This window comes from Archangium gephyra (genome assembly GCF_049060025.1).
Lineage (GTDB): Bacteria > Myxococcota > Myxococcia > Myxococcales > Myxococcaceae > Archangium > Archangium gephyra_A.
Genome location: NZ_JBMEQQ010000002.1, coordinates 9153790 through 9266920, shown reverse-complemented (window position 1 = coordinate 9266920; position 113131 = coordinate 9153790). Strand labels below are relative to the sequence as shown.

Below are 113131 nucleotides of genomic sequence, written 5' to 3'. Positions count from 1 at the left end.
TTCAGCGCGCCGAGCAGGTCCGCCACCAGGGTGATGCCCAGGGGGGCCTCCCAGTTGCCCACCTGCAGGGCCAGGGCACCGGCGTGCCACACCTCCCACAGCAGCAACGCGGCCCCCCCCGTGAGGCCGCACGTGGCGGCCAGCGCCAGGACACGGCGCGGCCCGGCCCGCCGTGGCAACAACAGACACAGCGTGGCGGCGCTCAGGGGCAGGAGGATGGGAAGGATGAGGAGCGCGCTCATTCACCGGGCGGGGGGGAGGAAGAGGAGGAGGAGGAAGAGGAGGAGGAGGAAGAAGGGGGGGCCTCGTTGAGCATCCCGTCCATGTCGTCGCTGCCCATCGCCTGGTCGGTGCGGTGCACCAGCACCAGCAGCAGCGCCAGCATTCCGAAGTTGATGACGATGGCGGTGAGGATGAAAGCCTGCGGCAGCGGATCCGCCATCAAGTGCATGGGCGGCACGCCGCTCGGCGGCAGCAACGGGGGGTGGGCACGCGTCACCCGGTTGGTGACGAACAGCGTCAGGTTGGTGGCACTCCCGAGCAGGACCAGCCCCAGCGCCAGCCGCACGGCGCTGCGGCGCAGCAGGGAGTAGATGGCGGCCGAGTAGAGCACGCCGATGCACAGCACCAGGGCCGACTCCATCAGATGCCCCTCCTCTGGTTGTCTTCCTCTTCCTCGCTGCCCTTCTCCATGGAGAGGATGAAGCAGAGCGCCGTGCCGAAGACGACCAGGTACACCCCCAGGTCGAAGAGCAGCGGTGTGCCCAGGTGCACCTGGCCGCCCCAGGGCGCCGGCACGTACGTCCACAGCCCGGTGAGAAAGGGCCGGCCCAGCAGCATGGGAAGCGTGCCGCTGCCCATCATGATCAGCAGCCCCACCGCCATGAGGACCACCGGGTGGGCCCACACCACCCGCTGCACCGTCTTCACGCCGTAGGCGATGAGGTAGAGGATGAGGGCGGAGACCGCCAACAGCCCGCCCACGAAGCCTCCGCCCGGGGCGTCGTGCCCACGCACCAGCAGCACCAGCGACAGCAGCAACAGCACGGGCGTCATCATCCGCGCCATCGTGCGCAACACCACCGGGTTCATGCCCGCCTCCTTTGCCGGGGTTTGCGAAAGAGCAGGTAGACGCCGAGGCCCGCGGTGGCCAGCACGGCGGCCTCCCCCATCGTGTCGAGGGCCCGGAAGTCCACGAGGATGGTGTTGACGATGTTCAGCCCGTGGGCCTCCCGGGCACTGCGGGCGGCATAGATCGCGGCCAGCTCGGTGTGACGCGGCTGGGCGGTGATGTTCATCATGGCCCAGGTGATGAGGCCGCCAGCCGCCACCGCCAGGAGCGCATCCCAGCGGCGCGGTTGGTCCTCCCGGTGGGCCGGCACCGGAAAGCGCGAGAAGACGAGCGCGAAAAGGATGACGGTGAGCGTCTGCACCACCACCTGCGTCAGCGCCAGATCCGGTGCGCCCAGCAGCACGTACACCATGGCTTCGCTCAGGCCCACCACGCCCAGCGCGATGACGGCGGTGAGCACCGACTTCATCCGGATGGCCACGAAGGCGGAGACCACCAGCAGGACGAGCAACACCGCCTCGTACAGGCGCAGCTCCTCCCGCGGAAATTCGATCCACCGGACCCGGGAGACGAGCACCAGGGCGAGCAACCCCACCAGCGTGGCCACCGTGACGAAGGTGTAGCGGTGCAGCGAGCCATTCTGCAGCACCCGCGTCTGGACATCCGCCAGCCGCATCAGCCCGGAGATGGACAGGTGGTACAGGCGCTCGGCGCCCCAGCGCTCCAGGTGCAGGGCACTGAGTGTCCGCCGCAGCGGGACGCGCAGCGCGAAGGCCCCCGCTCCCAGCCCGAGACTGGCGGCGCTCAGCCCCAGCGCCGGCGTCAGCCCGTGCCAGAGCGCGAGCGGCGCGGGGGTCCCCTCGGGGCCGGCGATGTCACGCGCGGCACGGGCCAGCAGCGGCTCGGCCAGGCCCGGCATCAGGCCCAGCACCAGTCCGCAGACCGCCAGCAGCAGCGCGGGTCCCCAGAGGGCGGGGCCGGCCTCGTGTGCCCCCTGCCCGCCTTCACGCGGGAGACCCAGGAAGAGGCGCACCCCCACGCGCAGCGCCGTGCCCACCAGCAGCACGAAGCCCAGCGCCACCCCCACCGCCAGCCCCCACCCGCCCGGCGCATGCAGGGAGGCCTCGTAGACGAGCTCCTTGCCGATGAAGCCGAAGAAGGGCAGCACCCCCGCCATGGACAGCGCCGCCAACCCCGCGGCGGTGCCGGTGAAGGGCAGCGCCTTCCACAGCCCGCCGAGCCGGGGCAGCTCGCGCGTGCCCGTCCCGTGGTCCACCGCTCCCGCCATCAGGAAGAGGGCGCCCTTGTAGAAGGCATGCGCCACCAGGTACGCCACCATGGCCCGGGCCGCCTCGGCCGTGCCCAGCCCCAGCAGCAGCACCAGGGTGCCCAGCGCGCTCACCGTGGCGTAGGCCAGCACCCGCTTGAGGTCCGTGAAGCCGAAGGAGAGCAGCGCGCCGCCCACCATCGTCAGCAGCCCCACGGACACCAGCGTGCCCTGCCACACCTCGGTGCCACCGAGCGCCGGCGAGAGGCGCGCCAGCAGGTACACGCCCGCCTTCACCATGGTGGCCGCGTGCAGATAGGCGCTGGCGGGGGTCGGCGCCGCCATGGCCCCGGGCAGCCAGAAGTGGAAGGGCACCTGGGCGGACTTGGTGAAGGCCCCGCCGAGCACCAACAGCAGCAGGGGCAACGCCAGCGGACCCTCGCGCAGGGCGGGCCCGGCCGCGTGCAGCTCCGAGAGGGTCGCCGTCCCGGCCACCCACCCCATCAACAGCAGCCCCAGCAGCAGCGCCTGGCCTCCGAGGAACGTCACCAGCAGGGCGCGCAGGGCCGCCTCGCGCGCCTCTGCCTCCTCACTCTGGAAGCCGACGAGGAAGAAGGAGCTGATGGTGGTGAGCTCCCAGAAGACGAAGAGGAGCAGGGTGTTGTCGGCGAGGACGAGGCCCAGCATGGAGGCCATGAAGAGCAGGAGCCATCCCTGGAAGCTGCCCAGCCGGGGGTGCTCCTTCAGGTAGTCCCCCGCGTAGAGGACGATGAGGGTGCCCAGCCCGGTGATGAGGAGGGCCATGAGCATGCTCAAGCCATCGGCACGCAGGGTGAGCGCGATGCCCAGCTCGGGCACCCAGGGGACATGGAGGCCGGGCGGCGTATCGGAGAGGGCCGCCGGCACCAGGGTGGCGAGCCACACCGTAAGGCCCAGCGGCACCAGCGCCAGGACGAGGCTCGAGCCCTTCCGGTTCACGCCGACGGCCACGGGGGCAAGAGGAGCGGCGGCGAAGCCGATGAGGAGAAGGGCGAGCAGGTTCATGGAGCGTGGGGGACGGCGGGGCCAAACGGGAAGATGGCACTCCAGACCCATGCGACAACGAACCAGATGCGCACCTGCTGGGAGCCGTACACTTGGAGCCGGAAGCCTCACGTGGATTGTCCGAAGGCCACCAGGCGGTGGGCTCCACGGCTTGCCCGATGAGGTACGTCCTCCCCTTGCCAGCGGCGGGGGCTCCCCCGCACACTGCGGTCCTTCGCGAGGAGCGCCAGGGCCGGGCGCCCCCGCCTGGAGGCCGTCGTGAGGCGCTGGAATGGATGGGGACACGCCGCCGTCAGCTACCCGCTGCCGGACACCACCGCGGCCGTCCTCGCGGAACGTATCGGGCCCGGTACGCCGCCCCGGGATGCCTCGCTGGCCGAGGTGCTGGCCTCGGTGCCTCCCTCCCGGCTGCCACCCCACCCGCTCGTCTCCACCGAGCCCGGGCTCCGGCTGCGCCATGCGCGCGGCCAGAGCTTTCCCGACCTCATCGTCCTGCGCAGCGGGCGCGTCCCCGCCTTCCCGGATGGGGTCGCCCTCCCCCGCGACGCCGAGGAAGTGCGTGCCCTGTTCGCCTATGCGCGCGACGCGGGCGCCCGCCTCATCCCCTTCGGCGGCGGCACCAGCGTCGTCGGCCACGTCAACGTCGCGCCCGGTGACGCCCCCATCCTCACCGTCTCCCTCGAGCGTCTCCAGCAGCTCCATTCGCTCTCCGAGGAGGACCGGCTCGCCACCTTCGGCGCCGGGGTGAGCGGACCCCGGCTGGAGGAGGCCCTGCGCACCCGCGGCTACACGCTCGGGCACTTCCCCCAGTCCTTCGAGCTGTCCACGCTCGGCGGATGGATCGTCACCCGCTCACGCGGGCAGCAGTCGCTCGGCTACGGGCGCATCGAGAACCTCTTCGTGGGAGGGCGGCTCGAGTCCCCCGCCGGCTCCGTGGTGCTCCCCTCCTTCCCCGCCAGCGCCACCGGGCCGGACCTGCGGGAATTCGTGCTCGGCTCCGAGGGGCGCCTGGGCATCCTCACCGAGGCCACGGTGCGCATCTCCCCGCTGCCCGAGCGCGAGGACTTCCACGCCCTCTTCTTCCCCGACTGGGAGCGCGCCCGCACCGCCGTGCGCGAGCTGGTGCAGAGCGGCACGCCCCTGTCCATGCTGCGGCTGAGCACGCCCCAGGAGACGGCCATCAACCTCGCCCTGGCCGGCCACCCCCGCATGGTGGGGCTGCTGTCCGGAGCCCTCTCCCTGCGGGGCGTGGGCTCGGACGGCTGCATGCTGGTGCTCGGCGTGTCCGGGAGCCAGCGCGGCGTGGAGTTCGCCCGGCGCACCGCCCTGGGCCTCGCGGGCCGGCACGGCGGGGTGCGCGTGCCCCTGCTGGGACAGAAGTGGCTCAAGGGCCGCTTCCGTGCCCCCTACCTGCGCAACGCCGCCTGGGAGCGCGGCTGGGGCGTGGACACCGTGGAGACGGCCACCTCCTGGAGCAACGTGCCCCGCCTGCTCGCCGCCGTCGAGGAGTCCCTGCGCGGGGCCCTCGCGGACCAGGGCGAGCGGGCACTCGTCTTCACGCACCTGTCACACGTGTACCCAACGGGCTCCAACCTGTACACGACGTTCATCTTCCGGTTGGGGAAGGATGCCGAAGAGACCCATGCACGCTGGCTCGCGCTCAAGACCGCCGCCAGCCGCGCCATGGCCGCCCACGGCGGAACCATCAGCCACCAGCACGGCGTGGGCACGGACCACCGGCCCTGGTTGGAAGCGGAGAAGGGCGCCCTCGGCGTCTCCGCCATCCGGCAGATGCTGGGAGCATTCGATCCCACGGGCCTGCTCAACCCGGGCAAGCTCGTCTGAGCACAGGCAGTAGGGGGGAGTCGCCACACCATGTCCGCATCGACTGAACGAGAGACGCTCTGGGGAGCGCTGGCACGGCCCTGGGATTTGATCATCATCGGAGGCGGCATCACCGGCGCCTCCGTGCTGCGCGAGGCCACCCGCGCCGGGTTGAAGGCCCTGCTCGTCGAGCAGCGCGACTTCGCCTGGGGCACCTCGAGCCGCTCCAGCAAGCTCGTCCACGGAGGCCTGCGCTACCTCGCCAACGGGGATGTGCCCATGGTCCGCCAGTCCATCCGCGAGCGCCAGCGGCTCATGGCCGAGGGCAACGGACTGGTGGTGCCCCTCGACTTCATGCTCGCCAGCCACCCCAAGGAGGGCGGCAGGCACTGGCAGGGCCGCGCCGGCATCTTCGTCTACGAGCTGCTCACCGGCAGGTGGCCTCGCGGCAACCACGCCACCTCCCGGCTGCGCGAGCTGGAGCCCTCGCTCGTGCAAGAGGACGGGCTCATCGGCGTGCCCTATGACGAGGCCTGGGTCGACGACGCGCGGCTGGTGCTGCGCATCCTCCGCGAGGCCGTGGCGGAGGGAGGCTCGGCGCTCAACCACGTGCGCGTCACCGGCCTGCTCCGCGAGGAGGGCCGCGTCGCGGGCGTCGAGCTGATGGACACCGTGGGGCAGCGCTCCGCCACCGTGCGAGCCCGGGCCGTCGTCAACGCCACGGGCGTGTGGGCCGACTCGGTGCGCGCGCACCTGTCCGCGGCGCCCAGGCTGCGCCCGCTGCGCGGCAGCCACCTCGTCTTCTCGTCCCAGCGCTTCCCGCTCTCGCACGGCATCAGCTTCCGGCACCCGCGCGGCGACCGCTTCGTGTGCATCATGCCCTGGGAGGACTCCACGCTCGTCGGCACGACGGACCTGGATCACCACCCCTCGCTGGACCAGGAGCCCTCCATCTCCCCCGAGGAGGTGGCCTATCTCATGGAGGCGGTGGAGTCCCGCTTCCCCTCGCTGCGGCTCACTCTCGACGACGTGGTGTCGTGCTACTCCGGTGTGCGGCCCGTCATCTCCTCCGGCGCGAGCGACCCGTCCAAGGAGTCCCGCGAGCACCTCGTCCTCGAGGAGGAGGGACTCGTCACCGTCACCGGCGGCAAGCTCACCACCTGCCGCGCCATCGCGCACGATGCCCTGCGTGCCCTCCGGAGCCGGATTCCCGAGCTGGCCGCGTTGAAGCCGGAAGGGCCCTTCCTCGGCACGGCGCCCTCGCTGGACGACGCGCCCCTCTCGCCCAAGGCCCGCATGCGCCTGCAAGGGCGCTACGGAGCGGAGGCACCCGCGCTGGTGGCCGCGGCCCATCCCGGAGAGCTGGAGCCCGTCCCCGGCACCTCCACGCTCTGGGCGGAGCTGCGCTGGGCGGCCCGCAGCGAGAGCGTCGTCCACCTGGATGACCTGCTGCTGCGGCGCGTGCGGCTGGGGTTGCTGCTGCCCCGGGGTGGCACGGCGCACCTGCCCGCCATCCGCGCCATCTGCCAGCAGGAGCTGGGCTGGGACGATGCGCGCTGGGAGTCCGAGGCCCGCGCCTACCTGACGCTCTGGCACAGCCATTACGCGCTGCCCGAGCGTCCCCGGCTGTCCGCGGTGAACGAGGTCCGGCTCACCACGTCCCAGGCGAATCCGGTGCAACTGCGGACGGTGAACCTCCCAGGAGGCCCCGTCCACTACGCCGACCATGGCGGGAGCGGGCCCACGCTGGTGATGCTGCACGGCCTGGGCGGCTGCCATCTCAACTGGCTCCCCGCCGCGCCCCTGCTGACGAAGCACGCGCGGGTACTCGCGGTGGATCTCATCGGCTTCGGGCGCACACCCATGGCCGGGCGCTCCGTCGGCGTGGCGAGCCAGCGCGAGATGCTCCACCACTTCCTCACGGAGGTGGTGGGCGGGCCCGCGGTGCTGGTGGGCAACTCCTGGGGCGGGCTGGTGGCGCTCGCCCAGGCGGCGCAGGCGGCGGAGACCACGGCGGGACTCGTGCTCGTCAGCCCCGCGCAGCCGCCCCCGCGCGGCACGCGGTTGGATCCGGTGCAGGCCGGACGGCTCGTGCTGCACACGATGCCGGGAGTGGGCGAGTACATGGTGTGGCGCGATGGCAGGCGCGGCGGTGCGCGCGGCTTGTTCATGGACCTGCTCACCCTCGGGTGCGCGGACGTGCGGCGCGTCCCCCGGGAGGTGGTGGAGGAGAACACGGCCCTCGTCGCCGAGCGCATGGAGCGCATGCCCCTGGGCCACTCCGCCAGCTACCTGCGGGCCACGCGCTCGATGATCCTCACGCTCCTGGGCCGCGGCCGTTTCGAGTCCTGGGTGCGTGGCGTGCGTGCCCCCACCCTGCTGATGCATGGCAGGCAGGACCGGCTGGTGCCCGTGGCCTCCTCGGAGGCCCTGGCCGCCCTGCGTCCGGACTGGTGCTTCGAACCCATGGAGGACGTCGGGCACGTGCCCCAGATGGAGGACGCGCCCCGCTTCGTCGAGCGGATGGTGCGCTGGATGGACGAGACCAGGGCCGCGCCGCTCCCCAGCGCGCTCGCTGTTCGTCAGGCCTGACGGTCATACTCCGGCCGCCCCTCTGTCACGGTGTCGTCACACCCTTCTTGGGAAAGAGGCGGCAGAGGGGGCTTCGCACATGCCGTCCGCCACACCGTCCGAGCCGTTCCGCCGTCCTCGCACCAACAAGGCCATCGTCGCCTACATGGTGCTGGTGCACGGGCTCGCCGCTTCCGCTTTCTGGCTGCCCTGGCCGCCCTACGCGCTCCCCGTGGCGCTCGTCATGTACGTGAGCATCGGGCTCGGCACCACGGTGGGGCTGCACCGGCTGCTCAGCCACCGCGCCTTCCACTGCCCGCGCTGGGTCGAGTACGCGCTCGTCACCGTGGCCATGCTCACCGGCCAGGGCAGCCCGCTGCTCTGGGCCGCCACCCACCGCATCCACCACGTCCACACCGACCTTCCCCAGGACATCCACTCCCCGCTGCGCGGCTTCTGGTACTCGCACATGGGATGGATCCTCGATGACGACTCGACGGAGCCCGAGGCGTGGCGGACGTACTGCCGGGACCTCGCCAGTGACCCCTACTACCACTGGCTGGTGCGCTACCGGATGGTGCCCCAGGTGCTCGCGGTGGTGCTCTTCGGCGTGACGCTCGGCTGGAGCCTGGTGCCCGCCTGCTTCTTCCTGCCCGTGGTGTGCTGGATGCAGAGCACCTACTGCGTGAACTCCGTCTGCCACGTGAAGGCCTTCGGCTTCCGAAGCCACGACACGCGCGACCTCAGCCGCAACGTGTGGTGGGTCGCCGTGCTCGCGCTCGGCGAGGGCTGGCACAACAACCACCACGCCTTCCCCGGCTCGGCGCGGCACGGCCAGGGCTGGTGGCAGTTGGACCCGGGCTGGGCCTTCATCCGGCTGCTGCGCTGGCTCGGCCTCGCCTGGGACGTGCGGCTCCCCGGCCAGCGCGCTCCCGAGGCCCAGCAAGAAGCCCCCACGGTCTGAGACCCTTCCTTCCAGAGAGGCAACCCCATGCGGATCGCCGTCATCTCCACCTATACGCACCCGACCCGGCAGCGCATCAAGGAGCCGTCCATCATGCAGTCCTCGGTGCCCGAGCTCATCGCCGGGCTCTGCCCCGAGGACGCGGAGATCGAGCTCTACAACGAGAAGGAGACGGACATCCCGCTCGACCGGGACTGGGATCTCGTCTTCTTCTCGTACCTGCACTCCTATTACGAGCACACCAAGGTGCTCTCCACGCTCTTCCGCCAGCGCGGCATCGTGACGGTGGCGGGCGGGCGGCACGCGAGCCACTTCCCCGACGACTGCGAGAAGTACTTCGACGCCGTCATCACCGGCGAGCCCGAGCCCAACGTCCCCGCGCTCGTGGCGGACTTCCAGAAGGGGGAGCTGAAGAAGCGCTACGAGCTGAAGTCCAAGGGCGTCACGGACATCCGGCCGTACCGTTACGATCTCATCGACTTCTCGCACAACAAGGTGCGCCTGCCCGGCATCGAGGCCTCGCGCGGCTGCCCCTTCAGCTGCAACTTCTGCGTGCTCACCGGGCACGAGCGCTACCGCTACCGCCCCGTCCCCGACGTCATCCACGAAATCCAGACGCGCATGCGCTGGAACAAGAACTTCCTCGGGCTGATGGATGACGCGTTCGTCTTCCTGGACAACAACCTGGGTGGCTCGCCCAAGTACCTGCGCGAGCTGTGCGAGGCGCTCCTCCCGCTGAAGAAGACCTGGGGCTGCGCGCTCACCTTCAACGTGCTCAAGGACGAGGCGCTGGTGAAGCTGATGGGCCGCGCCGGCTGCCGCTACATCTACACCGGCCTGGAGTCGCTCAACCCCGACTCCATCGAGGCCATGAACAAGGGCCAGAACAAGCTGTCCGAGGTGAACGCCGTCATCCGGCGCGCGTTCTCCAGCGGCATCCTGCTGTCCTTCGGGCTCATCGTCGGCTCGGACGGAGACACCAACGCGTACCTGGAGAAGGTGCCCCAGTACCTCGCGGACCTGCGCTACTTCTCCATCACCTTCCTGGGCATCGTCAGCCCCTACCCGGAGACGCCCTTCTTCCGCGAGGTGGCCTCCGAGGGCCGCCTGCTGCCCGGCACCATCAGCCGCGACTATGACGGCTACACGCTGTGCCACCGTCCGAAGAACCTGCACCCCTCGGAGGTGGTGGAGCACTTCCAGCGGCTGTGCCACACGCTCGGCAGCTTCTCCAACATCGCCCGGCACTACGGGTCCAAGCTGGCGATGAGCGACCTGCCCCGCTACCGCAGCACCATCCTCTTCTCGGGGCCGGAGATCCTGAGCATCCGCAACCCGGTGAAGAACACCGCACGGCGCTACATCGCCGGGATGGACCCCATCGAGGCGTGGGATGCGCAGCAGATGGTGCGGCTGGGACTCGAGCCCCAGCGCATCGGCCCGCCGGGCTCCGTGGCCCTGGCGGGCTGAGCCGCGGACGGACTACTTGCCGCCGGGCCAGCCGGGGGGCTCGGGGTACTCATGGAGAGGCCGGGCATGCCCTCCTGGATGGACTCCAGGCAGGCAGGCAGCGCCTTCCAACACGTGACGGCCCTCTCACGTCATACCCCGGATTGTGAGAATATACGCATCCCCCTGGTGTTGGTTTGACTTCAAAGTGGATCGACCATCACCGTTCACTCCGATAGAGTCGGGAGCCATGAATTTCGTGAGCCGGAAGCTGTGGATCGTCGGAGGAATGAGCCTGGCGCTGAGCGCGTGTGCGGCGAAGAAGGTGGCGCCGATGCAGCAGTACAGCCTGGGCATGGCCCGTGCGGACTACCGGGACTACATGGGAGCCCAGGCCAACATCTGTGACTCGGAGCCCCGCTGGCTGGCGGACGAGCTGAGCGCGATGAACGGCCTGATGACGCGCTTCCTGTCCTCGACGGAGCAGGTGAGCAACCCGCAGTCGGTGGATTACGCCCAGTCCGTGGAGCTGATCAAGGAGGCGTCGGGCTCGCTGGAGAAGGTGCTGACGGTGCACCAGGGCAACCTCCAGGCGCTGCAGAAGTGCGGCTTCGCGAAGTCCGGGGCGTTCCCGGACATCACCAAGCGCGGCACGGCGCTGATGGAGCAGTCGCGGGCGCGGCTGGCGGAGGGCGCCCAGCTCATCGCCCTGGAGGAGGCGCAGCGCAAGTGGCTGGAGGGGGCGCCGCAGCGGGAGCAGACGGCACGCCAGACGTGGTGCGCGAAGACGCCCGAGGTGGGCAGTACCGACCTGTACTACGCGCGCAAGTACATCGACGGCAGCACCGAGTGGCTCTTCTGCGATGGCCACGTCGTCCAGTCCTCCAAGGGAGGCGAGCCGTCGCTGCTCTCGCCCGAGGGCCTGAGCTGGAGGGATCGCCGCAAGGTGAAGCCGCCGCGCTACCTCGAGGCGGCCCAGAGCTACCCGGTGGAGGAGATGGACAAGCAGCCGGCGAGCCTCGCGGACCTGAAGCCTCCCGCTCCCGCGCCCGCGCCCACCGAGAGCACGGCCGCGGGCGGGAACTGAGCCCCGGCGCTACGGCGCGTACGTCACCACCAGGTGGTTGGCGGTGAGCACCATCCGGCGCGGCACGGCGTTGCCGCCCTGGAGGGTGAGATCGAAGGCGAAGGGCAGGCGCAGCACGCGCTCGTTCATGGCGTTGCGCAGCATGCCCTCCGCCTGGCCGTTGGAGTTGCTCTTGAGCTTCGTGCGCGAGGCATGGGCCCGGGCCACCAGGGCGTTGCCGCCGCTCAGGGACAGCTCCACCACGAAGTCCGCCACCACGCCGGAGGCCACGCCCGAGGTGAACTTGCGGACCTCGGCCTGGTAGGCCTTGGGGACGCTGCCGGTGTAGCGGATGTTCTCGCCCCGCATCTCGGCCCGGCAGGTGAGCGTGTTGAGCGGGCCGAAGCGCACGTCGGTGATGCGCTCGATGATGACCTCGCCCTGGAGCTTCTGATCGAAGTTGCGCGCGGCCATCCGCATGGGCAGCAGCTGCGAGGCCATCTGCTCCAGGGCGGCGGGCGTGTAGTACATGGAGAAGGAGCGCCCCGTCTTGCCGGGCGAGCGCAGCTCCTCGGTGTACTGGGAGACGGACTGGAGGGCCCGGTCGAGCGCCTCCTTCTCCTCGGTGAGGCGCTGGTGGTCCCGCTCCGCCGAGCGCAGCCGCGTGGCGGGGTTCGTGGCACAGCCGGCGCCCGAGAGGGCCCACAGCACCAGGAGGCCCAGGGAGAGGGCCCTCATGGACCCACCACCTTGCAGGTGCCCTGGGACACGCGCCAGGCGCCCGCCGTGCGGGGCGCGGCGAAGGTGGCCGTCATGCGGTGGAGCTGGCCACGAAGCTGGAACCGGGCATGGACGGCTCCTGATTGGGGCAGCCCCTGCACCTGCGCGTTGGCCGGAGCCACGCCCGCGCAGCCCAGGTTGCTCAGCCTGGCGGCGCCCTCCGCCTGCGCCACCACCTGGTAGGACTGCTGGAGCTCGGCCCTCTTGCGATCCAGCTCCGCGCGAAGCTCCGCGTTGCGCGCCTCCAGCTCGTCCGCGCGCCGCTCCGTGGCGGAACCCGAGGAAGCGCGCGAGCCGCTCCTGCCTGAAGCACACCCGGCCGCGCACAGCGCGAGCACGGGCAACCAACACCAGCGGGACATGTTCATGGTCCCGCCAGGGTACCACCACCCCTCACCCGCCCAGACGGGACAGGCGCTCGGCGAGGCGTGCATCGCCCCCGGCATCCAGGGAGCGCAGCAGGGCCGGCAGCGAGCTGCCTCCCGCGGCCAGGTGCCCCTCGAGGTGCGGGCGCAGCGTGCTCCAGCGCTTCTCCCAGCCCTCTCCCGAGGCACGGGGGCGCTCCTCCAGCAGCGAGCCCAGGCGCAGCGCCAGCTCGGGCTCCCCGAGCACCTCGGCCTGGCGGGACAGCAGCCCGATGGCGGCCTGGGCCGGCGCACCGGCGGGAGCCCGCTTCCACTGCTCCAGCGTCCGGAGGAAGGCCGAGGCGTCCAGCTCGGACAGCAGCTCCAGGGCCACCCACAGCGGCAGCCGCGGCTCGCCCCGGGGCGCCAGCACCTTCGCCATCAGCGACGTGAACACCGGGTCCAGGGCGGCGTGGCTGTCCGGGTCCACGCCCCCGAGCGCCCGGAGCGCGCGCCTCGCCCGGCGGGCCTGGAGCGCCACCTTCCAGCTCCGCCCTCCCACCCGCGAGTCGAGCGCGGTGAGCGCCTCGGCGGCCACCGTCACCTGAGCGGCGGTGGGCTTGCCCCCACGCACCCGGGGAGGCAGCGAGAGCTTCGGAGCGGCGGCGGCGGTGCCCTTCGCCCCCTTCTCCCCCTTGGCAGCCGGGGCGGACCCGGCGGACACCTCGTGGTAGCCCTCGCGCAGCTTCTCGGCCACCTTGCGCTCGTACTCGCGCCGGGCGCCCTCCTCGTCGGAGAACTCCTTCTCCTTGCGCTGCCCGTCGGTGCCCAGCCGTCCGTACACCACGATGAAGGTGTGGCCCTGGACCTCGGCCATCCAGAACTTCGCGCTGGTGCCCTCGACGAATTCGAACCTGCGCATGGTGCTGCCCCTCCCGTACCGGGTGTGCGGATGCGGGCCGGACGCTACTACGACACGGCCCCACCCGTGCGGCCGGAGCGTTAGCATCCCCCGCATGATTCGTTCAGCCACCCCCGCGGATGTCCCCGCCATCGCCCGGCTCATCCGGGCCCTGGCCGAGTACGAGAAGCTGTCCCATGAAGTCGTCCTGCGCGAGGAGGACCTGAACCAGCACCTCTTCGGCGAGCGGCCCTACGCCGAGGTCGTCCTGGCCGAGGACGGCGGGCAGGTGGTGGGCTTCGCCCTCTTCTTCCACAACTACTCCACCTTCCTCTCCAAGCCGGGCATCTACCTGGAGGACCTCTTCGTCCTGCCCGAGCAGCGCGGCCGGGGGCACGGCAAGCGCCTGTTGTCGCACCTGGCGAAGCTCGCCGTGGAGCGGGGCTGCGGGCGCTTCGAGTGGTCCGTGCTGGACTGGAACACCCCCTCCATCGAGTTCTACAAGTCCTTCGGCGCGGTGCCGATGAACGAGTGGACGGTCTTCCGTGTCACGGGGGACGCGCTGGAGCGGCTGGCCCGGGCGGCTTGAGCCCGGTTGCCCTCCATCCGGCCTGCCGCGGAGCGTCGCCGCGCATTGATTGCCGAATCGGTGAGACGATCCGTTCTCGCGTCCACGCGGGCGTGACATCCTGCGTGGGAGCAGCGTGGTAGCGAGGCCGCATGACGTCCTTCGATGACAAAGAGCGCCGCACCCTCGTGGGTGAGGGTGACGAGCGGCGCACGCTCGTGCCCGAGGAGCCCCGGCACACGGTCGTGACGGACGACCGGCGCACGGTGAACATCGGCACGGGGGACGTGAAAGGGCCTGGCTCCGGCGCCCTACCCCATGAGGCACCCACGCTCGGCCGGGGGACGCCCCTGGACCGGTACGTGGTGTTGGAGCCCCTGGGCGAGGGCGGCATGGGGATGGTGTACGCCGCGTACGACTCGGTGCTGGACCGGAAGGTGGCGCTGAAGCTGCTGCCGCCCGGAGATCCGGACGGAGGCCCCGAGGTGTCCTCGGGCCGGGCCCGGCTGCTGCGCGAGGCGCAGGCCATGGCCCGGCTGTCCCATCCCAACGTGGTGGCCATCTACGACGTGCACCAGCACGACGCCCAGGTCTTCATGGCCATGGAGCTGGTGGACGGCCAGACGCTGCTGCAGTGGGAGCGGGAGAAGCCGCGGAGCTGGAGGGAGCTGCTCACCGCCTACCTGGCCGCGGGCCGGGGACTGGCCGCCGCGCACGCCGCGGGGCTCGTCCACCGCGACTTCAAGCCCACCAACGTCCTGGTGGGCAAGGACGGCCGCGTCCGGGTGACGGACTTCGGCCTGGCGCGCCCGCACAACGCTCCCGCGGAAGCTCGGGGCCGACGTGCCGGCCCAGGACACCGGCCCCATCAAGGGGCACAGCCTGCTGGAGCTGAACCTGACGCAGCGGGGCGCGGTGATGGGCACGCCGGCCTACATGGCGCCCGAGCAGTTCCGCGGCGCCACCGCGGACGCGCGCAGCGATCAGTTCTCCTTCGCCGTGTCGCTGTGGGAAGCGCTCTACGGCGTGCGCCCCTTCGAGGGCACCTCTCCCAGCGAGCGCAGGGAGAACGTGCTGGCCGGGCGCATCAACCCCCCGCCGTCCTACTCCAAGGTGCCGCCCTGGGTGATGCGCGCCCTGCTGCGCGCCCTCGACACGGCGCCGGAGGCCCGCTACCCCTCGCTGGACGCACTGCTGGCCATCCTGGAGAGGGACCCGGCCCGGATGCGCCGCCGCGGGCTGGCGGCCGCGGGGCTGAGCCTGCTGGTCATGGGCTCGACCGCGCTGGCCTGGTCCTCCTGGCACCAGCGCCGGGCGCAGCTGTGCACCGGAGGCCCGGAAAAGCTGGTGGGCATCTGGGACGTGCCGCGCAAGACGGCCATCGAGAAGGCCTTCTTCGCCACGGGCCGGGACTATGCCCGTGACACCTGGGTGCGCGTGCGCGAGGCGCTCGACGTGTACACCCAGGAGTGGCAGGCGATGCACCAGGACACCTGCGCGGCCACCCGCATCCGGGGCGAGCAGTCCGAGGCCGTCATGTCCCTGCGCATGGCGTGCCTGGAGGGCCGCCGGCAGGAGCTGGCCGCGCTCACCGAGGTCTTCACCGACGCGGACGAGACGGTGGTGGAGAAGGCCATCTTCGCCACCAGCTCGCTGCGGCGCCTGTGGGGCTGCGCGGACGTGGAGGCGCTCATGTCCGAGGTGAAGCCGCCCGAGGACGCCACCACCCGCCGCTCGGTGGAGGCCGTCCGCGCGCAGCTCGCCCGCGTCAAGGCGCTCACCGAGGCCGGCAAGTTCAAGGAGGCCCTGGAGCTGGCCACGGAAGTCGCGCAGCGGGCGCCCACGCTGGGCTACTCGCCGGTGCATGCCGAGGCGCTCTTCATGCAGGCGTGGGTGCAGATCATCTCCGGGGAGAACAAGGGCGTGCCGCCGCTGCTCACCGAGTCGCTGTGGCTGGCGCACGCCTCGCGGCACGACACCATCGCCACCTCGGCCACCGTGCGGCTGATGGGCTACTACAACCAGCGGGGCCCGGTGGAAGAGGCCAGCCGCTGGCAGGCCTTCGCGCAGGCCTCGCTCGACCGGCTGGGAGAGAACGGGGAGCTGCGGGCCATCTACCACAACAACCGGGGCCTGGCCTTCTACCAGCAGGGCAACTTCCCCGAGGCGTACGAGTCCTTCGACAAGGCCTTCGCCCTGGCGGAGCAGACGCTCGGCCCGGCGCACTCGATGACGCTGCGCTACGCGAGCAACTCGCTGGCCGCGCTGGGCAACCTGGACCGCATGGACGAGTCACTGCGGGCCCTGGAGACGCTCGTCTCCGTGGGGGAGCGGAACCTGGGTCCGCTGCACCCGTTCCTCGTCCACCCGATGATGAACCTGTCGAACACGTATGTGATGCAGGGGCGGCTGTCCGACGCGCGCCGCATCCTCGACCGGGTGCGGGAGATCGTGAAGCGGGCCTTCCGCTCCAACTCGGAGGAGTGGGCGAACTACCACCTCTCGGCGGGCGAGCTGGACAGCGAGCAGGGGCGGGACGCCGAGTCGCTGGAGCACTACGAGGAGGCCGCGCGCCAGTTCCGGACGCTCACGGGCCCGGAGAGCGCGGAGGCGTTGCAGTCCCTGGTGCGGGTGGCCGAGGCCCAGATGGCGCTGGAGCGGCTGGGACAGGCCCAGCAGACCTTCCAGCAGGTGCTGGAGCTGACGAAGAAGGAGCCATCGCAGCAGCACCACATCCACACGCAGACGCTGAGCGGACTGGCGACGCTGCACGCGGTCCGGGGCCAGCATGACAAGGCGCTGCGGCTGCGGCAGCAGGTGCTGGAGCTGCGCGAGCGGTTCCTGGGAGCCGATCACTTCAACACGTCGCTCATCCGCATGGACATCGCCAACAGCCATCTCGAGATGGGCCAGCCGGCGAAGGCGCTCGCGCTGTTCGAGCAGGTGCGGGCCCTGTTCGAGAAGACGGCGGACCTGGAGTCGCCGGTGGGAGCGCTGCTGATGGCGGGCAAGGGCGAGGCCCTGCGCAAGCTGGGCAAGGCCTCGGAGGCCATTGCCCTGCTGGAGAAGGCGCTGCAGATCGTCGGGAACCACAAGGGCCGCCCGGAGTACCAGGCCACGGTGCAATCCGCGCTGGCCCGGTCGCTGAAGGACACGGGGCAGCAGCCGGAGCGGGTCCTGAAGCTGGCCACGGCGGCGCGAGCCACCTATGCCCGGACGCCCATCCTCCGCGCGAACGAACTGGCCCAGCTCGACACGGTGCTGAAGCGGTACGAGCCGAAGACGGCCCCCAACGCCCTGGCGCTTCCCGCGCCGCCGTAAGCACCAACCCAGGGAGGGTTCCGGCCGCGAGGGGGTGCAACTGGTCCGATGGTCGGACCAGTCTGAAGGGAGCGCGCCAACCACCCCTCTCCCTTCGGGAGAGGGACGGGGTGAGGGTGCCCGGGCCCCAGGTTGGACCCGTGCCCCCTCCGAGAACCGCGAGTCAGACCTTGGCCACCTGGCGCAGATCCGCGGTCGGAGCGAACCCCGGCGCACGGCGGTGCTTGGAGGCCTGCTCGTAGGCGAAGGCGAGACGCAGAAGCACGGGCTCGCTCCACGCACGGCCGATGAAGGAGACACCCACGGGCAGACCGGCCACATAACCAGCGGGGACGGTGATGCTGGGGTAGCCGGCGACGGCGGCGGGCGACGAGCTGCTGCCCAGCCAGTGGTCGCCGTTCACCAGGTCGATGAAGCCCGCCGGAGCCTGGGTCGGAGCGACGAGGGCATCGAGCTTGTGCTTCGCCATGACGGCATCGATGCCCTGCTCGCGCGACAGCTTCCGGCAGGCCGCGAGGGCCTTGAGGTACTTCTTGTCGGTGAGGGGCCCCTTCTCCTGGGCCTTGAGGAAGAGCTCCTGGCCGAACCAGGGGAGCTCGGTGTCGCGGTGCTCCTCGTTGAAGCGGATGAGGTCCGCGAGCGTCTTCAACCGGGTCCTGTCCCCGAGCCCGGCGAGGTACGCCTCGATGTCCGCCTTGAAGTCATAGAGGAGCACCTCCATCTCCGGCTCATCCAGCTTCGAGGCGGTGGGGATGTTGGCCTCATCGACGATGACGGCGCCCTGCGCCTTCATGAGCTCGAGCGCCTGCGCGACGAGCTTATCGGTGGCGGGGTGGTAGCCGAAGAAGCGCTCGCGAGGAACGCCGATGCGGGCGCCCTTCAAACCATTCGGGTCGAGGAACCGCGTGTAGTCCGCGTGCGCGTGGCCCTTGCTCGAGGCGGTCACGGTGTCGGCCGGATCAATGCCCGCGAGGACGCTCAGGAGCGCGGCGGCATCGGCCACGGTGCGCGTCATGGGGCCGGCGGTGTCCTGGCTGTGCGAGAGGGGGATGATGCCCGAGCGGCTCACGAGCCCGAGGGTGGGCTTGAGGCCGACGAGCGAGCTCGCGGCCGAGGGAGAGACGATGGAGCCATCCGTCTCGGTGCCGACGGACACGGCGCAGAAGTTGGCGGCGGTGGCGGCGCCGGAGCCCGAGCTGGAGCCCGAGGGCGTCCGGTCGAGGGCGTAGGGATTGCGGCACTGGCCACCGCGCCCGCTCCATCCGCTGGAGGAGTGCGTGGAGCGGAAGTTGGCCCACTCGCTGAGGTTCGTCTTGCCGAGGATGACGGCGCCCGCGGCGCGCAGCCGCTCCACGATGAAGGCGTCGCGCGAGGGGACGGCGCCCACGAGGGCGAGGGAGCCGGCGGTGGTCTGCATCTTGTCCGCCGTGCCGATGTTGTCCTTGATGAGGACGGGGATGCCGTGCAGCGGGCCGCGAGGCCCCTTCGCCTTGCGCTCCTCATCGAGCGCCGTGGCGATGGCGAGGGCATCCGGGTTGAGCTCGATGACGGACTTGAGCGGAGTGTCGCCCTGGCGATCCAGCTCCTGGATGCGCGCGAGGTAGCGCTCGGCGAGGCCGTGAGCGGAGTGGCGTCCCGACTGCATGGCGGCCTGGAGCTCGGAGACGGTGGCCTCCTCGAGCTCGAAGGAGCCGACGCTGGGAGCGGGAGCGGGAGCGGGAGCGCGCGCGGCGTTCCCCGGGGAGGGCTGTGCATGGACATCCAGGGCGGCCAGCGTGCTGGCGGCGGCGGCGCCACCGAGGAGCGCGCGGCGGCTCAGGCCCTGGGAGTTTCCGGGAGGAGGAGTGGGCTTCTTCATGGAGGGCGCCGAGTACAACAGCGGACGCGGGCGGCCACAACCCCGCCCACACCTTCCGTGCGAGACCGGGAGGGCGGCGAGCACCGCCCTCCCAGGCCCTCGACGAGGGGAACGCGGGTTACAGCGTCGTCAGGCCGTAGTACTCGGCCGACGCCTGGCCGGTGTTGCTCACGCCGCCCACCGCGAGCACCGTGCCGTCGCCGAGCAGGGTGGCGGTGTGCTGGTAGCGGTCCACATTCATGGCCGCCGTCACGCGCCACGTGCCCGTGGCCGGGTCATAGAGCTCGGACGTCGTCATGATGCCCGTGAGCGGGTGGTAGCCACCGGCCACCAGCACCCGGCCATCCGGGAGCACGTTGGCGGTGTGGAACTGGCGCGGGGAGCCCATGCCGCCCGAGACCGACCACGTGTTGCGGGCCGGGTCATACACCTCCGCCGAAGCACTCAGCGCCACGTCCAGGCCCGCGCCACCCGCGACCAGCACCTTGCCGTCGGGCAACAGGGTGGCGGTATGGGAAGCGCGGCCCGTGCCCAGGCCCGTCACGGCCGTCCACCTCCCGGTCGCCGGGTCATACAGCTCCGCGGAGGAGAGCGGGTGGCCGGAGGCATCGCCGCCGCCCGTCACCAGCACCTTGCCGCCAGGCAGCAGGGTCATGGTGTGGAAGGCGCGAGCCGTGTTCAGCCCACCAGTAGAGGACCAGGTGTTGGTGGCCGGGTCATACAGCTCGGCCGAGGCCAGCGTGGCGCTGTCGTACTCACCGGTGCGGCCACCGGCCACCAGCACCTTGCCGTTGGGCAGCAGGACCGCGCTGTGGTGATAGCGCTGGGTGTTGAGGATGCCCGCGGGCTTCCACTTCCCCAGGGCCGGCACGTACACCTCGGCGGTGGCGCTGGTGATGGGGCACACCCCACCGCCCGCGATGAGCACCCGTCCGTCCTGAAGCCGGGTGGCCGTGTGGCCCCGGTGCGAGCCCAGGGTGTTGCCCGTGGCGGACCACGTCCGGGTCTTCGGGTCGTAGACCTCCGAGGTGGTGTTGAAGCCACCGGCCACCAGCACGCGGCCATCCTCCAGCAGCGTGGCGGTGTGGAGCAGCCTCGGCAGGGCCATGCTGCCCGTCAGGCTCCAGCCACCGCCCCGGTCCTCGCACGAGCCGGAGGCGCCCGGAACGACCGTGACCGTACGGGACGCGCGGCCCACGTTGCCGGAGCCGTCCTTCGCCGAGTACGTGAGGGCATAGGTGCCAGCCACGCGGGTGTTGACGGAGCCGGAGACGGTCACCGCGGCCGACAGGTCCCCGTAGCACCGGTCGGTGGCCACCGCGCCCGGCTCGACGTAGGGCTTGCCACACTCGAGCGTCACCGAGGAGGAGCCCACCAGCGACACCTCGGGGGCCAGGGTGTCCCTCACCGTCATGGTGAAGGAGCAGGAGGCGACGTTGCCGCCTGGATCCTGGGCGAAGTGCGTGAACGTCTCCGTCTGGCCCACGATGACGGCGGGACCCGTGGTGGGGCCGCCGAAGATCGCACTGCAGTTGTCGCTGAAGCGCGAGACGGGGGCGTTGAGAATGGTGTGACGGTTGCCAGCGCACTCGGCCACGATGTTGTCCGGACAGGTGATGGCCGGCGGCGTGGTGTCCGCGACGGTCACCGTCCCCGCGCAGCTCGACAGCAGGCCGGACGGGTCCAGGCACGTCAGCCCCACGAGGTGCGAGCCCAGGCCCAGGGAGCCGACGAGCCCCTGGGTGCACTGCAGCGCGTCTCCATCCGGATCATACGAGCCGTCATTGACGGAGGGGACCACGGCGCTGCAGGTGGGTCCGGCCGGAAGGGTCACATCCTTGCACTTCGCCACCGGCGCACGGTTGACGGCGACGGACCGGCAGGAAGCGCTGCACGCGCCGGAGCCATTGGCCGCACCGGTGTCGCACTGCTCGCCCGGGTCCAGCGTGCCGTCACCGCACCAGCGCAGGCGGCACACGGACGAGCAGAGCGTGCCCGGCACGCCGTTGCTGGCGCCGGTGTCACACTCCTCGGGGTACTGCACCACGCTGTCGCCGCAACGCACGGGCGTGGCACCGCGAGCCAGGATGTAGGGCACCCCGTGCGAGCCGTCCGCGAAGTCCAGCGAGCCCGGCAGGCGCGCGCCGTACAGCGGATCCCTCGCGATGGCGAGCGGGGTGAAGTTGGCGGCCGGGAAGGAATCGAAGGCCTCGTGCACGGAGCAGGCCCACTTGGACAGGAGGGTGTCCGTCAGGCCCGTCAGCGCCGGGTGCGAGGCCACGATGTGCGCGTCGTCGTAGCAACCCACGCCCGTCACCGAGAAGGCGCCGAACGGCTCCAGCACCGGCACCGGCGTCCTGGGCTCGGCGTCGTGGTAGTAGCAGCTCAGGTTGATATACGCGCCCGTCCTGCCCTCCTGCGCGGCGGCGAACTGGACGGCGTTCTTCGTGACCTGATCCTTGTAGTGGTACACCGGATCCGTGCCCATGATGATGACGTTGCCGTCCACCACGGGGCCCCAGATGGCGCGGCTCTTCGACGCCGCGGAGATCAGACTCAGGCTGCCGCTGCACGTGGCATCCCCGAGGATGATGGCGCGGTAGCCCGCGAAGTCCGCCGAGCTCTTCGCGGCCCAGGCAGCATCGGAGACGACCTCCACCGTGTAGCCCAGGTTCCGGGCGGCCACCGCCTCCACGCTGCTCGTGCCACCCGTCACCGTCGCCGCCAGGATGAGCACCTTGTGGGTGCTGCCCAGTCCCCGCGGGCTCGTGCTCACGCTGTCCGAGTCCAGTGGCAGCTCGCCGCCACAGGCCGCGAGCCACAGCGCGCTCAGGGCCATCAGCATCCGGTAGCGGAGGCCGCTCCAGCTCTTCGGGGGGTTCTCAGACCGCATGGGTTCCCTCATGGTTCGGACGCGCCGCTCTGTGGCCAGCCGCCGCCTCGTTCCCGGCACTCCCGTCGGGGTCCAGGACAGCCGGAGCAGGCGGGCGGCGCAGTTGTACACCAGCGCTCGGGGCGGAAGACGCGGGGGCCTGCCCTGGATTCGAGGGCAAAGAAGAAATCCGGGTGAAGGCGGGGGCCGGCGAGGCCGGGAGCCGCTCCTGGAGCCCCTGGAGAGCGGGCAGGCGGCACCGGGCCCGCCGCTTGTTCCCCCCCGAACACATGCTCAGCTTTCGGGGGCGATGAAGACCTCACAGATGATTCCGGCCTGGGTCCTGTTCCTGCTCACTCCGATGATGGCGCTCGCGCAGATGGCGCCTCCCACGGACAGTCAGCGGGTGGACCAGTACGTCTCGAGCAGCCCGGCGCTCTGGTACTGGGTGGCGGTGCTCGTGGTGGCGGCGGCGGCCTTCGCCGTGGTGTCCGTCCGCCTGTCCAGGCGCAGGCAGCCGCCCCATCGTCCGAGCATGCCCTGACGCGGCTCAGCGCGCGTCCGCGGCCGTCTTGGTCTGGCCCTGCTTGCCCGCGGGGAGATCCGGAATGAGGAGGATCTCGATGCGGCGGTTGCGGGCGCGGCCCTTGGGCGTGGCGTTGCTGGCCACGGGCTTCGTGTCGGCATGACCCGCGGCCACCAGCTTGCCCGGGGGCACACTGGCACTCTCCCCGAGGAAGCGCACCACGTTCACCGCGCGCGCCACCGACAGCTCCCAGTTCGTCGGGAAGGTGGCCGCCAGCCGCTGCGAGGGCGGCGCGTCATCCGTGTGGCCCGACACGAGGATGGAGCGGTTCTCCACCTTGGAGAGCACCGCGCCCAGCCGCGCCAGCACCTCGCTCCCGCGCGGCGACAGGCTCGCCTCGCCGGAGTCGAAGAGAATCTTGTCCACCAGGTCCACCTGGATGCGGCCCTCGGCCTGCGACAGGCGGATCTCCCCGTCGGTGATCTCCGCCTTCAGCTTCTGCTCGATGTCCTCGTAGGTGGCCTTGAGCCGGGCGAGCTCGGCGTCCTTCTCCTGCACGGCCTGCTGAAGCTGCTCGCGCTCGGTGGACAGCCGGGTGCGCTCGTCCTCGAGCGCCGTGAGCTTCTGGTCCTTCGCCACGAGCTGCTGCGAGAGCTGCTCCTCCAGCGCCTTGCGCGCCTGCTCCGTGCTCACCGTCAGCGCACGGGCGTCCGCGGCCGCCTTCTCCGCCGCCTCCGCGCGCTCCTTCTGCATCGAATACGCGCCATAACCGAGGTAGCCCGCGACACCGGCGAGCAGCACCACCGCCGCCGTCACCAGCCACGGAACCCAGGGCTTCGAACCACCACCCTCACCCCGGGGGCCAACCCCCTTCGCATACACCGTCTTGTCGGAATCTCCAGGCATGGCGCGCAAGCTAGAAGCCCCGCCCGGTGCGCCTCAAGGCGGTGCAGGTGCGCCCAGGTGTCTGGAGGTGCAACGTTCCACTGATGGCGGAGCGCCCACCGCTCCACGCCGCGCGGTTACAGCCAGGGGCACGAAGTTTCAGGCCAGGGGTCCGCTCGCCGAGCGCAGGGCCTCGATGAGCTCGCCGGCGGAGATCGGGTGGCCCTGCCCCTCGGGGGTGAAGAAGATGCCCACCGGCATCCCCTCCTCCTCGAGCTGAGGCAGCACGTTCTCCAGCAGCTCCTGCAGCTTGATGGCGCGAGGCTGGAAACCGGACCACAGGCGGGTGGCGCACATGGCGGCGAACTCGGGCGCGGGCCAGAGCGGAAGCACGTCCCGCCCGGAGTCGTCGAGCGCGAGCGCCCAGCCCTCGCCATCCAACCCCCAGACCTCGCCGGACTCGGCCACGCGCTGAAGGAAGTACGCGTAGCGGCGCGCGGCGGGCAACCGCAGCACGGCCTGCATGCGCTCCTGGCTCTGCTCACTTTCCATGGGTCCTCCCAAGGGTCGAAGGATGGCGGGCCGGTCCGACATGGGACGCGCCACCGGTCACCTGGCCCACGAGCGCGGCCACCTCCTCGGCGCATCCCCAGGAGAGTGTCACGCCCGCTCCGCCATGTCCGTAGTTGTGGAGGACGTGACGTCCTCCCACCTGCTCCAGCTCGAGGCGCACGGCGGGCCGTCCGGGCCGCAGCCCCACGAGGTGCTGCAACACATGGAGCCGGGTGCCCGCGGGCAGCAACCGCGCCGCGCGCGCGAGGATGGCCTCGGCCTGCGCCGGGTCCGGTTCGAGCGCCCAACTCCCCTCCACGGCCGTGCCGCCGAGGATGCAGTCGTCGATGCGGGGAATGAGGTAGGTCATGCCCCGCGCCTCGTCCTGCTCATCGAGGAGGAAGCGCTCCAGCGGCAGCGGCGCCACGCGGAGCACCTCCCCGCGGATGGGGAAGAGCGTCTCGTCCCCCAGCAGGGCGCGCGACCCCAGGCCGGTGCAGTTGACCACCAGCGGAGCCACCTCCCAGGCCTCGTCGAGCGAATGCACCTCGCGCTGGAGGATGGAGCCGCCGAGCCCGCGGAAGCGCTCCAGCAGGTACGGGAGATAGCGCCGCATGTCGATGACGGGGGCCTCGAAGACGAAGCCATCCACGAAGCCCGGGAGCAGCTCGGCCGGAGTGACGCGGCGGAAGCCGGGCACGCTCGGGGACCACCACGGATCAGCAGCGGGCCACAGCAGGAGCTCCGTCCCGAGGACGCGCCGCACGCCGGTCTCGGGCTGCGCGGCGAGCACGCACAGCTCCTCGAGGGTGCGCGCGGCCCAGGCGGTGACACGCTCCTGGGGGAAGGCGCGGTACGGGTACCAGACGGCCGCCGCGACATCGGACGTGGTGTGCGGAGGAAGCTCGCGCGCCCAAATCTCCACCGGGTGACCGGCTTCGAGCAGCCGGACACCACAGGACAGGCCAGAGACTCCACAGCCAAGGATGACGACGCGCATGGGAGACAGGGGGGCAACTCCCAGTTCTATCGCGGAAGGGCCCCGGGAAGTGAATGCCCCCCCGCTGAATCCGGAACCGGGGCGGTGCGGCTATCCTCCCGACGCGATGCCTTCCCCACTCATCAGCCTGCTGACGGACTTCGGCTTGACGGACACCTACGTGGGCCAACTGAAGGCGGCGCTCCTGCGGGTGTGTCCGGGAGCGGTGCTCGTGGACCTCACGCATGAGGTACCCGCACAGGACGTGAAGGCGGGAGCGTTCCTGCTGTGGAGCGCGGTGGAGGCCTTCCCCGTGGGCTCGCTGCATCTGGCGGTGGTGGATCCGGGCGTAGGCTCGACGCGACGCGCCGTGGCGGCGAGGGCACGACGGGGAGACGTGCTGGTGGGGCCGGACAACGGACTGCTGGTGCCAGCGCTGGAGCAGCTCGGGGGACTGGACGCGGCGGTGGAGCTGAGCGCGCCGGAATACTGGGGCCCGAGGCAGTCGAGGACCTTCCAAGGACGGGACGTATTCGCTCCGGTGGTGGGGCACCTGGCGGCGGGCGTACCGCTGGAGAGGCTCGGCCGGGCGCTACGGGCTCTGGAGAGACCGTTCTCATTCCCGCCGCCGCGAGAGGAAAACGGATGCCCGGTGGGCGAGGTGCTCCACGTGGACACCTACGGCAACCTCATCACCAATCTCCCGGGAGCGCTGCTGCCCGCGCGCTTCCGGGTGCACCTCGGGAGCACGGTCATCGAGGACGCGCCCCACGCGCACTACCAGGCCGTGGCGTCCGGACAACCCCTGTCCCTGGTGGGAAGCGCGGGACTGCTGGAGGTCTCCGTGCGGGACGGCAGTGCGGCGGAGGTGCTCGGAGCAGGCCGGGGAGCACGAGTGCGCATCGAGCCCTGCTGAAGCAAGCCCCCTGAGGGCCCACGGTGGCAAGCTCCCTCTCCCCCCGGGAGAGGGCCGGGGTGAGGGTATCGGGTTCCCCCCGTTCACCCCCGTGCCCACCTTCCCGCGAGGGGAATACGAGCGATGGACACGGAGCGGCCGAGACGAAAGGCACCGGGCTGGGGGAAGGCCCGCATCTACACGGTGGGCCACTCCACGCGTTCGGCCCAGGAGCTGGTGGACTTGCTCCAGGCGCACGGCATCCAGACGCTGGTGGACATCCGCACGGTGCCGCGCTCGCGCACGAACCCCCAGTTCAACCAGGACGCCCTGCCCCGCACGCTCGCTCCAGCAGACATCCGCTACGTGCACCTGCCGAGGCTCGGAGGACTGAGACGCGCGAGCAAGGACTCGCCCAACAGCGCATGGCGCAACCTCAGTTTCCGAGGCTACGCGGACTACATGCAGACGGACGAGTTCACGCGGGGGCTCGAGGAGCTGAGGGAGCTCACGCCGGACGGACCGCTGGCGCTCATGTGCGCCGAGGCGGTGCGCTGGAGGTGCCACCGCTCGCTCGTGGCGGACGCGCTGTACGCCCGGGGGGTGGAGGTGCGGCACATCACCAGCCGAACCCGCGCCGAGCCGCACAAGCTCACGCCCTTCGCGGAGCTGCACGGCCGGCAGGTGCTCTACCCCGGAGGCCGGGAGGGAAGCCTCGAGCCTGCTCCAACGAGGCTGCGCGGCTCGCCTGCGCAGCCTCGGAGATGAGACTTCCCTTTCCAGCGATGCGGCGTCCGCCACCTTCGTGGCGGAGGCGCCGCACGGTGGTTTGGACCCCGTTCCTCACCACCAGGGGTTGGGCTGGAGGTGGTTCTTGCAGACGCCGTACTGGCCGGAGCTGTAGAGGTTCTGGACCTCGGAGGGGGTGAGTGCCCGGTTGTAGAGGGCGGTCTCATCCAGCCCGAGCTGGACCTGTCCGTTGACGGGGCCCTGCGAGCGGCTGCCCAGGCGCAGCACGCTGGTGTTGCTCAGCGAGCCACTGCGCACGGTGGGGTTGCCGCTGCCCACCGCCACGCCGTCCACGTAGAACTGGATGCCCGTGGTGGAGGTGCGGTTGACCGAGACGGCCACGTGGTGCCAGTTGCCGTCCATGGGCACGGTGCCCGCGGAGGTCCAGTTGTAATAGGCGCCGTCCGCGAGCTGGAGCAGCAGCCGCTGATAGTAGAGCCCGATGGAGATGCCCCGCCACGCGGGCGAGGAGACCCGCTTGTCCAACAGCACGTAGGAGCCGGAGCCGGCCGTGCTCGGGACCTTGATCCAGCTCTCGAAGGAGAAGTTGCCGGTGCCGAAGTTCAGGCTGGGGTGGTCCTCCACCTCGACGTAGTCATCCACCCCATCGAGCTGGATGCTCCCCTGCACCTTGCCCGGGGCGGGATAGCCCCCGTTGTAGGTGCCGGCCCCGCGATCGTCGTAGTTCACGCCCGCCGAGAGGTCCCAGGAATACTCGTAGGGCTCATCGAAGCTCCACCAGGCCACGGCGCCCACCTTCTTGCTGCACTTCAGGCAGGAGAAGTCGTTCGGCGTGAACCCGGACGTGTTGCCGTTCATCAGCTGGGTGGCATAGGGCTCCACGATGCAGACCTGACAGCCGCCGCCCGTGGGCAGGATGGTGGCGCCGTTACACATGCTGGCCGGGCCAGCCCCCCAGGCCGGGAACATGCAGCCCACGATTCCCGCGTTGGTGTACGAGATGACCGTGCCCCCGTTGCAGATGGGAGCGGCCCACGCACTCGTGCCGGCGGTCAGCAGCAACCCCAGGCTCATTGCCTTCACTGCACCTTGAATGTTCATGGCTTCCCCGTTTTGCATCGATCGAGCCAGTGCGAAGGCCTCTGAAATGACAGGGGCTTTCCCAGGGCCTGTCCCTGGGTGAAGCACGCCAGGCAACAGTGGAGGCACGGTCTTGTCGCCTGGGGGGCTACAGCCGGGGGAAGCGTCAGAGCGCTACTCCGTGCCCGTATCTCCAAGGGCTCGACTCTCCCCGTCTTTTCAGGGGCGGAGGTTCCGGCCGCGATGGGGAGCAACTGGTCCGATTGTTGGACCACTCGGCACGCCGCGCGGCCGGAAGGCGCCCCGTGCCTTCCTGCAAGAGCACCCCTGAAAGAACTGACTTCCGCTGGCTTGGACGCTCCGGGGAGATCAACTGCCCCGCCAGGATGCAGAACGTGGCGGACAGGAGCATGACGAGCATCGCGGGAGTCACAGCGGGAACTCGAGGACCTCAAGGCGGAGGTCGCGCCCACAGCGCCTCCGCGAGGGGCGCGGCCGGGAGCATTGCCGCGCCCCCTGGCTTCCTTCACCATCCCAGACATGAACCTTTCCAGGTGTCTGGCCCTCTGTCTCACGCTCGCCGCGTTGCTGCCCGCGCCCGCCCGGGCGATGGACGGTGCGCTCTTTCAGCAGCTCGAAGCTCGCGTGGACGACGAGCACCTCTCCGACGCGAAGCTCACCCTGCTGAAGACCGCGGCCTCCACCAACACCTTCACCTGCGCGCAGGTGGCGCGCCTGGTCGAGCGGTTCTCCTTCGGCGATGACAAGCTCGAGGCGCTCTCGGCGCTCAAGGACCGCATCGAGGATCCGGAGAACAAGCGCAAGCTCGTCACCCTCTTCAGCTTCGACGACGAGAAGGAGAAGGCCAGGGCGCTCCTCGCCCACATCCGGAAGGCCGCGCCCGCTGCCCCCAGCGCCGCGCCAGCGGCCACCGGCAGCGAGTCCACCCGCGTCAGCGCGTCGACCCGGGGCAGCAGCACGGGCGAGATGATGCCGCTGCTGGTGAACCAGGTGGGCGCCTGGCCGGACGCGGACGTCCGCACGCTCGCCGCGGCGCTCCAGAAGGAGGACTTCACCGACGGCAGGATGAGCGTGCTCCGGACAGCCATCTCCAGCCGCCCCGAGGGCTTCACCTCCGCGCAGCTCCAGCAGCTCGTCCCGAGCCTCACCTTCAGCGACGACATGGTGCAGGCGGTGAAGATGATGGACGCGCACATCCTCGGCATGACGTCGCGCGAGGTGCGCGGGGTGCTGGGGACGTACTCCTTCAACGATGACAAGCTGAAGGTGCTGCGCGTGCTCAAGGACGCCATCACGGACGCGGAGAACAAGTTCATCATCCTCGACGAGTTCACCTTCGGGGCCCAGAAGGAGGAGGCGCGCAGGATCCTGGAGACCATCAAACCGCGCAGCCCGGTGTACGGCACCATCCGCAGCAAGCGCGCCATCTTCGTGGTGGACGTCTCCGGCAGCATGGAGGCGCGTTTCACCACCAACCGGGGCGAGTCGCTCACCCGGCTCCAGTTCGTGCAGCGCGAGCTGCAGTCCGTGCTGAAGGAGCAGCTCGCGGCGGACGCGAAGTTCAACCTCGTCGTCTTCTCCACGCGCGTGCAGACGTGGAAGCCTCGCCTCGTCGCGGCCACGCCGCGGTCGGTGCAGGAGGCGGTGCAGTACGTGGGCGCGCTTCAGCAGGGCGGTGGCACCAACATCCACGGCGCTCTGGAGAAGGCCTTCGCCGACTCCGAGGTGGACGCCGTCTACTTCCTCACCGACGGCATGCCGACGGACGGAAAGAAGAAGGCCCATGCGGAGATCCTCGAGGACGTGGCCGCCTGGGATGCCCAGCGGGAGGTGGTGGTGAACACCGTTGCCTTCCTGATGGGCAGCTTCAAGAGTGACAACAAGCCCAGGTCGCGAGAGCTGATGCTGCAACTGGCCAAGGCCACCGGCGGCATCTACCGCGCCATCGAGTAGGCAACAGCGCGGAGCCATGGGCTGCGTCAGGCTCACCGGGCCAGCGCGTGGCCCATCAACCATTCCTTGCTGCCCATACCCTCGCAGTTCGCCTGGTTCGAGACGAAGTGCTGCCGCACCTCGGGGTTGTAGCAACGGTAGAGCGGCAGGGTGTTCGGTTGAGGCGCCTCGAAGATCCACCCGGCCGTGCGCAACCGGGAGTACCCCTCCGCCTCACATTCGGCCAGCAGGTGGTCGGGGTGTCCGGGCCAGTCGCTCACACAGTCCTCCAGCTTGACCGTCGCCAGCGTCGGATGCGGCTTCGTCATCAGGTAGCCCAGCAGTCCCTCGTACACGTAGGTCTCGTCGTTCCCCGGGACGGCCGCCGTCGTGCTCCAGCGATCCTGGGTGGCGGCGTTGTACCAACGGGAGAGTGCAACGCCGACCTGCGGGGAGGCGGGCGAGGAGGACATCCATATCGAGACGTCGCGGAACACCAGGTACCGCCGGTCGAACTTCTCCCCCGGCGGGACATAGGTGTAGGTCAGGATGAAAGGGTTGCGGATCTCGTTGTTGACCTGGTCGTGGCTCAGGACGCTGGCATAGGCGATGAGCTCCGTCGGCGCGGGGCGGTTCCACTCGTCGTCATCCAGGAAGAGCCACGGCTCGTTCATGGTGGTGAACTGGAGCTTGTCGCTGGAGAAGGAGGCCTTCAGTCCCCCGAACCATTTGTCCTGGCCCAGGAGGAGGATCTGATCCTGTGTCACCCAATGCGCCGCGGCGCTCCCCAGCGCCCCGAGGCTGCTGGCCTCTCCGCCCAGTCCGGGCTGGCTCCAGGAAGTGCCGTCATACTTGAACCACTTGCCGGGAGCCGGGTTCGCCACCGGCGCACGTGCCACGATGGTCACCCAGTCGCGCGCGCGCAGGCAGTACGCGTAGTAGTAGCCATCCGCCCCATGGATGACGGTGCAATCACCTTCGCCCGTGTGGATGCTGGGAGCCGGAGCATCCGTGCCGGTGATGATCTGTCCCTTGAGGGACCAGGTGAGCCCTTCGTTGGAGGACGTGGCGAAGGCCATGGACTTGTGGGTCCGTCCCTCCAGGTAGTTGCAATCACTCTCCGCGTGGACGAACCCATGGACGACACCGCCCAGCTTCACCGTGTCACTCAACCAATGTCCACACTCGTTGTAGGTGCCCGGTGAACCGGGTTCGAGAACCTTCCGCCGGACACCGCCCATGTCCCATGGCTCCTTGCCGTCCATCGCATAGGTGGACGCGTTCGCGGTGAATCCCCGCTTGAGTCCATTGGCCAGGCGGATCTCGTTGAAGAAGCTGTCCAGTTCGTCCGAGGCCGGTCCCCGAATGATCCGCGGGCGGTCGATGCGCACGTTGACGCACTCGAGACAGAAGGGCTGTGCGGCACTTTCGGCCGGAACAACGGAAAGGAAGGCCAGTACCAGCAGGCTCCACACGTGAGTCAATGGATGTCGCAAGAGTCGTGAGCTCCTGAAGAAGGTGCGGCTGTCGGGCCGCGGGGTTGCCCGCACGGTGTCATGCCCGCTCACGAAAGGTGAGCCTGCCCCGGTTCTGGGTGCCTTGACGTCCCCGGGTGCATGGAGAACAGTGGTTGGCTCGCAGCACTTGTGGAAGGGCCCGGCCGGTGGCTCTCCGGGGGGTAATCCTCGATGAAGCTGTTTCAAGGAAGCCTGGTAGGGCTCCTGGCCCTGTTGTTCCCGCTCTGGAGCCATGGCAGCACGGCCTCGCAGGTCCAGGCCCGGAGGCTCAGCGACCTCAACACCGAGCCGTTGTCCTCGACTCCGACCGCTGCGGCCATGGTCGATGGGACGCTCTTCTTCTCGTCACGGTCCCAGCGGATCGTGACGTGGGCGTCCGGCAGCGGCACCTCCTTCGAGTACCTGGGCCCTCAACTCTGGAAGAGCGATGGCACCTCGCCTGGGACCGTGCTCGTCCAGAACCAGACCGAGGCCTCGCTCATGTTCGGACTCAACGGGCGCCTCTACTTCTATCTTCACGACTTGGGGTGGAGGGTGAGCGGCGGCTTCGGGTCCCCCGGGTTCATCGGCCCTCCCGGCCGTATGCCCACCGAAAGCGTCGCCCAACGGGATGTCGAGACCATGGGGGGGGCACTGTACTTCCCGTTCACGGACGGCAGGACCTATCCCCATCGTCACCTGGGCGCCGAGCTGTACAAGATCGACACGGCGGAGTCGCGCGGCTACCTCGTCAAGGACATCCTTCCAGGGACCGGCTCGTCGACGCCCTCCGGGCTCGAGACCGTGGGCGGCACCCTCTTCTTCGCCGCCGATGATGGCGACAACGCTCACGGCCGGGAAGCTCTGGAAGAGCGATGGGACGGCGGCCGGCACGGTCCTCGTCAAGGACATCCTTCCTGGAGGAGAGGGCTCGGCGCCCTCGATGATGACGCGCGTGGGAACGACGCTCTTCTTCCTGGCCGATGATGGAATCCATGGCCAGGAGCTCTGGAAGAGCGACGGGACGCAGGAGGGCACCGTCCTCGTGAAGGATTTCCTCCCCGGCCGCCTCGGCGGGAGCGTCAAGGCGATGGCATCCGCGGGAGCGAGACTCTTCCTGGTGCGCTCCGCTGACAGCGGCCTGGAATTGTGGACGAGTGATGGGACGGGGGACGGCACCTCTCTCGTCAGGGATTTCCAGCCTGGAGCAGGAATCTCGAACCCCACGTCGCTGACCGAGGTGGGGGCGGCACTCTTCTTCGCAGCGGATGACGGAGTCCACGGCCCCGAGCTGTGGAAGAGCGATGGGACACGGGAGGGCACCGTCCTCGTGAAGGATCTCCGCCCGGGTCCTCACGGAGCCGGGCTCCGGGACTTGAAGAACGTGGGTGGAAGGCTCTTCTTCGTGGCCGATGATGGCGTGCATGGCGCGGAGCCGTGGACGAGCGACGGAACGGAGGGCGGCACCTTGCTCGTCAAGGACATCCACCCGGGGGAGCGCGCCTCGGCTCCCGTCAGCCTGGTGGCCGCGGACGGCACGCTCTTCTTCTGGGCCGATGATGGCGTGCATGGCGCGGAGCCGTGGACGAGCGATGGGACGGCGGCCGGTACCGTCCTCGTCCGCGACGTGGAGGTGCGGCCCGCGAGCTCGGCGCCCGGCGACCTGACCCGGGTAGGCGAGACGGTCTTCTTCCGGGCCAGGACGGAGACGCACGGCGAGGAGCTCTGGAAGACCGATGGGACGGCGGCCGGCACCACGCTGGTGAAGGACCTCAACCCGGGACGTGGGGGCTCCATCCCCAGCGATCTGCGCAACGTCGGTGGAACGCTCTTCTTCCTGGCCGATGATGGCGTGCGGGGCATGCGGCTGTGGAAGAGCGACGGGACGGAGGCGGGCACCGTCCTGCTCCAGGACCTCTTGCCGCATGGGCCCTTCGCGCATTACGGACCCCTGGGCGCCATGAACGGTGAGCTCTACTTCGTCCTCAACGACGCGTTGTGGAGGAGCGATGGAACGCGGGCGGGCACCACCTTCGTCAAGAGTATCGCCCCCGGAGGGGTGAACGACTCGACGCCCAACTTCCTGGGCGTGCTGGACGGGAAGCTCCTCTTTCCCGTCTCGAGATACGCGAGCACCGGGTCCTGGATGGAGCTGTGGGGGAGTGATGGAACGGAGGCCGGCACCACCGTCATCAAGAACCTGGGAGTCCTTCCGTCCCATACCTCCACGGCGGGGGTACCCCTGGGAGGAAGCCTGCTGTTCCTAGGCCCCGCTGGCCAACTCTGGAAGACGGACGGAACCGAAGCGGGCTCGGTCCTGCTCAAGAACGTGGGAGCGGGGGCCGACTGGGACCTGCGGGACATGGTGCGGGTGGGTGACAGGGTTGTCTTCAGCGCCAGGCCCACCTACCTCTACGGCCAGCAACCGCAGCTCTGGGTCTCGGATGGAACGGAAGCGGGAACGGTCCTGCTCGGGTCCTTTGATGGGGTCCGCGACCTGGTGGAACTGGGAGGGAGGGTCTTCTTCCTGACGGCTCGGGAGCTCTGGAGCTCGGACGGCACGGTCGAGGGAACGGGGCTCGTGATGAAGGGCAGCATCGCCAGTCTGGGCATCACCCGGCTGTCCCGTGCCGGAAACCTGCTCCTCCTCGCGACCCACAACCCGGACCCGGGCGGCCATCGGCTCTGGCTGGGTGATGGAACGGCCGCCGGGACGTTCCCCGTCGAGGACCATGCCTCCTCCTTCTCCTCTGACAGCGGCGTCGTGCTTGGCGGCCAGCTCCTCTTGTCCGGCGCGGATCCGGAGCATGGGCAAGAGCTCTGGACGGTCCCCCTGCCCGACGTCTTCTTCCTCTGCCCCGGCCCCTACACCGCGGAGGCGACGTCCGCGATGGGGGCGAGCGTGGCCTTCAGCCCCGTGTGGGTGGACGAGGCGCACGAGCCACGTCCCTCGGTGCGGTACAGCCATGAGCCGGGCGCCGTCTTCCCCCTGGGTGTCACGCAAGTCTCCGCCGTCGCGGGTCCGGGCGCGAGTTGCACGTTCCCCATCACCGTGAAGGACACCACGGCCCCCGTGGTGACCTGCCCGGCGGAGCAGACGGTGCAGGCGGCACAGGCCAGTGGCGCGGGGGTGGAGTACCCCGCCGCGACGGTGCACGACGCGGTCTCCACCCCGGAGGTGACCTACAGCACCCCCTCGGGCAGCACCTTCCCGGTGGGGACGACCCTGGTCACGGTCTCGGCCAGGGATGCGGCGGGCAATAGCGCGACCTGTGGGTTCCACGTCCAGGTGACGGCTCCAGGAAACGTCCAGCCCCCCGAGGAGCCCTCCGCGCAGGGTCCCTCTTCCTCCATGGGCTGCGGGGCGACGGCCCAGGGTGCACTCGCCTGGCAGGTGCTGACCCTCGTGGCACTCCTGGGCCGGAGGAGCCCGCGCAGGAGGCCCAGGGGAGGCCCACCGTCCGGGCAAGCCCGCGGCTGATAAAAGGGGGGCATGTCCACTCCGTCCACAGCTGTCCTGCTCGAGGTGGAGGGTGCCGTCGCCACCCTCACGCTGAATGATGCCGCCCGCCGCAACGCCATGACGCCCGAGCTCGGGGAAGCGCTGCGGGACCGGGTGGCCGAGCTCCAGCAACGCCCCGACGTGAGGGCGGTCGTCCTCACCGGGGCCGGCGGAGCGTTCTCCGGGGGAGGAGACCTCCAGATGCTCGAGCGGCTGCGCCGGGTGTCCTCGGAGGAGGCGCGCACCTTCATGCTCGACTTCTATGCGCGCTACCTCAGCGTGCTGGAGCTGCCGGTGCCCACGGTGGCCGCGGTGGAGGGAGCGGCGATTGGCGCCGGGCTGTGCGTGGCGCTCGCGTGCGACCTGTGCGTCGTCGCCGAGGACGCGAAGCTCGCGCTCAACTTCGTCCAACTGGGCCTGCACCCGGGCATGGGGGCCACGTACTTCATGCCGTGGAGGGCGGGCGCGCAGCGGGGTGCGGAGCTGCTCCTCACGGGCCGCCGCTTCGATGGGCGTGAGGCGGTGCGGCTCGGGCTGGCGCTCGAGGCGACGCCGGGGCCCGAGGTGCTCGCGCGCGCCCGGAAGCTCGCGGCCCAGGTGGCGGCGAATGCCCCGCTGGCCACCCGCGCGCTCAAGCGCAGGCTGGCTCCGGACCGGGCCGCCCTCCAGCGGGCCCTGGAGGAAGAGGCGCGCTTCCAGGCGGAGAGCTACGGGAGCGAGGACCTGGGCGAGGGGCTCGCGGCCGCGGCGGCGCGCAGGGCGCCCCTCTTCCAGGGGCGCTGACGCCGTCAGTCGAAGCGCACCGGGAGCTGCTCCAGGCCCCGGATGAGCGACGACTTGCGCCACTCCAGCCGCTCGGGCGCCACCGCCAGCCTTACCTGGGGCGCCCGATCCATCAGCAGATTGAAGGCCACCGCCGCCTCCAGCCGTGCCAGCGGCGCTCCCAGGCAGTAGTGGATGCCCATGCCGAAGGCCATGTGCTTGTTGGGCGTGCGCCCCACATCGAAGCGCTCCGGCTCGGCGAACACCTCGGGATCATGGTTGGCCGACATCAACCCGGCGATCACCATCTCCTCGGCGGGAATCACCTGGCCACAAATCTCCGTGGGCGCCAACGTGAAGCGGGCCGTGCTCGTCTCCACCGGGCTGCAGTAGCGCAGCATCTCCTCCACCGCCGGGCCCATCAGTCCCCGGTCCGCCCTCAGGCGCTCGTGCTGCTCGGGATGCTGGAGCAGCGCCAGCAGCCCGCTGCCCAGCAGGTTCACCGTCGTCTCGTGGCCCGCCACCAGCAACAGGAAGAGCATGCCGATGAGCTCCTCGGGACGGAGCCGATCCCCCTCCGCCTCGACGGCCAGCATCGCGCTGACGAGGTCATCTCCCGGCTCGGCCCGGCGCCGCTCGAGGAGCGCGGTGAAGTAGCGCAGGAATTGATGGCCCGCCGCCATGACGGGCTCGGGGTTGCCATCGGGTGGAGGGATCAGCAGCGCCTGGGTCCAGGCGCGGAAGGGCTCGCGGTCCTCGGGAGGAAGGCCCAGCAGCTCGGTGATGACGATGATGGGCAGCGGGAAGGCGAACGCCTCGAGGAAGTCCACGCGTCCGCGGGCGATCGCCGCCTCGAGCAGCCCGGTGGCGACGGTGGTGATGCGAGAGCGCAGCGACTCGACGCGGCGAGGGGTGAACGCCTGGGAGACCAGGGAGCGCAGCCGGGTGTGGTCCGGAGCATCCGCGAACAACATGTGCCTGGCGAGCCCATCGTGGGTGAAGCGGAGGAAGAACGAGCGGGCCTGCTCGCTCAACTTGTACGCATCCTTCGAGAGGCGGTCGTCACGCAGCAGCGGCATGACGTCCCGATAGTGGGTCACCAGCCAGAACGGCATCTGCTGGGTGGGCTCCACCAACCGGACGATGCGGGCCTCCTGGCGCAGGCGCGCGTAGGCGGGCCGAGGGTCGGCGCGATGGGCAGGTGTCCACAGCTCATGGGCATTCCCGGTCATGGTGTTCCTCTCGTCAGTGAGACACCCGGGCTGAGTCCGCTAGGCCGTTTGTGACCTGGCCCCGATGGACAGGAGAACCCTGCCCGCTGGGCTGCCTGCCAGGCGCGAGCGCGCGGGCGGGCGCGTCACACGGACCGGGCTGTCCTGCTCCTTGCCCGACACTTCACTGGGCTCCCCATGCGGTCATCTACATGGCGCTGATCACGATCTGTCCGCGCGCGCGCCTGCTCACCATGTGCGCCACGGCTTTGCCGGCGTGCGCGAGCGGATACGTCTCGTCGATCACGACCCTCACGGCGCCCGATTGAATCAGCGCGCCGATGTCCTCGAGGTTCTTGCGCGACGGGACGAATTGGGTCGAGCGCCACTGCCTGGACTTGAACAGCGCCGCGAACGCCATGCTGGGCAGCGTCCCCAGCCACTTGTGGGTGCCAATGCTGTTGGGCAGCAACACCCCATTCGCAGTGAGGACGCGCGCCGAGACCGACGGAGGGTGGTTCATCACGTTGTCCATCACGACGTCGTAGCGTGCGTCCTGCTCCGGGTAGCTCGTCCGCGTGTAGTCGATGACGTGGGAGGCGCCGAGCGAACGCACCAGCTCGACGTTCCTCGTGCTGCAGACGCCCGTGACCACGGCACCCAAGGACCTGGCAATCTGCACGGCGAACGTCCCCAGGCCGCCGGAGGCGCCGTTGATGAGCACCTGCTGGCCCGCGCGGACGCACGCGACATCGCGCAGGGCCACCAGCGCCGTCACGCCCGACATCACGGCGCCGGCGGCTTCCTCGAAGCTGAGCTTCGCCGGCTTGTGCGCCAGTTGCGCCGCCGGGACCACGGTGTATTCGCAAAACGTCCCGGGAGCGCCGCGCTTGAAACTTCCCGTCCACACCGAGCCGAACACGGCGTCGCCGGGTGCGAATCCGGTGACGTGGGCCCCCACCGCTTCCACGACGCCGGCCACGTCCGAGCCGCGGACCGGCGACACGGGCGTACGGAGGCCCGCTGCCAGGCGCAACACGTAGGGAACTCCGAGGGTGGCGATGCAGTCCGGCGTGTTCACCGATGTCGCGTGCACACGGACGAGGACTTCCTCGTCGCCCGGCGTGGGGATGTCGCTCTCGCCCTGCACCAGGACGCGTTCAGGCTCGCCGTAACCGCTCTGCAGGATGGTTTTCATGAGGACCACCCTACGCGTGCGAAAACAGGCACCCAATGAAGGATTCCGGGATGCCAGCGTGCAAAAATGTGCGCATGGACTGGGACGACCTTCGCTACGTGCTGGCGATCCACCGTGAGAAGACGCTGTCCGGCGCCGCCGACGCCCTCGGGGTCTCCCGGACCACCGTCGGGCGGCGCCTGAAGGAGGCCGAGGAGCGGCTCGGCGTCCGGCTCTTCGATCGCACCGAAGAGGGCTTCGCGGCCACGGCCGCCGGTGACGAGCTGGCCGAGACCGCGGTGCGACTGGAGGCGGAGATCCACGTGGCCGAGGGGCGGCTCCTGGGCCGCGACGCGGAGCTCCGCGGCCGGCTGCGGGTCTCGACGGTGGACTTCCTGTTCGCGGGTTTTCCCGAGGTGTTTTCCAGCTTCATCCAGCGCTATCCGGGGGTGGAGGTGACCCTCGGCGTGACCGATGAGCAGGTCTCGCTCATCCGCCGCGAGGCCGATGTGGCGCTGCGTCTGGACAACAATCCGGCGGAGGGGCTGGTGGGCCGCCGCGTCGGACGATTGCAGTTCGAGGCCTACGCCGCGCGTTCACTCGTCGAGCGGGTGGGCACCGGTGCCACGCTCGCGGACTTTCCGTGGCTCCATTCGGACGAGCGCTCCGACGGGCATTGGCTCGATGGCTGGCTGGCCCGGAACGCGCCGGGGGCCAGGGTGGCGCTGCGTTCCGACGACTTCGCGGTCCGCCGGCGCGCGGTCTCCACCGGCATGGGAGTCACTTTCCTGGCATGCTTCGACGGCGACGCCGATCCAGGGCTGGTGCGCGTGGGGGCGCGCCTCTCCGACGAGGCGCGCGATCTCTGGGTGCTGACGCTGCCCGAGCTTCGCAACAACAGCCGCATTCGAGCCTTCATGGACCACGTCTACGACGCCTTCAAACCCCATCAGCGCGCGCTCGAGGGGGTGCGCACCCCGGCGCGGTGAAGCAGAGCACGTGTCCCCCGCCCTCGGGTAGAACAGCGGGCGGCCCGGTGGAAAGCCGCGAGAGGACGGTCCGTCATGCACGAGAAGGAGCTGGTGGAGTTGCTTCGGGAGCAGCTACTCGGCACGGAGCGGCCGGTGGTCCGCTCGGGCGTCGAACGGCTGTGGAAGACCGGGCGCGGCGCCGCGGGGCTGGCGCTCTCCGTCGTCGGTGGCCGCCTGCGCGGCAAGGGCGAGGGGCTCGGCGCCGCCGATGTCCGTGCCGTCTCCCAGCTCGTGTCCCGGCTCGGGGAAGCTCAAGGGCCTCGCCATGAAGGCCGGACAGGTGCTCGGCTACATCGACCCGACGCTCCCCCCGGAGATTCGCGAGCTGCTCTCCATCCTGCAGACGGCCTCCCCCGCCAGCCCCTTCCCCCAGGTGGAGGCAGCCCTTCGCGCCGCCTTCGGGCCCCGCGCCGATGCGCTGCTCTCCGGGCTCGAGCGGCAACCCGTCTCCGTGGCCAGCATCGGGCAGGTCCACCGCGCCCGCCTTCCCGGCGGCACCGAGGCGGCCGTGAAGGTCCGTCACCCCGGCATCGACGAGGCGCTCCAGAGTGACTTCCGGGCCGCCGGCACCGGCTCCTCCTTCGCGAGCGTGCTGCTGCCGGGCGCCGCCCCCAGCATCCGCGGCTTCATCGACGAGGCCCGCACCGTGCTGCTCGAGGAGTGTGACTTCTCCCTCGAGCGCGAGCGGCAGGCCACCTTCGCGCGGCTGTTCTCCCAGGACGAGGTCATCCTCATCCCCGCCGTCGAGCCCGAGTGGTGCGCCTCCTCCGTGCTCACCACCCGCTGGATGCCCGGGCAGTCCTTCGATGCGTTCCTGGCGGCGAATCCCTCCCAGGAGGTGCGGGACCGGATGGGCATCGCCCTGTTCTCGTTCTACATCGGCACGCTCTACCGGCACGGCCTGTTCCACGGAGATCCGCACCCCGGCAACTACGCGTTCCGCGAGGACGACCGCGTGGTCGTCTATGACTTCGGCTGCGTCCGCTCCTTCGACGCCGCCACGGTGCTCGCCTTCGCGGCGCTCGTCGACGTCGTCCGCGCGGATGAGGCACACGGCATGCGCGAGGCCCTGGTGGCGCTCGGTGCCCGGCCTCCCGGAGATGCCGGGAGCCTGGCGATGCTCCGCACCCTCCTGCGCAGCTTCTTCGCGCCCCTCCTCGAGCACGGCCCCCGCCCCGTTCATCCGGGCTCGGGCTTCGAGGCCCAGCAGATCCTCCGCGACAAGCGCTTCCTCGCGAAGCTCTCGCTTCCCGGGCGCTTCCTGTTCCTGTTCCGCTTGCGCTTCGGGCTCTACGCCGTGCTCGCCCGGCTCGGTGCCGTCGCCGATTGGGGCGCCCTCGAGAGCCAATGGGCCGCGGAGGCCCGGCGCACCGGGAAGACCGCGGAGCGTGACGCTCAGCCGGGCCGCTGAGCGCGCGACTCCAGATGCTCGCGCACGCGCGCGGCCTCGGCCGCGAAACCGGTGCGCTCTATCTGGGCCACCATCCACGTCAGCGCCGAGTTCATATCGGCGACGATGACGTGCGGGACGCCCAGGGGCCGGACATGGAAGTAGAGACTCATGGCCACCCGCACGAAGGGCGACGTGACGATGAAGGCCGTTTCCCGCCCCCACGTGCGGACCAACTCATTGTGGCTCCGGTCCCACTCCACCTGCCGCTGGCGCTGCGTGCTGTTCGGCGTGCCGATGCGGCTCGTGTCGATGATGCTGAAGTACGGCTCCCGCCGCAGCACGAAGCCGGACAGCCGGTTCAGGCTCTCCTCGTACTCCGCGTCCGACTGGGTCGCCGGGTAACGGATGATGAGCAGGGGCCAGAGTGAATCATCGAAGGTGACGGGCATCCGGACTGCCCCCCCCCCAGTGGAGCAAAAGCCTTCTCCGAGTCCCTATCATACGCGCTCCAGGGGACGCGGAGGCCGGCCTGGTGACCACCACCGCCTCCAGAGGGAGCAGGCGTCCGTGGCTGGGATGACCGGGGGCCGACCCCATGTTCCCGGGAGATGCCGATCAAGACCCGCCGCTGGTGCGTGCCCGCGGAGCCCGATGACGGACTGCGCATCCTGATCTGCCGGTTCCGCCCCCGCGGGCTCCCCAAGGCGAAGGAGACGTGGGACGTGTGGATGAAGGATCTGGGTCCCAGTCCGCCGCTCCTCGCCGCCTTCCAGGGCAAGGGCCAGACGCCCATCTCCCTCGACGAGTACCGTGAGCGCTACGTGCGCGAGATGGAGTCCCAGCGCGAGGCGATCGCCGGGCTCGCGGCCCGCGTGGATGGCGGAGAGACCATCACCCTCATGTGCTCCAAGGACTGCATCATCGACAAGGCGTGCCACCGCACCATCCTCGCCGAGCTCATCGAGGCCGCCCGGGCGAAGTAGGCCCGCCGCCCGGTAGGGAGTTTTTCCGCCCGACCCAGGTAGGGCAGAATGCGCGCCCTATGGAGCAGCAGGTCCTCGCGATGGATGTGCGGCAACTGGAGAAGTTGAGCGTGCTTCAGGACGCGGACTCGCCCACCCTGGTGGCGGACATGGCCCGTGGGTACCTGGAGCGCACTCCCCAGCGGCTCGTCCGCATGCGGGAGCTGCTGGCCACGGGGAACGCCAGCCAGCTCGCACACGAGGCCCACGGCCTGGCGACGAGCAGCGGGATGTTCGGGATGATGCGGGTGCGCCAGCACTGCAAGGCGCTGGAGAACCTCGCCCGGGAGTCGGGTCTGCAAGGCGCGGGGGAGCTGCTGGCCCAGGTGGAGCAGGCCTACGCGGAGGCCCGCCCCCTGCTGATGGCACAGCTCGGCATCCAGGAGTGACGATGAAGCACACGTCCGGGCCTGGCGGACAGCCGCGCGCCCGAGCGCCCCATGACGTTCGAGCTCGGCACCCTCGTCATCGCTTCCCAGGCGTACGTGCGGGTGCTGTTCCTCATCACCGACGCCGCCGAGCGCGGGCGCATCCCCGACCGCCTCACCCAGCACACGCTCGCCTATGCCCTGGCGCTCGGCGTCTACGCCACCTCCTGGTCCTACTTCGGCCTGGCGCTGCTCAGCCCGGAGCCGGCACCACCTTCACCGTGACCCTTCCGAAGGCGCTGGCCCGTCAGGCGGCGGGTGGGTGAGCCGCAGCCCGGCGAAGCACGTGACGACGCTGGCGGCCTGCCCCGCGGCATCCAGCCCGAACCAGGTGGGGAACACCCCATCGCCATGGGCGGAGGAGAACACCGCCACGTTGGCCGCCGGAGCGGGCGCCAGCTCCACCACACCGCCCAGCTCACTGGAGAGGAGGCCCTGGATTTTCGGCAGCAGCGGGTGGTCCGTCCCGAGGAGCCCCATCTGCTCTGCCATGAGCTCCTCGGCCTCGGCATCCCGGAAGGACGCCGTCCCCGAGTCCACCCCGTAGGCCCCCGCCTCCCGCCAGCGAGACACCGGACGCGCCGACACCTGGAGCCGTGCGCAGACGGGTGTCTCCCGCCCATTCTCCTCGGCCACCGTGAGGAAGACGGGATGCGTCCCCGCGGGCAGCGTCACGGCGAAGGGCCGCGAGTCCAGCGAGAAGGCATCCTCGGCCACCAGCCGCCCGGACGTCAGCCGCAATCCCCCCAGCGGCCGCTGGTACAGCGTCACCTCGCCCAGCCCCGCCATCGTCGCCCGCTGTCCGTCCGCGAAGGCCGGAGCGGTGAGGGCCGCGTCCACGTCCGCCTCGAGCGCGATGGAGCCCAACGCGGGCACCGCGCGCGGCGGCTCCGGAGGCGGCTCGCGCCAATAGCGCACCACGAACCACAGGCACACGCCGAGCGCCACCGCGTTGATGGCACCGGAAGCCCGTGAGCGCTTCGCGGGAGCCTTGGGCGGAGGTCCGGTCCGCGTCGCGCTGGCCCCTGGCGAGCCTGGCCTCGGCAGCTTCAAGCGCTCCCGTTGGGTCGCCCCTACGTCGTGCACCGAGCGCACGGCCTGCCGCGCATAACGCCACGCGCCCCTGCGGGTGTAGCTGTACTCCCCGGGGGCCTCCGGCTTCCACCGGGCATGGCCCGTCCGTTCCCAGAGCTTCACCGAGCGCTCGCTCAGCTCGCGCAGGGCCTCGAAGACCTGGCCGGGCTGCCAGGTGCGCAGGGGGGCGCGGGCCTCGGCCTGGAGCCGCTGCTGGTGGAAGGCCAGGAGCTTCCGACGGGGCCGCGTGCAGCAGGGTGGCCATCGACGAGCCTTCACCGAAGGGGTCCCCCGTCCCGGGAAGGTCGTTCGTCGTCAGCACCTTGCCGTTGGCGTCCTGGCTCACCAGCACCGTGCGCTCGACGGGATCCTTCGCCGCGCGGGTGGCCACCGTCGCGCCGAGCGTCGTGCCGTCCGGCGAGAGCCACAGGGAGAAGTCGGCCCGCGGGGGCTCGCCCTCCGGCACTTTCTGGTAGAAGCCCTCGAAGCGCCAGCCGAGCGCGGCGAAGGCCTCATGGGTCGCGCCGAGGTAGGGCCGGGCCTCGGGTGGCGGGGCACTCCCCTGCACGGGCCGCATGAAGTCATCGATGGCCAGCCGGGCCCCACGCACCTGCCTGTAGGCGAGCCCCAGCATCACGAGCTGCCATCCGCCCACGAGCGCCGAGAGCAGCACGACCAGGTGCACCGCCACGACGAACACGCCTTCGAGCAATCCCAAGAAGCTCCCCCTGCGACTCCGGTACGGATGCCACCCCTGGAGGCAACGTGCCAGGGGATACTGGGAGACCCGCCATGACGCATCTCGTCACCCCACCCGGGAAGTGGACAGGGGATGGGGTGACGGGACAGCCTGACGGGCAGGTCTTCCGGGGGTTTCAGCACCGCATGAGCCGCCTCCTGGTCATCGAGGACGAGCCCATCATCCGCACCGAGTTGCGGCGGCTGCTGACGCGAGCGGGGCACGACGTGGCCGAGGCCGGCGCGGTGCACGAGGCCGGGACCGACTACGAGCTGGACACGTTCGACCTCATCCTGAGCGACCTGCGCCTGCCGGGAGCGCCGGGCACGGACGTCATCGCCAAGGCGCCGGGGGTGCCGGTGCTCATCATGACCAGCTACGCCACGGTGCGCTCGGCGGAGGAGGCCATGAAGCTGGGCGCGGTGGACTACATCGCCAAGCCCTTCGACCACGACGAGCTGCTGCTGCAGGTGGAGCGCGTGCTGCGCGAGGGGCGGCTGACGCGTCAGAACGCCGCGCTGAAGCGCGAGGTGGAGCGCGTGTACGCGGTGGGTGGAATCGTGGGCCACTGCGCGGCCATGCGGGACGTCTTCGAGCGCATCCGCAAGGTGGCGGCCTCTCCGGCCACGGTGCTGGTGCTGGGCGAGTCGGGCACGGGCAAGGAGCTGGTGGCCCGCGCCCTCCACGCGCAGAGCCCCCGGCACGACGGGCCGCTGGTGGCCGTCAACTGCGCCGCCATTCCCGAGAGCCTCTTGGAGTCCGAGCTGTTCGGCCACGAGAAGGGCGCCTTCACCGGAGCGCAGGCGGCGCACGCGGGCCTGGTGGAGAGCGCGGACGGGGGCACGCTCTTCCTCGACGAGATTGGTGAGCTGCCCGCGCCCGCCCAGGCGCGCCTGCTGCGGATGCTGCAGGACGGAGAGGTGAGGCGGGTGGGCGCGACGCGCTCGCGCAAGGTGGACACGCGCATCATCGCGGCCACGCACCGGGACCTGCCCAAGCGCGTGCAGGAGGGCTCCTTCCGGCAGGACCTCTACTTCCGCCTGCGCGTGGTGGAGATCAAACTGCCGCCGCTGCGCGAGCGGGGCGAGGATGTCCCGGCGCTCGCGAAGCACCTGCTGGAGAAGGCGTGCCGGCGGCTCCACCGGCCGCCCGCGACGCTCTCGCCCGAGGCGCTCATGGCCATCACCACGCACCCCTGGCCAGGCAACGTGCGCGAGTTGGAGAACGCCATCGAGCGCGCCGTCATCCTCGCCGACGGCCCGGTCATCACCCCCGGGCTGCTCGCGCTGGAGCCCGGCGGCAATGGCGCCTTCGAGACGCCCGAGCTGCCCGAGCCGGGGCTCGGCATCGAGGGCAGCGCCTCACCGGACTCGCTGGAGGAGTACTTCCGCCGCTTCGTGCTGGAGCACCAGGACAAGCTGGGCGAGACGGAGCTGGCACGCCGGCTGGGCATCAGCCGCAAGGCCCTGTGGGAGCGGCGTCAGCGGCTCGGCATTCCCCGCACCCGCGCTTGAGCCGCCCTCCCCCATACCTCTTCTCTCATCCGTGGAGAAAAGCCGGGTGGGGAGTGTGCTCCGTCTGACAAGACACGGAGCCGAGACACCTCCGTGTTGGGCCATCAACGTCCGCACGGGCGGAAAGCGGCGGCCGGGCGCCGTGCGGTGGGCAGCCGTGTTCTCCTGATCTCCAGCGTTTCCGGATACTGGAAATGCACGGGGGGTCATACCAATGCCCATCACGTCCACCCTGGAAGCGGGGCTGCATGGAGGAGCCAGGCCTTCGCAGCCGTCCCTGCCCACGCGTTCATCCCAGAGCCCTTGGGCCTGGGTACTCGCACGGCTCGACGCGTGTCTCCCGGAAGCGCTGCGCCAGGGCTCTCCCGTGGAGCTCAGCCGCGGCCGGTTGCTGGTGGGCATCCTCGGGATGCTGCTGGTAGTCAACCTCCTGGCCCTCTGGTTCTACGTGCGGTTGAGCCCGGACCCGTTGCGCACCGGCACCACCCAGTTCACGTGTCTGGCGCTCTTCGCCGTCACCCTGTGGAGGCTGCGCCGGGCCAGCTCCATCCGGGTGCACGCGTGGCTCGTCTGCTTCCTCGTGACGGCCGCCATGAGCGCCGAGTCCTGGAAGACCGGAACGCAGGCCGTGGCCGTGAACGTCATGGCCATGCTGGTGCCGATGTTGACCGTGTACCTGCTCGGCGTGCGCTGGGGCCTGTTCTTCAGCCTGCTCACCGCCGCGAACATGGGCCTCGTCCACCCGTACTTCTTCCCCCCGCCCGGCGGCTCGTCGCTCAACCTCTACTCCGCGCTCTTCGTCCTGTGCGGGTGGCTGGTGAGCTGGATGTTCCTCGCCTCGCGCGACGAGGCGGACGCGGCGCTCGAGCAGGCACTGCGGACGCTGCGCGAGAGCGAGGAGAAGCTCGTCAGCCTCGTCGAGAGCACCGATGACCCGGTGTGCTCCCTCGACAAGGGAGGCCGGATCCTCACCCTCAACCAGGCGGGAACGGAGCTGTGCCGCCAGCTCTTCGGAGGAGAGCCCCTGCCGGGCACGTCCCTCTTCGATGCGCTCCCTCCGGAGCAGCGGGCCCTCTGGAAGGAGCGGGCCGGGCGGACGCTCCAGGGGGAGCACGTCCGCATCCAGTTGAATCTCACGTTGGAGGGCCGGTCCCGGGTGATGGACATCAACCTCAGCCCCCTGCTCGGGGCCGGGCGGCGTCCGGTGGGGATGACCCTCTTCGGGCGGGACATCACCGCCCTCAAGGAGGCCGAGGCGCGGCTGGGCGAGCTGCACCGCAACCTGGTGGACGTGTCACGCCAGGCGGGCATGGCGGAGATGGCCAACGGCATCCTCCACAACGTGGGCAACACGCTCAACAGCGTGACCGTGTCCGCGGGGCTGCTCTCCCAGCGGCTGCGCGCCCTGCGGGTGTCCGGCGTGGCCAGGGCCTCGACGCTGCTGCGCGAGCACGTGCACGACCTGGCGTCCTTCTTCACGCGGGATCCGCGAGGCCAACAGTTCCCGCAGTACCTGGAGCTCCTCGCCCAGCGCCTCACCAGCGAGCAGGAGGCACTGCTGGCCGAAGCGGTGATGCTCGACCAGAACGTGGAGCACATCAAGGCCGTGGTGAGCATGCAGCAGGCCCACGCGCGTGTGACGGGTGTGGTGGAGCGTGTCTCGGTGCCCCAGCTCCTGGACGATGCCCTGCGCCTGCACACCGTGTCCTTCGAGCGGATGGGAATCCAGGTGCGGACCGATTACGCCACCTCGCTCCCCCCAGTGCTGGTGGACCGGCACAAGCTGCTGCAGATCCTCATCAACCTGATGAGCAACGCCCGGCACGCGCTGCTCGACAGTCCGCGGCCCGACAAGCGCATGTGCCTCCGGGTGGAGCGGAGCCCCGAGGGGCGGCTGCGCATCCAGGTGGCCGACAACGGCGTGGGCATCCTCGCGGAGAACCTGCCGCGCATCTTCACGCAGGGCTTCACCACGAAGGAGGACGGGCACGGCTTCGGCCTGCACATCAGCGCGCTGGCGGCCGGGGAGCTGGGCGGCTCGCTCACGTGCGCGAGCGCCGGCCCCGGCCAGGGGGCCACCTTCACCATCGAGCTCCCCTGGGAGCCCCGGGGCTGACGCCGTTACTGGGCGCCGCGGCCCTGCTTCTCGGGCACCACCCAGAAGTAGATGGTGCGCCCGTCGGCCTCGACGACGCGCTCCGGCTCCCAGCCCTCGATGTCGAAGGCGTGCGAGACGATGCGCGTCCCCGGCTTCAAGTCATTCAGCAGTTTGGGCTTGAGCCGGTTGTTGACGCTCGGCAGCAGGTACATGGTCACCACCGTGGCCTCGCCGAAGTCCGCCTTGAAGAGATCCTCCTGCCGGAATTCGGTGATCTCCTCCACGCCCGCCTCCTTCGCGTTGGCCTCGGCCTCCTGGATGCGCTCGGGGTTGATGTCGATGCCCACCCCGCGCACACCGAAGCGCTGCGCCGCGGTGACGACGATGCGCCCGTCTCCCGAGCCCAGATCGTAGAGCACGTCCCCCGGCTTCACGTCGGCCACCTCCAGCATGGTGTCCACCACCACCTGCGGGGTGGGCACGTACGGCACGTCCGGCGCACGCTCGGGCAGGTCCGCCCGGCCCAGGTTGGGCGGCGCGGCGCCGCCCAGGAGTCCCAACACACCTAACAGCGCTACACCGACCGCGGCCTTCCGAATCCCCATGATTTACGACCTCCATTTGAGGGGTTGCTGCGTGGGTGGCCCGTGCGCCGGCGCATGAGCGCCAGCGGAATCAGGCCGGAGGCCAACACCGCGACACCGACGAGCGCTCCCGCCCCGGTGTAGGCCAGGCTCGAATAGAGGAGATAGGCGCACGAGGCGCAGAAGAGCAGCGGGGTGAGCGGATAGAGCGGCACGCGGAAGGGACGGGCCACGTGCGGCTCGCGCCGGCGCAGCACCAGCAGCGACACCCCCGTCAGCAGGAAGAAGAACCAGAAGACGGGCGCGGTGTACTCCACCATCGTCTCGAAGCCGCGCCGGGTGATGGAGCCCACGCCCACCAGCGCCAGGGCGATGGCGCCCTGCACCAGCAGCGCGTTGACGGGCGCGCCCGCCCGCGCGTTCCACCGGCCCAGGGGCGAGAACAGCGGGAAATCCCGCCCCATCGCGTAGTGGGTGCGAGAGCCCATGAGGATGGTGGCGTTGGAGGAGGTGAGCACCGCCGCGCAGATGAGCAGGCTGATGAGCTGGGCGCCCGAGGGCCCCGCCACGCGCTGCATGAGGTCCGCCGCCACCGCCTCGGATTGCCCCATGCCCGCGGAGCCCAGCCCCCGCAGGTAGGCCGCGTTGGCCAACAGGTAGAGGCCGGTGACGGCCACCATGCTCCACAGCAGCGCGGACACGATGCTGCGGCGGCCCCCGCGCAGCTCGCTGGAGATGTAGGCCGCCTCGTTCCAACCGCCGTACGTCAGCAGCACGAACACCATGGCCAGGCCCCAGGCGGCATGGCCTGTCCCACCGGACGCCACCGCCGCGGCCGGGGCCGGAGCCGGAATGGCGGGTGCGAGGAAGAGCCCGGCGATGATGACCAGCCCCAGCCCCGCCACCACCGCCACCGTGAGCAGGTTCTGCGTCCACTTGCCCAGTTGGATGCCGGCCACGTTCAACCCGGTGAGCACCACCACGGTGAGCGCGGCGTAGAGGGCGGAGGAGTGCTCGCCCAGCGGCAGCAACTGGGAGGCGTAGTCCCCGAAGATGAAGCCCAGCAGGGCGATGGAGCCGGTGGGGATGACCGTCAACCGCGCCCAGGCGAACAGGAAGGCCAACGAGCCGCCGAGTGCCCGGCGCAGGTAGTGGTAGTCCCCGCCGGCATGGGGCCAGGTGCTGGCCAACTCCGCGTAGCACATGGCGCCGATGAGGGAGACCAGCCCGCCGAGGCCCCACAGCAGCAGCACGGCGGCCGGGCCCGTCGCGTTCTGCGCCACCAGGGAGGGCGTCCGGAAGATGCCCGCCCCCACGACGATGCCCACCACGAGCGCGACGGCGTCCACGACGCGCAGACTTGGCAAGGGGAGCGCCGCCGGCCCGGAGCGCGCCTCGCCCGGCTGCCCCTCCCTCTGGTACGGCTCTCGCGTCATGGGTGTCCGCCCCCTGGATGTGTGAAGGGATGGACATGTCGCGGAGTGGGGGCAATGCGCCCCGCGGACACGGCCGCTATCGAATGCTCGGCGGGGTTCCAGCGGGGCGGGGGGCCGGTGTTACCGGCGTTACCCTCGGGGCGGGGACGTTACCTTTCGAAACGTTCGACGCGGCGTGGCAGGCTCCAAGCCCGCGAGAACATTCATGCTGCGGCCTGGAATGAGCGTTGCTCATGGAGGCTCGCGATGATCTACGCACCCAAGGAAGGCTTCGGCCGGACCGCCCGCATCCAGAGCATGGAGGACTACCAGCTCCTCTACCGCAAGAGCATCGAGCGGCCCGAGGAGTTCTGGGGCGAGATGGCCCAGGCGCTCACGTGGTTCCACCCGCCGGAGACCATCCTGGACGCGGACCCGGACCAGGTGGACTTCTCCTGGTTCGGCGGCGGCCGGCTCAACGCCTGCTACAACGCGGTGGACCGGCACGTGAAGGCGCGCCCCGGCAGGCCCGCCATCATCTGGGCGAAGAACGAGCCGGGGCAGTACGAGCTCATCACCTGGAGGGACCTCAAGCACAACGTGGGCCGGGTGGCCAACGTGCTCAAGGCGCACGGGGTGAGGAAGGGAGACCGCGTCTGCATCTACCTGCCCATGGTGCCGGAGCTGGCCTACACCATGCTGGCGTGCGCGCGCATCGGCGCGGTGCACTCGGTGGTGTTCGCCGGCTTCTCCGCCGACTCCCTGCGCGAGCGCATCCTCGACTCGGGGGCCCGGGTGCTCGTCACCGCCAACGAGGGCCCGCGCGGCACCAGGCGGGTGCAGACCAAGGCCATCAGCGACGAGGCGGTGGAGGGCCTCTCGCAGGTGCGGTCCGTGCTGGTGGTGCGCCGCACCGAGGCGGACGTGCCCATGGAGGCCGGCCGCGACTTCTGGCTCGACCAGGAGATGAGCAAGCACCGCGGCACCTGCCCCGTGGAGTGGATGGCCGCGGAGGATCCGCTCTTCATCCTCTACACCTCGGGCAGCACCGGGAAGCCCAAGGGGGTGATGCACACCACCGGTGGCTACCTCGTCTACGCCGTCACCACGCACCGCTACGTCTTCGACCTGCAGCCGGATGACGTGCACTTCTGCACCGCGGACATGGGGTGGATTACCGGCCACACGTACCTGCTGTACGGCCCGCTGGCGAACGGGACGACCACGGTGCTCTTCGAGTCCATTCCCACGTACCCGGACGCGGGGCGGCTGTGGCAGGTGGTGGACGACCTGAAGGCCACGGTGCTCTTCACCGCGCCCACCGCGCTGCGCGCCCTCATCCGCGAGGGGGATGGGCACGTGAAGAAGTCCTCGCGCAAGAGCCTGCGGCTGCTGGCCTCGGCGGGCGAGCCCATCAACCCCGAGGTGTGGCGCTGGTACCACGACGTGGTGGGCGAGGGCCGCTGCCCCGTGGTGGACAACTGGTGGCAGACGGAAACGGGCGGCGTGCTGATCGCCCCCATGCCGGGTGCCACGCCCTGCAAGCCCGGCAGCGCCACCCTGCCCTTCTTCGGCATCGAGCCCCTGCTGGTGGATGACGAGGGCCGCGTCCTCGAGGGCAACGGCGTCTCCGGCAACCTGTGCATCGCCCGCACGTGGCCGGGCCAGGCCCGCACCATCTGGGGCAACCACCAGCGCTTCATCGAGACGTACTACTCGCGCTTCCCCCGCCTCTACTTCACCGGGGACGGCTGCCGCCGCGACGAGGACGGCTACTACTGGATTACGGGCCGCGTGGATGACGTGCTCAACGTCTCCGGCCACCGCCTGGGCACCGCCGAGGTGGAGAGCGCGCTGGTGGCCCACGAGTCCGTCGCCGAGGCCGCCGTGGTGGGCTTCCCGCATGAGCTCAAGGGCACGGGCGTGTGCGCCTTCGTCACGCTCAAGCCCGAGTACGTGGACGCCAGCGCGGAGCAGATGATGGGCGCGCTCAAGGAGCAGGTGCGCCACGTCATCGGCCCCATCGCCACGCCGGACCAGGTGCGCATCGTGTCCGGCCTGCCCAAGACGCGCTCCGGGAAGATCCTCCGCCGCATGCTGCGGAAGATCGCCTCCGGCGAGACGGGGGACCTGGGCGACACCTCCACCCTCGCCGAGCCCACCGTGCTCGACGAGCTGCTCACGCAACAGCACCACCTGCAGTCCCAGCGCCGCTGACCACCCCTCGAGGAGACTCCTTCCCCATGCCCCAGAAAACCAAGGCCGAAGAGTGCCTTGAGTCAGCTGGACTGCACCACCGCGATGCAGTCGATCTCCACCCGCGCGCCCTTGGGCAGCCCCGCCACCTGCACGGTGGTGCGCGCGGGCGGAGTCCCCGGGAAGTAGCGCCCGTACACCTCGTTCATCTCGGCGAAGTCCGCCATGTCGACGAGGAAGACGCCACACCGGACCACGTGCGAGAAGTCCAGGCCTCCGGCCGCGAGCACCTCCCGCAGGTTGTCCATCGCCCGCGCCGTCTGCACCTTCACGCTTCCCTGGACCAGTTCGCCCGTCGCGGGATCGATGGGCGTCTGTCCCGAGAGGAAGACCATCCGCCCCAACCCCACCTCGACGGCCTGCGAGTAGGGACCAATGGCCTTCGGGGCCTTGTCGGAGTGCAACGTTCGTCGAGCCATGGAGACCTCCAGTACGCCGTGTCTACCACGCGCTCTCGCGGCGGACCCCGTTCAATACAGGACGCCTTCGCGCATCCGCCCGTGGGATGGCCGGGAGCCAGGAGCATGCTCGGCCTCCCACCCGCTGAGAGCGAGGCACGCGCGAACGTGGTCCGCACCGAGCACGACGCACTGGAGCTCATCCGCACCAAGGGAGTCATCACCGAGGTGCCCGCCCTGGGAATGACGTCGCTCGTCGAGGCCGTGGCCGGGGGGGCCGTACACGGAAGCTGGCGCAACCACGCCAAGGGCCGGCTCATGTACCGGCTCGGCCGCATCCTGAGAGCCTCGGACGATGTGCTCGCGGTGCGGCTCGTGGAGGGCAAGGTGGCCTTCGTGGACCCCGTGCTGTGGGCCGTGGTGTACCGCGTGGCCATGGAGCCCTCGCGCCGCCGCCGCTCGCTGGAGGGGCTCTCTCCCCAGGCCCGCGCCCTGCTGTCGGCGGTGGAGCGGGACAAGGAGGTGCGCCTGGGGAAGAACAGCGAGTGGACCAAGGGGCGCGAGGTCCTCGAGGAGCGGCTGCTCGTCCACCTCTCCGAGACGGAGACGGAGGAGGGCCGCCACGTCACCGTCCTGCGCTCCTGGAGGAGCTGGGTCTCCCCCACCGTGAAGGAGGCCGCCGAGTCCCTCACCTATGACGAGGCGCTCGCGCGGCTGCGCGAGGCCTGCGGCGGAGCCCCGGCGGGGCTCGGGCCGTGGGTGCCCTGACTCAGTACATGTCGGGCATGGCCGGTGGCGGTCCCGCGAAGAGCTCCGTCGCCGTGCGCAGCGAGGCCTCGTCGGCCTCGAGCACCCCGGCCATCTGGAGGGCGGCGGGCGAGAGGAAGCCGCTGTAGAGCGGAGCCAGTGCCCGCACGTGCAGCTTCACGTCGCCATCCCCTCCAGGGCGCACCTCGGCCTCACCGTTGTCCACCTCCAGCACGAAGCGGCCCCGGTTCTCCGGGAAGAGGTCATCATCCACCTCCAGGTGCAGTGCCCCCGAGAACCCGGCCGGGTAGCCGCGGGCCTGGAGCGCGGCGGGCACGTCCAGCATGCGCAGCATCCAGGTGAAGAGGTGCTTCACCTCATACGTCTGCTCGCGCAGGAGGAAGAGGAGCGGATCCGCCGGCCCGCCCCGCCACACCACCTCGCGGGCCAGGGAGCGGTGATCGCCGATGAAGCTCAGCAGCCGCCGGCCCGCGGCCGGGGTGAGCGCGGCCAGATCGGTGAGGTTCAGCTCCTGGAGCAGACCGTGCGGCTGGACCCGGCGCGTGAGGTAGAGGTAGCCCTCGATACCGGCGCTGCCCTCCACGAGGTAGCCGTAGGCCGTCTCCCCCCGGGGGTGGGTGACGCGCGTCCAGGTGTAGGCCGTGCGGTCGATCCACCCCTGCTGCCGCTGCGCGTAGCGGCGGTACACCTCGCGGAGGGCTGGCAGGTCGGCCGCCTCCACGGGCCTCAACGAGAGGGTGCGCTCCTGGAAGTCGAGCCCATGGAGCTGCACGCGGATTTCGAAGCGCGAGCCGGACTGCTCGAAACCCACGCGCCGGTAGAGCGGCTGGGTGGCCGGGTAGAGGCTGGCGATGGGCGCACCCTGGCCGCGCAGCTCGCGGAGGGCTGCCTGCATGAGCCGGGTGGCCGTGCCCTTGCCACGGGAGGCGGGCGCCACCCCCACCCCGCCGATGCCCACCATGGGCACCCGGCGCCCGTTGAACCACTGCCCCATGGGGATGAGGACGATGGTCGCGGCCACCCTGTCCCCCTCCCGCAACACCCGCAGGTGGGCATCCAGGGCCTCGATCTTCTGCTGCCAGCCCCGGGACTCCTCGGGAGGAAGGGCAAAGGCCTGATTCCGGATGTCCTCCGCCGCGGCGAGCTCCCGCTCCCCCTGCGGCGGGCCAAAGTTCGGCGCCGTCGTGTCCACGCTGTCCTCCTCGATGAAAGAAGGTGCAGCCTACCCGGCGGGCAGGCGTGCCAGGGCCTCTTCCGCCGCCTTCCCGCTCCCATGCCGCTGGACAACCCGTTTCGAATGGTTACAGGGAGGGCGATCGCGCCCCGCGAAGGGCGCCCGGAGAAAACATGTCCGTCGACACTCAGCGGGAAACCCACAAGTTCCAGGCGGAGATCAATCAGCTCCTGAACCTGGTCATCAACTCCCTCTACAGCCACAAGGAGATCTTCCTGCGCGAGCTCGTCTCGAACGCGTCGGACGCGCTCGACAAGCTGCGCTTCCGCTCCGTCACCGAGCCCGAGCTGCTCGAGGGGGCCTCCGAGCTGGAGATCCGCCTCATTCCGGACGCGGAGAAGGGCACGCTGACCATCGAGGACACCGGCATCGGCATGACGCGGGACGAGCTGGTGAAGAACCTGGGCACCATCGCCCACTCCGGCTCGCGCGAGTTCCTGGAGCTGGTGTCGCAGCGGGGCCAGAAGGACGTCAACCTGATTGGCCAGTTCGGCGTGGGCTTCTACAGCGCCTATCTCGTGGCCGACCAGGTCGAGGTGGTGAGCCGCGCGGCGGGCAAGGACGCCCAGGTCTGGAAGTGGGCCTCGGACGCCAAGGGCTCCTTCACGGTGGAGCCGGCCGAGCGCGCCACGCGCGGCACCTCCATCACCCTGCACCTCAAGGAGGACCAGAAGGAGTTCCTCCAGGAGTGGCGCCTGCGCGAGCTGGTCAAGCAGTACTCGGACTACGTCAGCCACCCCATCAAGCTCCAGGTGAAGCAGACCACCGGCGAGGGGGACGCGCAGAAGACCGAGACGCAGCTCGAGGTGGTGAACAAGGCCAGCGCCCTGTGGCAGCGGTCCAAGAGTGAAATCACCGACGAGCAGTACCAGGAGTTCTACAAGCACCTCTCGCACGACTGGGAGGCGCCGCTGGCGTGGACGCACTTCCGCACCGAGGGCAACCAGGTCTTCACCGGACTGCTCTTCCTGCCGAAGAACCCGCCCTTTGACTTGAACGCGGCCCAGCAGCGCGGGGTGCGGCTGTTCGTCAAGCGCGTGCTCATCATGGACCGGTGCGAGGAGATGCTGCCGCAGTGGCTGCGCTTCGTGCGGGGCGTGGTGGACTCGGATGATCTGCCGCTCAACGTGTCGCGCGAGCTGTTGCAGGACTCGGCGGTGGTGCAGGCCATCCGCAAGCACGTGACGAAGAAGACGTTGGACATGCTGGAGAAGCTGGCCAAGGACAAGCCGGAGGACTACCGGACGTTCTGGAAGAGCTTCGGCACGGTGCTCAAGGAGGGCCTGGCCGTCGACACCGAGTACCGCGAGAAGCTGGGCACGCTGGTGCGCTACGAGAGCTCGCGCGAGGAGGGGCTCACCTCGCTGGCGGACTACGTGTCGCGGATGAAGGAGGGCCAGAAGGCCATCTATTACGTCTTCGGCGAGTCCCGGAAGGCGGTGGTGGACTCCCCGCACCTCGAGGCGCTGAAGAAGCGCGGGTACGAGGTGCTGTACATGACGGACCCGGTGGACGAGTGGGCCACGCAGGGGCTGAGGGAGTTCCAGGACAAGCCGCTGGTGTCGGCGATGCACGCGGACCTGAAGCTCGACGAGACGGAGGAGGAGAAGCGCGAGAAGGAGCAGCGCGCCAAGGGGCTGGGGCCGCTGGCGGACCGGATGAAGGAGGTGCTCAAGGAGCACGTCCGCGAGGTGCGCGTGTCGGACCGGCTCACGGACTCGCCGTGCTGCCTGGTGGTGCCCGAGGGCGGCTCGCACGCCTTCGTGGAGCGGCTGCTGCGGGAGCGGGGCCGGAGCGTGCCGCGCGTGAAGCGCATTCTCGAGGTCAACCCCGCCCACCCCATCGTCGAGCACCTGAAGGCGCTGCAGGAGAAGGAGCCCGCGTCCCCGCAGGTGACGGAGTGGGTGGAGATGCTCTACGACCAGGCCCTGCTCACCGAGGGCAGCAGCGTGGAAGACCCGAACCGCTTCGCCCGGCGCATGACGGCGCTGATGACGCAGCTCGCGGCGCACTCGCCCGTGAAGGGCACGAACGCGCCCGCGGGCGCGGTGGCCGCCGGTCCCGAGACGCCCACGTCGGAGGCCAGGCCCTCGGAGGGAGCCGCCGTGGCCGCCGGTCCCGAGACGCCGCTGCCTCAGAACTGAGGGGAAGCCCCGCGCTGGACCGGCCCGCCTGGAGCCGGTTCAGCGCCCGCCCCGGCGGCGGGCCTCGGCATCCATCACGCGCTTCTCCACCTTCACGCGAGCGAAGTTGGAGAACAACCCGTCCGGCTGCATGCCTTGCAGCGCGCGCATCTGCTGCCGGAGATCCTCCAGCGTCTTCTCCGCCCTCGCCCGCCGCGTGGTCAGCTCCGCGGTCGAGGCGAAGCGGATGGACAGCAGCGTGTCCACGTCCACCCGGCCATCCAGCTCGCGCTCCTGCAGCTCGAGGGAGATGGGGCGCGGCGCCGGGTCTTCCAGCGTCCGGGCCACCAGGGCGCGCAGCTCCTGGGCCCCCGCGTGCAGGGTATCGGCGTCCGTAGCGGCCTCCAGCCGCTCCATGCCCGCGGCCAGTGCCTCCACCAGCGGCGTCACCGCCTCGCGGCCCGGCGGGGACAGCAACTGCGTGACGTAGGCATCCATCCCGTCCCCACCGGCCTGCTCCACCACCTGCCGCAGCAGCGGGAGCCAGTCCGCCTTGAGCTGCTCGCGCACCGGCCCCACCGGAGCCTTGTCCCGCGCGGCCTTCTGGAGCGCCTCGTCCAGGCCCTTCAGGACGGCCTCGGCCGGGAGCACGCCCCGGGGCGCGGCGGAGCGATCATGCCAGCGGCTCTGCCGGACTTCCGGCGCCACCCCGGTGAAGGACGGGCTGCCCGGGCTCGTCGTCTCTCCATTGAGGGATGGCATGCCGGGGTTGCCACGCGGCTTGTCGAAGACCGGGCGCCCCGGGTTGGTGGGGACGTCGGACGTATCGAAGCCATCCCCTTTCGAACGCGCGGGGACTCGCGGCAGCCCGAGCCTGCGCGGCTCGATCTTCGTGGGCTCGTCGTCGTCATGCCCCAGCGGCACGCCCCGGGTGGGACCCTTTGGTTTCGACGGCGGTGGCGGCATGGGGCTCCTGGAGGCCATGTTGCTACGGCATGGCACGGCAAGCAAAGCCGCTCGGGGTAGGATGGCGGCGGATGCCGCGTGCCCCTCATGCTCCTCCCGTTCTCGACGAGGAGGCGCTCGTCCACCAGTTCCCCGGTCTCGACCGGCGCGCGCTCGGTGCCTTCTACACCCCCGCTCCCCTCGTGGAGCGCACCCTGGCCCTCGCCCTCGCACACGCCGGGGAGGGGCCGCTCGCGGTGGTGGACCCCGCCTGTGGGGCCGGGGCCTTCCTCGCCGCCGCGGCCCTCGCCCGGCCCGAGGCCCACCTCTCCGGCCTGGAGGCTCTCCCCCGACGTGGCCCGCGCCTGCCAGGCCCGCGTGCCCGGCGCCGACATCCGCGTGGGCGATGCCCTACGCGGCGGGCTCGACCCCCTGCTCGCGAGCCTCCCTCCGGCCCGCCACGAGGTGTGGATCGGCAACCCGCCCTACAACGGCACCTCCGCGCTCCTGAAGGACCGCGACGCCTATGCCCGCCTCCGCGCCCTGCTCCCGCTCGCGCTCCCCCAGGGCACCAGCCTGCGCGATGACTTCGCCTTCTTCCTGCTGCTCGCCGCGCACCGGCTCTCCTCCCGCCCCGGCGTGCTCGCCTTCATCACCCCCACCAGCCTCCTCGACGCCTTCCTCTACGCTCCCCTGCGCGCCACGCTGCTGCGCATGCTGTCCCTCCGCCAGGTCGTGGACCTCGGCCCCGGTGCCTTCGCCGGTACCCAGGTGCGCACCTGCATCACCGTGTGGACCTCGCCCCCGGACTCGCGGGTGCGGCCCGTGTATTCGCGGCACACGGGCTCACGGCTCGAGTACACCCGGCACCCTCACCCCGTCCCTCTCCCGGGGGGAGAGGGGAAATTGGAGCCCTTCGTTCCCGAGGCTCCCGAGTGGCGTCTCGCTCCCACTCCTCCCGAGGCCGCGGAGCTGGATGCTCGCTGGCGCTCCGAGGGCGAGCCCCTCGATACGCTCGTCCCCGTGAGTCTTCCCGGGGTGAAGACGCGCTTCGATGAGCTGCTGGTGGACGTGGATCCTCAGCGGCTCCTCGCCCGTGTCGAAGACTTCGCTCGCACGCCCGTGGAGGCGCTCGAGGACTTCGCCCGGCTCCATGCCATCCCCCAGGCCCTGCTGCCCAAGCTGCGCGCCTTGAAGGAGGGGCCGCCCTTCACCGTGGAGCCCGCCTGCGTGCGCCCCTTCTTCCGCTACGCCGGAGCGCGCCACCGCGGCACCCTGCCCCCCGAGTCCCGTGCCTTCTGCTACCTGGACCGGCGCCTCATCCCCCGCGGCGATCACCGCCTGCGCGGTCCGTGGGATCCCCATCGCGGTGCGGTGAAGCTCCTCTTCAACGTGCGCGAGCTGCCCCTCTCCGCCGCGCTCCTCGAGGAGGAGGGCTGCGTGCACGACCACCGGCATGCCCGCTTCGCGCCCCTGCTCGTGCCCCAGCGCGTGCGCGACGAGGGCCTCGACCTCACCCGCGTCACCCGCTCCGAGGCAGCGCTGGGCCCCCTCGTGCCCAACCTCTCCCCCCGAGGGCTGGCCTGGGCGGAGCGGCTCGGCGGCCCGCTCGCCGCCTACCAGGCGCTCGTGCGCTTCCTCAACGGCCCCGAGGTCCAGCGGCTCTGGGCTCCTGTCTACGGCGCCTCGCGGGTCGTGCCCGTTCCCCTGGCTGCTCTCCAGCCTTGAGGAACACGCCGGGCGCATTAGTGTCCACCTTCACTCTCGGTCCGGAAGTCCGGAATCGGGAATTCCCGCAGTGAAGGAGACATCACTCATGAAGACTCGCGCGCTGCTCACCGCTGCCGTTCTCTGCCTCGCTGGACCGGCGTTCGCTCAGGGCAAGGCTCCCGCCGCCAAGGAGAAGGCCGCCGCCAAGAAGGAGGAGAAGGCCGCCGAGAAGGCCATGGGCGCCACCGCCCGGGCCGAGCTGAAGGATCAGAAGGGCCAGTCGGTGGGCGAGGTGACGCTCTCCGAGACGCCCCACGGCATCCTCATCAAGGGCACGCTCTCCAACATCCCCGCTGGCGAGCACGCCATCCACATCCACGAGGCGGGCAAGTGCGAGGCCCCCTTCCAGACCGCGGGTGGCCACCTCAACCCCCACAAGAAGAAGCACGGCGTCCTCGTGGCCGAGGGCAAGCACGAGGGCGACCTGCCCAACCTCCACGTGGGCGCCGACGGCAAGGTGCAGTTCGACCACTTCGCCCATGGTCTCAAGCTGAAGGACGTCCAGGACCAGGACGGCGCGGCCGTCGTCGTGCACGCCAGCGCGGACGACTACAAGAGCGACCCCGCCGGCAACGCGGGTGACCGCATCGCCTGCGGCGTCGTGCAGGTGCAGAAGTAGCCGTCCCGCCGTGGAGTGAGGAGCTGGGAAGTGGCCCGGACTACAGGCGCCGGGCCACGTCGACGAAGAGGCCCACGGCCACCGTCTTCATGTTCACCCCGGCCTGGCTGTAGAAGGCCGGGAGCGCCACGTACGGGAAGACGTCCAGCCAGAAGCCGTTGATGTTGGTGTTGAAGCCCACGTTGAGGCTCACCGGCACGGAGAAGGTCCCCGCGACGTTGCCGAGTTCCCGGGCATTGAGCCCCGTGCCCAGCGCCACCAGGAAGTTGGGGTGGAACTGGTAGTAGAGGGACATCGGCGCCCGGAGACCGGCCCGCGTGACGCCGAGCGCACCGATGGGACGCCCCGAGACGCTGAAGGGCAGGTAGGCCGCCACGTCCAACCGGAAGCGCTCGTCCAGCCGGAAGAACATGGGCACGCCCAGCTCGAAGCCACCCAGCAGCCCCTCTTCGGCGATGTTCGAGCGGAACAGGGCCCGGGTGCTCACGCTCAGCTCGAAGGGCTTGGACCGGATGATCTCCCGGGTCAGCGCGAGCTCGGGATTGCCATAGCTGAACGCCGAGGCCAGCTTGAGGGGCGCGAAGACGGCGTCCACCATCCAGCCCGCGCCAAAGCCATACATCATCCCGATGTTCAGGCCGACGCTCGTACTCCCTTCGGGCGTCGACGCCGGCACGACGAGCAGGTGCGAGTACGGCAGCACGGTCCGCTCGGGAAGAACCATCCGGCGCGCGGTGAAGGCCAGGAACGGCTTCGGCGCGGCAGGAGGCTGGACGGGCGGCTCCTGCATCACGGGCGGCTGCGCACGCGCCACACCCATGGACGCGGCAAGAGCCACGCCGGTGGCGAGCGCCACCAGCTTCTTCTGGAAATACCTCATGTGGTTCATCCCCCTGTGGACGAGCCCCTCACAGCGGGGCGCGGCGCAGTCTAGGCCCTGACCCTGGCCATCCAGAAATGGGCCCGCCCGCCCATCCCACCTGGGGAGAGGCGAGCGCTCGCCGCCCGCACCTCCTTGCCTACAGAGGGTTCGCCGGGGTCGCGAGATCCAACCGCGCTCCCTCCGGCGGCGGCATGAGCCGGCGCAGTGCCCCCTCCCGCCAGTGCAGGAACACGAGCGAGGGGTCCTCGAGCGGAACATCGAACTCGAAGCCCAACCGGGTTGGCCCCTGGGCATCGGCGGCCAGCACCGTCACCTGCATGCCCTCCAGCTTCACCTGCGCGCCCTCACCGAGCATGTGCTCCGGGGAACGGAGCGTCTGCTCGGCCTCGGTGGCGAGGAAGTGGCCTCCCCCGGGGAGCTCCAGTGCGAGCGAATTCGGCCCGGTGCGGGTGACGATGGGAGACTCCTGCACCATCGACAGCGGCCACCAGGAGCGAGGGGTCTCCTGCCCCTGCAGGGCCCACGTGACGGGGACGTACAGGAGCACGCCAATGTCCCGGGCATCGAGAACCACCACCCGCTGAGACGCCAGACGCGCGGGGTCCAGCTCGCTCCGCACCTGCTGCGCCATCTGCCCGGTGCTGGTGCCGAGCTGGCGGATCATCATCGACATCAGGGGCCAGCTCAGCGGTGCGAGGACGAGGTGGAACAGCGCGAACACCGCCCCCGCGACGGCCACGCCTCGCGGACGCCAGCCCTGCCCACGCGAGCGCCACGCATGGCGGAGCACCATGGCCAACAGCACCGAGGCACCCAGGCTCGGCACGAAGAGCAGCCGGCCCATGGGCATGCTGGAAGTCACCGGCAGCAGGGACAGCGCCGCGCCGAGGGAGAGCCAGCGGGAGTGCCGGCGCTCCTGCTCGGAGAGACCGGGCCAGGCGGAGCGGATCAGCAGCACGAGCACCGCGAGCCCAACCAGCCCCAGGCCCACCAGCGCGGGCCGGCTGGCCGCGTTGATGCCCCAGAGGTCCACGGGCACACCCAACAACCCACCGGCGAGCGCGGGCACCCGGCCGAGCGCGGCCACCAGGTAACGTCCGGGCTCGCCCACCGGGTCCAGGTACATGGAAGACCCATACGCGCCGTACCCGAGCGCCTTGTACACACCGAGGTAGGCGACCGCGAGCACCGCCGCCGGAGCGACGGCCCGGACGCGCTCGGCCACCGTGCCCCGGGCCCCCGCCAGCTCATAGGCCAGCACGTAGGCGAAGACGCCCAGGGCGGACTCTCCCGCCGTCAGGCTCACGGCCAGCGCGAGGAGGGACAGCGGCAGGGCCTGGCGCTTCCCGGCCTCGCGCCACTCCAGGTGCAGCCACAGGCCCGCCAGGGCCAGGGCGGTGGACACCAGGGCGTTGCGGTTGGAGATCCACCCCACGGGGAGCAGGTGCGAATCGTCCATGGCGAACAGCAGCAGCGCCAGCATCGCCAGGGACCCGGGCATCCAGCGCCGCAGCAGGGCGCCGAAGAGGGCCACCACGGCGAGGTACCAGGCCACCGAGTGCAGGTGGTAGCCCAGCGCGTCGCAGCCGAAGAGGCGGTAGTCCAGCGTCTCGAGCGCGCTCGACAGGGGGCGCCAGAAGGCGATCTTCAGCTCGGGCAGCGTCCACCAGGGATAGGGCCCCTCCTGCACGATGCGCCGCATGCCCTCCGGGTCTCCTCCGGCGAAGCGGAAGAGGTCCATGGGCGAGCCCAGAGGCCATTTGCCCTCGAAGATGAGGAGGTGCAGGTTGTCATCCAGGGCGAACCCCATGCCCAGCGTGGGCAGGGCGAGCACCAGGGCAACGGCGAGGGAGAGCCAGAGGCCCCGGGGGGACTCGAACCAACGCTTCGAAGGGGAATCATCCATGGTGACGCGGCCACCGACAACGCTGCCACGTCCCAGGTTCCCAGGGGATGGTCAGTACCACTGCTCCTGGCCCGCCACCCACGTGGCCTGCACCGTGAGGTCCCCGCGGAGCAGCGTGAGATCGGCGCGGTAGCCCGGTGCCAACCGGCCCAGGTGTCCGTCCAACCCGAGGTAGCTCGCGGGATGGAGCGACGCCATGCGCAGGCACTCCTCGAGGGGCAGCCCGAGCAACCGGACGCAGTTGCGCACCGCCGTCACCATGTCGATGTCGGCACCGGCCAGCGTTCCATTCTCGGTCACCAGCCGGCCCTCCCGGCGCAGGATGGTGCGGCCATACAGGGTGAACGAGGCCGCCTCGGTGCCAACAGGAGGCATGGCGTCGGTGACGAGGAAGACCCGGCCGGGCGGCTTGACCTTCAAGAGCAGGCGCAGCATCGCCGGATGGACGTGGATGCCATCCGCGATGACCCCGCACCACGCCTCGTCGGCCTCGAGCGCGGCCACCACGGGCCCCGGCTGACGGCTCTGCGCGGGAGGCATGGCGTTGAACAGGTGGGTGAAACCCCGTACGCCCGCCGCGAGGGCCTCGCGCGTCCGCTCGTACGTCGCCGCCGTGTGGCCCGCCGAGAGCACCACCCCCGCCGAGGCGAGCCGCCGGATGACGGCATCGTCGACACACTCCGGTGCCAACGTCACCACCAGCCGTCCGCCCTGCCCCGCCAGGCGCTCCGGCAGCGCTCCCAGGTAGTCGATGTCCCCCGCCTCGGGCACCCGGATGAAGCGCGACTCATGCACCCCCGGCCGTTCGCCGCTGATGAAGGGACCTTCCAGGTGGATGCCCAGGACACCACTGGCGGGCCGGGCCATGGCCTCGAGGGCGGCCTCGCACGCCTGACGCATCCGGGCCGACTCGTCGGTGATGAAGGTGGGCAACAGCCCGGTGGTGCCGGAGCGCCGGGCCGCCGCCGCGATGGCCAGTGCGGTCTCCACGGTGGGCGTGTCGTTGAACAGCACGCCTCCGGCTCCGTTGACCTGGGCATCGAGGAAGCCCGGCACCAGCAGTGTGCCCTCGGGCAACCGCCGCACCTCGGCTCCGGCCGGAACGGCCTCCCTGGGCACCACGGCGCCGATGCGTCCGTCCTCGACCACCACCGCGTGGTCATCGAGCATGCGCTCGCCCGTGAAGAGGCGCGCGCCCACGAGAATCCGTCTCATCACACGGTCTCCGTCACCTTGCGCAGGTGCGCGGGGACGTCCGGGTCCATTCCGCGCGCCACCGCCAACCGGTGAACCGACATGTAGAAGCTCTGCACCTGGCACAGCGGCGCGATGGCGCTCGGCACACCCGGGACCACGGGCAGGGCTCGGCCCCCGGCACCGCGAGCACCGAGCGGACATCCGCCCCCAATTCCACCATGCGGCGCACCACGCTCCGAGTCCCCTCCGCCGAGCCGTCCTCCTGCCCGAGCGCCAACACGGGGAAACCTCGGCCCACCAGGGCGAGCGGGCCGTGGCTGACCTCGGCGGTGCTGAAGGCCTCGGCGTGCAGCCGGCAGGTCTCCTTGAACTTCAGCGCCATCTCGAGCGCCGCGCCGAGCCCCATCCCCCGCCCGAGCACGAACAGGTTGTGCGCACCGGTGAGCCGCTCGAGCGCGGGCCACCAATCCAACGCCCGCGCCGCCTCCAGGGCCTCCGGCAGCAGCGAGACGGCGTCCCGCAGCCCCGCCTCCCCGGACCAGTGCGCCACCAGTTGCAGGAAGGCGAGGCCGGAGAGGATGTAGGACTTCGTGGCGGCGACGCTCTGCTCGGGACCGGCGCACAGCGGCAGCCCGATGTCACACAGGGAGAAGAGCGGAGAGTCCTCGTTGTTGACGAAGCCGATGACCAGCGCGCCCCCCGCGCGGGCCGCTTCCGTCAGCCGCAACAGGTCGGGACTGCGGCCGGACTGCGAGACGGCGACGAAGAGGCTCTCCCGCAGATCCAGGCCCCGGGTGTTGTAGACGGAGGCCACGCTCGGCCCCACCGAGGCCACGGCGCGCCCCAGCGTGGTCTCGATGAGATACTTGCCATAGCTGGCCGCGTGGTCGGAGCTGCCGCGCGCGCAGGTGACGACGAACCGCGGAGGCCGCTGGCGCAGCCGCTCACCCAGCTCGGCGAAGGCCCCCTCGCAACGGGCAATCTGCTGGCGAGCGGCCTCCGCCGACTGGGCGGCCTCGAGGGCCATGGCGGGAAGAGGAGAAGTGTTCACCCTCCCAATCTAATACCCACCGCTCCCCTGGGGAGACCCCACTTCCGGGGAGCGTGCTCAACGGCACAGAGGCGGCGAGGAAGCGCTCGCGCTGGTGGCGAGGAGGCCGAGGAATTCGCTCGCCTGGGGCTCATTCCCGCTGGACCAGAGCGCGGACTCGGCCCAGCACTGCACCCAGGAGGTGCCCCAGTCCGCCGGCAGCGTGCTGCACTGGCTCCGGCGCCAGGCGCCACGGGCCTCGGCGTCCCGCTGTACCGCCGCCACCACATGGGGCGTGAGCTGCGTGATGAAGGCGTCCGCATAGGCCTGGACGGGAGGCAGCTCCAGCGGATCCTCCGAGAGCCCTCCGGGCCGGAAGCCCACGTGCTCCTGGTCCTGGAACTGCAGCGTTCCCGCGCCCTGGGCGGGGGCGGTGGACCCCGGAGTGCTCGACTGGAGCGTGAAGCGGTAGTCCGACGACCAGCGGTAGGTCCACACGGAATAGGTGAAGGTGTCGTAGACGTCCTCGAGCACCGTCTCGGGCGTGTTGGACAGGTTCTTGCGCGCCGAGCTGAGCTCACTGAGGGCGCTCGAGTAGTCGCTGGAGGCATCGCTGGCTTCGCCGCAGATGCGGCTCTTCTTGTCCTCGGGCGCGGGGCAGCCGACGCAGCTCGCCTCGTGCGTGTGCTTCGCCTCCTCGCACGCGGCCTCCTTCTCCGCCTTCCGCTTCTCGGTCCGCTCCACGGCGCTCTCGGCGAGCGAGACGCGATCCAGGGCCCTGCCGTACTCGGGATTGTCCACCTGCCGCGTGCCGCTGACGTAATCCAGGTTGCGCACGTCCTCGGAGACGGTCTCCACGGCGCGCTGGATGAGCGCATCCACCCAGACCTGGAACACATCCGGCTGGCCGGGCAGCGTTCCGGTGGACGCACACCGCGCCCAGGACGGCAGCTTCGAGGACATGCGCTCACACAGGCCAGAGAGCCCCTCGGCGACCCGGGGCGCCATCGAGCCTCTGACATGGGTCACGACGGGGATGGCGCTCTGGGCGAGGAAGCCCTTCCGAGCCATGTTGACCCGCGAGGCCATCTGCGGGTCGGGCGCGAGGCACTGCGCCGCGGACATCAGCACGGAGGAGGCTCCGTGAGAGCCCTCGCCCCGTGCGGTGGTGGCGAGGTCCGCGAAGCGCGAGGAGAGCCGGGCCGCGTTCTCCGAGAGGAGCGTCTGATAGCTGGGAACGGGGAGCTGGTGACCGCGGGACTGGAGGCAGGCCAGTCCGGCCACGGCCGTGGCCAGCGGGCCGTCCGCCTGCCATTTCGCGCAGCGCTCCACCTGGAGCTGGCTGGCCTTCTCGAGCAGCGTGTTGACCTCGGCGTGCTCGGGGATGAGGTCCTTGGCCGCCAGGAGCGGAGGAAGGCACCGGTCGAGCTCGCCCGCCTCGCACGGAGGACGCGCGGACTCGAGGGCCTGGTCCGTGGCCTTCTGCGCGAAGAGGGGGAAGCGGCCACACGCGTCCTTGTCATCGGGAGCGGCGGCACAGGCGGTCCGGTAGGCGCGGGCCGCGGTCATGAAGTCACCGCGCACCGCCGCCTCCCTGGCCTGGGCCATGGCCTCACGGTACGCGGTGTTGCAGCCACTCGAGGCGAGCAGCGCGAGGAACAACGAGAAGCGCGACAGCAGGGAATGGACACGCATGTGGATGAGAGAACGCTGGAGGAAAGGCACTGCGTGGATGCCTGGACGCCGAAGCAGGCGATTTATTCAGCCCCGTGTCCCCGAAACCTTCCCGCATTCTACCCTGCCCCGGAGGTGGAGCGTGTTCACCCCTTGTCCAGCACACCGCTCCGGTAGTCCTGGATGGCCTGGTGGATCTCCGCCTCGGTGTTCATGACGAACGGACCGCGCTGGATGATGGGCTCCCGGAGGGGCTTCGCCGCGGCGACGAGCACCGCGCTCCGCTGGTTCGTGGCGCGGACGCGGAGCCGCTTGCCAGGACTGAAGATGGCGAGGTGGCCCGCGCGCACCGGCTTCGGCTTCGCCTCCGGACCGAAGCTGACCTCCCCGCCGTAGACGAACGCGAAGGACGTGTGCCCCTCCGGCAGCTCGAGCTCGAAGGGCTGGTCATCCTCCAACGTCAGGGAGAAGAGGACCGGCTGCGTCGGACGCTCGCGCACGGGGCCCGCGAGACCGTTCGGCCTGCCCGCGATGACCCTCACCCTGCTCCCCGCGGACGAGAGCGTGGACTCGGCGAGCTGCTCCGGCCCGAGGTCCTGGTAGGCCGCCGGGCACATCTTCTCCTTGGCGGGCAGGTTGAGCCAGAGCTGGAAGCCAGACATCAACCCCTGCACCTGCTCGGGCATCTCCGAGTGGATGATGCCGCGCCCCGCCGTCATCCATTGTGAGCCGCCGCCCCGGATGAGCCCCGAGTTCCCCCGGCTGTCCCGGTGGCGCATGTGGCCATCGAGCATCACCGTCACCGTCTCGAACCCGCGGTGGGGATGGGACGGGAAGCCGGCGATGTACGCGTTCGGGTCGTCCGAGTGGAAGCGGTCGAGCATCAGGAACGGATCCAGATTCCGCAGCGCGGACTGGCCGATGACGCGCGTCAGCCGCACCCCCGCCCCATCCGTCGCCGGGACGCCCGCCAGCGTCTGGAGCACGGTCCGGTCGGAGGTGGGGATGTACGCGGGAGCCTGCGACGCGGACTCGGTTCCGGAGCGGCATCCCGCCGCCAGGGCCACCGTCGCCAGCATCGAGTCGAGGAGGAACTGTCGGCGCGTCGTTCTCATGGACGGGGGGATGATAGCGCAGGTTCCGCGTGTGTTAGGACCCGGGCCCATGGCCAGGTATGTCGCACTGCTGCGTGGGATCAACGTGGGTGGGAACAAGAAGGTCCCGATGGCGCGGCTCCGGGAGCTGATGGAAGGACTCGGCTACACCGGTGTCGCCACCCTTCTCCAGAGCGGCAACGCCGTCTTCACGAGCAAGGAGAAGAGCCCGGCGAAGGTCGGCAAGCAGCTCGAGGCGGCCATCGCCCAAAAGTTCGGCTTCGAGGTCTCCGTCATCATCCGGACGCGGGACGAGTTGGAAGCGGTGATCAAGGCGAACCCCCTCCCCGGTGCCGAGGACGCCCCCTCCCACTTCCTCGTGACGTTCCTGTCCGACGTCCCGGATCCGAAGCGGTTCGAGCAGATCGATCCGGCGGCCTACCTGCCGGACGAGTTCCGCCTGGTCGGGCGCGAGATCTACGCCCGGTTCCCGAAGGGCATCGGGGAATCGAAGCTGGCCACCGTGCTCGGCGGAACGCGCCTGGGAGTCACCCCGACCGCCCGCAACTGGAACACCGTCACGAAGCTCCTGGAGCTCGCCGACGGCTGAGGCCGGGAATCAGTCCCGCGTGTAGAAACGTCCCTGGAGAAGACACGCCACCCCACGCCGGCTCGCTTCGAAGTGGGGCTCGGGAAGCTGGCGAGGGTCGTACCAGCCCCATCCCGCGCACTTGTCAGGCTCCATGACCGTCGGCTCTCCACGGAACTGGTTCGCATACAGGATGACCGAGATGTGGTGCCTGCCGGTCTGCCTGAAGGTCTCGAGATTGTTGGTGAGGGCGATGACCTTCGGGTCCATCAATTCCAGACCCGTCTCCTCCCTCACCTCCCGGATGGCGCCCTCCTCGAAGGTCTCGCCCGTCTCCAGCAGCCCGCCAGGAATGGAGTAGAAGCCCTCCTGCCAGCCTTTGCGCTGGCCCAGGAGGATCTGCTCCCCACGTTGGATGATGACCCCCAACCCGACGGACGGACGCTCCGGTTTCCCGCTCATGTGCCCAACTCCTCGGTGGGAGGTCAGCAGCCGCTGCCTCGTTATCACCGTTGCTCCGGGACGAATGCATGAATCCTCCGCGGCCACCCCCCCGTGACACGGCCCCGGCTTTTCCTGGAGGATGTGTGCCAGGAGCATGGAATGAACCCTCTGGATTGGACCGGACCGCAGTTCCTCATCGCCTATGCGGTCTTCCTCGTGGCGGTGTGCCTGGCGGGGCTGCTCTGGCAGTACCTGCTCAATCAGCCATCGCGGACTCCGGAGCCCCATGAGCTGGACCTGGGGGCCTACGAGGTCGCCGTGCTCGACGACGCGGACACCGCGGTGAAGGCGGCGGTGCTGGCGCTCGTGCATGGCAAGTCGTTGAACTACGAGGCGGGCACGCTGTCGGTGGCCACGGCGCTGCCCGCGAAGGCCGCCCCCCTGGAGCGCGTCATCCATGCCGCGGTGTCCGTGGGAGAGGGAGAGTTCCACCAGTTGCGCGAGGCCGCGCGAAGGGAGCTGAAGCAGTTGGAGGAGTCACTCCGGCGCCGGGGTTTCCTCCTCACGCCCGAGCAGAGCGCCCGGGTGCACCACCTCCCCCGCGTGCTCTTCGGCGTGGCGCTGGGCCTGGGAGTGCTGAAGCTCTTCGTGGGTCTGGACCGCGACAAGCCGGTGCTCTTCCTGGTGATGGAGCTCATCGTGGGCACGGTGCTCGGCATGGTCGTGCTGGGAAGCACTCGCCGGCGCACGCCCCGGGGCACCAAGGCGCTGGAGTTGCTCCGGGCGCGGCACGAGCCCCTGCGCACGACGGCCTCCACCGGGGGCACGGGCCAGACGCTGAGTGCCGGCAACCTGGTGCTGGCCGCGGGCCTCTTCGGCCTGGGCACGCTGTCCCTCATGGACGTCCACCCCCTGCGCTCCTACCTCATGCCCGAGAACGGCCTGGGGAGCGGCGGCGGCGGTGGTGGCTCCAGCAGCAGCAGTTGCTCGGGAGGTGGCAGTAGCTGTAGCGGAGGCTGCGGAGGTTGTGGAGGAGGCGGGGATTGAAACGCCCCGCGCTTCAGGAGCCCGTGGGTGCAGGGCGCTCCAACGTGTTCCTCAGGACCTGCACCGCCCGGGCCGGATAACGCTCCATCCGGTGCGCGAGCTGCTCTTCCGCGAAAGAGAGGAGCTGCCGGGCACAAAGGCCGGGCTCCAGCAGCAACAGCCGGTGGAGCGTCCGCCCCTGCTCGGGAAACTCCCGTTCGAAGCGGCGGAACGGGTCGAGGTTGTCGAGCTGGCTCTCGCGCCCCCTGGGCAGACAGTGCACCAGGACGGGCAGCAGATGACCCAGCGCATGCTGCTTGATGAAGGAGGAGCCGCTGAGCACCTCGCCGCGCGCGGTACGCCCCGAACCGACCAACAGCGCCGACAGGAAGAGCGCGAAGGAACGCTCCACGTCGAGGAAGGAGGCCTCGGCGGTGGACTTCGTCTGCAGGTGCCGCAGGTCTGCCTCGACGTGCGCGCGGTCGAGCAGCACGCGATAATCGTTCACCCTCGCCAGGTGCAGTTCGGCTCCGTCGAAGATCGCGAACTCCAGCAGGTGGCCATCGTCCTGGAGCACCTTGAGCCCATGCGCCGTCTCGCGCACCTTCAGGACGATGCGCTCGCTGTCGGGCAACCAGCTCAGGTCCTGGCGGAACGACTCCTGTACACCCGCGACCGTGATGACGAAGAAGTCATGATCCGACCACGCGTCTGGCGTACGCCCGCGCTCGGCCATCGACCCCACGGCGACCAGTCCCAGCACGCGCGCATCGGACTCCAGCCGGGCTCGCAGTCGTTGGGTGAATGAACGGTAGGAATCCAGGTCCATGGGGGCTCGGGGAAGGGCCGTCCGACGTTACCAGCCCGCCCAGCCCGAGGGACACGTCTCCTCACGGCACAGCCCCGCACCACGGGGCCCGTCAGCCGAGCGCACGGGAGGGAGCACTCCGAAGCGGGGTGGGGGTGCTTTTCGCGAGAAAGTGCAGGATGCTCGCCGGTCGACCCACCTCCCCTCGACCCGAGGTTCGTGCATGAGAAAACCGTTCGCCCTGCTGTCGCTGCTGGCCCTGACGTCCACGGCGTGTCCCGGTGTCGTCGAGCCGCCGGACCCCGGCCCGGTGGATCCCGGCCCGACGGAGGACTTCGCACTGGACCCCGTCCCTCAGGGGCAGGGGTTCCAGTTCATCACCCGGGAGACCGAGGTTCCCCAGGGCGTCGAGCAGCAGGACTGCTACTTCTTCAAGGCGGGGGAGCTGGCCGCGGCCAACGGCATGCCCAACGAGCCGATCAACCTGCACCGCATCCAGATTTCCCAGCGGGATGGCTCGCACCACATGAACATCTACCGGGTGCGCACCATCGTGGGGCTGGACCCGGCCAATGGCGCCTTCCAGCCCGCCGCCAACGGGTCCGGTCCCTGCTTCAACAGCGCCAACTGGGCGGACTGGCCCCTGCTGGCCAACACCCAGCAGGATGGGACCATCGACTGGACGTATCCGGAGGGGGTGGCCAACGTCATCCAGCCGGATGAGTGGCTGATGTTGCAGTCGCACTTCGTCAACGCCTCCACCCAGAAGACGCCGCAGAACTACGGCAAGGTGTGGGTGAACTTCTGGGCGATTCCCAAGGAGCAGGTGAAGCACGAGCTGGGAACCATCTTCGCCACCAAGCAGTCCATCCGCGTCTGCACGAAGAACCCCACGCCCACCTTCGATGGTGTCTGCAATCTCAACAACAAGGCCCCCGTGCAGATCATCGGGGCCAACGGCCACTTCCACAGTCGGGGCAAGGAGTTCCGCATCTACGCCTGGGATGGCATGAGCCTCGAGCGGCCCCCGGAGGACCAGCGCTTCTACACCTCGGAGGTGTGGGACGATCCGCCCATGACGCGCTCGCCCGAGCTGGACCGCACGCTGCCCGCGGGCAGTGGTGTCTGGTACACGTGCAACTACGAGTGGACGCCTCCGCCCGTGGGCTGCGCGGCCCTGGATGCGTTCGACAAGGAGAAGTACTCGACCCCCGACCAGCTGCTCGACTGCTGCTACACCTTCGGACCGCAGGTGGATCAGAACGAGCACTGCAATGCCTTCATCTATTACTACCCGAAGCAGGACAACGTGAACTGCTTCTGACAAGGCCGCAATGCGAGTGCATCTCATGAGGTATGTTCCCGCCGTCCTGCTGTCGCTCTGTCTGGTCATGAGCTGTGACCCGGATGGCGACGACTCCACCCAGGACGCGGGGACCGAGCAGGACGCTGGCACGGGCCAGGACGCGGGGACCGGGCAGGATGCGGGCACGAACCAGGACGCTGGCATCATCCCTGACGCGGGCTCGACTCCCGATGCGGGCGCGGGTGAAGACGCGGGGACCACCACTCCCGACGCGGGCTCGACTCCCGATGCGGGCACGGGTGAAGACGCGGGGACCACCACTCCTGACGCGGGCTCGACTCCTGACGCGGGTACCCCTCCCGACGCGGGCACGATCGAGACCCCCTGCGGCATCCCCTACCTGGGAGATCCCAATGGAGCGCTCGACTTCACCATCACGGCGCTGGGGCCTGACTTGAGGTCGTCACCCCTCACCACGGGGAGCACCCTCACGGTCATCGAGCCCATCCAGGGCGGGCGGGTGTCGTTCGTCGGAGTGCGCGACGTGGTCAACATGGACCCTTGTGGTGTGAGCCTGCTGGGCGCGCTGAGGAATCCCGAGACCGGCAGGGTCGTGCTCGACTCGCGGACCGTCAACTTGCAGCGGAGTCCGGAGGGCAAGGGCTCGAGCACCGACGCGGACGACGCCTCGTTCTCCAACATACCGCTGTGCCCCAACCAGTGGTCCAACAAGGACATCTACGGCCAGGACTACGAGCTCGTCGTCATCCTCAAGGATCGTCTGGGCAAGAAGTCCCTTCAGAAGACCCTCACCGTCCGGCCCGCCTGCAACGTGCCCGGGGAGGATGCGTTCTGCCGGTGTATGTGCAAGGCGAACTACGTATTGGGCTCGCCCTGCCCGTAGCGCCGGCGTAACAGGATGAGCCAGAGCAGCGGGGCCAACCCCGCGCTCCCGGCCGCGGCACCGCACCCCTCCGGCTTCGGAGGGGTTTCCCCATCGGGCGTTCCAGCGTCCGGTGGGGTGGGTGAAACCTGTGCACCGAGCTGCTGGGCGAGCTGGGGCCAGAGCCCGGTGCACCGCTCCCTCACGGGCGTGCCCACCGGGCACTGGTGGACGCCCTGGACGTCGCGGAGGCTGAAGCGGGGCTCCCACGAGGTGCCCTCGTCGGTGCTGCGCGCCAGGGCCCACTCGTGCAGCCAGGTGGAGCCGCAGGCGTAGAGCTCGCCGCCCACGCGCGTCACGCACGCATTGCCCGTGGGCAGGGACAACGGGAGGAAGGACTCCCCCTCGCGCCCCCGGTAGAGGTGATTGTAGGTCGCCACCCAGGAGGTCCGGCCATCGGCCGAGACGTCCATGTTGACGAGCGGGTCTTCCTGCTCCAGCACGGACGTGAGCGTGCGTCCGCCATCCTCGCTGCGCAGCACGGCGTAGCGGATGTTGCCGGCCGTGTCCCGCGAGGACACGCGCATCCACAGCACGTCTGGATTGGCCGGGCTCACCGACAGCAATTTCAAGTCATACGCCCCCTCGAGCCCCGAGGGGAACGTTTGAGGCAGGTCCTCCCACGTCTCGCCCGCGTCGCCGCTGCGGAAGAGGTACATCGCATAACCCACCCAGCCGCTGACGTAGAGGCGCTTGGGGTCGGAAGGCGCCACGCGCACCGTGGAGAAGACGGCCTCGCGCCTGAGCGGGGTGGGCGTCCACGTCTCCCCGCCATCCTCCGAGCGGTACAGGAAATTGGTCACCGCGGGCCTTCCCGTGGCCACATAGAGAAGGGAGTCATCCGTGGGGTGCTCGGCGAGGCTGCTGACCCAGGCGTCCTGGAACGCCGGGGAGGGAGCCCAGGAGCAACCGCCATCGCGCGAGCGCAACAGCGCCTTGCCGGTGGCCGTGAGGAGCTCCCCCTGGACAGCCACACGTAGCTCTCGGGAATCCAACTGCCGTAGCCCATGGCCTCGGCGCACACCCAGCGCCAGGACTCGCCGCTGTCGCGGGAGATGAGCGTGCCCCGGGTGAAACCCATCAACTGGTCTTCGGGGTGTCCCCGGCGCGAGGTGTAGCTCTGGGTTTCCATCAAACCTCCGTGTGCATGCACGGAGGGGGCGGACAGCACGCCCAGACAGGCGAGGAGTCTCCAGGAGGCCATGGCGTGGAGCTTCATGGATCGCCCTATTCGAGGACAGCGCCCTGTTGAATCCACCGTTCCAGCGAGTCGAGCTCCTCCTGGGGAAGAGGCGTGCTGCGCTGGGGCATGCGCTCCCCACAAGCGCTCGGAGCACACGGCAGGCCCGAGAAGTCACCCGTCACCTTGCGCAGCAGGAAGCTTCCCGAGGGATTGCCCGGGTCCACCAGCGGCAACGAGGGCTCTCGGACGCTCCGGGCCTTCAATCGCTCGAGGAGCGCGGCGGCGTCCCCCGTGCCGGTGGTGAGTTGCACATGGCCCGCCGGCTGGGCGGTGCCGTGACACCCCGAACCGAAACCGCATGAGCCCTGGAAGAGGGGAACCACGTCACGGCTGAAGGTGGGGCGCTCCTCTTCCGTCTCCCCTCCCCCGCCGCACCCCCACACCAGCATCGATCCACCCAGAACGAGCACCCAGCGCATTGGTCGCGTCTTCATGCGCCCCAACCTACCAAACGCGACTCAGGCACCGAACCAGCCCTTCTGGCGAGCCTCGTCGAGACGGGCCTCCAGATACTCCCACAGGGCCGGACAGCCCGCCTTGATCGGCGGAGCGATACGGCGCACCACCCGCTCATGGCTGACACCGTTCTCGCGCCAGCTTTGACCCTCGTTGGCCAGGTTCAGCAGGACCGGCATGGCCCGGTCCACGGCATGCGCGAAACGGGCCTCTGGCGTCTCTCCCTGCTCGAACTCCCGCCACAGCGCCAGGAAGGCCGCGCCTTGCGGTTCCGGCAGCAGTCCGAAAATCCGCTTCACCGCCGCCAGCTCGGCCGCCTTGCGCTCCTCCCAGCCACCTTCGGCGTACACCAGGGTGTCCCCGGTATCGATCTCGCCAATGTCGTGCACGAGCAGCATGCCGATCACCCGGTGGATATCGATCGCGGACCCGGCGTGGTGCGCCAGCGAGCTGGCCAGCATCGCGATCTGCCAGCTGTGCTCCGCGGAATTCTCGTAGCGCTCGAGGCCCAGCGGACGGGTCTTGCGTGTCACACCCTTGAGCTTGTCCAGCTCCAGAATGAAGTCGATGATCCGTTGCATGTCGCGCCTCCAGGCGGCATCTGAGCGGCCCCGGCACCCTACTACGGCGGCCCTCCCGCGCGAGACCGCGGAGATGGACAGCCCCGGCTCGGCGCCGGGAGCCGCGGATGGGTAGACTGCTCAGGTCGAGCCGGGTACACGATGACCTTGGCGGATGACCCGCTTTGGCCTGGGATGGGGGTGCCGCATCACAGCCGCACGAGCAGCTCGCGGAGGATGGAGAACCCCTGCCGGAAGTCTTCCAGCCGGGCCTGCTCATTGGGTGCGTGGTAGTACGCCATCTCCCCGAAGCCGGTGATCTGCACATCGCAGCCCTGGCGTTGCAGGTCCCTCACCAGCGGCAGCGAGCCGGTGAGCGAGAACGGGGTGGGCGCCACGCCGCGCACCGCCTGCATCGCCTCCTTCAAAGCCTGGAGGCCCGGCGAGTCCAGCCGGCACGCAATGCCTTCCATTCCACCCCCCTGGAAACGGAACTCGAGCGAGCCGCGCTTCCCCGCCGCCGTGCGGGTGCGAGGGAAGCCGGGGATGGCCTCGTCGCGCTCGAGGCGGGCATCCAGCTCGCGCATGAACTTCGTCACCTCCTCGCGCACCTCCTTCAGGTCGTAGAAGGGGGTGAGGCGGAGGTCTCCGCGCAGGGTGACGTCGGAGGGAATCTTCGACTCCTTGGTGTTGGAGCCCTCCACCACGGTGGCCTTGAGGCTGGAGGAGGACAGGAAGCCCCATGTCTTCTCGTCCTCGGTGGGGGGGAAGCGCGCGTGGAACCAGCGGGCCAGCTCCAGCGACGCGGCCATGCCCAGCTCCAGCGCGTTGACGCAGTTCTGCGGCATCCCCGAGTGCCCCCCCACGCCCGTCACCTTCAGCTCCCACAGCGAAATGCCGCCCGTCCCCAGCGTGGGGCCGAAGTTGGCGCTGTCCAGCCAGTACACCGGCTCGCCCGCCAGGTCCTTCAGCCGCCCCTGCTCGGCCACGTAGCCCAGGCCCAGGCCCGGCAGGTCCGAGGACTCCTCATTGGAGATGAGCACCACCTTGAGAGTCCGGCGCGGGCGCACGCCCCGCTCGGCGAGCTGCGCCAGCAGGTCCGTCAGCACCGCCACGTGGCCCAGACAATCGGTGACACCGCGCCCGTAGAGGACGCCGCCGGGCCCCTCCCAGAGCGCGAAGGGATTGCGCTCCCAGCCCTCGCCCTTCTGGTCCGCGGGGACGACGTCGAAGTGCGCGCCCACGAAGCCGAGCGAGCCCTCGCCCGAGCCCTTCACGGTGAGCACCAGACAGGGCCGTGACTCGTTGCCCAGAGCCGCCAGCGACTCGGCCTGGATGAAGCCACTCTGGAGGTGCGGCGCGAGCGTCTCCAGCACCACCTGCGCGGCGAGCCGCTCCTCGGGCACCAGCCCCGCGCCCGGGTTGTTCTGCAGCCTCGGCGTCAGGGCGATGAGACGCCGAAGCACTTCCAGGAAACGGTCTTCACGGAGCGAGAGCGCGTGCATGGGCGCGGATTGGACCCCAGGCCTCCGGCGAAGTCACCCACCCACTTTTCTTTCACTGCTCGGCCAAACCGCCCAGGCCGTAGAGAGAACAGCGGCGTTGGACCTTCAGACGGGAGCGGAGCGGACCAGTTGGAGCACCACGATGAAGTGGAGCCCCGCGCCGACGATGGTCAGCGCGTGGAACACCTCGTGGTAGCCGAACACCCCGGGCCGCGGGTTCGGCCGCTTCAAGGCGTACGCGACCGCGCCCAGCGTGTACGCCACCCCGCCCGTGAGGATGAGCGCGAGCTGCGTCGCGCCGAGCGAGCGGTACGCCTCGCCCATGAAGGGCACCAGCGTCCAGCCCACCCCGACGGCGAGTGCCGCCGTAATGACCTTGGGCGCATTCACCCAGAACAGCGACTGCAACACCCCCAGCAGCGCGCCGGCCCAGATGGCACGCAGCAGGCTGTTGCCGGACGCCTCCGGCAGGCCAATGAGTGCCACGGGCGTGTAGGTGCCCGCGATGAGGATGAAGATGGACGCATGGTCCATCCGCCGCATCCACACCCGCGCCCCCACGGACCAGTTCACCCGGTGGTACGTCGCGCTCACCGTGAACAGGGTGACGAGGCTCACGGCGAACAGCGCCGCCCCCGTGGCCGCCCGTGCACTCGGCGCCATGGAGACGAGAACGAGCCCCGCCCCCAACGCCACGGCGGCCGCGAACTGGTGCAGCACGCCCCGCATCCGGGGCTTCTCGATCGCGATCTCTGCGGCACTCATGACCGTGCCTCGGCTTCGACGGACTCCATCATCACCGGCACAACCTTGGCCGTGGCCGCCGCCTCGCTCCGCGCGCGCGGGATGAGGTAGGCGCGGTTGATGCGGGCCAGGCCCAGTTTCTCGAGCACCACGCACGCGCCGTAGCCCAGGTCCACCTCATGGCGGTGGTGCGAGAAGGACGCCGAGCCGGGGTAGGCATGGTGGTTGTTCTGGAAGCCCTCGCCGAAGATGAGCCACGCGGCGAAGTGGTTGTTGCGCGAGTTGTCGGCCGTCTCGAAGTTGCGCGGGCCCACCGCGTGGCCGAGCGAGTTCACGAGGCCGCCCTGCACGGGGTGACTCATCATCCCGAGAAAGTAACACGCCCCCAGCAGCCAGCCCACGCCGAGCGCCAGACCGAGCCCCACCACGCCGTGCGCCACGTAGGGGAGGTACCAGCGGTTCGTGCGGTTGAGCACGTTGAGCGGGAAGTCGAGGTCCCTCGCGTACCGGGTGTAGGCCGGGTCATTCTTCAGCAGCCCCACGATGACGCGCTTGTAGCCGCGGAGCTGCTCCAGGGCGATGCCGGCGAGGCCCACGTTGAGCGGCGAGTGGGGATCCAGGGGCGTGTCGGAGTGCTCGTGGTGCAGCCGGTGCATGACCACCCACGCCTTCGGGTCCAGGCCCGTCAACCAGTTGCCCCCGAGGATGAGCCACCGGCGCAGGACCGGGTGCAGCTTCACCGCCTTGTGCGCGAGCCCCCGGTGGTAACCCACTGTAATCGTGAGGATGTTCAGCAGGTACGCGATGGCGAAGACAGCGATGCAAGCGGCGAGGTACACGGGGACTCCCTCTCTCACGGCGGGTTACCGCCGAGTAGGTTTCGGTTCGGTAACCTACCCAAACGTAGGTTCGAGGTCAACGTGGCCAAGAAACAACGCCTTTCGGGTGCGGAGCGCCGGGTGCAGTTGATGGAGGTGGGGCGGTCGGTGTTCGCCTCGCACGGCTACGAGGCGGCCTCCATCGAGGAGATCGCCCACAAGGCCGGGGTGTCCAAGCCCATCGTCTACGAGCACTTCGGCGCGAAGGAGGGCCTGTACGCGGCCATCGTGGACCGGGAGATGGACAACCTGGTGGCGCGCATGTCGGAGAGCATCGCGCAGGGCACCCCGCGCGAGCGCTTCGAGGCCGCGGTGATGGCCTTCATGACGTACGCGAAGGAGGAGCCGGCGGGCTTCGCCGTGCTCACGCGCGACTCGCCGAACGACGAGGCCCGGCGCGGGCTGACGCGCGTCATCGACGACCTGGCCCAGCGCGTGGGCGACATCTTCCAGAGCGAGTTCGAGCGCGCGGGCTACAACCCGAAGGTCGCGCCCATCTACGCCAACGCGCTCGTCGGGATGGTCACCCAGGTGGGGCAGTGGTGGGCGTCCGAGGGCCGCTCCTTCTCCATCGACCACGTGTCGCGCCACGTGGCCGCGCTCGGCTGGATGGGGCTGCGGCACCTGCCGAAGGACCCGGTCCCGCCCGCCGCCCGGAGTGGCACGAAGCGCCGGGGCTGAGGTAGTGGAGGCCCTCCGCCACCACAATCGGGATAGGGTGGCGGCAAACCCCAGAGGAGAAACCCATGTCCGACGAGCTCGTCTTCTATACCAACCCGATGTCGCGTGGCCGGATCGTGCGCTGGATGCTCGAGGAGGTCGGGCAGCCCTATCGCACCGAGCTGCTCGAGTACGGCACGACGATGAAGGCGCCCGCCTATCTGGCGATCAACCCGATGGGCAAGGTCCCCGCGGTGCGCCACGGCGACACCGTCATCACCGAAGCGGCGGCCATCTGCACCTACCTCGCCGATGCCTTCCCGCAGGCGGGCCTCGCCCCCGCGTCCGGCAGCCGCGAGCGCGGCCCCTACTATCGCTGGCTGTTCTTCGGCGCCGGCCCTGTCGAGTCGGCGGTCACCAACAAGGCCATGGGCTTCCAGGTCCCGTCCGAGCGGACCGGGACGGTCGGCTATGGCAGCCTCGAGGCGGTCCTCAACGCGCTCGAGGGCGCGCTGTCGCGTGGCGACTACCTCGTCGGTGACCGCTTCACCGCCGCGGACCTCTATGTCGGCGCGCAGCTCGGCTGGGGCATGCAGTTCGGCACCATCGACAAGCGCCCGGTCTTCGAGCGCTATGCCGAACGCCTCAACAACCGCCCCGCCGCCATCCGCGCCCGCGAGATCGACGACGCCCTGGCGGCGAAGGCGAAGAAGTAGCTGACCCGCCGGCTCCTACCGGAGCTGAGGGCACTCAGTGCACCGAGGCCCCGGAGCCGGGCGTCTGCTCCCCAATCCCGAGCGCCGCCCGGCACGTCTTCGTGTAGAGGTCGCGGAAGATGTTGTCCGGGTCCGTCATCTGCTTCACGGCCTGCCAGGTCTCCTTGTTCCAGATGCTCCAGAAGGTCTGCTCGTCGTAGTAGTTGTACGAGATGAGCGTCTTGGTGCCGTTGACCCGCTGCAGCTCGTCCTCGAATTCCTTGTAGAGATTGCGGCCGGGCTGCTGCGGGAGCCCGTAGACCGCGAGGTCCAGGAACAGGGGATCCTTCACGCCGGACCACCAGCGGGGCGTCTGCCACTCGTAATCCCGCATGCGCCGGTAGGGCACGCACCACACCGGGTAGTAGTGCATCTCGCGGTGGTACCAGTCCATGAACTCGGCCGTGCGCGAGAAGGGGATGAACACGTCCACGATGACCGGCGGGTTGTTCTTGGGCAGGAAGCGGTGGAAGCGGTCCGCGGCCCTCAGCACGCTGTCCGAGTGCACCAGCTTGCCGAACAGCGCCCGGCCCACGAGGCTCCTGGGCGTGACGTGGGTGACGCCCCGGTCGTAGCGGTAGAGGTAGTCGTAGAGCGTGAGGTAATCCTCCTGGAGGCGCGGGATGCTCTCGCAATACGCCTTGAGCCAGTCGTAGCGGCTCACGTACGGAGCGCGCTCCGCGAAGCGGCCCACGCACAGCACGTGCTTCGTCGGGGAGAAGATCTGCCCGTCGAGGTAGTCCGCGTCCTGGGTGGTGAAGTAGCGCCAGATGGCTTGTTGAAAGGCCTCGAGCGTGGCGTACGTCTCGTATGTCACGTGCACGTAGGGCGCGGCGCGGATGAGCTTGAACTTCAGCTTCGAGAGCACGCCGAGCGTCCCGAACGAGCCGTGGATCATCTGGAACACGAGCGGGTTCTCTTCCGGGGAGCAGCGCAGCACGTCTCCCTTCGCGGTGATGATCTCGTATTCCAGACACGTGTCGTGGAAGCCCCCGTCCCGGAAGGACATGGACTCGATGGAGCACCCCGCGACGGCGCCGCCGATCGTGATGGTCTTGTGCTCGGGGACGATGATGGGAATGAGCCCGTAGCGCCACGTCGCGCGGACCACCTCCTCGAAGGTGACCGCGGGCTCGGCCGTGCACGTCATCGCCACGGGATCGATCTCGAGGATCTGATCCAGGTCACTCAGGTCGATCTTCTCGTCGCCGCGCCGCTGGTCGTAGCGCTTGGGCACCTGATGCGGAGGTGTCTTCTTCTTGAAGGACACGGGCCGCCTGCTCGTCCGCTGCCGCAACTGCCGCGCGATCCGCTCGATCTTCGCCTCGTGACGCGTATCGCGCCGGGCGGGTCCCTCAGGCAAGAGCACGTCAGGCGCCGACTCCATTTGCATTTTATTCCTCCACCGCCTGAAGGTGGGGGAGTTCCCGTTGTCTGGGGAGGCAGCGACCGCCGGGCCGGCCCTCGCCCGCCAGGTTGCTCAGGAGGCGCCCTGCGGTGGACGCAGGCGAACACGTCCAAGCTGTTCCACGACGCGGCCCCCATGCTGGAGCGGCTCGCCCAGGGAGCCCCCCTGCCCCACCTGCTGGTACTTGAATGGCACAGTCGGGCAGGGAGGCGCGGCTCAATCGATGAGCGTGGTCTGCCCGCCGCACTCGCAGACGCGGGCCCGCGCGAAGTAAGCGCCCCGGCGCAGCTTCGCGCCGCAGCTGGAGCAGTAGTAGCGCCCGCAGAGCACGCACAGGTGCCAGCGGTGGAAGGCCGAGCTGGGGATGGTGCCGTGCGTCGTCTGGCACGTGCCGCACTGGAGGCCCTTCGAGGCGGAGCCCCACCAGTTCAGGACGCCCGGGTTCGGCGTGAGCTTGCGCGCCTGGACCGTGTTGCGCAGGTACAGCTCGATGGCGGCGCAGAGGGCCATCTCCTCGGCGTGGATGAGCGCCTCGAGGGCCTTTTGCTTGTCCGCGGCCCTCGCGAGGATTTCCTCACTGTGCCGGCGGATGTGGCCCGCAACGGCCAGCGCGTCCTCGGCGTGGTTCTTGAGGAACGTCTCGGCCTGCTGCTGCGTGTACTTGCCGCTCGGGTAGGCGAACGTCTTGCCCATCTGGAGCGGGTCCAAGGCGTAGTCCAGCTCCCTCCGCGGGTACTCCCCCGGGAAGCCAATCGTCCGGGCGCAGTAGTCCCGGAAGCCGGTGAGGATGGCCTGGGTGAAGCGCAGGATGTCCCTGTCCTGCCAGTTGCGGTTCTTCTTGAGCTCGTCGGCGAAGCCGTGGGTGATGACCGAGTACGCGGCGATGCGCACCAAGTGGGGCGCCGGGTAGTCCTGGCTCGTCGTCACGTGGAGCAGGTGCTTGTGGGCCTTGGCGCGCTCCACGCTGACGCCGCCGGTGTAGGCCGGGTGGCCGGTGCCGAGCACGTCCTTGATGTAGTCGTCGTGCCAGTAGGTGTCGCCGATGTCTCGCAGGATGAAGCCGGCGAACTCCGCGCCATTGAAGCCGACGATGAAGTTCTGCGCATTGGCCGAGGAGTGGATGAGCCCGTAGTCCAGGAACATGCGCGCCTTGGCCCGGCCACACGGCAGCGCGAAGTTCTCCAGCCAGAACTGGCAGTCCTCCGCCCCATCCCTCCCGCTGAACGCCCCCCCGTTGTAGGGGATGGCGTGCCCGGGGATGTACGCCTCGCCGTCCCGCATGCAGGACAGGTCGCGCACCTGGAAGCCGTCGCGCCGCTCCGTGCCGTCGATTTCGCACAGGGCGGTGATGGTCAGCAGCTCGATCTGCACCCGGTACGTGTCATCCCGCTGCCGCACCGGCCGCTGCTGCTCCACCTTGCGGATGACGCTGGAGCGCACGATGGCCATCTCCGAGTTGGCCTCCAGCACGTTCTTCTTGAAGGGCTCCTCGAAGGCGCTCCCCACGTAGGAGACGCCCGTCTTCACCGAGTAGAGACGCGAGGGGCTGGCATCACCGGCCGCCGTCCTGCCCTCCGGGCCACAGAACTTCCCCAGGTCGCCGCCGACGACGGTGGCGAAGCGGCGGGAGGCGCGCCTGGCGTCGCTCCACTCCACCTGGTTGACGCAGGCGGCGTTCGCGACGCCATTGGGCCTGCGCTCGGCATCCCAGGAGACGTTGTCCGCGGCCTCCGGCAGCTCGCTGGGAATCAATGTGAAGCAGCTTCGCGACGCGCTGCTCCAGCGCCGCAGCACGCGCACCTGCTGGGAGAGGAGCGTTGTCTTGGGCGCCACCAGGTTGTCGGGGCAAATGCTCATCCCCACGGCGGAGTCCCATATGTTGTAGGGGAAGCGCACCTTGCACTGCCCCTTCGTGCCGTCGATGACGAAGAGCCTGAGGAGCCACGGGTGCTCCTTCTCCAGCCCCTCGATGGCCGTGATTTCAATGGAGGGGCCCTGGGCCTCCCAGAGCGCGAACTGCTTCTCGGCGTCCGGCTTGGCGTACTTCGGGTTGTTGGCGAGGCACTCGTTGGCGACCCAGTCCGTGCGCTCCGCGTTGAGCAGCGCCGCGAGCCAGCCCGAGACGGCGTTGATACTGATAGGAGGCATCCAGTCATCCTTTGCGAAGAGCCTCCGGCACCCTAGCAGGGAAAGGTGCGCCGCTCATACCCGCGGTACGCCCCGACCCGCGCTCAGAGCCACAGGAGCACAGCTTCCAAATCCGCTCGGCCGAAGCGGCAATCCTGGTGCGGAAACCCCCGCGGCTTCATCTTGTGGACCCCGAGGGTGAGACTGTCTCCGCCATCGCGGGGCTCTCCGCTGGCGGGGGAGCGCTGAGGGCCAGATAGATCTCGAACCACGCCAGATAGGAGCGCCACGAAGGATTACGCTGATCGATGAGGGAGCGTTGGGCCTGTCCCAGACGCTTGGGCACGTCGAAAGGCACCCGCGTGTTCCCATCCGCGTGCAACTGCGCCACGAACCAGAGCACGTCGAGTTGACCGGCATCGACCGGCGCATGGGTGCGAGCGATCAGGGTGTCGGCGTGCTCGAGCGCCTTGCCCAACCAGCGGGCCGCCCGCGCCGTGTCCCGGCGATCCACGGCATTCTCGGCCAGCCGCAGCTCCGCCAGCGTCACCGCGCGGATGTCCTCATCGCGATCCGTCTCGGCGAACTGTTGCAGGAACAGCGCGCGCCGCCGTTCGAGTGCGTGAGCGGCGGCGTCCAGGTTCCCGAGCCGGGTCTCCGCATTGGCGCGCAGTCCCGCGGCGATGATGCGATAGGAGCGCTGAACGTGCTTCGGGGTGGCGTACGCCTGGTGCAGCGTGGCTTGCACGGCCGGGGTCGCCAGGTCGCGATCAACCTTGTCCAGGTCCTCCAACGCCCGCTGGGGCTGACCCGCCCCCAAGGCCGCGGCGCAGCGGGCCAGCCGCACCACCAGCCGGTTGCGCAGACCCTCCGCGTCGCTGGGGCTCGATTCCACGGTGGGCAGTTCGCGATCGTAGAGCGCCAACGCCCGCTCGAACCGGCCCGCGGCGAGGTTGTAGAGCGCCGCGCGATCCACGGCCAGGAGGGCGAACCTGGCCAGCTTCGGTGTGGCGTCCACCATGGCCAGGGCCTGATCCGCCGCCTTCGCGGACTCTTCCTCGCGGCCGACGTGCAGGAGCGCCCGGGCGCGGGCAAGGGATACCGCCAGCCCTGCCCAGTTATCCACGTAGGGGAACTTGTCCCGCTGCTCGAGGTAGCCCAGGGCGATGTGGAAGTTGCCCACCTGGGTGTGCAACAGCCCCAACGCGCCAAGGAGCATCGCCCGGTAGCGGACGTTGTTGCGCACCAGGTCCAGGGCAATCAAGTAGTGCCGGTTGGCGCGCTCGGCGGCGGCAGGCGCGTGGCCGCGGAGGAAGTCCTCGTGATGAATGGCACCATAGAGGGCATGCACCGCGCGCTGGTTCTTGAGCTCCTGCCATGAGCTGCGCAGCTCCTTCACGGCCGCCGCCACCGCCTTGGCGTGGGCGCGGTCATCCTCGAGTTTGGGCAACTGGCGCGCCGTGAGGTAGGCCTTCACGAAGTGCGCGAGCGGCCTGGCCATCCTCTCCGAGGTGGTGGTGACTTCCTTTTCCACCACCTCGGGGCTGACGCCGGCACGCAGACGCAGGACCATGGACTCGACAGCACTTTCCAGATAGCCAGTCCGTTGGGTCACCAGGTCGAAGTCGGCACGGGCCTCGTCCACGCGCTGCCTCCCCAACCGGCGGTAGGCGCGGCCCATGATCGCGCGGCGGAACAACCGTTCGGCCCGGCGGCGTTCCTCGGTTCCGGGCGGGGCGTCATCGACGTAGGCCGTCGCCAATGCCTCCAGCACGCCATCGGCGCCGAGGCCCGCCGCGCGCTCGACGGCGTCTTGCACCACTGCGCGCCGGCGAAGGGGATCCTTTTGCTGACGGTAGAACGCGATCAGGGCATCCCGGACAGGGCGGGGGGGACGCTCTTCGTGCAACGCGTTGACGTGCCGGCCCAGCTCCAGGGCGAACGCATAGGCCGAGCCCGCGGGTGCCGATGCGAGGGCCTGGGCCATGGCGGCATCCGCCTCGTCGTAGGGGCGGCCCCGGTACAGGGCGCGGACGGCGGCGCGAGCGAAGTCGAGCTGGTCGTCGTCTCGAAACACCTTGTTCATGGAGAGCCGGCGGCCGGCATCGACCAGGGCCTCCCGATCGTCGAGCGTGCGGTACAGCGCGTCCGCTTGTTCGTAATAGGCCTCCAACACCGCGCGCGGCGTGGTGTCGGTCACCTGGGCGGCCTCCAGCTCCCGGCGCGCCAGCGTGAAGTCGCCAGCGGCCTCCGCCAGCTCACTGCGCACCACGTGTTGAAAGACGGCGGAGGGCGGGCTGGGAGCGGCGGCGGGATCCAACGCGGCCATGCGTTGCCGTTCGGCGTCCATCACCTCATCCACCATGCGGCCGCGTTCGAGCTCCTTCATGGCGCGCCGGTGGTCGATGAGGAGTTGCAGCGGCTCCGATAGTCCCGCGGTGGCGGGATCGCTCACCGAACGCATGTGGCGGGCGTAGAACTCCGCCGCATTGAAGTCCTCGAACGCCAGGTGGAGCTGGCTCAGGCGCATCATCAGCAGACGGCGGAGTTTGGGCCGGTCTTCGAGCAGCAGGCGTTGGCGATAGAGCAGGAGTTGATCCGCGCGCCTGCCGACCATCTTCAATTCCTCGTTGAGGCGAGGAACGTCCCAGTTGCTGGGAACCTGGCCATCCAGCGGCAGTTGATACACATCCAGCGATTGATCGCGCGAACAGGTCGCGATGAGTGACGCGGCCGCGGGCGCCGGGTACTCGCAGCTCCAGTACGCACTGGTGAGCTGGTCCGGACTGGAGGCGGCGGCCAACTCGGGCGCGTCCTCACGCTCCGCGGCGAAAGGCACCCGGAACAGCACGCCCCTGTCGCTGGCGTCGATCACCCCGTCCGCATTGGAATCGGTGAAGAACTGCACCACGTACAGGGAGCGCCCATCGAGCGCGAACACCGGCTGTCCGGTCTGCCCCGGAATATCGAGCGCCAGCGGGATGGGGACAGCGCCGGGGCGATCCAGCCGGAGTGCCTCCAGATGGGGCGAGGCGCGCGCGGCGAAACCGGGGCCCACCTGCTGCACGGAGCGCTCGACCGGGACGTACACCAGCCAGCGCCCATCGGGTGAAATGGTGGGACTGGTCAGGTTGCGATCGAGCAGGGGACTCGCGCGCAACTCGCGCTTCACCGTGACCCGCGACAATCGCAAATCGCCCTGGATGGTCGCCCGGCTCACCAGCGCGACATGCGAGGCATCCATCCATTCCGCCTGCAGCGCGCTGGTTTCTTCCTGGAGGCAGCGGCGGCCTTCCCCACCCGGCAGCTCCCGCACACACAACTGGCCGCTGGCCTGGTTCCGGAACGAGATGTAGAGCAGGTGTTTGCCGTCGGGACTGACCCGCGGCCAGGTCACGTCGGCGCCTTCGTCGAAGAGGCGGCGCTCGCGGCCCTGTTCCAGATCCTGAACGTAGATTTCGGTCGCGATGTTGCGGTTGGACACGAAGATCAGCGTGTTCCCATCGGGCGCCAACTGCCCCAGGAATTGATCTCCCATGCCCACGGTGAGCCGTGAGGGCGTGCGCAAGCCCGTGTCGTTCTCATCGTCCTGCGCCCAGGCGCTGCCCGCGAGGAGAACGGCCAGGGCCAGCAACCACCGGCCACGGGGCGTCAGCACTTCTTCTCTCCCCAGGTGCCGTCATCGGATTCAACCCAGCCGCCGCAGATCACACCCTTCGCATGCACCTGCTGCCAGCTCCGGCGCACCGACTCCTCGGTCAGGTCGGGGCGGACCGTCCGCATCCACTGCCACAGGTGCAGCCGGGCCCGGTTCACCCGTTCCACCAGCGCGACGTCATCGGACGACAAACGTCCGGCCTGGCATTGGCGCCGGGTGTCCACCAGCAACCCGTCCCGCCCTTCGCCCACACAGTGGCGCCGCAGCAGCTCGTCGACGCGGTCCGCCTGCGTCCTGCCGATGTTCTCGACCAACGGCGTGGGTTGGATGCCCAATTCCTCCAGTTGGTTGGGTGTGAGCGGCACCGGCGTCGGGCTCATGCCCGCGCGAGCGAGCCGCTGTTCCACGCTCTTGAACGAGCCTGACGCCTGTTCTTCGAGCGCCGTCGCGCGATCGACCATGACGATCTCCGGGGCACGGATGCATCCGGACCAGGCGAAGGCGGCAAGCAGCAGCAACCCGCGGCGTTTCATGGAGTGGCCTCCTGAGGAGACAAGGAGTGGATGGCACGGTCGAAGATGGGGCCCATGGGGATGCCCCGGATCTCGTCGATGCTGAGAAATCTGGCCAGGCCGCCCATGGTGATGCGCAGCCTGCCGAAGCCGTGGTTGAAGCTCACCCGCACGTGTTCCGGGTAGCCCACGCTCAACGCGTAGCGGACGCGGTTGGTGGCGGGATCCGTGTGGTGTGGATCCTCGAGATCGAGCAGATCCAGCAGGTGGCGGTTGCCGATGCGCAGGATCTCCGCGCGTCCGTTGACGCTGCGATCCTTGCCGGAGATGACCACGGCGGCGTTGCCATCGAAGGGCTCGCCTCGGGACGATTTCACGCCGGTCGCCCGCACGTGTGCCTCCAGGGAGGAATGCTTTCCCTCCCAGTTCAACACGCACTGTCCGGTGATATGCCCACCGCGGACGCCCATCTCCAATTGGCTCATGGAAACCACGTTCTGGTTGATGAACAGGTTTCCGGCCAGGGGCGCGATGGAAATGTACGGCGTGGTGATGCTGCCCACCGAGATGAATCCGCTGCGCGAGAGCAAGGGGTGTTGGTCGGCGAAACGCAGCATCGAATACGGGTTCACGTCGATGTCGTCCAGCAGCCGCACCCGGCCTTCACGCAGCTCCACGTTTTCGGTCAGCGGCACATGGCCATCGAGCGTTTCGATGGCGATCCCCGAGCCGGGCAACCGCAGGTTCACGTTCTGGAAGAGCACGTTGGAGAGGGTCCGGAAGACCACCAGGTTGGGCGAAGCCACCTGGAAATCGGCCGTGACCTTGCCGCTGCTCTCGATCCGGCCGGGCTGCGCGAGCTTGGACAAGTCCTGCGCCAGCGCCCCCCGGACCGCCAGGCGGCGCCGATCGTCGCCGAGCTCGAGCCGGCCTTCGGCTTTCAGCTCGGTACTCGTCCCCGCGTTGGACAGTTGCAGGTCTGGGATGTGAATGACGCCATTGGGCTTACGGCGGGCGGAGAACGACCACTCCAGGTCCTGCACCGGATAGGGCAGCGCCGGCTTCTGCTCGAGGGAGCGGACCTTCAAGAGCTGTTTCAGTTCGATCTCATCCGCTTCCCACTTCCCGGTGAAGGTGGCGGTGGTGTCGCTGGACATGCCGGCGAATGACAGCCGGCGATCGTTCAGGCCCACATTGAGTTTTTCCACCGTCAGGTTGCTGTGGACGATTCGCCGTGGCCCCTCGGCGCGCGACTCGACCCGCCAATGCAGCGCGGGAAGGTTGATCGATCGGGAATCCTCTCTCCAGCGGATGCCGCGCACGTCCACCACCGCCGTTCCCTCGAAGCTGGCGGTGCGCAGAGGGGCGGGGGTCAGGCTCGGGGTTCCGTCGGCGGCGATGTCCGTGAGTACGCCGAGCAGCGTGCCATGCAGCTCGACGTTCAGCGCGAGCCGCGAGGAATCCAGTTCCGCGGGCACCCGGGCCTTGGCCAGGAGAGGTGACAGCGCACCGATGGGCGGAACGTCGCCCTTCACATCACAGCGAAGCGCGCGGGCCTTCCGGTCGAACGCCAGGGCGGCATCGAGTGAGATCTTCAGCCCCGCCTGGCTGGTGAGCCCCAGCCGGAGCGACGGCTTCCGGCGATCGAGGTCCAGCGTCAGGGTCTGGTGCTGAGAACCCACGTCCTTCTCACCGGCGCGCAGCCCTTCGATTTGAAGATCCAGCTCGCCCTTGTGCCGCCAGGCATCTCCTTGCGAGCGCATCACGACGGCGACGTTGCTGGCCGATACGTCGTCCCATCCCGGCCGCTGCAGGCGCAGCTCCGTCCGGTGCTCCAACCGTGGCGAGGAGGAAAAGAGCGCCGCCAGTCTGCCCTTGGAAGCCAGGTTCACGGCGAGGTGCTTCCAGGGAACGCGTGCGGCGACCGGCTCGGGGATGAAGGGCCGGGCGGCGGCGAGGTCCGGGGTCTGGACGGCCAAGGAGTACGCCACATCGTCGGTCCCCTTGGTGGCATCCATCGACGCGTGCATCGTGCCCACGTCGAGCTCCAGGTGGGCGCGGGCCCGGCTGAGCCGCGGCTCGTCCAACCGGGGGAACACCTCCGACACGTCGAGCTTCACGTGCACGGGGCCCTTCAGCACCTCGCGGCCATCCGCCGTGACCACCTGGAGGGCCCCCACGGGCACGTCCGCTTTCAGTGCGAAGGGCGGCTCACCCGCCAAGGGGGCATGGAGATGAAAGCCCAGACGTTCAGCCGTCGCACGGAGCCCGGAGGCACGGACGTCCAAGGCCTCCACCATTCCGGACAGGGCGGCATCCCCCGCGACCTGGATGGGCGATGAGGGGTCTGGCCGCAACTGGTGGCCCTTCAGTTCGCCGGAGGCCTTCGGGACACGAAGCGTGGTGGCCCCCCGGACATCGAGCCCCTGGAGCGCGAAGGCGAGTTGAGCGGCCAGCCCCTTCTGGGGATCAGGCGTCGCCACCAAGGAGACGCGTCCACCGCCGAGTGCCACCCGAAGATCGTCTTGAACGAGCTGGAGGGCCGAGACGTCGACGTCCAGCCCGAGTTTGCCCTGGGCTCCCAGCGCCGGCATGGCGCTGAGCGTGACCTCCTGGGCGTCCAGATGCACCGTGCCGCGCTCCAACGAGAACGGACGCCACTCGGCGGGGACCTGTTGCAGCAGCCGTCCGAGATCAACATCCGCCAGGGCCCGCGTCACCACGGGCGGAACCTCCGCTGCATCCGGAAGCACCACCTGGGCTTGCACTTCGGCGCTGTCGGTCAGCCGGAGGCGGTCCAGCTCGAGAGCAATGTGCCGCTTGTCGCCATCGAACTTCGCGGAGGCCGCGCCGTGCAGCAGCGTGCGGACCGTGAACCGCGGATCGAACGTCTGCCGCGCGATATCAAGGTCCACCCGGGCGCGAGCGGCCGACGCCCCAACCTCCGCTGAAAGGGCCAGTTCCAGCCAGGCCAGGGCCGGCGAAATGGCCGAGCCTTCACGGCTCAACTCCAGTGGGAGCGGCGTACCGGTCTGGCCGATTTCCGCGAAGAGCTTCCATCCATCGTCCTGATGCTTCGCTTCGACCGCGGCTGCGAGCCCACGCAAGGACCAGCGCTCGAGCACTTCACTGTTGCGGACACGGACGTAACTCAACGACACGCCCGACACTTCGACCTTCCCGACGGAAGGCGCGGAGGCCAGGAGGGCAGCGGCCTGCTGAGAGGCTCCGAGTGGCGCTTCAACGGGCGGCGGTTCAGGGGCTTCCGGCCCCGTCAATCCCGTGAGAGACGTAGGCCCCGCCTCGTCGGCCACCAGGACCAGGGCCACGTCCCGCACCGCCACCCGCTCCACCAGGGTGGGCCCGCTCAACAGGGAGGCAGGCGACCATTGCGCCTCCAACGAGCCGACGCGCAGCAGCTCGGGCGCGACGCCTTGAAACGGCGGCGGGGTCCGCACCACCAGCCCTTCCAGCCGCAGACCCGAGAGCACGGAGACCTGGGCTGTCTGGTAGTCCAACCGCAGGCCCGTGGCCGATTCCACCCTGGAGACGATGCGTTGTTTCAACCAGGGGCGGCCGAGGTTGTGCAGCGCGGCCACCGCCGCGACCAGCACCAGCGCGAGGGTCGCAACGAGACCCAGGAGCACGCCTGCGATGATTCGAGCCAACCGCTGGCGGGACCGTCCAGCTCCAGAGGATTCCATGATTTCGGTCGGGAGCGGGCGATTACCGCTGTCCTACCATGCGGCGGAATCGGGTTTCAATCGCCGGGACCCGGCGGGCTCGTTCGTCGCTGCCGGGCCGCGCGGAGCCCCGCTCCAAGTGCGACCCCATCCCCGTGCCACACCGAGGCGGAGATGCCGATCACAATAAGTGCGCCGACAAGGTAGCGCGCAGCCCCCCTTGGGGTACACGCCGCGGAGTGAGCCCATGCGCCGCGCTCAGGACGAGCGCGGCCTCAAGCAGAAGAACAAGGGCACGCCATCGTTGGGGAAGTAGTTGATGTCGGAGACGCATTCGCCCAGGTCGTCCTGATCGATGCGCAGCGGGTTTTGATGGGCGTTCAGGTTCGGATCGTTGACGAGGGAGCGGTATGGGCTGTTGTTGTCCGAGAGCCGGAGAATCCACAGCTTGTTGAACCGCAGCGAGTAGATGGAGCAGCGGTACTTGTAGCCCTTGCTCGAGGTCTTGACCTCTTTGTAGGCCTGGGGCTCCAGCAGCTTGGCCGTGTTGCTCTTGAACTCCTCGATGTCGGACGGGTACTCCTTGGCGTGGAACAGCAGCAGGATGTCCGGGAGCGGCGCCGAGGTGTCATAGACCAGGTGGCCGTGGAACAGGTCGGCGCGGTTCAACGCGATGGAGTCCCCCTCGAACCAGGGATCCTTGTTGGCCGCGAGGCTGGCACTGACACCCACCAAGCTCTCGAACAGCTCCTCGAAGTACTTGGTGATCTCGTCGTCCTTGAACCGCCGGAAGGGGCTGCCCCCGCTGGCCCAGTTGTGCAGCTTGTAGAAGCCCTTGTCCTTGGCCAGGGTCGACGCATTGCTCAGCGCGTCGTCGGTGACCTTGTCGCTCAGCTTCGACAGCTCCTCCCGGAGCTTCTCCGCCGAGGGCAGGTTGAGGAGCTTCGAGACGTCTTCCGGGAGCTGCGACACGTCGGGCGTGACACTCAAATAATTCGAATCGCCGCCAAGCTTGAGTTGGATCAGCGTGATCTTCTGCTGCTGGGTAGGCATGACGGGCTGCGCTCCAGATAGGCGTCAAAAGGCGTCGGAGCGTGCGACGTGGTCCGTCCCGTCACGCTCCGGCAGGTTCCACCCTCCACCCCTCCGCATGACGTTGGCCGACAGGCCAGGACCTCGTCTCGAGGCATTCTCGCACGAGTCCACGCCGCCTGATACCGGCAGTGTGGCTCAGGTCTTGTCGAGCGCTCGGAAGGCTCGGAAGGTGTCAAAGGACTCGTTGCCGCCGCCTACGAGTCGTCTGACACCCGGGCCTCGGGGTGGTTACCCAGTTACTCAGGAGTCGTTCCTCACACGTACCCGAAGCGGCGGCGCAGGAACCACTCGGTGCCCAGCAGCCCCACCAGCGCCACCAGGTAGTACCACCGGTCCCACAGCGGCCGATCCTTCGCCCGGCCCACCTCCACCACCGGTGGATCCAACAGCGGCACGTCGTCCGGCAACCCATTCATCGGCAGCCGGAACGCCTTGCCTCCCGTGTACCTGGCGATCTGCTCCATCAGCTCCGGCCGCACCGAGGCGTCCGACAGCTCCGGGCCCACCGCGCGCACCGCCACCGCGTCCTCGCCCTTCCCCAGGTCCGTCTCGCCCTTCTTCGCCGTGGCCACCAGCTTGTACGGCCCCGGCGCCGGCGGTGCGAACTCCAGCCGCACCACACCATCCGGACCCGTCTGTCCCGTCTGCACCGCCACCGGCGTCTGCGTGTCCACCGACACCAGCTCCACCCGCACCTGCGCGTCCTGCGCCGGTTGGTAGTCCGCCGTCCTCGAGGACACCACCACCCCCACCGCCTTGCCCGGCTCCACCGAGGGAGGATCCGCCGTCACGTTCAGCGTCGTCAGGTCCGGATCCCTCACCAGCCAGCGCAGCGCGTTGCTCCAGAACCGGTCATACGCGCGGCTCGGCGAGCCTCCCTTGTGCGCCGTGAAGGCCCAGTACCAGCTCGCATCCGTGGCCACCACCATCGACCGGCCCCGCCCGTAGTCCCACACCGACACCAGCGGCGCGTTCTTCCCGTCCACCGTCATGAACGGATGGTCCATCAGCACCGTCGCCCCCGGCTTCGCCCGCGTCTGGTTCGCTCCCGGAATCGCCGGCAGGTCCGCCCAGACCGTCTCCGTGCTCGCCCCTCCCGACGCCATCGCCGTCACCGGGTGACGCATTCCCTCCGGCGTCAGCCGCGCCTTGAAGGGCTCCACGTTCGCCGGGCCCGCTCCCTCCACCGGCAGCGTCTCGTACAGCGTGGGCATGCTCGCGCGGCCCTCGCCCAGCACACTGTCGCCGCCGATCATCACCAGCGCCCCGCCGTTGTGCACGTAGCGCTCCAGGTTGCGCTCGTACTGGGCGATCGACAGCGACGTGTCCGTGTAACCAAAGTTCTGGAAGATGACGACGTCGAAGGTGTCCAGCTTCGTGTCGAAGATCTCCTCCATCGGGAAGGGAATCAGCGACAGCTCGCGCTCCTGGCTCACCACGCCCGGATCATCCGACATCGTCCGCAGGATGTAGAAGCTCACCAGGTCCACGTTCGCGTCCTGGCGCAGCAGTCCGCGCAGGAAGCGCTCGTCCCACGAGGGCCGGCCCACCACCAGCAGCACGCGCACGCGGTCGCGAATCACCTTCAGCACGAAGGAGCGGGTGTTGTTGTCCCCCACCGCCTCGTCCGGGAAGACGGGCATGCTCACCGTGTAGACGAAGCGCCCCGTCTGGTCCGGCGTGAAGGTGAAACCCACCGGCTTCACGTCGTCCGAGGACTCGAAGCGCACCGACTTGCTCGCCACCACCTTGCCTTCCTGCTTCAGCACCACCGGCACGTCCTGCCCCGAGAAGCCCCGGCCGTGCACCTCCACCTCCACCGTGATGGAGTTGCGCACGAAGGCGAAGTCGTCCACCTTCACCCGCTCCACCGCCAGGTCCTTCAGCGCCTCGCGGCCCACCAGGAAGGTGGACACCGGCACGTTCAGGTCCGCCAGCGCCGCTCGCGCCCGGCCCACCGCGCCTCCCGCCAGCTCCACGTTGTCCGCGCCGTCGCTCACCAGCAGCACGCCGCCCAGCTTCTTCGCGCCCTGCGCCCCCGCTCCCACCGAGCGCAGCGCCGACAGCAGGTCCGACGTCCCCGCCCGCGCCGGCTCCTTCGCCAGCGCCTCGGCCGACGTGGGCGACAGCTCCGGATCGAAGCCGTACACCTCCACCGTGTACCGGTCCTGCAACCCCGCCAGCCCCGGCGCGGCCTCCTCCAGGAAGGCGGCCGCCTGCGCCGAGCGCGTCACGCCCCCCGGCTCCACCGGGAAGTTCATCGACGCCGAGCGGTCCACCAGCACCGCCAGCCGGTTCTTCATCCGCGCCACCTGCAGGTTGCGGATGCCGGGCTCCAACAGGAAGAAGAGCGCCGCCAGGCCCGCGCCCGCGCGCAGCGTCCACAGGGCCCAACGCCGCAGCCGCGCCGGCTCTCGCCGCACGCCCCACGCCGCCAGCCCCACTCCGAGCGCCAGGCCCACGCCCATCAGCACCAGCGCCCACACGGGCAGCGGCGAAAGGCTGACGAGCTTCCAGGCATTGAAGGGGGTGGTGTCCATGAATGAGTCAGGGGCCTCGCGTCAGCGGCGCTTGTTGAGGATGAGCGGCAGGTGGACGGCGTCGTCCTTGTAGTCCAGGCAGAGGGCGTACATGCAGAGGTTCACCCCCAGCCGCACGGCCAGCTCACGCTGGGGCTCGCCGCCCGGGGAGACGTCGAACTCGTAGTCTCCCGCCTCGCTGCGGTTCCACGCCCCGGCCAGGTCGTTCTGCGAGTACATCACCGCCGCCCGCTTGCCGAGGTTGGCCGCCAGCAACTGTGGCTTGTTGAGCAACCGGCCCGGCGCCGAGTCCAGCAGGAAGAAGCTCTTGAAGACGACGTGCTTGGACGGCACCGGGGTGAGCGGGCTCTGCGGCAGCACCCGCGCCATCTCCCGCCGGAAGCTGGTGTCGAAGCCCTCCCCGTCGCTGCCGTCATTGGCGTCCGCCAGGAGGAAGCCCCCGAAGGTGAGGTAGCGCCGCAGGTTCTCCACCTCGGCCTCGCTGAAGGGCGGAAAGGCCCCGTCCCCGCCCAGGTACAGGAAGGGGTACTCGAAGAGCTCCGGGCTGGAGAGGGCGAAGGGGCGGGCGTCCGGCAACACCTCCACCGAGGTGCGCCGCTGCAACTCCCAGGCGATTCGTCGGAGCCCCGACAATCTCGTGTCCCAGCGGCCACCATGCCGGGCCACGGCGGGGATGAAGCGGCTCTTCTCTCCAAAGGCGAACGCACGTCCGGACAGCAGAGGGACGAGCGCCGCGCTCCCGAGCAGGAGGGTTCGACGGCTGAGGGGGCGCACGGGCATAGGGGTTTCTATATACCGTCGACGCGCCCTTGCATTCCCCGCTATAGAGTTGCCCCATGGCGAAAGGCGGACAGACGCCGAAAGACCCTGCCTCCCCCCGGATGCAGGCGGCGTGGAAGCTCAAGGACTCGGGGGACGTGGTCGCCGCCCGGCGTGAGGCCGAGCGCATCCTGGCGGACAATCCCAGCCCGGACGACAAGGCGCAGGCCCAGGAGCTGCTGCGCCGCGCCACCACCGCCCCCTCGCTGTACGGCTTCGCCATCCTGGCCGCCGTCATCCTCGTGCTGCTCGTGGTGCTCGCCGCCACGCGCTACTAGGACACCGCCGTGGACTCGTACCTCGAAGCCCTCAAGGCCTACCAGTCGTTCAACCCCGCCGGCTGGGTGGCCATCTACCGGTTGATGCCCATGTGGGCCGGCATCGTGTGCTGCGTGCTGGGGCTCGGGCTGCTGCTCTTCGGGGGCGGCAAGTCCGCCTTCCGCGCCGTGTCCGGGCCCCTGGGCATGCTCATCGGCCTGGGCTGGACGGGCCTGGTGCTCACGAAGTTGGGCGTGGCCGCGGACCCGCGCCTGCCCTCCGTCGCCGCCGCGGTGCTCACCGTCCTGGGCATCATCTTCCCTCCGGCCATCATCTACCTCGGCGTGGGCATCCCCATCGGCCTGCTGGGCGGGCAGATCGCCGGACCCAGCGACTTCCTCGTCGGCTTCGCGCCCGGCCTCATCCTCGGCGGCCTCGCCGCCGCGGTGCTGCACCGCCACGTGGCGGCCATCATCGCCTCCATGATTGGCGGCTGGCTGCTCGTGCTCGGCGCCATGGCGGCCCTGCACCAGTTCGGCGGGCTCGTCAGCGCCATGGCCAGCCAGCCCTGGGGCCTCATCATCGCCGCGGGCCTCTTCGCCATCGCCGGCAGCGTCTATCAGATCGCCGTGCGCCCCTCGCCCGAGGAGGAGGAGCGCCAGCACGCCGAGCGCCAGCGCTTGAAGATGCGCCAGGCCGAGTTGAAGGCCACCGAGAAGCGCTGGAGCGCCCCCCGGGGCGGCAAGTAGCCAGCCGCGAGCAGCCTTTACCTCCACCGGGGCGGCGCATACAGTCCGCGCCCCCCTCCACCCCCCTGCGGACGAGCGACAGCGATGGGCCAGGCCAGACGCAAGGAGAAGAACCTCGAGACCCGGGAGCCCCAGGCCCCCACGGCCGATGGCGCTCCCGCCGCGGACGCCGAGGCCAGGGTCGCCTGGAAGAAGCCCGAGGGCTTGTCGCGGCGGGGCTGGGCGGTGCTCGCCGCCGTCATCCTCGCCATCCAGTTCCCCCTCATCCACTACGCCCTCTTCCGCGGCGAGCCCGCCACCACCGCCACCGTTCCCTACAGCCAGGACTTCTCGGACCCGTCCGTGGTGCAGCGCGACTTCTTCTCCACCGGCGGCCACTGGCGCGTGGTGGAGGGGCAGCTCCTGTCACCGGGCGTGAAGAACAATCCGCTCTGGCTCCAGGCGAAGCTGCCGCGCGACGTGGCCGTCGAGTTCGACGTGCGCTCCCAGTCTCCCGAGGGCGACATCAAGGCGGAGATCTTCGGCGACGGCAGCGACCACGCCTCCGGGTACATCCTCATTCACGGCGGGTGGAACAACTCGCTGTCCATCATCGCGCGGCTGGACGAGCACGGCGCCCCGCTGGAAGCGCTCCAGCGTGAGGCCCGGCGGGTGGCCGAGCGCAATGGTGGCAAGGGCTCGGGACTGGTGGAGACGGGCGTGTTCCGGAAGGACACGCACATGCGGGTGGAGGCCCGGCCCTACCCGGTGGAGATTGGCCGGACCTATCACTGGCGTATCGAGCGCAGGGGCTCGCTGTTACGCTGGTCCATCGATGGAAAGCCCTTCATGGAGTTCGATGACCCCCTGCCGCTCGAGGGAAAGGGTCACGACCGCTTCGGGTTCTCCAGCTGGGAGGCCCAGCTCTTCTTCGACAACCTGACGATCGAGCCGCTGTAGAGGGTGGCTCGAAGGTCGGCGGCGAGAACCAGGAATCAGAGGTAACAACGTGCGCAGAGTCGGAATCTTCGGCTGGGGAGTGGTCGCTCCCCGGTCCCGGAACATCGAGGCCTTCGAGAAGAACCTCGCGACGTCGGAGAGCTGGCTCTCCCCCTTCAACGGCTTCGGTCCGGACAACTTCCTCGTCGGCAACCCGGACTTCGAGTTCGCGGAATACAAGCCGTGGATCGACGCCCGCTTCCCCGCCACGCGCTTCGCCCAGCTCGAGAAGAAGATGGGCATGCCGACCAAGATGGCGATCGGCGCCTTCATCCAGTCGCTCGGCCAGAATCCCGGCCTGGAGCAGGAGCTGCAGGCGCTGGGGGCCCGCTCCCATGTGTACGTGGGCACCGGCCTGGGAGATCTGCCGACCATCCACGACATCACCCTGAACCTGCACCGCGCCCAGCGGCGGTGGGACCGGTTCTGGGCGTCTCCCGAGCGCAACAGCACCCTGCGCCGCTGGCTGGAGACGCGCGAGCCGATGCCCGGCCTGCCTCCCGAGCCCTCCACCGTGGACGAGGCGGACCGCGACGAGGCCGAGGAGGCCTGGTGGCACTTCTGGGCCGGCCAGTCTCCCGAGCTGCGCGAGTACCTCGCCGAGCAGAAGGAGATTGAAGGCTCCGGCGTCGAGGGCGGCAACGTGGAAGCCGCCAAGCTGGCCGTCATCAAGGAGAAGCGGACGCGCAACCAGCGCCTGCAGAAGAAGTGGGGCGCCCCCGAGCCGCCGTGGAACGCGGTGCCGTCCGAGATTCTCTGGAACATCCACAACACCCCCGCCTCGCAGATCTCGATGATGGGGAAGCTCACCGGCATGACGTTCGCGCCGGTGGCGGCGTGCTCCTCGTTCGGCTACGGGCTGAAGCTGGCACTCGACGCCATCACCAGCGGCGATGCGAAGGCGGTGGTGCTGGGGATGACGGATCCTCCCCCGCACCCGCTCACCGTGGGTGGCTTCTACAACGCGCGCGTGGTGAGCGCGGACGGCGCCGTGTCCAAGCCGCTGACGCAGCTTCGCGGCACGCACGTGGCCGGTGGCTCGGTGGTGTGGATTCTGGGAGACCTGGAGCACTTCACCGCCAAGGGCTTCAAGCCGCTGGGCATGGAGCCCCTCACCGTGGGCGTCACCGCGGACGCGGACCACATCATCACGCCCTCGAAGGAGGGCCCCGTCGTGGCCATCCACGAGGCCCTGCGCAAGGCGGGCGTGGAGCCCTCCGAGATTGGGAGCTGGGACCTGCACGCCACCGCCACCCCGGGCGACTACCTGGAGATGGAGACGCTGCGCTCGGTGCTGCCCGAGACGGTGCTGGTGACGGCGCGCAAGGGCACCTTCGGCCACGGCATGGGTGCCGGCGGCGGCTGGGAGCTGACGGCCCAGTACCTCGGCTACGCCCGGGGCGAGGTGTTCCCCACCCCGCTGTCCGAGGGGAAGCTCAACAAGGAGATCGGCCGCGTGCACCCCCGCTACGTCTTCGACAAGCCGGTGGCCGCGCCCCAGGGCTGCGCTGGCAAGCTCTCCATGGGCGTGGGCGGCATCAACGCCTGCGTCATCTCGCGCCCCTGGCGCTGAGCACGCGGCGGCCCTGCCCCCAAGGGTCATGGCCGCCCGCGTTCGCGCTCCCGCGGTGGCGGGTTCGTCCCCGCGGGCCTGAGCAGGTCCCCGCTCAGTCGATCCACACGGCGGCGGGCTCGACGCGCACCTTGTCGATGCGGATGCCCATCATCTGCTCCAGCAACTCCTTCGCGAGCTCGCGCGCCGCCTTCTGCTGGTCCGGCTGCCCCTTGTCACGCCCCTCGTTGTAGAGCCCGAGGATGATGCCGCCCGAGAGCACCGCCGACTCGTACAACTCCTGCTTTTCACGGTCCGACAGGCGCCGATCCTTGAGGCCCATGGCGATGGCGGCGTTGATCTGCCGCAGCATGGACCGCTGCTGCTCGCCGCTCAGCTCCTGACCGTTGCTGAGCGCGTAGTACGAGGACATGAAGAGGTAGTTGAAGGCCCCGGCGAGGTTCAGCTTCAGCAGTGGCTGATCCTGCTGATCCAGCAGCTGCTCGTACCCCGTGAGAAGCTGCACCAGGGCTTCCTCGAGCGCCTTGCGCTGCTCGGGCTCGAGCTCCCTCACCCTTTCGGCGAGCCGCTTGGGCATGACGGGGCCGGTCACCTTGCGGAACGAGGACACCGAGAGCGGCAGCAGCAGCGGCGAGAACTCCGGCTCACCGTCCGGACCGGGCTGGGGCTCCCGCTCCGGCGGAGGCCTGGCCTTCCACTGCTTCTGGAAGAAGGGCTTGAAGTTGCCGTGGACGAAGGTGTTGCTGTCGTAGTGCCTGTAGGGACTGAGGGGCTGTCCACCCTTCGCTCCCGTGGCAGAAAGCAGGAGGAACCCCGCCACCATGACGGGAACCATCCTGAAGAAACTGTTCATCTCCCCCTCCACAAGAATGACGGGAACTCAAGCCCGCCGGGCGCCAACCTCCCCCACTCCGGCCCGCTGTCCCGGTCGCGCGCGGAGCATCATCGGAAAGCACTGGAGCGAGCAAGCAGTCCTGTGAATGCGCTGGCCACCCCAGCCACGGCCCTGCTAGCAGAACCCCATGCGGCTCACCCTCCATCGTGGCGTCAGCCTCGCCGTCCTCGCCTCGGCCCGCACCGAGGCGGAGCACCATGAGGACCTGGGTTGCAGCATCCAGGGCCCCACCGCCCGGCCCGTGCGTCAGGCCCATGTCCCCCTCAAGAAGCAGCTCGCCCAACTGGGGCCGGAGCGCTCCCTGCGCGAGGCCAAGGCCCTGGTGCGCTGGCTGGAGGAGACTCCCGGTTATGCCGCGCTCTGCGGCGAGGGCCGGCGGCGCGGGGGGAGGCGCCCGCTGCGTCACGAGGTGCTGTTTCCCGACGCGACGCGCCACAAACCCCGCATTCTCCACCTCCGCCAGGAGGAACTGGGGCTCGACTTCCCCGTGAAGGCCCGCGAGTGGCCCGCCCTCGCCGAGCTCTTCGCCTCGTTGGCGCGTGGCACCACCCGCGCCGAGCTGCGTGCCCTCTCGGCCGTCCCCGCGGTGGGCGAATTGCTCGCGGACATGTCCAGCGCCGGCTGGCTGGTGCGTCACGAGGGCCCCGTGGAGGTGCCCACCCCCGGCGCCCTCTTCGTGGGCCACAACACCGTGCTGGTGTCGAGCACCCAGGCGCGCGTCCTGGTGGATCCCTACTTCCGCCCCGCCAGCCAGCTCGACCGGCCGGACTACCCGCCCATGCAGCCGCGCGACATCGGCCCGGTGGACGCGGTCGTCATCACCCACTCGCACGGGGACCATTTCCACCTGGGCTCGCTGCTGCAGTTGCCGCGCGACACGCGCATCTTCGTCCCGGCGGTGGAGCGCGAGAGCCTCTTCTCCACCGACTGCGTGCTGCGGCTGCAGCAGCTCGGCTACACCCGCGTCGAGGCCCTGCGCTGGGGCGAGGAGCGGCTCGTGGGCGACATCACCGTGCGCGCCCTGCCCTTCCACGGCGAGCAGCCCACCGACGGCGAGGGCCTCTACCCGGAAGCTCTTCAACGAGGGGAACACCTGGCTGGTGCGCGCGCCGGGCTTCTCCGCGGCCTTCTTCGCCGATGCCGGACACGACGTGCGCGGGGACATGCGCGCCGTCTGCCGCGCGCTGCGGAAGGAGGCACCCGTGGATGTGCTCTTCTGCGGGGTGCGCGGCTTCCGGCTCGAGCCCCTCTTCTTCGGATACACCACGCTGGACGCCTACCTCGTCGACGTGCCCGTGGAATCGCTCGTGAAGCCGCAGCAGCTCATGGCCGGGCCCGAGGAGGCCCTGCATTACGGCGAGTTGCTCGGCGCACGCTACGTGGTGCCCTGCGCGGACGGTGGCGCGCCCTGGTACTGGCGCGAGGGCATGGGCCCCCGCTACCCGGGCTATCCCGGCGAGCCGGTGAGCGGCGCCAGCACCCTGGACGAGAACCCCGACGCGGACCCCTACCCCGAGCGGTTGAAGCAGGTGCGCCGGCAGGCGGGGCACGGGCCCCAGGCGCTGCTGATGCGCCCGGGCGAGGCGTTCGCATGGCAAGGCCGCAAGGCACCGGAGCTCGTCCGGTACCCCGGCTTCGAGTGGCCGTTCGGCGGCATGCCGTCACGGCGCGGCGCGTGACGCGGCCTCCTCAGCTCCCTGGCGTCTGGGGCTGCTGGGGCTCCATGTCCTGAACCGGGTTCTCCGGGAAGGACTGCAGCTTGAGCAGGCCCGCGAGCGCGTGCAGCTTCTCGTGCACCGACTCGTTGCTGAACTCGTGCAGGTCCGTCAACGCCTGGGCGTAGTCCGTGAGTGCGCTCAACCACTCGTGCAGACTCTCCGGGCTCGCCGGTCTGGCGCGTGCGTCCTCGATTCGTGCGAAGGCTTCGTGCAGCCTGTCAGCGGCATCGTCCAGATGTTTGGGAAGTGCCATGGTCGTCTCCTTCCGTCCCCTTCACCATGAGACTTCCCCGCCCTCGCGTGCCAGGGCGGCTCCTCGTGCCGGAGGGCACGGCGGACACGCCGCGAGGCGCTCCCCTCCGGCGCCCCGTGGGAGCCTGGCGTCCATGCACCTCCGCGCGCCGGGCCGATGAGCGGGCGGCCGAGCCCGAAGCAGCGGGAACAGCATGCAGCCGCGCCCGGGCGGACGGATCCTGAACCCTCGTGACGCGGTCCGTCATGGCCGCGACAAAAAGAAAAGGGGACGACCATGAAGGGACGCGAGCGCGTGTGCAAGAAGCACATCAAGCAGGCGGGCTGGAGCATCGCCAACGAGGGCCTGCGGGAGCAGGGCTACCACCTGGAGTTGCACGGCCCGCGCGGCGAGCAGATGAAGGTGGACGCGCCGAGCAAGGCCCGCGCCTACCGCCATGCGGAGCGGCAGGTGAATGGCTCGGAGCCGGGCAGGGCGCTCTGGGCGAACCCGGCCTGATTCCCTCTCACTCGTCTGGGGAGCGGCCGGGCGGGCTGGAGCACTGTCTACCGTCCTGCCCACGCCGATTCCCGACCCTAACCTACCTGCCAGGACACCGGGGGCGTGCCATGAGCATTCAAGAGACCGACAATCCGACTGTGGGGCAGGACAGCAGCCAGGACTCTCCCGGCCAGTCGGCGAGACCCAGCAAGGCGCCACCGCCGATGCAGGCGGATCAGCGTCCTCCCATCGAGCGAGGGGCGCATCTGCTGGCGCTCAGCACGCTCAAGAACGCGGAGATTCCCTTCGTGGTCGCGGGCGCCTACGCGCTCCACCTCTATACGGGCATCTACCGCGACACCAAGGATCTGGACCTCTTCCTCAAGCGCGAGCACGTGGAGCGCGCCATGGAGGCCCTGCACGGCATGGGCTTCCAGACGAAGATGCATGATCCGGTGTGGATCGCGAAGGCCTACGCCAACGACGAGTACTTCGCCGATCTCATCTTCAGCTCGGGCAACGGCGTGGCGATCGTCGATGACCACTGGATCGACGAGGCCCACCCGGGCGTCATCCACGGGCTGCCCATCCTGGTGGCGCCTCCCGAGGACATCATCTGGTCCAAGGCCTTCGTCTGCGAGCGCGAGCGCTTCGACGGCACCGACATCAGCCACCTCATCCTCGCCCGCGGCAAGCAGATGGACTGGAAGCACTTGATGGCCCGGTTCGATCCGTACTGGGAGGTGCTCCTGGCCCATGTCACCTTCTACCGCTTCAGCTACCCGGGCCAGCGCGACCACGTGCCCCGCTGGGTCTGGGACGAGCTGCTCGAGCGCGCCCGCAACCAGCACAACGAGCCCGAGAACAAGAAGCTCTGCCGGGGAATGTTGATCGCCAAGGGGCAGTACAACGTGGACGTCGAACACTGGGGTTATACCGACGCCCGCATCGAGGAGGTCGCGACGTTCCGCGACTACCTCGAGGACAAGAAGGACTGAGGCGCACGGCGAGCCCCTTGCCCGGCGGGTCGTCCACCACTAGCAAGGGGGCCCCTCGCTCCCCGGAAGCCGTACTCCGATGCCTCTCTCCACGCTGTGCCTGCGCTGCGGTCTGTGCTGCGACGGCACCCTCTTCACCCATGTCCCGCTCCAGCGCACCGAGGCCGGCCCCTTGAAGGCCCTGGGGCTGCCCGTGAGGGAGCGTGAGGACGGTACGCCCATCCTGCCGCAGCGCTGCGCCGCGCTGGATGGGCGCACGTGCACCGCCTACGCCCAGCGCCCCGAGGGCTGCCGCCGCTACCACTGCAACCTCTTCTCCGCGCTCGCCGAGGGAGAGGTGTCCCTCGAGGAGGCGCTCTCCGCCGTGGACGGGGCCCACGCCCTGCGCGCCGCGGGCGGGGAGCGCGAGGAAGCGCTGGGGGACTACCTCGACCGTCACTTCCGGGGCCGGCACCGCCGCTAGACGGCGCCATCGCCGGCCACTCACCCCTTGGGGTTGGCCACCAGGTCGAAGTCCGGAATGTGCTCGCGCATGTACTCGCGCATCCGGTTGATGAGCGCCGCTTCGATCTGCCTCGCCCGCTCCCGGCTCACCCCGTACTTGTCTCCAATGTCCTGGAGCGTCAGCGGCTCGTCGGAGATCAGCCGGTTCTCGAAGATGTAGCGCTCCTTGCCCTCCAGCGATTTGGCGAACTCCTGCATCTTCTCGCGGAACAGCGCCTTGAGCTGCTCGTTGCCCAGCCGCTCCTCGGCGCCCACGGACGAGGACGGCAGGAACCGGTCCATCCGCGTCGCCGACGAGTCCTCGCCACCCACCGGCGCGTCCAGCGACATCTCGTCGTGGCCCAGCCGCTGGTCCATCTCCATCACGTCCTGCTCGGTGACGTTGAGGCGCTCGGCCAGCAGCTTCGGCGTCACCTCGAAGCCCTGCGCCATCAACTTGTCCTGCTCCTGGCGCAGCTTGAAGAAGAGCTTCCGCTGGGCTTCCGTCGTCCCCAGCTTCACCATCTTCCAGTTGTCCATGATGTAGCGCAGGATGTAGGCGCGTATCCACCATGCGGCGTAGGAGCTGAGCTTCACCCCCCGCTCCGGATCGTACTTCTTCACCGCCTGCATCAGCCCGATGTTGCCCTCCTGCACCAGGTCCAGCAGGGACAGGGGGTTGCGGTGGTACTCGTGGGCCAGTTTCACCACCAGTCTCAGGTTGGCCGCCACCAGGCGGTAGGCCGCCTTCACGTCCCCCGTGTCGCGCAGGCGACGGGCGAGCGCTACCTCCTCCTCCCGGGTGAGCAGGGGGTGGCGCTGGACCTCGTTCATGTACGCCTGGAGGGGGTCTGTCCGGGCCAGCCCCGTCTCCCCGGCCTTCACCAGGGCCGCCCGGGGGGGAGCGGGGACCTCCTCCACCTCGGCCTCCACCTCCTCCAGCTCCTCGGGGGCGGGCTCCAGGGCGTCTGGTTCCGGCTCGGCGGATTCCGCCTCCACGGCCTCGGCTTCCTCGGGGGGCGGGGCAGCAGTGGGCCGCTTCGCCCGGGTCTTCGTGCCTGTTCCTCCCGTCTTCTTCCTCCCAATCGCCATGAGGAGTTCCTTAAGCAAAGTGAGCCGATTGTTGCCAGAGCCTAATGCAGGGGTTATGCCCCAAGCTTGATGAGCGACATCCAATCTCCGGAGCAGCCGGAAACCACTGCCGAAGCCCCGTCGCGCCCCGCCGAGTACGTCGCGGACGTCAGCTTCGATGACTTGAACCTGTCCGAGCCCCTCCGTCGCGGCATCACGGACCGTGGCTATACCAACCCCACCCCTGTCCAGGCCAAGGCCTTTGGCCCCGTCATGGAGGGCAGGGATCTCATCGTGCGCAGCAAGACCGGCACGGGCAAGACGGCCGCCTTCGGCCTGCCGCTGCTGGAGAAGATCTCCGCCGAGGACAAGCGGGTGCGCGCCCTCATCCTCTGCCCCACGCGCGAGCTGGCGCTCCAGGTGTCCGAGGAGCTGGCCGCCCTGGGCAAGTACAAGGGCGTCAAGGTGGCCGCCATCTACGGCGGCGCCTCCATGAAGCAGCAGGAAGACGCCCTCGAGGAGGGCACGCAGATCATCGTGGGCACGCCCGGCCGGGTGTTCGACCACATCAACCGCGGCAACCTCAAGCTCGAGGGCTGCACGCACGCGGTGCTCGACGAAGCCGACGAGATGCTCAACCAGGGCTTCTACGAGGAAGTCACGCGCATCCTCGACCGTCTTCCCAAGGACCGGCAGGTGCTGCTCTTCAGCGCCACCGTCCCCACGGACATCCAGAACCTGATTGCCCGCTACACGACGAACGCGGAGACGCTGCTGCTCTCCGGCGACGTCTTCACCGTCGAGCACATCCACCACATCCGCTACGACGTGTCGGACGCGCTGCCCAAGCCGCGCAACCTCATCTACGTGCTGGAGGCCGAGGAGCCCCAGAACGCCATCATCTTCTGCAACACCCGCGACGACACCGCCCTGGTGACGGCGGTGCTCAACCGCAACGGCTTCGACGCGGACCTGCTCAACGGGGACCTGCCGCAGAAGGAGCGCGAGCGGGTGATGGGCAAGGTGAAGCGCGGGGAAGTGGCCTTCATGGTGGCCACGGACATCGCCGCGCGCGGCATCGACATCTCCGGCCTCGAGTACGTCATCAACTACTCGCTGCCCGAGGACCCCGCCGTGTACCTGCACCGGGTGGGCCGCACCGGCCGCATCGGCAACAAGGGCACCGCCATCAACCTCTTCTCCGGCCGCGAGCTGGCCACGTACACCACGCTGGAGAAGAAGTACGGCATCAAGTTCGAGAAGCGCGAGATGCCCGCCCCCGAGGAGGCCATGCGCCTGTGGGCCGAGCGCCACGTGCGCGAAATCCGCGAGGCCGCCTCCGGCTCCATCTTCGAGGGCTTCCTGCCCCTGGCCGCGCAGCTCAAGGCCCGGCCGGATGCCGATGACCTGATGGCCTTCCTGCTGAAGTACTTCTTCAGCCACCTGCGCATGGAGAAGGCCCAGGCCGCCCAGCAGGGCGAGCGCCCCGAGCAGGACTCCCAGGGCAAGTTCGAGCCCCGCCGCAAGGACCGGGAGCGCGAGCGTCCTCGGGACCGGGACCGGGATCGGGACAGGCCGCCGCGCCGCGAGGAGCGCCGGGAGGCCCGTGCGGAGCCGTCCGGCGAGTCGCGTGAGCGCGTCGAGCGGGGAGATCGTGGCGACAAGCGCCGCCGGGATCGTCCCGAGCGGAGCGACCGTGGCCCCGCGTCCTTCGATGCCGGCCCCGGCGAGGCGAAGCTGTGGGTCAACCTGGGGACCGAGGATGGCCTCGGGCCCGGCAGCATCGTCACCGCCCTGGAAGAGGCGGGCGCCCCCGCCAACAAGGTGGTGCGTGCCGACCTCAAGCCCGGCTTCTCCTACGTCTTCATCTCCGAGCAGGACCTGGCGGGCTTCGAGGCCCTCACCGGCAAGACGTACAAGGACAAGACGCTGAAGGTGGAGAAGAGCCGGCCGCGCGGCGAGCGCGATCCGAACCGGCCGCCGCCCTCCCCCGACGCCGGCCCTGGCGAGGTGAAGCTGAAGTTCAACCTCGGCATGGACGACGGCCTGGACGAGGCGAAGTTCATCGCCGCCCTGGAGGCCGCTGGTGCCCCCGCGGGCAAGGTGAACAAGGCGGTGCTCCGCCCCGCCTACGGCTACGCCTACGTGCCCGAGTCCGAGTCCGAGGCCTTCGAGGCCCTCACCGGCAAGCAGCATGGCGAGAAGGCACTGAAGGTGGACAAGCACCGGCCTCGCGGCACCCGCGAGCGTCCGCCGCGCCGTGAGCGCTCCGAGCGTCCCGAGTCCACGCCCGAGGTGCCCGGCCAGGCGCGCCTGTGGGTGGGCCTGGGCCGCGACGTGGTGCAGGACGAGGCCGCCGTCACCAGCGCCCTGGAGTCCCTGGGTGCCCCGGCCGGCAAGGTGCAGCGCGTGGAAGCTCAAGCCCACGTACTCGTACGTCTTCATCGCCGACGAGGATGTGGCCGCCTTCGAGGCCCTCAACGGCAAGCAGCACGGCGAGAGGACGCTGAAGCTGGAGCGGGCCCGGCGCCGGTAGCTGGTAACCCCTCGGCCGGAAACTCCCTCTCCCCTCGGGAGAGGGTGGGGGTGAGGGTATCCGCCCCCGTTCTCCAACCCGTGGCACACGGTGGGCCTCGGGTTCAACCCGGGGCCCGTGGCGCTCCTTCGCGGACTCACCTGCCGGGCTTCGTCGAGGCGCCGCCGCCTGGTGCGCACCCGCGTGGAAGCCATCGGGAACGGGTGAGCTCCGGCCTGGAAATCCGGGCACTTGGGGGCGCTCGAAAAAAATCGAAAATACCGTGTCGATCTCGCCGGCCTTCGTTCGACGTCAGGGTAAGAGCCGGCATCCACACCCGGCATCCACCCAGAAGGAGAGACGACAATGAAGGTCATGGTTCTGGTCAAGGCCACCAAGGACAGTGAAGCGGGCGTCATGCCGAGCACGGAGATGCTGACCGCGATGGGGCAGTACAACGAGGAGCTGGTGAAGGCCGGCATCATGCTCGCGGGCGAGGGGCTGCACCCGAGTTCCAAGGGCGCACGCGTCCAGTTCTCCGGCACCAAGCGGACGGTGATCGACGGGCCCTTCACCGAGACCAAGGAATTGGTCGCCGGCTTCTGGATGTGGCAGGTGAAGTCGATGGAAGAGGCGATCGAGTGGGTCAAGCGCTGCCCCAATCCCATGCTCACGGACAGCGAGATCGAGATCCGCCGGGTGTTCGAGGCGGAGGACTTCGGTGCCGAGTTCACGCCCGAGCCTCCGGGAGAAGGAAGAGCGTCTGGCCGCGGAGTTGGCCGCGAAGAACGCGAAGAAGTAACCGGGGTGTCCCCGGCCTTGCACTGGCGGCCGAAGCTGTTCTGATCGGCCGCCGTGACGGCTTCCGAGACGCAACGGGCGATCCACGCGGTCTGGAGAATCGAGTCGGCCCGCCTCATCGCCGGACTCACGCGGTTCGTGCGTGACGTCGGGCTCGCCGAGGAGCTCGCGCAGGACGCGCTCGTCGCCGCGCTCGAGCAGTGGCCCACGTCGGGTGTCCCGGACAAACCGGGTGCCTGGCTCATGGCCACCGCGAAGCGCCGGGCGATCGATCAGTTCCGCCGGAACAAGCTGCTCGAGCGCAAGCACGAGGAGCTCGGCCACGAGCTGGAGACCGAGCGGACGCCGGACCTCGAAACAGCCCTCGACGAGGACGTCGGTGACGACCTCCTGCGCCTCGTGCTCATCGCCTGTCATCCCGTCATCTCGACCGAGGCCCGCGTCGCGCTCACCCTGCGCCTGCTCGGAGGCCTGACGACCGAGGAGATCGCCCGGGCGTTCCTCGTCCCGGAGCCCACGGTGGCCCAGCGCATCGTCCGGGCCAAGCGGACCCTCTCCGAGGCGCGCGTCCCCTTCGAAGTGCCCCGCGGGGACGAGCTCACCGCCCGGCTGTCGTCGGTGCTCGAGGTCATCTACCTCATCTTCAACGAGGGCTACTCGGCGACGGCCGGTGACGACTGGGTCCGGCCCGCGCTCTGCGAGGACGCGCTTCGGCTGGGCCGCATCCTGGCCGGGCTCGTTCCCACGGAGCCGGAGGTGCACGGCCTCGTCGCGCTGATGGAGCTCCAGGCCTCGCGGCTGAGGGCACGGGTGGGTCCGTCCGGAGAGCCCGTCCTGTTGCTGGAACAGAACCGGGGGCGCTGGGATCGCGTCCTCATCGGCCGGGGGCTCGCGGCGCTGGAGCGTGCCGAGAAGCTCGGGAGCGAGCGGGGCCCCTACACGGTGCAGGCCGCGATCGCCGCCTGTCACGCCCGCGCGCTCACGCCGGAGCAGACGGACTGGGCCCGCATCGCGGCGCTCTACGAGGAGCTCGCCGAGCTCACGTCCTCTCCCGTGGTGGAGTTGAATCGCGCGGTCGCCGTCTCCATGGCCTCCGGTCCCGCGGCGGGGCTCGAGCTCGTCGATGCGCTGGCCGCGGAGCACGTGCTCGAGGGCTACCATCTCCTCCCGAGCGTGCGCGGGGACCTGCTCGCGAAGCTCGGACGCCTCGACGAGGCCCGTGCGGAGTTCGAGCGCGCGGCCTCGCTCACGCGCAACGCACGAGAGCGCCAGTTGCTGCTCGAGCGCGCGGCCGCGTGCCTCGCGCCCGGAAAATCCCCGTAAATCTAGGAATAATATTTTTCCTGGGACAACAGGCGGGACGGGGCCTCTTTCCATTGAAGGGGAGAAGCCCCACCCGTCGAGCGGTCTCCATCCGCGAAGAGGCGCCATGAACATGAGTCACCGTCCCGCATCCTCGATGAAACGATTTGCCACCCTCGCCGGCGCGGCCCTCGCCGTGCTGATGGCCTCCGGTGCGGCGCTCGCCAGCGTTCAATCGGCGGCCCCGGCCCCTACCCTGCTCTCGGGCCCCGCGGAGCTGCGCGTGGTGACGGCCAACCTCGCCTTCCGCGGCAACGCGGGGGTGAAGGAGGACTGGAAGACGATCGGTCCCGCGGCCGACATCGTGTTCGTCCAGGAGGCCAAGAACGTCGTGCTGCGCGACATCCTCAACCTGGACACCTGGATCGTGCGCCAGGACACGTCGGCGGACGACGTGCAAGGCAGCGCCGTGGTGATCCGCCGGTCGGTGGTCCAGAGCGCCGGGGATCTGGTGCTGGTGAAGGGGACCGATGCCAACAACTGCAACGATCCCGTGCTGGGAGGCATCATGACCCGGTGGATCGCCCGGGTGGATGTCCTGCTGAACAACGGCCGCTCCCTCCGCGTCGCGTCGCTGCACATGCCCCCGCTGCGCTGCCAGGACGGCCTCGGCAGTCCCTATGCCGTCATGGCGGACAATGTCGTGGCTTTCGCGAACCGCGCCGACCGCCTGCTCGTCCTGGGAGCGGACTGGAACAAGGTGGTCGACGACGACCCGAACCAGATCGGCGCCCGCACCGGGCTGAAGCCGCGTGGACCCGATAGTGGCTCGCGCATCGACGGCTTCTACGTGTCGCAGGCCATCGGCACCAACAACCTGCAGAGGCTGGCTCAGACCGGCAGCGACCACCGGCCGGTGCAGATGACGATCACCGTGCCCGCGCCGTAGCACGGCCACGGCAAGTACCTCGCAGCCCCAGGGCTCGGAACCGGCGGACGGTTCCGGGCCCTTCGTGTCCGCGCGTGCTCAGGGAGCGGGTGGCTTCGCCCGCCGGGCCCGGTGGTAGTGCGCGGCACACAGCTCCTTGGCCAGCACCGGCTTCCCACAGTCCGGCTCCTTGCAGCGCGGCGAGTCCTCGGCGGGTAGCCCTCCGGGCGCGCGCTCGGTGAACATGGCCTCGGCCACCGCGAGCAGCCGGTCCACCTCCGTGCGCGTCAGGTGGCGCACCCGGGCGAACTCCACCAGCCGGTGCGCCCCCGCCGCCTCGTCCTCCTCCACCCGGAAGAGCTCCGCCAGGGGGACTCCCAGCGCCCCCGCCACCTGCACCAGCGTCTCGTAGCTGGGGCTGCGCTCGCCCCGCTCCAGCAGCGAGGCGAAGCTCACCGAAATACCACTGCGCTCGGCGAACTCCTCCTGCGTCAGGCCCCGACGCTCGCGCAGGCCGCGGATGCGCCGCGCGAGCCCTTGCAGTTGGCCGCTCGCATCCTGGGCTGGCGGGGAACTGGAGCGCATCGCCAACCCATGCTAGCGCAACCCATCTGTTAAGGTCTCGCCCAGGAGAGCACCCCGGCCATGCACGCCCTCGAAGGGATTCACTACTACTTCCGCAAGGCCGCGCGCATCATGGACGTGGGCGAGCGCATCGAGACGCTGCTCGCCACTCCCCTGCGCGAGGTCAAGGTCCAGGTCTCCATCGAGCTGGACAACGGAGAGATCCGCACCTTCACCGGCTACCGCACCCAGCACGACAACAGCCGCGGCCCCATGAAGGGCGGCCTGCGCTACCACCCCACCATCACCCAGGACGAGTGCGTGGCGCTCGCCTCGCTGATGACGTGGAAGACGGCCGTGGTGAACCTGCCCTACGGCGGCGCCAAGGGCGGCATCGCGGTGGACCCGACCCAGCTCTCCATGAAGGAGATGGAGCGGCTCACCCGCAAGTACGTGGATCAGATTCAGGACGTCATCGGTCCCACCCGCGACATCGCCGCCCCCGACGTCAACACCAACCCCCAGGTGATGGCGTGGATCATGGACCAGTACTCGCGCTTCCACGGGCACTCGCCGGCCATCGTCACCGGCAAGCCCGCGGAGCTCTACGGCACCAAGGGCCGTGACTCGGCCACGGGGCGCGGCCTGCTCTACATCACCCGGGAAATCCTCCGCGACGCGGGCATGCCCATGAAGGGCACGCGCTTCGCCATCCAGGGCTTCGGCAACGTGGGCAGCCACACCGCGCAGCTCATGTGGCAGGACGGTGGCGTGGTGGTGGCCGTGTCGGACGTGTACGGCGGCGTCTACAACCCGGCGGGCCTGGACATCCCCGGCCTCTTCGAGCACGTGAAGCGCACCGGCACCGTCACCGGCTTCGGCGGCGGCCAGGCCTGCGCCAGCGATGACGTGCTCGTCTCCGACTGCGACGTGCTCATCCCCGCCGCGCTGGGTCATGCTTTGAACCGCAACAACGCCAACGCGGTGCGCGCGCGGCTCATCATCGAGGGCGCCAACGGCCCGACGGACCCCGAGGCGGACGAGATTCTCGACAAGCGCGGCGTGCTGGTGGTGCCGGACATCCTCGCCAATGCGGGCGGTGTGACGGTCAGCTACTACGAGTGGGTGCAGAACCTGCAGCACCTCTCGTGGGAGGAGGACCGGGTGAACGCCGAGCTGGAGCGGACGATGAAGGAAGCGTACGACCGGGTGGCGCAGCTCGCGCGCTCGCGCAAGGTGACGTTGCGCACCGCGGCATTCATCCTGGCCATCGGCCGCGTGGGCAAGGCCACGGTGCTGCGCGGCATCTGACAGGGCAGCCGGGCAACCGGCGGCCCGAGGTGCCCTCCCCTTTCGCGGCGGCGGCGCATCGGTTATCAGCGCCTCACAAGCACATGGTCACCCTCCAGCAAATCGAAGACGCCCAGCAGCGCATCGGTGAAGCCGTCTACCGCTCGCCGTGCCCCAAGTCGGAGCAGTTCAAGGAGCTCACGGACTGCGCCACGCTGAACTGCAAGCTGGAGAATCTGCAGCGCACCGGCGCCTTCAAGGAGCGCGGGGCGCTCAACAAGCTGCTCACCCTGTCGCCGGACGAGCGCGGCCGGGGCGTCATCGCCGCCTCGGCGGGCAATCACGCGCAGGGGCTCGCCTACCACGCGGGCCGCCAAGGGGTGAACACCACCATCGTCATGCCCGAGCGCACCCCGCTCATCAAGGTGACGCGCACGCGCTCGTACGGCGCGCGGGTGGTGCTGCACGGCACCAACTTCGACGAGGCCTACGCCGAGGCCCTGCGCATCCAGGACAAGGAGAACCGCGTCTTCGTCCACCCCTTCAATGATCCGCTCATCATCGCGGGCCAGGGCACCATCGGGCTGGAGCTGCTCGAGCAGTGCCCGTACATGGACATGGTGGTGGTGCCCATTGGCGGCGGCGGGCTCATCTCCGGCGTGGCGTGCGCGCTCAAGGAGACCAACCCGCGCATCAAGGTGATTGGCGTGCAGGCCTCGGCCATCGCGAGCATGAAGGCCTCGGTGGAGGCGGGCAAGCTGGTGGAGCTGCCCGCGGGCACCACCATCGCGGACGGCATCTCGGTGAAGCGCCCGGGCGACTACACCTTCGAGATGATCCGCCGCTACGTGGACGACATCGTCACGGTGGACGAGGAGGAGATCGCCAACGCCATCCTGCTGCTGCTGGAGCGGGAGAAGTCGGTGGTGGAGGGCGCGGGCGCGGTGGGCCTGGCGGCGCTGCTCAACGGGAAGATTCCCTCGGCGCGCGGGCGCAAGGTGGTGCTGCTGCTGTCCGGCGGCAACATCGACGTCAACCTCGTCAGCCGCATCATCGAGCGCGGCCTGGTGAAGGACGGGCGCCTGGTGCGGCTGGTGGTGCGCATGCCGGACCGGCCGGGAATGCTCGCGCGGCTCACGGCGGAGATCGCCCAGGCGGGCGCCAACGTGGTGGAGATCTACCACAACCGCGCCTTCTCGAAGGCGGCCCTGGGCGAGGTGGCGGTGGAGGTGACGCTGGAGACGCGCGGCCGCGGCCACATCGAGGAGCTGATGGGCGGCCTGGGACAGAAGGGCTGGCAGGTCGCGGAAGAGACGTGAGGCCCGCGGTCAGGTTTCGGGCGCGGAACCTCCGCGCCTCCTGGAAGCGGCTTCAGTGGTAAGCGCTTACCAGTGGTGTAGGCCAATGTGAGACACCCCTGGTAAGCGCTTACCACTGAAGTGACGTTCGGGGCACCAGGCCCCCGCTTCGCCCGGGCCTACGCGCTCGGCGATACTCGCGGGCCATGCGCGCCCTGCTCCTCCTCGCCCTGCTGTCTTCCAATCCGCCCACGCCCGCGCAGGCCCAGAAGCTCGCGGCCCAGCGTGCCTGGGAGGACTTGTACCTCGCCTGGTCCTCCGTGGACCCCAAGGGCTACTCCCCGCCCGATCGCC

General features: G+C 69.7%; 95 protein-coding genes and 4 pseudogenes (2 of these 99 running past the window's edge). 49 read left to right on the top strand and 50 right to left on the bottom strand.

Going from position 1 to position 113131, the window contains the following annotated elements; all coding sequences use genetic code 11:
* The 4 genes in view from ACN28I_RS40480 to mbhE are tightly spaced (each overlapping or abutting the next) and all read right to left on the bottom strand, a layout consistent with a single transcriptional unit that may run on beyond the window.
* Positions 1-242: the 5' end (the start) of a proton-conducting transporter membrane subunit gene (locus tag ACN28I_RS40480; protein ID WP_420947235.1), read on the bottom strand. Its footprint begins 1243 nt before the window's first position; 242 of the gene's 1485 nt are visible here — the first part of the coding sequence; its start codon is at positions 240-242; the stop codon falls past the left edge of the window.
* Complete coding sequence (locus tag ACN28I_RS40475; protein WP_420947234.1) at positions 239-643, bottom strand: NADH-quinone oxidoreductase subunit K; 405 nt, start codon at positions 641-643, stop codon at positions 239-241. Before ACN28I_RS40475 ends, ACN28I_RS40480 begins: the two co-directional genes overlap by 4 nt.
* Positions 643-1092: an MnhB domain-containing protein gene (locus ACN28I_RS40470; RefSeq protein WP_420947233.1), complete on the bottom strand. Its 450-nt coding sequence runs from the start codon at positions 1090-1092 to the stop codon at positions 643-645. The genes ACN28I_RS40475 and ACN28I_RS40470 overlap by 1 nt, the downstream gene beginning before the upstream one ends.
* A complete protein-coding gene (gene mbhE, locus ACN28I_RS40465; RefSeq protein WP_420947232.1) occupies positions 1089-3383 on the bottom strand; it encodes a hydrogen gas-evolving membrane-bound hydrogenase subunit E in 2295 nt (764 codons plus the stop codon). The genes ACN28I_RS40470 and mbhE overlap by 4 nt, the downstream gene beginning before the upstream one ends.
* 258 nt (positions 3384-3641) lie before the next feature.
* Here mbhE and ACN28I_RS40460 point away from each other — a divergent pair, with 258 nt between their 5' ends.
* The 5 genes from ACN28I_RS40460 (at position 3642) to ACN28I_RS40440 (ending at position 11278) form a co-directional block, all read left to right on the top strand.
* On the top strand, positions 3642-5228 hold the full coding sequence (locus ACN28I_RS40460; protein WP_420947231.1) for an FAD-binding oxidoreductase: 1587 nt from the start codon (positions 3642-3644) through the stop codon (positions 5226-5228).
* Positions 5229-5258: 30 nt separating this feature from the next.
* Complete coding sequence (locus tag ACN28I_RS40455) at positions 5259-7799, top strand: FAD-dependent oxidoreductase (protein ID WP_420947230.1); 2541 nt, start codon at positions 5259-5261, stop codon at positions 7797-7799.
* Between the two features lie 79 nt (positions 7800-7878).
* Positions 7879-8742, top strand: a complete 864-nt coding sequence (locus tag ACN28I_RS40450; protein ID WP_420947229.1) for an acyl-CoA desaturase — start codon at positions 7879-7881, stop codon at positions 8740-8742.
* A gap of 27 nt (positions 8743-8769) precedes the next feature.
* A complete protein-coding gene (locus tag ACN28I_RS40445) occupies positions 8770-10212 on the top strand; it encodes a B12-binding domain-containing radical SAM protein (RefSeq protein WP_420947228.1) in 1443 nt (480 codons plus the stop codon).
* Positions 10213-10441: 229 nt separating this feature from the next.
* A complete protein-coding gene (locus ACN28I_RS40440) occupies positions 10442-11278 on the top strand; it encodes a hypothetical protein (protein WP_420947227.1) in 837 nt (278 codons plus the stop codon).
* Positions 11279-11287: 9 nt separating this feature from the next.
* Here ACN28I_RS40440 and ACN28I_RS40435 read toward each other — a convergent pair whose 3' ends face one another.
* The 3 genes from ACN28I_RS40435 to ACN28I_RS40425 are packed head-to-tail and all read right to left on the bottom strand — an operon-like array spanning position 11288 to position 13303.
* On the bottom strand, positions 11288-11995 hold the full coding sequence (locus ACN28I_RS40435; protein ID WP_420947226.1) for a hypothetical protein: 708 nt from the start codon (positions 11993-11995) through the stop codon (positions 11288-11290).
* The gene (locus tag ACN28I_RS40430) at positions 11992-12399 is read right to left on the bottom strand and encodes a hypothetical protein (protein ID WP_420947225.1); all 408 of its coding nucleotides are present in this window, start codon (positions 12397-12399) and stop codon (positions 11992-11994) included. Before ACN28I_RS40430 ends, ACN28I_RS40435 begins: the two co-directional genes overlap by 4 nt.
* A 31-nt stretch (positions 12400-12430) precedes the next feature.
* Entirely contained in the window at positions 12431-13303 is an 873-nt protein-coding gene (locus ACN28I_RS40425) for a WGR domain-containing protein (protein ID WP_420947224.1), read from the bottom strand.
* 94 nt (positions 13304-13397) lie between these two features.
* On the opposite strand from ACN28I_RS40425, the gene ACN28I_RS40420 reads away from it, so the two are divergent.
* The 3 genes and pseudogenes from ACN28I_RS40420 to ACN28I_RS40410 all read left to right on the top strand — a co-directional run bounded on the left by ACN28I_RS40420 (position 13398) and on the right by ACN28I_RS40410 (position 17171).
* Positions 13398-13871 carry a GNAT family N-acetyltransferase gene (locus ACN28I_RS40420; RefSeq protein WP_420947223.1) on the top strand — a complete coding sequence of 158 codons (474 nt, stop codon included), beginning with the start codon at positions 13398-13400 and terminating at the stop codon, positions 13869-13871.
* A gap of 131 nt (positions 13872-14002) precedes the next feature.
* Positions 14003-14662 (top strand): annotated as a pseudogene (locus tag ACN28I_RS40415) (serine/threonine-protein kinase); the annotation flags it as partial.
* A 31-nt stretch (positions 14663-14693) separates the two neighbouring features.
* A complete protein-coding gene (locus ACN28I_RS40410) occupies positions 14694-17171 on the top strand; it encodes a tetratricopeptide repeat protein (RefSeq protein WP_420947222.1) in 2478 nt (825 codons plus the stop codon).
* Positions 17172-17334: 163 nt separating this feature from the next.
* On the opposite strand, the gene ACN28I_RS40405 is transcribed toward ACN28I_RS40410, so the two are convergent.
* Together ACN28I_RS40405 and ACN28I_RS40400 are read right to left on the bottom strand one after the other, a co-directional pair.
* Positions 17335-19029: an amidase gene (locus ACN28I_RS40405; protein ID WP_420947221.1), complete on the bottom strand. Its 1695-nt coding sequence runs from the start codon at positions 19027-19029 to the stop codon at positions 17335-17337.
* A 118-nt stretch (positions 19030-19147) separates the two neighbouring features.
* The gene (locus tag ACN28I_RS40400) at positions 19148-21922 is read right to left on the bottom strand and encodes a kelch repeat-containing protein (RefSeq protein WP_420947220.1); all 2775 of its coding nucleotides are present in this window, start codon (positions 21920-21922) and stop codon (positions 19148-19150) included.
* Between the two features lie 289 nt (positions 21923-22211).
* Between ACN28I_RS40400 and ACN28I_RS40395 the strand changes: the two genes are divergently transcribed.
* Positions 22212-22445: a hypothetical protein gene (locus ACN28I_RS40395; protein WP_420947219.1), complete on the top strand. Its 234-nt coding sequence runs from the start codon at positions 22212-22214 to the stop codon at positions 22443-22445.
* 6 nt (positions 22446-22451) lie between these two features.
* Here ACN28I_RS40395 and ACN28I_RS40390 read toward each other — a convergent pair whose 3' ends face one another.
* The 3 genes from ACN28I_RS40390 to ACN28I_RS40380 form a co-directional block, all read right to left on the bottom strand.
* On the bottom strand, positions 22452-23333 hold the full coding sequence (locus ACN28I_RS40390) for an OmpA family protein (RefSeq protein ID WP_420947218.1): 882 nt from the start codon (positions 23331-23333) through the stop codon (positions 22452-22454).
* Positions 23334-23471: 138 nt separating this feature from the next.
* The gene (locus ACN28I_RS40385; RefSeq protein ID WP_420947217.1) at positions 23472-23864 is read right to left on the bottom strand and encodes a DUF2750 domain-containing protein; all 393 of its coding nucleotides are present in this window, start codon (positions 23862-23864) and stop codon (positions 23472-23474) included.
* Positions 23854-24864 (bottom strand): FAD-dependent oxidoreductase, encoded by a 1011-nt coding sequence (locus tag ACN28I_RS40380; protein WP_420947216.1) that lies wholly within the window; start codon positions 24862-24864, stop codon positions 23854-23856. Before ACN28I_RS40380 ends, ACN28I_RS40385 begins: the two co-directional genes overlap by 11 nt.
* 106 nt (positions 24865-24970) lie before the next feature.
* On the opposite strand from ACN28I_RS40380, the gene ACN28I_RS40375 reads away from it, so the two are divergent.
* Together ACN28I_RS40375 and ACN28I_RS40370 are read left to right on the top strand one after the other, a co-directional pair.
* The gene (locus tag ACN28I_RS40375) at positions 24971-25759 is read left to right on the top strand and encodes an SAM hydrolase/SAM-dependent halogenase family protein (protein ID WP_420947215.1); all 789 of its coding nucleotides are present in this window, start codon (positions 24971-24973) and stop codon (positions 25757-25759) included.
* Positions 25760-25882: 123 nt separating this feature from the next.
* A complete protein-coding gene (locus tag ACN28I_RS40370; protein ID WP_420947214.1) occupies positions 25883-26506 on the top strand; it encodes a DUF488 family protein in 624 nt (207 codons plus the stop codon).
* 75 nt (positions 26507-26581) lie between these two features.
* Here the strand turns inward: ACN28I_RS40370 and ACN28I_RS40365 are convergent, their stop codons facing one another.
* Entirely contained in the window at positions 26582-27589 is a 1008-nt protein-coding gene (locus ACN28I_RS40365) for a LamG domain-containing protein (RefSeq protein WP_420947213.1), read from the bottom strand.
* A 519-nt stretch (positions 27590-28108) separates the two neighbouring features.
* On the opposite strand from ACN28I_RS40365, the gene ACN28I_RS40360 reads away from it, so the two are divergent.
* A complete protein-coding gene (locus tag ACN28I_RS40360) occupies positions 28109-29542 on the top strand; it encodes a DUF4476 domain-containing protein (RefSeq protein ID WP_420947212.1) in 1434 nt (477 codons plus the stop codon).
* Positions 29543-29574: 32 nt separating this feature from the next.
* Here ACN28I_RS40360 and ACN28I_RS40355 read toward each other — a convergent pair whose 3' ends face one another.
* Complete coding sequence (locus tag ACN28I_RS40355) at positions 29575-30912, bottom strand: hypothetical protein (protein WP_420947211.1); 1338 nt, start codon at positions 30910-30912, stop codon at positions 29575-29577.
* Positions 30913-31209: 297 nt separating this feature from the next.
* Between ACN28I_RS40355 and ACN28I_RS40350 the strand changes: the two genes are divergently transcribed.
* The 3 genes from ACN28I_RS40350 to ACN28I_RS40340 are packed head-to-tail and all read left to right on the top strand — an operon-like array spanning position 31210 to position 35302.
* On the top strand, positions 31210-32004 hold the full coding sequence (locus ACN28I_RS40350; RefSeq protein ID WP_420947210.1) for a hypothetical protein: 795 nt from the start codon (positions 31210-31212) through the stop codon (positions 32002-32004).
* Positions 31961-34498: an ELWxxDGT repeat protein gene (locus ACN28I_RS40345; protein WP_420947209.1), complete on the top strand. Its 2538-nt coding sequence runs from the start codon at positions 31961-31963 to the stop codon at positions 34496-34498. Before ACN28I_RS40350 ends, ACN28I_RS40345 begins: the two co-directional genes overlap by 44 nt.
* A gap of 12 nt (positions 34499-34510) precedes the next feature.
* Complete coding sequence (locus tag ACN28I_RS40340; protein WP_420947208.1) at positions 34511-35302, top strand: enoyl-CoA hydratase/isomerase family protein; 792 nt, start codon at positions 34511-34513, stop codon at positions 35300-35302.
* A 5-nt stretch (positions 35303-35307) separates the two neighbouring features.
* On the opposite strand, the gene ACN28I_RS40335 is transcribed toward ACN28I_RS40340, so the two are convergent.
* Both ACN28I_RS40335 and ACN28I_RS40330 read right to left on the bottom strand, forming a co-directional pair.
* On the bottom strand, positions 35308-36513 hold the full coding sequence (locus tag ACN28I_RS40335; protein ID WP_420947207.1) for a cytochrome P450 family protein: 1206 nt from the start codon (positions 36511-36513) through the stop codon (positions 35308-35310).
* A gap of 187 nt (positions 36514-36700) precedes the next feature.
* Positions 36701-37690 (bottom strand): NAD(P)-dependent alcohol dehydrogenase, encoded by a 990-nt coding sequence (locus ACN28I_RS40330; protein ID WP_420947206.1) that lies wholly within the window; start codon positions 37688-37690, stop codon positions 36701-36703.
* A 35-nt stretch (positions 37691-37725) separates the two neighbouring features.
* Between ACN28I_RS40330 and ACN28I_RS40325 the strand changes: the two genes are divergently transcribed.
* Positions 37726-38658, top strand: a complete 933-nt coding sequence (locus tag ACN28I_RS40325; RefSeq protein ID WP_420947205.1) for a LysR family transcriptional regulator — start codon at positions 37726-37728, stop codon at positions 38656-38658.
* A gap of 114 nt (positions 38659-38772) precedes the next feature.
* On the opposite strand, the gene ACN28I_RS40320 is transcribed toward ACN28I_RS40325, so the two are convergent.
* On the bottom strand, positions 38773-38955 hold the full coding sequence (locus ACN28I_RS40320) for a hypothetical protein (RefSeq protein ID WP_420947204.1): 183 nt from the start codon (positions 38953-38955) through the stop codon (positions 38773-38775).
* A 10-nt stretch (positions 38956-38965) separates the two neighbouring features.
* Here ACN28I_RS40320 and ACN28I_RS40315 point away from each other — a divergent pair, with 10 nt between their 5' ends.
* Positions 38966-40111: an ABC1 kinase family protein gene (locus ACN28I_RS40315; protein WP_420947203.1), complete on the top strand. Its 1146-nt coding sequence runs from the start codon at positions 38966-38968 to the stop codon at positions 40109-40111.
* Here ACN28I_RS40315 and ACN28I_RS40310 read toward each other — a convergent pair.
* Complete coding sequence (locus tag ACN28I_RS40310) at positions 40096-40542, bottom strand: hypothetical protein (protein WP_420947202.1); 447 nt, start codon at positions 40540-40542, stop codon at positions 40096-40098. The genes ACN28I_RS40315 and ACN28I_RS40310 overlap by 16 nt on opposite strands.
* 159 nt (positions 40543-40701) lie before the next feature.
* Here ACN28I_RS40310 and ACN28I_RS40305 point away from each other — a divergent pair, with 159 nt between their 5' ends.
* From ACN28I_RS40305 to ACN28I_RS40295, 3 genes are read left to right on the top strand one after another with little or no spacing between them, the layout of a single operon-like run.
* Positions 40702-41076: a DUF488 domain-containing protein gene (locus ACN28I_RS40305; RefSeq protein WP_420947201.1), complete on the top strand. Its 375-nt coding sequence runs from the start codon at positions 40702-40704 to the stop codon at positions 41074-41076.
* 59 nt (positions 41077-41135) lie between these two features.
* Complete coding sequence (locus tag ACN28I_RS40300; RefSeq protein ID WP_420947200.1) at positions 41136-41504, top strand: Hpt domain-containing protein; 369 nt, start codon at positions 41136-41138, stop codon at positions 41502-41504.
* A gap of 51 nt (positions 41505-41555) precedes the next feature.
* The gene (locus ACN28I_RS40295; protein WP_420947199.1) at positions 41556-41768 is read left to right on the top strand and encodes a hypothetical protein; all 213 of its coding nucleotides are present in this window, start codon (positions 41556-41558) and stop codon (positions 41766-41768) included.
* On the opposite strand, the gene ACN28I_RS40290 is transcribed toward ACN28I_RS40295, so the two are convergent.
* Complete coding sequence (locus ACN28I_RS40290; RefSeq protein ID WP_420947198.1) at positions 41760-42896, bottom strand: DUF4241 domain-containing protein; 1137 nt, start codon at positions 42894-42896, stop codon at positions 41760-41762. The two genes, ACN28I_RS40295 and ACN28I_RS40290, sit on opposite strands and share 9 nt — an antisense overlap.
* A gap of 606 nt (positions 42897-43502) precedes the next feature.
* Here ACN28I_RS40290 and ACN28I_RS40285 point away from each other — a divergent pair.
* Both ACN28I_RS40285 and ACN28I_RS40280 read left to right on the top strand, forming a co-directional pair.
* Complete coding sequence (locus ACN28I_RS40285) at positions 43503-44870, top strand: sigma-54-dependent transcriptional regulator (RefSeq protein ID WP_420947197.1); 1368 nt, start codon at positions 43503-43505, stop codon at positions 44868-44870.
* Positions 44871-45237: 367 nt separating this feature from the next.
* Positions 45238-46986, top strand: a complete 1749-nt coding sequence (locus tag ACN28I_RS40280) for a two-component system sensor histidine kinase NtrB (RefSeq protein WP_420947196.1) — start codon at positions 45238-45240, stop codon at positions 46984-46986.
* Positions 46987-46991: 5 nt separating this feature from the next.
* On the opposite strand, the gene ACN28I_RS40275 is transcribed toward ACN28I_RS40280, so the two are convergent.
* Positions 46992-47573 carry an SAM-dependent methyltransferase gene (locus ACN28I_RS40275; RefSeq protein ID WP_420947195.1) on the bottom strand — a complete coding sequence of 194 codons (582 nt, stop codon included), beginning with the start codon at positions 47571-47573 and terminating at the stop codon, positions 46992-46994.
* Complete coding sequence (locus tag ACN28I_RS40270; RefSeq protein ID WP_420947194.1) at positions 47543-48988, bottom strand: APC family permease; 1446 nt, start codon at positions 48986-48988, stop codon at positions 47543-47545. Before ACN28I_RS40270 ends, ACN28I_RS40275 begins: the two co-directional genes overlap by 31 nt.
* 246 nt (positions 48989-49234) lie before the next feature.
* On the opposite strand from ACN28I_RS40270, the gene acs reads away from it, so the two are divergent.
* Positions 49235-51184 (top strand): acetate--CoA ligase, encoded by a 1950-nt coding sequence (gene acs / locus ACN28I_RS40265; protein ID WP_420947193.1) that lies wholly within the window; start codon positions 49235-49237, stop codon positions 51182-51184.
* A gap of 62 nt (positions 51185-51246) precedes the next feature.
* Here the strand turns inward: acs and ACN28I_RS40260 are convergent, their stop codons facing one another.
* Positions 51247-51642, bottom strand: coding sequence for a RidA family protein (locus ACN28I_RS40260; protein ID WP_420947192.1), 396 nt, complete (start codon positions 51640-51642; stop codon positions 51247-51249).
* Positions 51643-51747: 105 nt separating this feature from the next.
* Between ACN28I_RS40260 and ACN28I_RS40255 the strand changes: the two genes are divergently transcribed.
* Positions 51748-52389 (top strand): RNA methyltransferase, encoded by a 642-nt coding sequence (locus ACN28I_RS40255; protein ID WP_420947191.1) that lies wholly within the window; start codon positions 51748-51750, stop codon positions 52387-52389.
* Between the two features lies 1 nt (position 52390).
* Here the strand turns inward: ACN28I_RS40255 and ACN28I_RS40250 are convergent, their stop codons facing one another.
* Positions 52391-53581, bottom strand: a complete 1191-nt coding sequence (locus ACN28I_RS40250; RefSeq protein WP_420947190.1) for a GNAT family N-acetyltransferase — start codon at positions 53579-53581, stop codon at positions 52391-52393.
* A 155-nt stretch (positions 53582-53736) separates the two neighbouring features.
* Here ACN28I_RS40250 and htpG point away from each other — a divergent pair, with 155 nt between their 5' ends.
* Positions 53737-55767, top strand: a complete 2031-nt coding sequence (gene htpG / locus ACN28I_RS40245; RefSeq protein WP_420947189.1) for a molecular chaperone HtpG — start codon at positions 53737-53739, stop codon at positions 55765-55767.
* A 39-nt stretch (positions 55768-55806) separates the two neighbouring features.
* Here htpG and ACN28I_RS40240 read toward each other — a convergent pair whose 3' ends face one another.
* Positions 55807-56712: a hypothetical protein gene (locus ACN28I_RS40240; protein ID WP_420947188.1), complete on the bottom strand. Its 906-nt coding sequence runs from the start codon at positions 56710-56712 to the stop codon at positions 55807-55809.
* A gap of 333 nt (positions 56713-57045) precedes the next feature.
* Between ACN28I_RS40240 and ACN28I_RS40235 the strand changes: the two genes are divergently transcribed.
* Positions 57046-58419 carry an SAM-dependent DNA methyltransferase gene (locus ACN28I_RS40235; RefSeq protein WP_420947187.1) on the top strand — a complete coding sequence of 458 codons (1374 nt, stop codon included), beginning with the start codon at positions 57046-57048 and terminating at the stop codon, positions 58417-58419.
* A gap of 88 nt (positions 58420-58507) precedes the next feature.
* A complete protein-coding gene (locus ACN28I_RS40230; RefSeq protein WP_420947186.1) occupies positions 58508-59080 on the top strand; it encodes a superoxide dismutase family protein in 573 nt (190 codons plus the stop codon).
* Between the two features lie 40 nt (positions 59081-59120).
* On the opposite strand, the gene ACN28I_RS40225 is transcribed toward ACN28I_RS40230, so the two are convergent.
* The 6 genes from ACN28I_RS40225 to ACN28I_RS40200 all read right to left on the bottom strand — a co-directional run bounded on the left by ACN28I_RS40225 (position 59121) and on the right by ACN28I_RS40200 (position 66885).
* Positions 59121-59960 carry a hypothetical protein gene (locus ACN28I_RS40225; RefSeq protein WP_420947185.1) on the bottom strand — a complete coding sequence of 280 codons (840 nt, stop codon included), beginning with the start codon at positions 59958-59960 and terminating at the stop codon, positions 59121-59123.
* A 139-nt stretch (positions 59961-60099) separates the two neighbouring features.
* On the bottom strand, positions 60100-61869 hold the full coding sequence (locus ACN28I_RS40220) for a hypothetical protein (protein ID WP_420947184.1): 1770 nt from the start codon (positions 61867-61869) through the stop codon (positions 60100-60102).
* A gap of 51 nt (positions 61870-61920) precedes the next feature.
* The gene (gene nagA / locus ACN28I_RS40215) at positions 61921-63084 is read right to left on the bottom strand and encodes an N-acetylglucosamine-6-phosphate deacetylase (RefSeq protein WP_420947183.1); all 1164 of its coding nucleotides are present in this window, start codon (positions 63082-63084) and stop codon (positions 61921-61923) included.
* A gap of 13 nt (positions 63085-63097) precedes the next feature.
* Positions 63098-64117, bottom strand: a complete 1020-nt coding sequence (locus ACN28I_RS40210; protein WP_420947182.1) for an SIS domain-containing protein — start codon at positions 64115-64117, stop codon at positions 63098-63100.
* A 57-nt stretch (positions 64118-64174) separates the two neighbouring features.
* Complete coding sequence (locus tag ACN28I_RS40205) at positions 64175-65791, bottom strand: hypothetical protein (RefSeq protein WP_420947181.1); 1617 nt, start codon at positions 65789-65791, stop codon at positions 64175-64177.
* 125 nt (positions 65792-65916) lie between these two features.
* Entirely contained in the window at positions 65917-66885 is a 969-nt protein-coding gene (locus ACN28I_RS40200) for a pirin family protein (protein ID WP_420947180.1), read from the bottom strand.
* Positions 66886-66934: 49 nt separating this feature from the next.
* On the opposite strand from ACN28I_RS40200, the gene ACN28I_RS40195 reads away from it, so the two are divergent.
* Entirely contained in the window at positions 66935-67474 is a 540-nt protein-coding gene (locus ACN28I_RS40195; RefSeq protein WP_420947179.1) for a DUF1697 domain-containing protein, read from the top strand.
* A 9-nt stretch (positions 67475-67483) separates the two neighbouring features.
* On the opposite strand, the gene ACN28I_RS40190 is transcribed toward ACN28I_RS40195, so the two are convergent.
* Positions 67484-67915, bottom strand: coding sequence for a nucleotide triphosphate diphosphatase NUDT15 (locus tag ACN28I_RS40190; protein ID WP_420947178.1), 432 nt, complete (start codon positions 67913-67915; stop codon positions 67484-67486).
* Positions 67916-68056: 141 nt separating this feature from the next.
* Between ACN28I_RS40190 and ACN28I_RS40185 the strand changes: the two genes are divergently transcribed.
* Positions 68057-68944, top strand: coding sequence for a TIGR04222 domain-containing membrane protein (locus ACN28I_RS40185; RefSeq protein WP_420947177.1), 888 nt, complete (start codon positions 68057-68059; stop codon positions 68942-68944).
* 13 nt (positions 68945-68957) lie between these two features.
* Here ACN28I_RS40185 and ACN28I_RS40180 read toward each other — a convergent pair whose 3' ends face one another.
* Positions 68958-69752: a hypothetical protein gene (locus ACN28I_RS40180; RefSeq protein ID WP_420947176.1), complete on the bottom strand. Its 795-nt coding sequence runs from the start codon at positions 69750-69752 to the stop codon at positions 68958-68960.
* A 202-nt stretch (positions 69753-69954) separates the two neighbouring features.
* Here ACN28I_RS40180 and ACN28I_RS40175 point away from each other — a divergent pair, with 202 nt between their 5' ends.
* Both ACN28I_RS40175 and ACN28I_RS40170 read left to right on the top strand, forming a co-directional pair.
* The gene (locus ACN28I_RS40175; protein WP_420947175.1) at positions 69955-71055 is read left to right on the top strand and encodes a hypothetical protein; all 1101 of its coding nucleotides are present in this window, start codon (positions 69955-69957) and stop codon (positions 71053-71055) included.
* A gap of 25 nt (positions 71056-71080) precedes the next feature.
* Complete coding sequence (locus tag ACN28I_RS40170; protein ID WP_420947174.1) at positions 71081-71941, top strand: hypothetical protein; 861 nt, start codon at positions 71081-71083, stop codon at positions 71939-71941.
* Here the strand turns inward: ACN28I_RS40170 and ACN28I_RS40165 are convergent.
* The 6 genes from ACN28I_RS40165 to ACN28I_RS40140 form a co-directional block, all read right to left on the bottom strand.
* A complete protein-coding gene (locus ACN28I_RS40165; protein WP_420947173.1) occupies positions 71914-72954 on the bottom strand; it encodes a WD40/YVTN/BNR-like repeat-containing protein in 1041 nt (346 codons plus the stop codon). The genes ACN28I_RS40170 and ACN28I_RS40165 overlap by 28 nt on opposite strands.
* Before the next feature lie 253 nt (positions 72955-73207).
* Positions 73208-73657, bottom strand: coding sequence for a hypothetical protein (locus ACN28I_RS40160; protein WP_420947172.1), 450 nt, complete (start codon positions 73655-73657; stop codon positions 73208-73210).
* Between the two features lie 24 nt (positions 73658-73681).
* On the bottom strand, positions 73682-74260 hold the full coding sequence (locus ACN28I_RS40155; RefSeq protein WP_420947171.1) for an HD domain-containing protein: 579 nt from the start codon (positions 74258-74260) through the stop codon (positions 73682-73684).
* A gap of 188 nt (positions 74261-74448) precedes the next feature.
* On the bottom strand, positions 74449-75705 hold the full coding sequence (locus ACN28I_RS40150; RefSeq protein WP_420947170.1) for a M20/M25/M40 family metallo-hydrolase: 1257 nt from the start codon (positions 75703-75705) through the stop codon (positions 74449-74451).
* Positions 75706-75849: 144 nt separating this feature from the next.
* Positions 75850-76509, bottom strand: coding sequence for a PAQR family membrane homeostasis protein TrhA (trhA, locus tag ACN28I_RS40145; protein ID WP_420947169.1), 660 nt, complete (start codon positions 76507-76509; stop codon positions 75850-75852).
* Positions 76506-77327 (bottom strand): fatty acid desaturase, encoded by an 822-nt coding sequence (locus tag ACN28I_RS40140; RefSeq protein ID WP_420947168.1) that lies wholly within the window; start codon positions 77325-77327, stop codon positions 76506-76508. The genes trhA and ACN28I_RS40140 overlap by 4 nt, the downstream gene beginning before the upstream one ends.
* An 81-nt stretch (positions 77328-77408) precedes the next feature.
* Here ACN28I_RS40140 and ACN28I_RS40135 point away from each other — a divergent pair, with 81 nt between their 5' ends.
* Together ACN28I_RS40135 and ACN28I_RS40130 are read left to right on the top strand one after the other, a co-directional pair.
* Positions 77409-78047, top strand: coding sequence for a TetR/AcrR family transcriptional regulator (locus tag ACN28I_RS40135; RefSeq protein WP_420947167.1), 639 nt, complete (start codon positions 77409-77411; stop codon positions 78045-78047).
* Between the two features lie 65 nt (positions 78048-78112).
* The gene (locus tag ACN28I_RS40130) at positions 78113-78742 is read left to right on the top strand and encodes a glutathione S-transferase family protein (RefSeq protein ID WP_420947166.1); all 630 of its coding nucleotides are present in this window, start codon (positions 78113-78115) and stop codon (positions 78740-78742) included.
* A 34-nt stretch (positions 78743-78776) separates the two neighbouring features.
* On the opposite strand, the gene ACN28I_RS40125 is transcribed toward ACN28I_RS40130, so the two are convergent.
* The 5 genes from ACN28I_RS40125 to ACN28I_RS40105 all read right to left on the bottom strand — a co-directional run bounded on the left by ACN28I_RS40125 (position 78777) and on the right by ACN28I_RS40105 (position 90190).
* A complete protein-coding gene (locus tag ACN28I_RS40125; protein ID WP_420947165.1) occupies positions 78777-80150 on the bottom strand; it encodes an FAD-binding oxidoreductase in 1374 nt (457 codons plus the stop codon).
* A gap of 255 nt (positions 80151-80405) precedes the next feature.
* Positions 80406-82337 carry a hypothetical protein gene (locus tag ACN28I_RS40120; RefSeq protein WP_420947164.1) on the bottom strand — a complete coding sequence of 644 codons (1932 nt, stop codon included), beginning with the start codon at positions 82335-82337 and terminating at the stop codon, positions 80406-80408.
* 157 nt (positions 82338-82494) lie between these two features.
* The gene (locus ACN28I_RS40115) at positions 82495-85974 is read right to left on the bottom strand and encodes a hypothetical protein (RefSeq protein WP_420947163.1); all 3480 of its coding nucleotides are present in this window, start codon (positions 85972-85974) and stop codon (positions 82495-82497) included.
* Positions 85968-86507, bottom strand: a complete 540-nt coding sequence (locus ACN28I_RS40110) for a DUF1318 domain-containing protein (protein ID WP_420947162.1) — start codon at positions 86505-86507, stop codon at positions 85968-85970. Before ACN28I_RS40110 ends, ACN28I_RS40115 begins: the two co-directional genes overlap by 7 nt.
* On the bottom strand, positions 86504-90190 hold the full coding sequence (locus tag ACN28I_RS40105; RefSeq protein WP_420947161.1) for a hypothetical protein: 3687 nt from the start codon (positions 90188-90190) through the stop codon (positions 86504-86506). The genes ACN28I_RS40110 and ACN28I_RS40105 overlap by 4 nt, the downstream gene beginning before the upstream one ends.
* Before the next feature lie 38 nt (positions 90191-90228).
* Between ACN28I_RS40105 and ACN28I_RS40100 the strand changes: the two genes are divergently transcribed.
* The gene (locus ACN28I_RS40100; RefSeq protein ID WP_420947160.1) at positions 90229-90489 is read left to right on the top strand and encodes a DUF6310 domain-containing protein; all 261 of its coding nucleotides are present in this window, start codon (positions 90229-90231) and stop codon (positions 90487-90489) included.
* Here the strand turns inward: ACN28I_RS40100 and ACN28I_RS40095 are convergent.
* The 3 genes from ACN28I_RS40095 to ACN28I_RS40085 all read right to left on the bottom strand — a co-directional run bounded on the left by ACN28I_RS40095 (position 90428) and on the right by ACN28I_RS40085 (position 94584).
* A complete protein-coding gene (locus tag ACN28I_RS40095; RefSeq protein WP_420947159.1) occupies positions 90428-91222 on the bottom strand; it encodes a hypothetical protein in 795 nt (264 codons plus the stop codon). The two genes, ACN28I_RS40100 and ACN28I_RS40095, sit on opposite strands and share 62 nt — an antisense overlap.
* 296 nt (positions 91223-91518) lie before the next feature.
* Entirely contained in the window at positions 91519-93804 is a 2286-nt protein-coding gene (locus ACN28I_RS40090; RefSeq protein ID WP_420947158.1) for a glutamine amidotransferase, read from the bottom strand.
* A 21-nt stretch (positions 93805-93825) separates the two neighbouring features.
* Positions 93826-94584 (bottom strand): DUF4159 domain-containing protein, encoded by a 759-nt coding sequence (locus ACN28I_RS40085; RefSeq protein WP_420947157.1) that lies wholly within the window; start codon positions 94582-94584, stop codon positions 93826-93828.
* 56 nt (positions 94585-94640) lie between these two features.
* Between ACN28I_RS40085 and ACN28I_RS40080 the strand changes: the two genes are divergently transcribed.
* The 4 genes from ACN28I_RS40080 (at position 94641) to ACN28I_RS40065 (ending at position 98181) form a co-directional block, all read left to right on the top strand.
* Positions 94641-94901 carry a molecular chaperone DnaJ gene (locus tag ACN28I_RS40080; protein ID WP_420947156.1) on the top strand — a complete coding sequence of 87 codons (261 nt, stop codon included), beginning with the start codon at positions 94641-94643 and terminating at the stop codon, positions 94899-94901.
* Positions 94902-94910: 9 nt separating this feature from the next.
* Complete coding sequence (locus ACN28I_RS40075) at positions 94911-95630, top strand: hypothetical protein (RefSeq protein ID WP_420947155.1); 720 nt, start codon at positions 94911-94913, stop codon at positions 95628-95630.
* Positions 95631-95714: 84 nt separating this feature from the next.
* A complete protein-coding gene (locus tag ACN28I_RS40070; RefSeq protein ID WP_420947154.1) occupies positions 95715-96569 on the top strand; it encodes a hypothetical protein in 855 nt (284 codons plus the stop codon).
* Positions 96570-96618: 49 nt separating this feature from the next.
* The gene (locus ACN28I_RS40065) at positions 96619-98181 is read left to right on the top strand and encodes a beta-ketoacyl synthase N-terminal-like domain-containing protein (RefSeq protein WP_420947153.1); all 1563 of its coding nucleotides are present in this window, start codon (positions 96619-96621) and stop codon (positions 98179-98181) included.
* A gap of 94 nt (positions 98182-98275) precedes the next feature.
* On the opposite strand, the gene ACN28I_RS40060 is transcribed toward ACN28I_RS40065, so the two are convergent.
* Positions 98276-99034, bottom strand: coding sequence for a DUF6683 family protein (locus ACN28I_RS40060; RefSeq protein ID WP_420947152.1), 759 nt, complete (start codon positions 99032-99034; stop codon positions 98276-98278).
* A gap of 169 nt (positions 99035-99203) precedes the next feature.
* On the opposite strand from ACN28I_RS40060, the pseudogene ACN28I_RS40055 reads away from it, so the two are divergent.
* Positions 99204-100755, top strand: a pseudogene (locus ACN28I_RS40055) (MBL fold metallo-hydrolase).
* Positions 100756-100765: 10 nt separating this feature from the next.
* Here ACN28I_RS40055 and ACN28I_RS40050 read toward each other — a convergent pair.
* Positions 100766-101047, bottom strand: coding sequence for a hypothetical protein (locus ACN28I_RS40050; RefSeq protein ID WP_420947151.1), 282 nt, complete (start codon positions 101045-101047; stop codon positions 100766-100768).
* A gap of 276 nt (positions 101048-101323) precedes the next feature.
* On the opposite strand from ACN28I_RS40050, the gene ACN28I_RS40045 reads away from it, so the two are divergent.
* From ACN28I_RS40045 to ACN28I_RS40035, 3 genes are all read left to right on the top strand, one after another.
* The gene (locus tag ACN28I_RS40045) at positions 101324-101545 is read left to right on the top strand and encodes a hypothetical protein (RefSeq protein ID WP_420947150.1); all 222 of its coding nucleotides are present in this window, start codon (positions 101324-101326) and stop codon (positions 101543-101545) included.
* A 110-nt stretch (positions 101546-101655) separates the two neighbouring features.
* Positions 101656-102525, top strand: coding sequence for a nucleotidyltransferase (locus ACN28I_RS40040; RefSeq protein WP_420947149.1), 870 nt, complete (start codon positions 101656-101658; stop codon positions 102523-102525).
* 79 nt (positions 102526-102604) lie between these two features.
* The gene (locus ACN28I_RS40035) at positions 102605-102988 is read left to right on the top strand and encodes a YkgJ family cysteine cluster protein (RefSeq protein ID WP_420947148.1); all 384 of its coding nucleotides are present in this window, start codon (positions 102605-102607) and stop codon (positions 102986-102988) included.
* Between the two features lie 20 nt (positions 102989-103008).
* Here the strand turns inward: ACN28I_RS40035 and ACN28I_RS40030 are convergent, their stop codons facing one another.
* Positions 103009-104100: a sigma-70 family RNA polymerase sigma factor gene (locus tag ACN28I_RS40030; protein ID WP_420947147.1), complete on the bottom strand. Its 1092-nt coding sequence runs from the start codon at positions 104098-104100 to the stop codon at positions 103009-103011.
* A 69-nt stretch (positions 104101-104169) separates the two neighbouring features.
* Between ACN28I_RS40030 and ACN28I_RS40025 the strand changes: the two are divergent.
* From ACN28I_RS40025 to ACN28I_RS40010, 4 genes and pseudogenes are all read left to right on the top strand, one after another.
* Positions 104170-106615 (top strand): annotated as a pseudogene (locus ACN28I_RS40025) (DEAD/DEAH box helicase).
* A gap of 345 nt (positions 106616-106960) precedes the next feature.
* Positions 106961-107396 (top strand): annotated as a pseudogene (locus tag ACN28I_RS40020) (YciI family protein).
* A 53-nt stretch (positions 107397-107449) separates the two neighbouring features.
* Positions 107450-108718: an RNA polymerase sigma factor gene (locus ACN28I_RS40015; protein WP_420947146.1), complete on the top strand. Its 1269-nt coding sequence runs from the start codon at positions 107450-107452 to the stop codon at positions 108716-108718.
* A 136-nt stretch (positions 108719-108854) separates the two neighbouring features.
* Positions 108855-109646: an endonuclease/exonuclease/phosphatase family protein gene (locus ACN28I_RS40010; RefSeq protein ID WP_420947145.1), complete on the top strand. Its 792-nt coding sequence runs from the start codon at positions 108855-108857 to the stop codon at positions 109644-109646.
* 78 nt (positions 109647-109724) lie between these two features.
* Here ACN28I_RS40010 and ACN28I_RS40005 read toward each other — a convergent pair whose 3' ends face one another.
* Positions 109725-110210, bottom strand: coding sequence for a helix-turn-helix domain-containing protein (locus ACN28I_RS40005; protein ID WP_420947144.1), 486 nt, complete (start codon positions 110208-110210; stop codon positions 109725-109727).
* 60 nt (positions 110211-110270) lie between these two features.
* Here ACN28I_RS40005 and ACN28I_RS40000 point away from each other — a divergent pair, with 60 nt between their 5' ends.
* From ACN28I_RS40000 to ACN28I_RS39990, 3 genes are all read left to right on the top strand, one after another.
* Positions 110271-111500, top strand: a complete 1230-nt coding sequence (locus ACN28I_RS40000; protein WP_420947143.1) for a Glu/Leu/Phe/Val family dehydrogenase — start codon at positions 110271-110273, stop codon at positions 111498-111500.
* A gap of 83 nt (positions 111501-111583) precedes the next feature.
* Entirely contained in the window at positions 111584-112798 is a 1215-nt protein-coding gene (gene ilvA / locus ACN28I_RS39995) for a threonine ammonia-lyase (protein ID WP_420947142.1), read from the top strand.
* 185 nt (positions 112799-112983) lie between these two features.
* Positions 112984-113131: the 5' end (the start) of a peptidase MA family metallohydrolase gene (locus tag ACN28I_RS39990; protein ID WP_420947141.1), read on the top strand. 1220 nt of this gene lie beyond the right edge of the window; only the first 148 of its 1368 coding nucleotides appear in the window; its start codon is at positions 112984-112986; the stop codon falls past the right edge of the window.

Bases quoted from the DNA above. Each gene is read 5' to 3' on its own strand.
- ACN28I_RS40070 (WP_420947154.1), top strand. From the start codon at position 95,715: ATGGGCCAGGCCAGACGCAAGGAGAAGAACCTCGAGACCCGGGAGCCC.
- nagA (WP_420947183.1), bottom strand. From the start codon at position 63,084: ATGAGACGGATTCTCGTGGGCGCGCGCCTCTTCACGGGCGAGCGCATG.
- ACN28I_RS40350 (WP_420947210.1), top strand. From the start codon at position 31,210: ATGAAGCTGTTTCAAGGAAGCCTGGTAGGGCTCCTGGCCCTGTTGTTC.
- ACN28I_RS40035 (WP_420947148.1), top strand. From the start codon at position 102,605: ATGCCTCTCTCCACGCTGTGCCTGCGCTGCGGTCTGTGCTGCGACGGC.
- ilvA (WP_420947142.1), top strand. From the start codon at position 111,584: ATGGTCACCCTCCAGCAAATCGAAGACGCCCAGCAGCGCATCGGTGAA.
- ACN28I_RS40205 (WP_420947181.1), bottom strand. From the start codon at position 65,791: ATGCGTGTCCATTCCCTGCTGTCGCGCTTCTCGTTGTTCCTCGCGCTG.
- ACN28I_RS40440 (WP_420947227.1), top strand. From the start codon at position 10,442: ATGAATTTCGTGAGCCGGAAGCTGTGGATCGTCGGAGGAATGAGCCTG.
- ACN28I_RS40385 (WP_420947217.1), bottom strand. From the start codon at position 23,864: ATGGAAAGTGAGCAGAGCCAGGAGCGCATGCAGGCCGTGCTGCGGTTG.
- ACN28I_RS40080 (WP_420947156.1), top strand. From the start codon at position 94,641: ATGGCGAAAGGCGGACAGACGCCGAAAGACCCTGCCTCCCCCCGGATG.
- ACN28I_RS40230 (WP_420947186.1), top strand. From the start codon at position 58,508: ATGAAGACTCGCGCGCTGCTCACCGCTGCCGTTCTCTGCCTCGCTGGA.
- ACN28I_RS40095 (WP_420947159.1), bottom strand. From the start codon at position 91,222: ATGCCTACCCAGCAGCAGAAGATCACGCTGATCCAACTCAAGCTTGGC.
- ACN28I_RS40180 (WP_420947176.1), bottom strand. From the start codon at position 69,752: ATGGACCTGGATTCCTACCGTTCATTCACCCAACGACTGCGAGCCCGG.
- ACN28I_RS40100 (WP_420947160.1), top strand. From the start codon at position 90,229: ATGCGGCGGAATCGGGTTTCAATCGCCGGGACCCGGCGGGCTCGTTCG.
- ACN28I_RS40310 (WP_420947202.1), bottom strand. From the start codon at position 40,542: ATGCCCGTCACCTTCGATGATTCACTCTGGCCCCTGCTCATCATCCGT.
- ACN28I_RS40175 (WP_420947175.1), top strand. From the start codon at position 69,955: ATGAGAAAACCGTTCGCCCTGCTGTCGCTGCTGGCCCTGACGTCCACG.
- ACN28I_RS40120 (WP_420947164.1), bottom strand. From the start codon at position 82,337: ATGCCTCCTATCAGTATCAACGCCGTCTCGGGCTGGCTCGCGGCGCTG.
- ACN28I_RS40030 (WP_420947147.1), bottom strand. From the start codon at position 104,100: ATGGCGATTGGGAGGAAGAAGACGGGAGGAACAGGCACGAAGACCCGG.
- ACN28I_RS40435 (WP_420947226.1), bottom strand. From the start codon at position 11,995: ATGAGGGCCCTCTCCCTGGGCCTCCTGGTGCTGTGGGCCCTCTCGGGC.
- ACN28I_RS40400 (WP_420947220.1), bottom strand. From the start codon at position 21,922: ATGCGGTCTGAGAACCCCCCGAAGAGCTGGAGCGGCCTCCGCTACCGG.
- ACN28I_RS40195 (WP_420947179.1), top strand. From the start codon at position 66,935: ATGGCCAGGTATGTCGCACTGCTGCGTGGGATCAACGTGGGTGGGAAC.
- ACN28I_RS40275 (WP_420947195.1), bottom strand. From the start codon at position 47,573: ATGGGGATTCGGAAGGCCGCGGTCGGTGTAGCGCTGTTAGGTGTGTTG.
- acs (WP_420947193.1), top strand. From the start codon at position 49,235: ATGATCTACGCACCCAAGGAAGGCTTCGGCCGGACCGCCCGCATCCAG.
- ACN28I_RS40110 (WP_420947162.1), bottom strand. From the start codon at position 86,507: ATGAAACGCCGCGGGTTGCTGCTGCTTGCCGCCTTCGCCTGGTCCGGA.
- ACN28I_RS40365 (WP_420947213.1), bottom strand. From the start codon at position 27,589: ATGAACATTCAAGGTGCAGTGAAGGCAATGAGCCTGGGGTTGCTGCTG.
- ACN28I_RS40060 (WP_420947152.1), bottom strand. From the start codon at position 99,034: ATGAACAGTTTCTTCAGGATGGTTCCCGTCATGGTGGCGGGGTTCCTC.
- ACN28I_RS40390 (WP_420947218.1), bottom strand. From the start codon at position 23,333: ATGCCTGGAGATTCCGACAAGACGGTGTATGCGAAGGGGGTTGGCCCC.
- ACN28I_RS40295 (WP_420947199.1), top strand. From the start codon at position 41,556: ATGACGTTCGAGCTCGGCACCCTCGTCATCGCTTCCCAGGCGTACGTG.
- ACN28I_RS40345 (WP_420947209.1), top strand. From the start codon at position 31,961: ATGATGACGCGCGTGGGAACGACGCTCTTCTTCCTGGCCGATGATGGA.
- htpG (WP_420947189.1), top strand. From the start codon at position 53,737: ATGTCCGTCGACACTCAGCGGGAAACCCACAAGTTCCAGGCGGAGATC.
- ACN28I_RS40360 (WP_420947212.1), top strand. From the start codon at position 28,109: ATGAACCTTTCCAGGTGTCTGGCCCTCTGTCTCACGCTCGCCGCGTTG.
- ACN28I_RS40160 (WP_420947172.1), bottom strand. From the start codon at position 73,657: ATGAAGACGCGACCAATGCGCTGGGTGCTCGTTCTGGGTGGATCGATG.
- ACN28I_RS40405 (WP_420947221.1), bottom strand. From the start codon at position 19,029: ATGAAGAAGCCCACTCCTCCTCCCGGAAACTCCCAGGGCCTGAGCCGC.
- ACN28I_RS40190 (WP_420947178.1), bottom strand. From the start codon at position 67,915: ATGAGCGGGAAACCGGAGCGTCCGTCCGTCGGGTTGGGGGTCATCATC.
- ACN28I_RS40330 (WP_420947206.1), bottom strand. From the start codon at position 37,690: ATGAAAACCATCCTGCAGAGCGGTTACGGCGAGCCTGAACGCGTCCTG.
- ACN28I_RS40045 (WP_420947150.1), top strand. From the start codon at position 101,324: ATGAAGGGACGCGAGCGCGTGTGCAAGAAGCACATCAAGCAGGCGGGC.
- ACN28I_RS40340 (WP_420947208.1), top strand. From the start codon at position 34,511: ATGTCCACTCCGTCCACAGCTGTCCTGCTCGAGGTGGAGGGTGCCGTC.
- ACN28I_RS40085 (WP_420947157.1), bottom strand. From the start codon at position 94,584: ATGCCCGTGCGCCCCCTCAGCCGTCGAACCCTCCTGCTCGGGAGCGCG.
- ACN28I_RS40185 (WP_420947177.1), top strand. From the start codon at position 68,057: ATGAACCCTCTGGATTGGACCGGACCGCAGTTCCTCATCGCCTATGCG.
- ACN28I_RS40090 (WP_420947158.1), bottom strand. From the start codon at position 93,804: ATGGACACCACCCCCTTCAATGCCTGGAAGCTCGTCAGCCTTTCGCCG.
- ACN28I_RS40200 (WP_420947180.1), bottom strand. From the start codon at position 66,885: ATGAGAACGACGCGCCGACAGTTCCTCCTCGACTCGATGCTGGCGACG.
- ACN28I_RS40450 (WP_420947229.1), top strand. From the start codon at position 7,879: ATGCCGTCCGCCACACCGTCCGAGCCGTTCCGCCGTCCTCGCACCAAC.
- ACN28I_RS40375 (WP_420947215.1), top strand. From the start codon at position 24,971: ATGCCTTCCCCACTCATCAGCCTGCTGACGGACTTCGGCTTGACGGAC.
- ACN28I_RS40260 (WP_420947192.1), bottom strand. From the start codon at position 51,642: ATGGCTCGACGAACGTTGCACTCCGACAAGGCCCCGAAGGCCATTGGT.
- ACN28I_RS40220 (WP_420947184.1), bottom strand. From the start codon at position 61,869: ATGGATGATTCCCCTTCGAAGCGTTGGTTCGAGTCCCCCCGGGGCCTC.
- ACN28I_RS40010 (WP_420947145.1), top strand. From the start codon at position 108,855: ATGAAACGATTTGCCACCCTCGCCGGCGCGGCCCTCGCCGTGCTGATG.
- ACN28I_RS40370 (WP_420947214.1), top strand. From the start codon at position 25,883: ATGGACACGGAGCGGCCGAGACGAAAGGCACCGGGCTGGGGGAAGGCC.
- ACN28I_RS40425 (WP_420947224.1), bottom strand. From the start codon at position 13,303: ATGCGCAGGTTCGAATTCGTCGAGGGCACCAGCGCGAAGTTCTGGATG.
- ACN28I_RS40430 (WP_420947225.1), bottom strand. From the start codon at position 12,399: ATGTCCCGCTGGTGTTGGTTGCCCGTGCTCGCGCTGTGCGCGGCCGGG.
- ACN28I_RS40380 (WP_420947216.1), bottom strand. From the start codon at position 24,864: ATGCGCGTCGTCATCCTTGGCTGTGGAGTCTCTGGCCTGTCCTGTGGT.
- trhA (WP_420947169.1), bottom strand. From the start codon at position 76,509: ATGAGTGCCGCAGAGATCGCGATCGAGAAGCCCCGGATGCGGGGCGTG.
- ACN28I_RS40300 (WP_420947200.1), top strand. From the start codon at position 41,136: ATGGAGCAGCAGGTCCTCGCGATGGATGTGCGGCAACTGGAGAAGTTG.
- ACN28I_RS40305 (WP_420947201.1), top strand. From the start codon at position 40,702: ATGCCGATCAAGACCCGCCGCTGGTGCGTGCCCGCGGAGCCCGATGAC.
- ACN28I_RS40005 (WP_420947144.1), bottom strand. From the start codon at position 110,210: ATGCGCTCCAGTTCCCCGCCAGCCCAGGATGCGAGCGGCCAACTGCAA.
- ACN28I_RS40255 (WP_420947191.1), top strand. From the start codon at position 51,748: ATGCTCGGCCTCCCACCCGCTGAGAGCGAGGCACGCGCGAACGTGGTC.
- ACN28I_RS40240 (WP_420947188.1), bottom strand. From the start codon at position 56,712: ATGCCGCCACCGCCGTCGAAACCAAAGGGTCCCACCCGGGGCGTGCCG.
- ACN28I_RS40420 (WP_420947223.1), top strand. From the start codon at position 13,398: ATGATTCGTTCAGCCACCCCCGCGGATGTCCCCGCCATCGCCCGGCTC.
- ACN28I_RS40040 (WP_420947149.1), top strand. From the start codon at position 101,656: ATGAGCATTCAAGAGACCGACAATCCGACTGTGGGGCAGGACAGCAGC.
- ACN28I_RS40270 (WP_420947194.1), bottom strand. From the start codon at position 48,988: ATGACGCGAGAGCCGTACCAGAGGGAGGGGCAGCCGGGCGAGGCGCGC.
- ACN28I_RS40155 (WP_420947171.1), bottom strand. From the start codon at position 74,260: ATGCAACGGATCATCGACTTCATTCTGGAGCTGGACAAGCTCAAGGGT.
- ACN28I_RS40105 (WP_420947161.1), bottom strand. From the start codon at position 90,190: ATGGAATCCTCTGGAGCTGGACGGTCCCGCCAGCGGTTGGCTCGAATC.
- ACN28I_RS40455 (WP_420947230.1), top strand. From the start codon at position 5,259: ATGTCCGCATCGACTGAACGAGAGACGCTCTGGGGAGCGCTGGCACGG.
- ACN28I_RS40445 (WP_420947228.1), top strand. From the start codon at position 8,770: ATGCGGATCGCCGTCATCTCCACCTATACGCACCCGACCCGGCAGCGC.
- ACN28I_RS40395 (WP_420947219.1), top strand. From the start codon at position 22,212: ATGAAGACCTCACAGATGATTCCGGCCTGGGTCCTGTTCCTGCTCACT.
- ACN28I_RS40170 (WP_420947174.1), top strand. From the start codon at position 71,081: ATGAGGTATGTTCCCGCCGTCCTGCTGTCGCTCTGTCTGGTCATGAGC.
- ACN28I_RS40470 (WP_420947233.1), bottom strand. From the start codon at position 1,092: ATGAACCCGGTGGTGTTGCGCACGATGGCGCGGATGATGACGCCCGTG.
- ACN28I_RS40315 (WP_420947203.1), top strand. From the start codon at position 38,966: ATGAAGGCCGGACAGGTGCTCGGCTACATCGACCCGACGCTCCCCCCG.
- ACN28I_RS40335 (WP_420947207.1), bottom strand. From the start codon at position 36,513: ATGACCGGGAATGCCCATGAGCTGTGGACACCTGCCCATCGCGCCGAC.
- ACN28I_RS40050 (WP_420947151.1), bottom strand. From the start codon at position 101,047: ATGGCACTTCCCAAACATCTGGACGATGCCGCTGACAGGCTGCACGAA.
- ACN28I_RS40475 (WP_420947234.1), bottom strand. From the start codon at position 643: ATGGAGTCGGCCCTGGTGCTGTGCATCGGCGTGCTCTACTCGGCCGCC.
- ACN28I_RS40325 (WP_420947205.1), top strand. From the start codon at position 37,726: ATGAAGGATTCCGGGATGCCAGCGTGCAAAAATGTGCGCATGGACTGG.
- ACN28I_RS40000 (WP_420947143.1), top strand. From the start codon at position 110,271: ATGCACGCCCTCGAAGGGATTCACTACTACTTCCGCAAGGCCGCGCGC.
- ACN28I_RS40285 (WP_420947197.1), top strand. From the start codon at position 43,503: ATGAGCCGCCTCCTGGTCATCGAGGACGAGCCCATCATCCGCACCGAG.
- ACN28I_RS40225 (WP_420947185.1), bottom strand. From the start codon at position 59,960: ATGAGGTATTTCCAGAAGAAGCTGGTGGCGCTCGCCACCGGCGTGGCT.
- ACN28I_RS40130 (WP_420947166.1), top strand. From the start codon at position 78,113: ATGTCCGACGAGCTCGTCTTCTATACCAACCCGATGTCGCGTGGCCGG.
- mbhE (WP_420947232.1), bottom strand. From the start codon at position 3,383: ATGAACCTGCTCGCCCTTCTCCTCATCGGCTTCGCCGCCGCTCCTCTT.